This is a genomic window from Pectobacterium araliae, assembly GCF_037076465.1.
Classification (GTDB): Bacteria; Pseudomonadota; Gammaproteobacteria; order Enterobacterales; family Enterobacteriaceae; genus Pectobacterium; species Pectobacterium araliae.
Window position 1 is genome coordinate 4,436,774 of the sequence record NZ_AP028908.1, and the last position, 115,343, is coordinate 4,552,116.

Annotated in this window: 96 protein-coding genes, 1 tRNA gene and 4 pseudogenes (2 of these 101 running past the window's edge); 47 read left to right on the forward strand and 54 right to left on the reverse strand. The window is 51.6% G+C overall.

Annotation, left to right across the window (positions count from 1 at the left end):
- From xerC to AACH44_RS20150, 5 genes and pseudogenes are all read left to right on the forward strand, one after another.
- A protein-coding gene (gene xerC, locus AACH44_RS20135) for a site-specific tyrosine recombinase XerC (RefSeq protein WP_338659312.1) crosses the window boundary here: on the forward strand, positions 1-434 show its final stretch. 610 nt of this gene lie to the left of the window's left edge; the window shows 434 of its 1,044 coding nt (coding positions 611-1,044); its start codon lies beyond the left edge, outside the window; its stop codon occupies positions 432-434.
- 368 nt (positions 435-802) lie between these two features.
- On the forward strand, positions 803-1,153 hold the full coding sequence (locus AACH44_RS20140; RefSeq protein ID WP_261850227.1) for a hypothetical protein: 351 nt from the start codon (positions 803-805) through the stop codon (positions 1,151-1,153).
- A gap of 229 nt (positions 1,154-1,382) precedes the next feature.
- Positions 1,383-1,469, forward strand: a pseudogene (locus tag AACH44_RS21295) (RHS repeat-associated core domain-containing protein); the annotation flags it as partial.
- A gap of 63 nt (positions 1,470-1,532) precedes the next feature.
- Entirely contained in the window at positions 1,533-1,826 is a 294-nt protein-coding gene (locus AACH44_RS20145; protein WP_338659420.1) for a ribonuclease domain-containing protein, read from the forward strand.
- Positions 1,826-2,155 carry a barstar family protein gene (locus AACH44_RS20150; protein ID WP_261849312.1) on the forward strand — a complete coding sequence of 110 codons (330 nt, stop codon included), beginning with the start codon at positions 1,826-1,828 and terminating at the stop codon, positions 2,153-2,155. The genes AACH44_RS20145 and AACH44_RS20150 overlap by 1 nt, the downstream gene beginning before the upstream one ends.
- A gap of 73 nt (positions 2,156-2,228) precedes the next feature.
- Here AACH44_RS20150 and AACH44_RS20155 read toward each other — a convergent pair.
- Both AACH44_RS20155 and AACH44_RS20160 read right to left on the reverse strand, forming a co-directional pair.
- Positions 2,229-2,531 (reverse strand): annotated as a pseudogene (locus tag AACH44_RS20155) (SymE family type I addiction module toxin).
- A 4-nt stretch (positions 2,532-2,535) separates the two neighbouring features.
- A protein-coding gene (locus AACH44_RS20160) for an IS3 family transposase (RefSeq protein WP_261849313.1) occupies positions 2,536-3,692 on the reverse strand; the annotation gives its coding sequence in 2 pieces (ribosomal slippage) (positions 2,536-3,431 and positions 3,431-3,692; 1,158 coding nt in all).
- Positions 3,693-3,758: 66 nt separating this feature from the next.
- Here AACH44_RS20160 and AACH44_RS20165 point away from each other — a divergent pair.
- On the forward strand, positions 3,759-3,950 hold the full coding sequence (locus AACH44_RS20165) for a hypothetical protein (RefSeq protein ID WP_261849389.1): 192 nt from the start codon (positions 3,759-3,761) through the stop codon (positions 3,948-3,950).
- A 297-nt stretch (positions 3,951-4,247) separates the two neighbouring features.
- Here the strand turns inward: AACH44_RS20165 and AACH44_RS20170 are convergent, their stop codons facing one another.
- Together AACH44_RS20170 and AACH44_RS20175 are read right to left on the reverse strand one after the other, a co-directional pair.
- Positions 4,248-5,498: a type II toxin-antitoxin system HipA family toxin gene (locus tag AACH44_RS20170; RefSeq protein WP_261849314.1), complete on the reverse strand. Its 1,251-nt coding sequence runs from the start codon at positions 5,496-5,498 to the stop codon at positions 4,248-4,250.
- Positions 5,495-5,803 (reverse strand): transcriptional regulator, encoded by a 309-nt coding sequence (locus tag AACH44_RS20175; RefSeq protein WP_425606610.1) that lies wholly within the window; start codon positions 5,801-5,803, stop codon positions 5,495-5,497. Before AACH44_RS20175 ends, AACH44_RS20170 begins: the two co-directional genes overlap by 4 nt.
- A 315-nt stretch (positions 5,804-6,118) precedes the next feature.
- Between AACH44_RS20175 and AACH44_RS20180 the strand changes: the two genes are divergently transcribed.
- Positions 6,119-6,676: a hypothetical protein gene (locus AACH44_RS20180; RefSeq protein WP_261849315.1), complete on the forward strand. Its 558-nt coding sequence runs from the start codon at positions 6,119-6,121 to the stop codon at positions 6,674-6,676.
- 42 nt (positions 6,677-6,718) lie between these two features.
- Here the strand turns inward: AACH44_RS20180 and AACH44_RS20185 are convergent, their stop codons facing one another.
- Positions 6,719-7,264, reverse strand: a complete 546-nt coding sequence (locus tag AACH44_RS20185; protein ID WP_261849316.1) for a hypothetical protein — start codon at positions 7,262-7,264, stop codon at positions 6,719-6,721.
- A gap of 135 nt (positions 7,265-7,399) precedes the next feature.
- Here AACH44_RS20185 and AACH44_RS20190 point away from each other — a divergent pair, with 135 nt between their 5' ends.
- Positions 7,400-7,489 carry a DUF596 domain-containing protein gene (locus AACH44_RS20190; RefSeq protein WP_261849379.1) on the forward strand — a complete coding sequence of 30 codons (90 nt, stop codon included), beginning with the start codon at positions 7,400-7,402 and terminating at the stop codon, positions 7,487-7,489.
- Between the two features lie 10 nt (positions 7,490-7,499).
- Here AACH44_RS20190 and AACH44_RS20195 read toward each other — a convergent pair whose 3' ends face one another.
- The 13 genes from AACH44_RS20195 to AACH44_RS20255 form a co-directional block, all read right to left on the reverse strand.
- Positions 7,500-8,714 carry an AI-2E family transporter gene (locus AACH44_RS20195; protein ID WP_261849317.1) on the reverse strand — a complete coding sequence of 405 codons (1,215 nt, stop codon included), beginning with the start codon at positions 8,712-8,714 and terminating at the stop codon, positions 7,500-7,502.
- Between the two features lie 93 nt (positions 8,715-8,807).
- On the reverse strand, positions 8,808-9,308 hold the full coding sequence (locus AACH44_RS20200; protein ID WP_261849318.1) for a GrpB family protein: 501 nt from the start codon (positions 9,306-9,308) through the stop codon (positions 8,808-8,810).
- Positions 9,309-9,414: 106 nt separating this feature from the next.
- On the reverse strand, positions 9,415-10,575 hold the full coding sequence (gene lldD / locus AACH44_RS20205) for an FMN-dependent L-lactate dehydrogenase LldD (RefSeq protein WP_261849319.1): 1,161 nt from the start codon (positions 10,573-10,575) through the stop codon (positions 9,415-9,417).
- A gap of 225 nt (positions 10,576-10,800) precedes the next feature.
- Complete coding sequence (gene aldA / locus AACH44_RS20210; RefSeq protein ID WP_261849320.1) at positions 10,801-12,240, reverse strand: aldehyde dehydrogenase; 1,440 nt, start codon at positions 12,238-12,240, stop codon at positions 10,801-10,803.
- 289 nt (positions 12,241-12,529) lie between these two features.
- Positions 12,530-13,459, reverse strand: coding sequence for a lysozyme inhibitor LprI family protein (locus AACH44_RS20215; protein WP_261849321.1), 930 nt, complete (start codon positions 13,457-13,459; stop codon positions 12,530-12,532).
- Between the two features lie 60 nt (positions 13,460-13,519).
- Positions 13,520-14,617, reverse strand: coding sequence for an acyl-CoA desaturase (locus tag AACH44_RS20220; protein ID WP_338659628.1), 1,098 nt, complete (start codon positions 14,615-14,617; stop codon positions 13,520-13,522).
- 20 nt (positions 14,618-14,637) lie between these two features.
- Positions 14,638-15,744, reverse strand: coding sequence for an acyl-CoA desaturase (locus AACH44_RS20225; protein ID WP_338659421.1), 1,107 nt, complete (start codon positions 15,742-15,744; stop codon positions 14,638-14,640).
- Complete coding sequence (locus AACH44_RS20230; protein WP_338659422.1) at positions 15,737-16,864, reverse strand: sterol desaturase family protein; 1,128 nt, start codon at positions 16,862-16,864, stop codon at positions 15,737-15,739. Before AACH44_RS20230 ends, AACH44_RS20225 begins: the two co-directional genes overlap by 8 nt.
- Positions 16,865-16,874: 10 nt before the next feature.
- Positions 16,875-17,522 carry a phosphatase PAP2 family protein gene (locus tag AACH44_RS20235; RefSeq protein WP_338659629.1) on the reverse strand — a complete coding sequence of 216 codons (648 nt, stop codon included), beginning with the start codon at positions 17,520-17,522 and terminating at the stop codon, positions 16,875-16,877.
- Positions 17,522-18,808 (reverse strand): F390 synthetase-related protein, encoded by a 1,287-nt coding sequence (locus AACH44_RS20240; RefSeq protein WP_338659423.1) that lies wholly within the window; start codon positions 18,806-18,808, stop codon positions 17,522-17,524. Before AACH44_RS20240 ends, AACH44_RS20235 begins: the two co-directional genes overlap by 1 nt.
- On the reverse strand, positions 18,805-19,611 hold the full coding sequence (locus AACH44_RS20245; RefSeq protein ID WP_338659424.1) for an MBL fold metallo-hydrolase: 807 nt from the start codon (positions 19,609-19,611) through the stop codon (positions 18,805-18,807). Before AACH44_RS20245 ends, AACH44_RS20240 begins: the two co-directional genes overlap by 4 nt.
- Complete coding sequence (locus AACH44_RS20250; protein WP_338659425.1) at positions 19,604-20,632, reverse strand: NAD(P)-dependent oxidoreductase; 1,029 nt, start codon at positions 20,630-20,632, stop codon at positions 19,604-19,606. Before AACH44_RS20250 ends, AACH44_RS20245 begins: the two co-directional genes overlap by 8 nt.
- Positions 20,629-21,642 carry a 3-oxoacyl-[acyl-carrier-protein] synthase III C-terminal domain-containing protein gene (locus tag AACH44_RS20255; protein ID WP_338659426.1) on the reverse strand — a complete coding sequence of 338 codons (1,014 nt, stop codon included), beginning with the start codon at positions 21,640-21,642 and terminating at the stop codon, positions 20,629-20,631. The genes AACH44_RS20250 and AACH44_RS20255 overlap by 4 nt, the downstream gene beginning before the upstream one ends.
- A 201-nt stretch (positions 21,643-21,843) precedes the next feature.
- On the opposite strand from AACH44_RS20255, the gene AACH44_RS20260 reads away from it, so the two are divergent.
- The 3 genes from AACH44_RS20260 to AACH44_RS20270 all read left to right on the forward strand — a co-directional run bounded on the left by AACH44_RS20260 (position 21,844) and on the right by AACH44_RS20270 (position 24,544).
- Positions 21,844-22,185: a GlpM family protein gene (locus AACH44_RS20260; protein ID WP_338659427.1), complete on the forward strand. Its 342-nt coding sequence runs from the start codon at positions 21,844-21,846 to the stop codon at positions 22,183-22,185.
- 29 nt (positions 22,186-22,214) lie between these two features.
- Positions 22,215-23,417: a pectinesterase PemB gene (gene pemB, locus AACH44_RS20265; protein ID WP_338659428.1), complete on the forward strand. Its 1,203-nt coding sequence runs from the start codon at positions 22,215-22,217 to the stop codon at positions 23,415-23,417.
- A gap of 389 nt (positions 23,418-23,806) precedes the next feature.
- The gene (locus AACH44_RS20270) at positions 23,807-24,544 is read left to right on the forward strand and encodes a LuxR family transcriptional regulator (protein WP_338659429.1); all 738 of its coding nucleotides are present in this window, start codon (positions 23,807-23,809) and stop codon (positions 24,542-24,544) included.
- Here AACH44_RS20270 and AACH44_RS20275 read toward each other — a convergent pair.
- Positions 24,522-25,175, reverse strand: a complete 654-nt coding sequence (locus AACH44_RS20275; protein ID WP_338659430.1) for an acyl-homoserine-lactone synthase — start codon at positions 25,173-25,175, stop codon at positions 24,522-24,524. The genes AACH44_RS20270 and AACH44_RS20275 overlap by 23 nt on opposite strands.
- A 128-nt stretch (positions 25,176-25,303) precedes the next feature.
- On the opposite strand from AACH44_RS20275, the gene AACH44_RS20280 reads away from it, so the two are divergent.
- Positions 25,304-26,335 carry an IS630 family transposase gene (locus AACH44_RS20280; protein WP_338659344.1) on the forward strand — a complete coding sequence of 344 codons (1,032 nt, stop codon included), beginning with the start codon at positions 25,304-25,306 and terminating at the stop codon, positions 26,333-26,335.
- A gap of 243 nt (positions 26,336-26,578) precedes the next feature.
- On the opposite strand, the gene argG is transcribed toward AACH44_RS20280, so the two are convergent.
- Positions 26,579-27,925 carry an argininosuccinate synthase gene (gene argG, locus AACH44_RS20285; RefSeq protein ID WP_338659431.1) on the reverse strand — a complete coding sequence of 449 codons (1,347 nt, stop codon included), beginning with the start codon at positions 27,923-27,925 and terminating at the stop codon, positions 26,579-26,581.
- Between the two features lie 427 nt (positions 27,926-28,352).
- Between argG and AACH44_RS20290 the strand changes: the two genes are divergently transcribed.
- Positions 28,353-28,928 carry a DJ-1/PfpI family protein gene (locus AACH44_RS20290; protein WP_338659432.1) on the forward strand — a complete coding sequence of 192 codons (576 nt, stop codon included), beginning with the start codon at positions 28,353-28,355 and terminating at the stop codon, positions 28,926-28,928.
- Between the two features lie 82 nt (positions 28,929-29,010).
- Here AACH44_RS20290 and xylR read toward each other — a convergent pair whose 3' ends face one another.
- The 4 genes from xylR to xylF all read right to left on the reverse strand — a co-directional run bounded on the left by xylR (position 29,011) and on the right by xylF (position 34,143).
- A complete protein-coding gene (gene xylR, locus AACH44_RS20295; RefSeq protein WP_261849333.1) occupies positions 29,011-30,189 on the reverse strand; it encodes a D-xylose utilization transcriptional activator XylR in 1,179 nt (392 codons plus the stop codon).
- A gap of 136 nt (positions 30,190-30,325) precedes the next feature.
- The gene (gene xylH / locus AACH44_RS20300; protein WP_261849382.1) at positions 30,326-31,456 is read right to left on the reverse strand and encodes a xylose ABC transporter permease XylH; all 1,131 of its coding nucleotides are present in this window, start codon (positions 31,454-31,456) and stop codon (positions 30,326-30,328) included.
- Between the two features lie 28 nt (positions 31,457-31,484).
- Complete coding sequence (locus AACH44_RS20305; RefSeq protein WP_338659630.1) at positions 31,485-33,026, reverse strand: xylose ABC transporter ATP-binding protein; 1,542 nt, start codon at positions 33,024-33,026, stop codon at positions 31,485-31,487.
- 121 nt (positions 33,027-33,147) lie between these two features.
- Positions 33,148-34,143, reverse strand: a complete 996-nt coding sequence (xylF, locus tag AACH44_RS20310) for a D-xylose ABC transporter substrate-binding protein (RefSeq protein ID WP_261849384.1) — start codon at positions 34,141-34,143, stop codon at positions 33,148-33,150.
- Between the two features lie 359 nt (positions 34,144-34,502).
- Here xylF and xylA point away from each other — a divergent pair, with 359 nt between their 5' ends.
- Both xylA and xylB read left to right on the forward strand, forming a co-directional pair.
- Complete coding sequence (gene xylA, locus AACH44_RS20315) at positions 34,503-35,822, forward strand: xylose isomerase (RefSeq protein WP_261849334.1); 1,320 nt, start codon at positions 34,503-34,505, stop codon at positions 35,820-35,822.
- A gap of 62 nt (positions 35,823-35,884) precedes the next feature.
- Positions 35,885-37,342: a xylulokinase gene (gene xylB, locus AACH44_RS20320; protein ID WP_261849335.1), complete on the forward strand. Its 1,458-nt coding sequence runs from the start codon at positions 35,885-35,887 to the stop codon at positions 37,340-37,342.
- A gap of 14 nt (positions 37,343-37,356) precedes the next feature.
- Here xylB and AACH44_RS20325 read toward each other — a convergent pair whose 3' ends face one another.
- Positions 37,357-38,349 (reverse strand): acyltransferase, encoded by a 993-nt coding sequence (locus tag AACH44_RS20325; protein WP_261849336.1) that lies wholly within the window; start codon positions 38,347-38,349, stop codon positions 37,357-37,359.
- Between the two features lie 282 nt (positions 38,350-38,631).
- A pseudogene (locus AACH44_RS20330) lies at positions 38,632-38,745 on the reverse strand (hypothetical protein); the annotation flags it as partial.
- Between the two features lie 246 nt (positions 38,746-38,991).
- Between AACH44_RS20330 and fdhD the strand changes: the two are divergent.
- The 3 genes from fdhD to AACH44_RS20345 all read left to right on the forward strand — a co-directional run bounded on the left by fdhD (position 38,992) and on the right by AACH44_RS20345 (position 42,871).
- Positions 38,992-39,804: a formate dehydrogenase accessory sulfurtransferase FdhD gene (fdhD, locus tag AACH44_RS20335; protein ID WP_261849337.1), complete on the forward strand. Its 813-nt coding sequence runs from the start codon at positions 38,992-38,994 to the stop codon at positions 39,802-39,804.
- A gap of 217 nt (positions 39,805-40,021) precedes the next feature.
- Positions 40,022-40,648: a superoxide dismutase [Mn] gene (gene sodA, locus AACH44_RS20340; protein ID WP_261849338.1), complete on the forward strand. Its 627-nt coding sequence runs from the start codon at positions 40,022-40,024 to the stop codon at positions 40,646-40,648.
- A gap of 330 nt (positions 40,649-40,978) precedes the next feature.
- Positions 40,979-42,871, forward strand: a complete 1,893-nt coding sequence (locus AACH44_RS20345) for a methyl-accepting chemotaxis protein (protein ID WP_261849385.1) — start codon at positions 40,979-40,981, stop codon at positions 42,869-42,871.
- Between the two features lie 97 nt (positions 42,872-42,968).
- Here AACH44_RS20345 and AACH44_RS20350 read toward each other — a convergent pair whose 3' ends face one another.
- The 5 genes from AACH44_RS20350 to AACH44_RS20370 all read right to left on the reverse strand — a co-directional run bounded on the left by AACH44_RS20350 (position 42,969) and on the right by AACH44_RS20370 (position 48,478).
- A complete protein-coding gene (locus AACH44_RS20350; RefSeq protein WP_261849339.1) occupies positions 42,969-43,331 on the reverse strand; it encodes a YibL family ribosome-associated protein in 363 nt (120 codons plus the stop codon).
- Between the two features lie 137 nt (positions 43,332-43,468).
- Positions 43,469-44,053, reverse strand: coding sequence for an MltR family transcriptional regulator (locus AACH44_RS20355; RefSeq protein ID WP_261849386.1), 585 nt, complete (start codon positions 44,051-44,053; stop codon positions 43,469-43,471).
- Between the two features lie 100 nt (positions 44,054-44,153).
- Positions 44,154-45,302: a mannitol-1-phosphate 5-dehydrogenase gene (locus AACH44_RS20360; RefSeq protein WP_338659433.1), complete on the reverse strand. Its 1,149-nt coding sequence runs from the start codon at positions 45,300-45,302 to the stop codon at positions 44,154-44,156.
- Positions 45,303-45,363: 61 nt separating this feature from the next.
- Positions 45,364-47,271, reverse strand: a complete 1,908-nt coding sequence (locus tag AACH44_RS20365) for a PTS mannitol transporter subunit IICBA (RefSeq protein WP_261849341.1) — start codon at positions 47,269-47,271, stop codon at positions 45,364-45,366.
- Between the two features lie 490 nt (positions 47,272-47,761).
- Positions 47,762-48,478, reverse strand: a complete 717-nt coding sequence (locus AACH44_RS20370) for a DUF3053 domain-containing protein (protein ID WP_338659434.1) — start codon at positions 48,476-48,478, stop codon at positions 47,762-47,764.
- Between the two features lie 402 nt (positions 48,479-48,880).
- On the opposite strand from AACH44_RS20370, the gene AACH44_RS20375 reads away from it, so the two are divergent.
- From AACH44_RS20375 to AACH44_RS20385, 3 genes are read left to right on the forward strand one after another with little or no spacing between them, the layout of a single operon-like run.
- Positions 48,881-50,260, forward strand: a complete 1,380-nt coding sequence (locus tag AACH44_RS20375; RefSeq protein WP_261849343.1) for a hypothetical protein — start codon at positions 48,881-48,883, stop codon at positions 50,258-50,260.
- Between the two features lie 3 nt (positions 50,261-50,263).
- Positions 50,264-50,998 carry an OmpA/MotB family protein gene (locus tag AACH44_RS20380; protein ID WP_338659435.1) on the forward strand — a complete coding sequence of 245 codons (735 nt, stop codon included), beginning with the start codon at positions 50,264-50,266 and terminating at the stop codon, positions 50,996-50,998.
- Positions 50,998-51,873: a hypothetical protein gene (locus AACH44_RS20385; protein ID WP_116586314.1), complete on the forward strand. Its 876-nt coding sequence runs from the start codon at positions 50,998-51,000 to the stop codon at positions 51,871-51,873. The genes AACH44_RS20380 and AACH44_RS20385 overlap by 1 nt, the downstream gene beginning before the upstream one ends.
- A gap of 57 nt (positions 51,874-51,930) precedes the next feature.
- On the opposite strand, the gene glyS is transcribed toward AACH44_RS20385, so the two are convergent.
- The 3 genes from glyS to AACH44_RS20400 all read right to left on the reverse strand — a co-directional run bounded on the left by glyS (position 51,931) and on the right by AACH44_RS20400 (position 55,872).
- On the reverse strand, positions 51,931-54,000 hold the full coding sequence (glyS, locus tag AACH44_RS20390) for a glycine--tRNA ligase subunit beta (RefSeq protein WP_338659436.1): 2,070 nt from the start codon (positions 53,998-54,000) through the stop codon (positions 51,931-51,933).
- 9 nt (positions 54,001-54,009) lie between these two features.
- The gene (glyQ, locus tag AACH44_RS20395; RefSeq protein WP_261849346.1) at positions 54,010-54,939 is read right to left on the reverse strand and encodes a glycine--tRNA ligase subunit alpha; all 930 of its coding nucleotides are present in this window, start codon (positions 54,937-54,939) and stop codon (positions 54,010-54,012) included.
- A 126-nt stretch (positions 54,940-55,065) separates the two neighbouring features.
- The gene (locus AACH44_RS20400; protein WP_261849347.1) at positions 55,066-55,872 is read right to left on the reverse strand and encodes a sulfite exporter TauE/SafE family protein; all 807 of its coding nucleotides are present in this window, start codon (positions 55,870-55,872) and stop codon (positions 55,066-55,068) included.
- Between the two features lie 258 nt (positions 55,873-56,130).
- Here AACH44_RS20400 and AACH44_RS20405 point away from each other — a divergent pair, with 258 nt between their 5' ends.
- From AACH44_RS20405 to dsbG, 12 genes and pseudogenes are all read left to right on the forward strand, one after another.
- Complete coding sequence (locus AACH44_RS20405; protein ID WP_338659631.1) at positions 56,131-56,694, forward strand: DNA-3-methyladenine glycosylase I; 564 nt, start codon at positions 56,131-56,133, stop codon at positions 56,692-56,694.
- Positions 56,691-57,134 carry an N-acetyltransferase gene (locus tag AACH44_RS20410; protein WP_338659437.1) on the forward strand — a complete coding sequence of 148 codons (444 nt, stop codon included), beginning with the start codon at positions 56,691-56,693 and terminating at the stop codon, positions 57,132-57,134. Before AACH44_RS20405 ends, AACH44_RS20410 begins: the two co-directional genes overlap by 4 nt.
- 157 nt (positions 57,135-57,291) lie before the next feature.
- Positions 57,292-58,254 carry a glyoxylate/hydroxypyruvate reductase GhrB gene (gene ghrB, locus AACH44_RS20415; RefSeq protein ID WP_338659632.1) on the forward strand — a complete coding sequence of 321 codons (963 nt, stop codon included), beginning with the start codon at positions 57,292-57,294 and terminating at the stop codon, positions 58,252-58,254.
- A 302-nt stretch (positions 58,255-58,556) separates the two neighbouring features.
- Entirely contained in the window at positions 58,557-60,194 is a 1,638-nt protein-coding gene (locus AACH44_RS20420) for a TIGR04028 family ABC transporter substrate-binding protein (protein ID WP_338659438.1), read from the forward strand.
- A 417-nt stretch (positions 60,195-60,611) separates the two neighbouring features.
- Positions 60,612-62,249, forward strand: coding sequence for a TIGR04028 family ABC transporter substrate-binding protein (locus AACH44_RS20425; protein ID WP_338659439.1), 1,638 nt, complete (start codon positions 60,612-60,614; stop codon positions 62,247-62,249).
- A gap of 27 nt (positions 62,250-62,276) precedes the next feature.
- A complete protein-coding gene (locus AACH44_RS20430) occupies positions 62,277-63,221 on the forward strand; it encodes an ABC transporter permease (RefSeq protein ID WP_338659440.1) in 945 nt (314 codons plus the stop codon).
- Positions 63,218-64,078 (forward strand): ABC transporter permease, encoded by an 861-nt coding sequence (locus AACH44_RS20435; protein WP_261849353.1) that lies wholly within the window; start codon positions 63,218-63,220, stop codon positions 64,076-64,078. Before AACH44_RS20430 ends, AACH44_RS20435 begins: the two co-directional genes overlap by 4 nt.
- Positions 64,075-65,778: an ABC transporter ATP-binding protein gene (locus AACH44_RS20440; RefSeq protein WP_338659441.1), complete on the forward strand. Its 1,704-nt coding sequence runs from the start codon at positions 64,075-64,077 to the stop codon at positions 65,776-65,778. The genes AACH44_RS20435 and AACH44_RS20440 overlap by 4 nt, the downstream gene beginning before the upstream one ends.
- Position 65,779: 1 nt before the next feature.
- On the forward strand, positions 65,780-66,814 hold the full coding sequence (locus tag AACH44_RS20445; RefSeq protein ID WP_261849355.1) for a putative FMN-dependent luciferase-like monooxygenase: 1,035 nt from the start codon (positions 65,780-65,782) through the stop codon (positions 66,812-66,814).
- Positions 66,811-67,944: an alkylhydroperoxidase domain protein gene (locus AACH44_RS20450; RefSeq protein ID WP_338659442.1), complete on the forward strand. Its 1,134-nt coding sequence runs from the start codon at positions 66,811-66,813 to the stop codon at positions 67,942-67,944. Before AACH44_RS20445 ends, AACH44_RS20450 begins: the two co-directional genes overlap by 4 nt.
- 397 nt (positions 67,945-68,341) lie before the next feature.
- Positions 68,342-68,782 (forward strand): RICIN domain-containing protein, encoded by a 441-nt coding sequence (locus AACH44_RS20455; RefSeq protein WP_261849357.1) that lies wholly within the window; start codon positions 68,342-68,344, stop codon positions 68,780-68,782.
- Between the two features lie 390 nt (positions 68,783-69,172).
- Positions 69,173-69,796: pseudogene (gene dsbG / locus AACH44_RS20460) on the forward strand (thiol:disulfide interchange protein DsbG); the annotation flags it as partial.
- Between the two features lie 34 nt (positions 69,797-69,830).
- On the opposite strand, the gene AACH44_RS20465 reads toward dsbG, so the two are convergent.
- From AACH44_RS20465 to AACH44_RS20490, 6 genes are all read right to left on the reverse strand, one after another.
- Positions 69,831-70,736, reverse strand: coding sequence for a siderophore-interacting protein (locus AACH44_RS20465; protein ID WP_261849358.1), 906 nt, complete (start codon positions 70,734-70,736; stop codon positions 69,831-69,833).
- A 148-nt stretch (positions 70,737-70,884) separates the two neighbouring features.
- Positions 70,885-73,080: a TonB-dependent siderophore receptor gene (locus tag AACH44_RS20470; RefSeq protein WP_338659443.1), complete on the reverse strand. Its 2,196-nt coding sequence runs from the start codon at positions 73,078-73,080 to the stop codon at positions 70,885-70,887.
- Between the two features lie 22 nt (positions 73,081-73,102).
- Positions 73,103-74,425, reverse strand: coding sequence for a lysine N(6)-hydroxylase/L-ornithine N(5)-oxygenase family protein (locus AACH44_RS20475; protein ID WP_261849360.1), 1,323 nt, complete (start codon positions 74,423-74,425; stop codon positions 73,103-73,105).
- Positions 74,422-76,167: an aerobactin synthase IucC gene (gene iucC, locus AACH44_RS20480; protein WP_261849361.1), complete on the reverse strand. Its 1,746-nt coding sequence runs from the start codon at positions 76,165-76,167 to the stop codon at positions 74,422-74,424. The genes AACH44_RS20475 and iucC overlap by 4 nt, the downstream gene beginning before the upstream one ends.
- The gene (locus AACH44_RS20485) at positions 76,164-77,111 is read right to left on the reverse strand and encodes a GNAT family N-acetyltransferase (RefSeq protein WP_261849388.1); all 948 of its coding nucleotides are present in this window, start codon (positions 77,109-77,111) and stop codon (positions 76,164-76,166) included. The genes iucC and AACH44_RS20485 overlap by 4 nt, the downstream gene beginning before the upstream one ends.
- On the reverse strand, positions 77,111-78,853 hold the full coding sequence (locus AACH44_RS20490; RefSeq protein WP_261849362.1) for an IucA/IucC family protein: 1,743 nt from the start codon (positions 78,851-78,853) through the stop codon (positions 77,111-77,113). The genes AACH44_RS20485 and AACH44_RS20490 overlap by 1 nt, the downstream gene beginning before the upstream one ends.
- Before the next feature lie 136 nt (positions 78,854-78,989).
- On the opposite strand from AACH44_RS20490, the gene AACH44_RS20495 reads away from it, so the two are divergent.
- Entirely contained in the window at positions 78,990-80,192 is a 1,203-nt protein-coding gene (locus tag AACH44_RS20495; protein ID WP_261849363.1) for an MFS transporter, read from the forward strand.
- A gap of 112 nt (positions 80,193-80,304) precedes the next feature.
- Here the strand turns inward: AACH44_RS20495 and gorA are convergent, their stop codons facing one another.
- Positions 80,305-81,657 carry a glutathione-disulfide reductase gene (gorA, locus tag AACH44_RS20500; protein ID WP_116586321.1) on the reverse strand — a complete coding sequence of 451 codons (1,353 nt, stop codon included), beginning with the start codon at positions 81,655-81,657 and terminating at the stop codon, positions 80,305-80,307.
- Positions 81,658-81,785: 128 nt separating this feature from the next.
- Positions 81,786-82,628, reverse strand: coding sequence for a 23S rRNA (adenine(2030)-N(6))-methyltransferase RlmJ (locus tag AACH44_RS20505; protein WP_261849364.1), 843 nt, complete (start codon positions 82,626-82,628; stop codon positions 81,786-81,788).
- A gap of 252 nt (positions 82,629-82,880) precedes the next feature.
- Between AACH44_RS20505 and AACH44_RS20510 the strand changes: the two genes are divergently transcribed.
- Both AACH44_RS20510 and AACH44_RS20515 read left to right on the forward strand, forming a co-directional pair.
- The gene (locus AACH44_RS20510; RefSeq protein WP_261849365.1) at positions 82,881-83,585 is read left to right on the forward strand and encodes a DUF1266 domain-containing protein; all 705 of its coding nucleotides are present in this window, start codon (positions 82,881-82,883) and stop codon (positions 83,583-83,585) included.
- On the forward strand, positions 83,585-86,314 hold the full coding sequence (locus AACH44_RS20515) for a J domain-containing protein (protein ID WP_261849366.1): 2,730 nt from the start codon (positions 83,585-83,587) through the stop codon (positions 86,312-86,314). The genes AACH44_RS20510 and AACH44_RS20515 overlap by 1 nt, the downstream gene beginning before the upstream one ends.
- A gap of 44 nt (positions 86,315-86,358) precedes the next feature.
- Here the strand turns inward: AACH44_RS20515 and AACH44_RS20520 are convergent, their stop codons facing one another.
- On the reverse strand, positions 86,359-88,050 hold the full coding sequence (locus AACH44_RS20520; RefSeq protein ID WP_261849367.1) for a molecular chaperone HscC: 1,692 nt from the start codon (positions 88,048-88,050) through the stop codon (positions 86,359-86,361).
- Between the two features lie 217 nt (positions 88,051-88,267).
- On the opposite strand from AACH44_RS20520, the gene AACH44_RS20525 reads away from it, so the two are divergent.
- Positions 88,268-88,561 carry a DUF2623 domain-containing protein gene (locus tag AACH44_RS20525; protein ID WP_261849368.1) on the forward strand — a complete coding sequence of 98 codons (294 nt, stop codon included), beginning with the start codon at positions 88,268-88,270 and terminating at the stop codon, positions 88,559-88,561.
- Positions 88,562-88,571: 10 nt separating this feature from the next.
- Here the strand turns inward: AACH44_RS20525 and AACH44_RS20530 are convergent, their stop codons facing one another.
- The 4 genes from AACH44_RS20530 to AACH44_RS20545 form a co-directional block, all read right to left on the reverse strand.
- The gene (locus tag AACH44_RS20530) at positions 88,572-89,393 is read right to left on the reverse strand and encodes an energy transducer TonB family protein (protein WP_261849369.1); all 822 of its coding nucleotides are present in this window, start codon (positions 89,391-89,393) and stop codon (positions 88,572-88,574) included.
- Positions 89,394-89,596: 203 nt separating this feature from the next.
- Positions 89,597-90,586 (reverse strand): FecR domain-containing protein, encoded by a 990-nt coding sequence (locus tag AACH44_RS20535; RefSeq protein WP_261849370.1) that lies wholly within the window; start codon positions 90,584-90,586, stop codon positions 89,597-89,599.
- Positions 90,583-91,095, reverse strand: coding sequence for a sigma-70 family RNA polymerase sigma factor (locus tag AACH44_RS20540; RefSeq protein WP_261849371.1), 513 nt, complete (start codon positions 91,093-91,095; stop codon positions 90,583-90,585). The genes AACH44_RS20535 and AACH44_RS20540 overlap by 4 nt, the downstream gene beginning before the upstream one ends.
- Positions 91,096-91,276: 181 nt before the next feature.
- On the reverse strand, positions 91,277-93,826 hold the full coding sequence (locus AACH44_RS20545) for a TonB-dependent receptor (protein WP_261849372.1): 2,550 nt from the start codon (positions 93,824-93,826) through the stop codon (positions 91,277-91,279).
- A gap of 321 nt (positions 93,827-94,147) precedes the next feature.
- On the opposite strand from AACH44_RS20545, the gene prlC reads away from it, so the two are divergent.
- The 3 genes from prlC (at position 94,148) to AACH44_RS20560 (ending at position 98,977) form a co-directional block, all read left to right on the forward strand.
- Positions 94,148-96,190, forward strand: a complete 2,043-nt coding sequence (gene prlC, locus AACH44_RS20550; protein ID WP_261849373.1) for an oligopeptidase A — start codon at positions 94,148-94,150, stop codon at positions 96,188-96,190.
- A complete protein-coding gene (gene rsmJ / locus AACH44_RS20555; RefSeq protein WP_261849374.1) occupies positions 96,187-96,933 on the forward strand; it encodes a 16S rRNA (guanine(1516)-N(2))-methyltransferase RsmJ in 747 nt (248 codons plus the stop codon). The genes prlC and rsmJ overlap by 4 nt, the downstream gene beginning before the upstream one ends.
- A 148-nt stretch (positions 96,934-97,081) precedes the next feature.
- Positions 97,082-98,977, forward strand: coding sequence for a bifunctional metallophosphatase/5'-nucleotidase (locus tag AACH44_RS20560; RefSeq protein WP_261849375.1), 1,896 nt, complete (start codon positions 97,082-97,084; stop codon positions 98,975-98,977).
- 59 nt (positions 98,978-99,036) lie between these two features.
- On the opposite strand, the gene gdhA is transcribed toward AACH44_RS20560, so the two are convergent.
- Together gdhA and uspA are read right to left on the reverse strand one after the other, a co-directional pair.
- Positions 99,037-100,380, reverse strand: a complete 1,344-nt coding sequence (gene gdhA / locus AACH44_RS20565; RefSeq protein ID WP_261849376.1) for an NADP-specific glutamate dehydrogenase — start codon at positions 100,378-100,380, stop codon at positions 99,037-99,039.
- 291 nt (positions 100,381-100,671) lie between these two features.
- Positions 100,672-101,109, reverse strand: a complete 438-nt coding sequence (gene uspA / locus AACH44_RS20570; protein WP_039306892.1) for a universal stress protein UspA — start codon at positions 101,107-101,109, stop codon at positions 100,672-100,674.
- Positions 101,110-101,624: 515 nt separating this feature from the next.
- Here uspA and uspB point away from each other — a divergent pair.
- Complete coding sequence (gene uspB / locus AACH44_RS20575) at positions 101,625-101,960, forward strand: universal stress protein UspB (RefSeq protein ID WP_261849377.1); 336 nt, start codon at positions 101,625-101,627, stop codon at positions 101,958-101,960.
- A gap of 109 nt (positions 101,961-102,069) precedes the next feature.
- Here uspB and pitA read toward each other — a convergent pair whose 3' ends face one another.
- Positions 102,070-103,575, reverse strand: a complete 1,506-nt coding sequence (pitA, locus tag AACH44_RS20580) for an inorganic phosphate transporter PitA (RefSeq protein WP_261849951.1) — start codon at positions 103,573-103,575, stop codon at positions 102,070-102,072.
- Positions 103,576-103,843: 268 nt separating this feature from the next.
- Here pitA and AACH44_RS20585 point away from each other — a divergent pair, with 268 nt between their 5' ends.
- On the forward strand, positions 103,844-105,043 hold the full coding sequence (locus AACH44_RS20585) for an NAD(P)/FAD-dependent oxidoreductase (protein ID WP_261849950.1): 1,200 nt from the start codon (positions 103,844-103,846) through the stop codon (positions 105,041-105,043).
- Positions 105,044-105,135: 92 nt separating this feature from the next.
- Positions 105,136-106,743 carry an EAL domain-containing protein gene (locus AACH44_RS20590; RefSeq protein ID WP_261849949.1) on the forward strand — a complete coding sequence of 536 codons (1,608 nt, stop codon included), beginning with the start codon at positions 105,136-105,138 and terminating at the stop codon, positions 106,741-106,743.
- Positions 106,744-106,783: 40 nt separating this feature from the next.
- Here AACH44_RS20590 and AACH44_RS20595 read toward each other — a convergent pair whose 3' ends face one another.
- The 4 genes from AACH44_RS20595 to ligB all read right to left on the reverse strand — a co-directional run bounded on the left by AACH44_RS20595 (position 106,784) and on the right by ligB (position 111,575).
- Positions 106,784-107,440, reverse strand: a complete 657-nt coding sequence (locus AACH44_RS20595; RefSeq protein ID WP_261849948.1) for an Ail/Lom family outer membrane beta-barrel protein — start codon at positions 107,438-107,440, stop codon at positions 106,784-106,786.
- 286 nt (positions 107,441-107,726) lie between these two features.
- A tRNA-Pro gene (locus AACH44_RS20600) sits at positions 107,727-107,803 on the reverse strand.
- A 131-nt stretch (positions 107,804-107,934) separates the two neighbouring features.
- Positions 107,935-109,614 (reverse strand): kdo(2)-lipid A phosphoethanolamine 7''-transferase, encoded by a 1,680-nt coding sequence (gene eptB, locus AACH44_RS20605; RefSeq protein WP_261849947.1) that lies wholly within the window; start codon positions 109,612-109,614, stop codon positions 107,935-107,937.
- 260 nt (positions 109,615-109,874) lie between these two features.
- A complete protein-coding gene (gene ligB / locus AACH44_RS20610) occupies positions 109,875-111,575 on the reverse strand; it encodes an NAD-dependent DNA ligase LigB (RefSeq protein ID WP_261849946.1) in 1,701 nt (566 codons plus the stop codon).
- Positions 111,576-111,896: 321 nt separating this feature from the next.
- Between ligB and gmk the strand changes: the two genes are divergently transcribed.
- The 4 genes in view from gmk to trmH are tightly spaced (at most 53 nt apart) and all read left to right on the forward strand, a layout consistent with a single transcriptional unit that may run on beyond the window.
- Positions 111,897-112,520, forward strand: a complete 624-nt coding sequence (gene gmk, locus AACH44_RS20615) for a guanylate kinase (protein WP_261849945.1) — start codon at positions 111,897-111,899, stop codon at positions 112,518-112,520.
- A 53-nt stretch (positions 112,521-112,573) separates the two neighbouring features.
- Positions 112,574-112,849, forward strand: a complete 276-nt coding sequence (gene rpoZ / locus AACH44_RS20620) for a DNA-directed RNA polymerase subunit omega (protein WP_005968230.1) — start codon at positions 112,574-112,576, stop codon at positions 112,847-112,849.
- An 18-nt stretch (positions 112,850-112,867) separates the two neighbouring features.
- Positions 112,868-114,967, forward strand: coding sequence for a bifunctional GTP diphosphokinase/guanosine-3',5'-bis pyrophosphate 3'-pyrophosphohydrolase (spoT, locus tag AACH44_RS20625; protein WP_261849944.1), 2,100 nt, complete (start codon positions 112,868-112,870; stop codon positions 114,965-114,967).
- Between the two features lie 5 nt (positions 114,968-114,972).
- Positions 114,973-115,343, forward strand: partial view of a tRNA (guanosine(18)-2'-O)-methyltransferase TrmH gene (trmH, locus tag AACH44_RS20630; protein ID WP_261849943.1) — the 5' portion only. The gene runs 322 nt beyond the window's last position; 371 of the gene's 693 nt are visible here — the first part of the coding sequence; the start codon lies at positions 114,973-114,975; the stop codon falls past the right edge of the window.

The following is a 115,343-nucleotide window of genomic DNA, read 5'->3' on the forward strand; positions in this document are numbered from 1 at the left end:
TGCCGGTTGGCCTGCGGGCGCTGGTCTGGGTACAGCGCTATCTGGATGCGGTAAGGCCGCGGCTGACGACCAAACACGACAGCGGCTACCTGTTCGTGACGATATGGGGCAAGCGGCTGGCACGGTCAACGCTGACAATACTGGCAGGCCGTGCGATACGGGATGACGCGCACCTGAAAAAAGCCGGGGCGTGTCATGTGTTCCGGCACAGTATGGCAACACAGATGCTGGAGCGGGGCGCGGACACACGACACATCCAGGCGATACTCGGCCATGAGAAACTGGAAACCACGCAGATATACACCCGCGTGGCTATCGGTCATCTGAAACAGGTGCATGAGAAGACGCATCCGGCAGAGCGGAAACCGAAAGCCCGACGCCGGAAGAAAGCTAAAACCGATACCACACCATCGCCGGACAGCCCGAAAAAGTAGCTCACTCTCTTCAAGGCCGTGGTACGGTGCCGGGCAAAAGGCGCGCCGTCCGTGGCGCACCTCTTGCCTTGGTCAGCTAAGGTGCTCCGGCGGTAAATGTCGCCCGGCCAGCGCCAACCTTCATCACTCTCTTCCTGTTACGTTGCTGGCCGAACGTCATTCAACATAATGTGGCATTACGCGCAAGATGCTGGACGCATCCCACGCGTAACACACATTATGTCGGCGCCGGGCAGCCAATGGGCGCGCTGCGGGCTGCTTCGGCAAAGGCGTGCGGCTGGCCGCCGGGGTTCGGCGCTTGGGTAAGGTGTGGCGCACAGGGCTTCGCCCTCTGCTGCGAACATCAGCGTGCTTCCCTGGCTCCGACGGTGTGGCCGCCTTCCCTGGCGGCGCAGGCTCCGGCGTCAATCCTCGGCCAACGTCAACATCAACCCCAAAGCAGAAGCCGCTCCTTCGTCACGGCGCTTAACGGCTTTATGCCCGCCCGGCTGCGTCTGGCTGCGCGGGGTCGCAGTCGGCAGGCTCCTTGCTCCTTCCCCGCTCGCCAGCTTCCGCTACCCGCCCCGGTGTGGCGTGGTCATGCAAACCCGCCGTTCCCTCCGGCACCGTGCAACAGAGCGTCGCAGGCCGACGCTTGCGGACTCTTTGCCGCCCGCACCCGCAGAACCCGCCCGGCTTCCCCAAACGAGTTGCGGAAGCCGTGCGGGTTGCCGTGGTAAACCCCGAAAGACAAAACGACTAATGGCAGCGGCTGCCGCCGCTGCTATGATGTGGCTTATGCAGACAGGGAAGTCACAGCGTGGCGGTAGCGTGTCCGGGGCTAAAAGTGCGCGTCGGGGTGTTCGGGTTAATGTGGTGTTAAACAGGCTGAAAACGCCGTCTGAAAAGGCCGTTGCTTCAATAGGTTAAGTGCGCTAAAAAGTACGACCGTGTCGGGATCGTCCCTATGACCCGATAGGGCTTGCGGGCGGGGATAACCTCTATGCGTATGCGCCGAATCCACTAAGCTGGATCGATCCGTTAGGGCTGAAATGTACTCATTTTGCCAAGAATCCAAAGCAACTCCATGCATCAATTAAAGATAAATGGGGTCACAGCATGACGAAAAGAGACATGCGTGAACTTCAAAATACCGTAGATAGGATTAAATTGAATAAGCCTCATTATTCAAATGACGGGACAACATTTAATAATACTCATTCTATCGGTAATCCTAATAGTCAGCGTCTTGATACTGGCAGTGGACCATATAAAGAATGGACTGTTAAGACACCGGATGCAGGTGGAAATGGGGCAAGGCGTGTAGTAGTCGATACGAAGACGGGGAAGGCTTATTACAGTCATGATCATTATGATTCCTTTATAGAGATCAATCTTGGAGGGTGGAAGTAATGAAAATAGGAAAGAAAGTAAAAATAGACTTTGCGAAGATAAAAACATTAGATGATTTCTATAATGAGCTGTCTGATTTGTTCGGATTTCCTGATTTTTTTGGTAGAAATATCAATGCACTAATAGATTGTTTGTTCAGCTTGCGCTATCCAGAAGATGAGATGACAAAAATTACTGTGTCAACGTCAGAATATCTGTTAATAGAATTGTATAATTTTTCTTTAACAACAGAAGAAATAAAAGAAACATTAATAATTACTATTGAAAACGTAAGCTTAAAATGTAAGGAAAAAGGTCAGGAACCTTCAATTGTTTTATTATTGAAGTAGTTTGAAATAGCCGGAAGTGATCCCCAAGATCCTTCCGGATTTATTATTTAGCCGCTTGCCTGTTACGCCAGCATCACCCGTGCGCTGCCCGGATCACTATCTTACCGGGCAGCCCCTCGATCTCCAGCGATGAACCGAGCAACCCGCTCTGCGTCAGTCAGTCCCCTGCCAGCGTCAGTTCGCCGTTATCGCCAACCCAGTCCGCCCCTTCGGTGTCGCTGCCGTCCAGTTCGCTCATCAATGTGGCCACATCGGTCTCGTCGTCCAGTCGGGTGAGTATCAACCCGTTGCGATACAGACTGATACGGAACATCGCCCCGGCAGTAAAGCCTGCCTGTGCCAGCCCGTCACCTGTAAGGGTCAGTTCGGGCAACATGATCCTACCCACGTAAAGTGGACACAGTTCTAAGCGAGATTCTGGTGAGACCACCACAGGCACTGTGACGACGCCAGCGATTGTAATCGCACTCGATATAATCGAACACCGTTGCTCTCATTATTTCCCGGTCACTAAACCGTTCTCCGTGGATGCATTCCATTTTCAGTGAGTGGAAAAAGCTTTCCACACACGCGTTATCGTAGCAGCACCCTTTTGCACTCATGCTGCCACGCAACTTATGCCGCTTCAGTAATGCCTGATAATCCCCTGAGCAATACTGGCTCCCTCTGTCTGTATGCACGATAACCTGCCTGGGGTGTTTTCTCCGCCACAGCGCCATCTGAAGTGCATCGCAGGCCAGTTGCGCCGTCATCCTCGATGACATCGACCAGCCGATAACCGCCCGTGACCATAAATCGATAACCACCGCCAGATACAGCCAGCCTTCATCGGTTCGTAAGTAGGTGATATCGCCTGCCCACTTCTGATTCGGACCACTGGCACTAAAGTCCTGCTGTAACTCATTTTCTGATACCGGAAGGTGATGCTCACGGTAATTCACCGGACGATATTTTCGCGACGCTTTTGCCCGTAACCCCTGGCGCCGCAGACTGGACGCGATGGTTTTTACGTTGTACATCGGTAACTCATCAGCCAGACGTGGTGCGCCATCATACTGTTTTTCCTTAAAAAAAGCCTCACGAACCGCGTCATCACAGCACACCCGGAACTGTTGTCGTGACGAGCTCAGACGCCGCCGGGTAAGCCAGACATACCAGCCACTGCGAGCGACCCTCAGCACGCGGCACATCGCCTTGATGCTGAACTCGGCCTGATGTTTTTCGATAAAGACATACTTCATTTCAGGCTCTTCGCGAAGTATGTCGCGGCCTTTTGGAGAATGGCCAGCGCTTCTGCCTGTTCAGCCAGTTGCCGTTTGAGGCGGGCGTTTTCGGTGGCGAGTTCATTTTCACATTCGGATGATGTGAGTTGTTGTTGCAGTTTGGTTCGCCAGTTATAGAGCTGGGATTCATATACACAGCGTTGACGGGCGGCCGCAGGAACACCGATACGTTCGGCAAGTTTCAGGGCTTCCTGACGAAATTCAGAAGTGTATTGTTTACGTGGTTTTTTGCTGGTTGATGCTGATTTTGTCATGTGAGTCTCCTCTGTTACTGAGTTTACTCACTTAGTCACGTGTCCACTATTGTTGGGTAGGATCAGTTGCAGACCAGACACGCTGACCGGACAGAAAGTTATGTTTATGACCCGAATGTCTGGTGGTCGCCGTTAGCCCGTATCATCCGGCAAGCGGGAGCACACGACGGCGATATCCGCTGGTTCAACACGGACCTGAACGGTGCACCGCTGGAGATGACCGATGCAGGCGTTGCATCCGGAACGTTGGTCAGGTGAAACAAGAAACTGGCAACCAATAAGTACCGTGATATTGAATCCAGAGCGGGAAAAACAGGCCGCCTAAATCAGCAGGGGGTGACAACAACCTTGACACTGACCGTGACGACCTCAGCGCCTATTTCAACACCTGCGCACATTTGATTCCGGCATTGCTGGTAATCAGTGAACAAGCCACATCAGCTCACACGGCAAACTGTCCTTATTGGCTGGCGTTTTGTCCTTATTCCTCCTAAATATAGAGACACTTACCGCTATTCTGTCCTTATAAATACACGCCAATAAAACCGGCCAGCCCTACACATTAAACGCCTCTTGTTTGGCAAGTTGCTCGCTGCGGTTGATACCTAGCTGGTTGGCGACAGTTTGCCAACCTTTCACTGCGCCAAGTACCTCGTCATAGATACGAGTTGCGTCCTCGCGGCTTAAGCGGAAGAAATCGATCACCTCGAAGGCCAGTGCATAGTCGAGTTCATTAGCGGTGTCGGTAATATTGAGATGCAAGCCATGCTTACCCACTATCGGGTTCAAATCGTATGCCGGAGATAACTTCCAGCCTTTATCAGTGAGCAAAAAACCATGATTTCTGAGGTGATCATCCGTGTTGGACACCGCAATATTAAACATGATTCTTCGCCATAGCTGGGCAAGGTCGGCTTTGGTTTGCGCACCGCTATTACTTAAAAATTCTGCGATTTCCAGATAGCTGGCACCGTCGGGTTGCTCGCCGTCATAATATTGTAGTTCCGTCATGGCCGATGAGAAATGAATCCGTTTATCACCCACGCGGTCAAAACGTTTAGTCAGGAAAGTGTGATATTCAGAAGAAAATTTGCGTATTTCACTCGGAAACATATCGATACCCGCAGCCAGCGCAAGCTGGTAACACACCATTTCCCAGGCTCCCACATCAAATGTATCGTTCTGATTGGGGAATTTGGCAATCCACAGATGACCGTCTGAATCGGTCACACACGCTTTGGGTCTGGCACCACCCAGTGATGATCCCGGAGAAATCAGCATATTGAGCCAGCGGTAATAATCATCGCTGTCGATGTTGTCATCCCGCTCAATATTCATGGCTGCATGTTCCAACTCACGTAGCGACGCCATCGGTGGAGCGGAAAATTCGGTGTTATTGTCTAAAAAATCTTGCGATTCCGCCATCTTAAAGCGAATACCGCCCATTCGATAGGAATCGTGAACACCCAGAAGATAATCCAACTCCGTCAGTTTCGTGGTCGCTCGCAGGCCTTTTCGATATTCAATTGCAGCACAGCGCTGCATCAAAATGCGTCCCCAGCGATCGGGAGAGGAATCCAGAAAGGCACGGAAATTTTTATCTGCCAAATCGTTATAAAGCTCCCCACTGTGCAACGCCAACAAGGGATCGATCTGCAAACGATAGCTGGATGTCAAAAAGTGTTTATCATAGGTAAAGCTGAACACACCGCCACGGCTGGTTTCTGCAAACGTCAAATGACCCATCAATAAAGGTGTATCAATCGGCATCCAGGACGCATACACCTCAACGATGGATCGGCTCATTTCGTGCCCTCCAACAGCTTGATATCCTGTAACTTCATGCCAACTTCATCGTAAGCCGCAAGTTTGGCAAAGTTATCTTCCATGCCCAGTACGGCCATGACCTTTAAGTAAGCCCCTATCGCCACGCCCGGATCGCCAGCGAAGATTTTATTAACAGTTTTGTGATCAAATCCCGTACGGTCGCAGATTATTTTTTTGGTAAATCCACGACGTTTGACGGCAAGCAGTAAATCCTCACCAAACGCGGTCAGTGTCCTACGTTGCTTTGGAAAAAGCACCCTGTACATGTCTCGCTTGGCCATCATCTACCTCACATAAAAATAGGACTATATTCCCAGTATTGATTTATTAATGGGAATATAGTCCCACATTGTCAGGTAATCAATGTAGCGAAGAGCAAAAATCAAACAACATAGGACTGTATTCCCATTTTTGGCGACATTATGGGAATATAGTCCTATTACCTGTTCTATCTCATGTAAATGACGACAAGATCATCCCACGTTTTCATCCGTCAGATGATTGATCAATTTTTTCACCATCAGTAGGCTCGGTCATATAAACCGCCATTGAGCACCATCTTGAGAAATCCACATCAGTGAAAACAGGGAAAAACCGCCATGCGTTATCTCGTCCTCCCGGTCATTCTTCTTGCCTTAACTGGCTGTCAGGCAATCACTACCTTCGATAAATACGCCACGATGCGCCTTTACGAAGTGTATGAAGCTGAGAATCTTTCCGCCTGCGATTACAAGCCTAAATTTCGCGACTGTACCGTGGGTAAGCGCTCTTTTGATGTCAAAATATCCGACGATAAGAGCAAAATTGCGTTAGTAGTCAGACAGCGCTATGCCTATTTCGGCTTCACGCGTGATGATTTTGCACGGCAGACGCAGCCGCTGCGTGATTTCCTGGTTTGGGCACAGGATCCGACCGCGAAAGATAAACAGATTAAACAGTTACGCAAAGCCGGAAACGTTGGCGGCAGCCTGTATGACAACAGAGAAGTGGAATATCAGTACGATTATCTGCACACGCGTGCCAATGTTCAGCTACTCGTCGTTAAACCCCATGAAAACGCCGATTCCTACGGTCTGACCGTCGACGAAGTGAAAAACCTGCTATCGGTCATGGATGACTGGTATGCCGACACGTTTTCTGGGAAACAGCTAACGTAGGTTCGGTGAGACGGCCAGACAGCGTCACTGTCTGGCCAAGCATTAAAAATGCTGCATTCTGGAAGAAAATTGTCCACAGTTCTTCAACATTAAATCTTTGACTGGCCTGCGGTCGTAGTAGCCTTTTTCAGTTTTGAACACTTCGTAGATTTCGAGGCGGCGTGGCGAATAAGCACCAGCAAACTCGCCGGTGACGTAATAGTAATTCCCGACCACAGGTTTAAACGTGATGGTACTAAATCCACCATTCGTAGCAATCATTCTGACCGCAATATTGTGTTGCGCGCTGACCCAAAATTCACGAATCATCGTTGGCGTTTCTGGGATTTCAGGGAAGCCGAGTTCTTTATTATTGAGTTTAGTTTGGAACCCAAACGCATTATTGGTATAGCCATTTTCTGGTGCATCAATATTAATACATCTGTCAGTCGTCGGATAAACGCGAACATAGTCGAGGTTGCGATTATCGAACGTCATACCCACACGTTCAGCGCCCTGATAATCCTCCAGTTTATGACTATAGGTCGCAACCGAACACCCGCTGAGTAATGCTGCACTCACCCCGATTAGAATAATTTTCCCAAACATAACCATCCATTACCTTTATAAAATCAGAACGTCCTGATTATTTTTCGCCGTTTTTCTTCGGAAATTTATGTTGTATGACCTCACCTTAAGCACTATCGATAAACCTGGCAATGCTTATCCGAAATACGTGCCGGGCTGAAAGACGAATTTGGCCTCTGGCTCTTTGCCAAAGCCCCCGCAGGCGTCGTGTGGATCACGCCCGAGGGGCAAGAGAGTTGGACTTAACGCAAGCGACTCATTCTACCTTCTTATTCTCCGCGCCTTGGCTTTCCACCGTTTGCTCAGTTGCCGTCTTGCTGTCCAAAGGTCGACCCGCCGTCGCATTGGTTTCTTCCGGGTTCACAGTGCTCGCGTACAGGCGGCCTTCTTCGATAAAATCTTCGTCGATGCCTTCAATATTTTCCTGATTATCACGTCCGGACAGGATGTTCCAACAGGCGATGAACAACGCAGCAATCAGCGGGCCAATCACAAAACCATTAATGCCGTAGATTTCCATGCCACCCAGCGTGGCGATCAGAATCAGATAATCCGGCATTTTGGTGTCTTTCCCCACCAGCAGCGGACGCAGAATGTTGTCCACCAGCCCAATCACCAGCACGAAGAAAGCAACAATGAAGATGGCTTGCCAGAGCATATCCGTCGCGAACAGGAAGATAGCAGCAGGCACCCAGATAATCGCCGAGCCCACGGCGGGGATTAGCGACAGGAACGCCATCAGCGAGCCCCATAGCAGGCTGCCTTCGATCCCTGCAATGGAGAACGCAATACCGCCCAATGTCCCCTGCACAATCGCCACAACCACGGTGCCTTTCACTGTCGCCCGAGATACGGCGGCAAACTTCACCAGCAGGTGATGCTTAACATGGGTAGAAAGCGGTAGCGATTCCAGAATCAGGTTGACCAGATAGGCACCGTCTTTCAGGAGGAAGAAAAGCAGGTAGAGCATCACCCCAAAACCGATGAAAAAGGTGAATGTCCCTTTGCCGATCAGCAGCACGCTTCCCGCCAGATATTGCCCACCTTTCAGCACAACCTGCGAAAGCTCTTGCTGTATTTTGGCGGCGTTATCCAGATTGTGTTCCGCGAGGAAATGTCGCGCCCACTTCGGCAGATGCTGAATTAGCTCCGCCAGCACCACCGGGAATTGCGTATTACTGTCCTGCAATCGGGTGTAAACCCCGTTAATTTCAACCACCAGCGAGGAAACAATGATCCCCAATGGAATGAAGACGATCAGGAAGATGATCAGGACGGTCAGCAACGAGGCTATGCCGTTGCGATCGTTTAATTTTTGCCGAATTTTGCTTTTCAGCGGATGGAAGATAATGGCCAGCACCGCCGCCCATAAGATGGCGGAATAATACGGCGCCAGTATGTCAAAAAACGCCAGCGTGACGATAAATAAGATAAGGATGAAGAATCCCTTCGTAAGCCCTTTAATATTCACAACGATTTCCCCTTCGTTCAATCTACTCACGAAATATAGAACGAAGTGGGGCGTTTGCAATACAGGAAAAAGCGCATAATGCTGAGGGAATGGCTATACACGATCCTCATGCGTTGCGATAAAGTCATTTTTTAACCGACTATACTCGGCGGCATCGTTGTCACATGCCAGCGCAGCAGCACGCTTTATTGCCGCGTATTCCGCACATACAGAAGGATTTGCCCGCAGATAATCACGAAAAGCCAGATGCCGCTGAATATGCGCGTCACCCACCACAAAAGCGTGAAGATGGTGAGTACGCACATCACCGCCTTTAGTGTAATAACGCCGCCCCGCGATCCCATTTTCACCGCGCGGATGATAGCCCAAATCGATCATGACGCAATCTAGCCTGTCCAAATCGGACAGCAAAACCACCTCCAGCAGCATATCAATCACCGGTTTAGCGGGTAACCCCAGCACGGCCGTGCTACCAATATGGTGGATTCTCACCGCAACGTCACCGAGCGCCTGCGCTATCGCACCCGCCTCCGTTGCGTAATTCGTCACCCATTGTGGATCGTAATCCACCACGGCAATCGTGCGCTTGCCCATTCACTTATCTTCCCCAACGTTGTGCTATCCCGTAAAGGTTATCAACGTTCAGAGGAAGGTTCAAAAGCCATCACGCGACGAGTGACTCTCACCGCGTCATCCGTGCTTACAGGCTATCCAATCGCCGCTGGGTCGCCTGTACCAGTGAATCCGTGGTGATGTCGGCAATGGATTTGGCACCCGTGAGCGTCATCGCCACTCGCATCTCTTTTTCGATCAGGTTCAGCAGGTTAACCACGCCCGTTTCACCCGCTGCCGCGAGTGCGTAGACAAACGCGCGTCCGAGCATCACGCCGTCCGCGCCCAGTGCAATCATGCGCACCACATCTAACCCGGTACGAATACCCGAATCCGCCAGAATGGTGATATCGCCTTTTACCGCATCGGCAATAGCGGGCAGCGCATGTGCCGTCGACAGCACGCCGTCCAGTTGACGACCACCATGATTGGAGACCACGATGCCGTCTGCGCCGAACCTCACCGCTTCTTTGGCATCTTCTGGGTCGAGGATGCCTTTAATGATCATCGGCCCTTTCCACATCTCGCGAATCCATGCCAAATCCTGCCACGAAATAGAGGGATCGAAATTCTCCGCCAGCCAGCCAATATAGTTTTCCAACGTCGTCGGCGTGCCGCGATAGGCAGAAACATTCCCCAAATCGTGCGGCTTACCGTTCAGGCCGACATCCCACGCCCATTGTGGATGAGTAACCGCCTGCAAAACACGCCGTATCGCCGCATTCGGCCCACTCATGCCAGAATGCGCATCACGATAGCGTGCGCCCGGCGTCGGCATATCTACGGTAAATACCAGCGTCTTCACCCCCGCCGCTTGTGCACGCTCCAACGCATTGCGCATAAAACCACGATCTTTTAACACGTAGAGTTGGAACCACATCGGGCGATCGATGGCAGGAGCCACTTCCTCAATCGGGCAGACTGAAACGGTGGATAAGGTAAACGGAATCCCTTTCTGTGCTGCCGCACGGGCAGCCTGTACTTCTCCGCGTCGGGCGTACATTCCGGTCAGGCCAACGGGTGCCAGTACTACTGGCATCGCCAGTTTTTCGCCGAACAGTTGGGTTTCCAGGCTCAGGTCGGACATATTTTTCAGGATACGCTGACGCAGTGCGATATCTGCCAGATCGGCGGTATTGCGCCTGAGCGTGTGCTCGTTGTACGCACCGCCGTCAATATAGTGAAAAAGAAACGGCGGCAGCTTACGCTGCGCCGCCGCCCGGTAGTCCGTTGAAGCAGAGATGATCATCGTCCTTTCCCATCCTTCTTCTGTTTTGTGCCACTGTTATGGTAAGTGGCATGACCGTGAGTGAGGCTGCCTTTAGTGAAATTCATGCTGTTCACTTAAGCCTGCTTTTAGGGGAAACACAGGGGGGTTCCCGCAGGGATGCCTTACCCCTGTGGTCGCCCCGTGTATCTCGATACTTAAGCGATCGGCATGACTTTAGTGAGATTGCCTTTAGTGAAACTGCTTTTAGTGAAATTGAAGGTACGCGACATGCGTTTGCAGATATTCCTGCAAACCGTGCTTACCGTCCGCCCCACCCACACCGGATTTACGCCAACCCGCATGGAAGCCCTGCATCGCCTCAAAGTTTTCACGGTTGATGTAAGTTTCGCCGAATTTCAACCCTTTCAGCGCCTTCATCGCGGTGTTGATGTTTTGAGTATAGATCGACGACGTCAGGCCATATTCGCTGTCGTTCGCCATCGTAATCGCTTCTTCCAACGTGTCGAAGGTCGCGACGGGCAGCACCGGACCAAACACCTCTTCGTGCATGATCGGCATATCCTGTTTCACGTCCACCAGCAGCGTTGGCGGGTAGAAATAGCCCGTACCACTTTCGCGCTGGCCGCCGAGCAGCACTTTCGCGCCCTGTGATACCGCTTTCGCCACTTTGTCTTCTACACGCTGTCGCGCCGCCGCGCTGATCAACGGCCCCATATCCAGCGCTTTTTTCTCCGCCGTATTGCCGAAAGTCACCTGCTCCATCGCAGTTTTAATACGGGAGATAAACTCGTCGTAAATGCCTTTCTGCACGTAAACGCGCTCGGCGCAGTTACACACCTGCCCGCTGTTGATCACGCGGGAGCTGACAATCGCTTTCACTGCCAGATCGAGATCGGCATCGTCCATCACGATGGCGGGCGCTTTGCCGCCCAGCTCCAGCGACACCTTCGTGACGTTCTGCGCCGCCGCCGTCATGGTGGCAATCCCCGCCGCCACGCTGCCGGTCAGGCTGACCATGCCAACTTTCGGGTTTGCGGCCAACTCTTGCCCTACCGTTGGGCCATAGCCGGTAACGAAATTGATGACGCCTTTCGGCAGGCCAATCTTGTGAATGATTTCGGCAAAAATCACTGCATTATTCGGTGTAATCTCGCTCGGTTTGATGACGATGGTATTGCCGGTGATCAGCGCCGGAGCCGCTTTACGCGCGATCAGGAAGAAGGGGAAGTTCCACGGCAGAATGCCGGTCGTGACGCCAATCGCTTTGCGGAAGACGAAGATATTTTCATTCGGGCGGTCGCTCTGAATGATTTCGCCTTCATAACGGCGCGCCCACTCCGCCATGTAGTCGAGGTAGTCAGCGGTGAACAGCACTTCCGTCTGCGCCAGACCGTGCGTTTTGCCGCCTTCTGCGATGATAGTGTCGGTCAGTTCGGCTTCGCGTTCGCGGATACCGTCAGCAATCTTGTGCAGCCAGACGCCACGCTCAACCGCAGGCAGCGCTTCCCAGCCCGGCTGTGCGGCTTCAGCCGCCTCTATCGCTCTTTTTGCATCGTCAGCAGAGCCTTCTGGGATCTGCGAAATGACCTGTTCTGTGGCCGGGTTCACTACGTCAATCCACTTCCCGCTTCTGTTTTCAACAAACTCACCGTTGATGTACATGCTTTTCTGGGTGGTGCTCATGTCAGGCGTCTCCAAAGTAGGATAAGGGAATACCACGCATAAACGAGTTGTTAATAAAACACGTCTTTTTTGTGAAGTTTTGCCATGCTGCGCGATCTGCACTGCATTTACCTTTTCATGGCTGCCATCTCAGTATGGCAAGTGGCAAAAAAGTCATACAGAGAACGTCTGACGTAACACTTTTGCAAAGTATCGGAGAATGCAGGGGAATAACGGCAGAGTGGGAATGAACGGGGCGGTGACAGACGCCGCATTCAGCTACGGCATCTGTCTGTGAAGCAGGGAAATTTTACTGTTCGTCGATTTTTACTATCTCTTCCTTCACCTTCCACTTGCCGCCCACCAGCTCGCGGGTTGTAGCGACCATCGCCTTCTTCTCTTCGGAGTAGGCTTCCGTGGTTTCGACAATCAGGACAGGCTTATTATTGGCTATCTGATAGGTAGACCATTGGTGCCAGCAGCAGCCGCTTTTGGTAAACGTCGTGATGGTCTTACTTTTCTCATCAATCTCGAACAGGCCGAGGTTGGAGCTGGCTAACTCGGTCAGCGGCGCATTCTGGGTAAACTGCTGCTTTTCCACATCAAACAGGTACACATCGTAAGACGGCCCGCCGTAAGCGCCGTTGTTGCCATTACGCAGCATGATATCCGCGTGGTGATCGAAGTTAGCGTCATCAATCACCAGCCCGCTGTTGTTCTCACCGTAGACCTCGACCAGATTCGCGGTGACTTCGCCCTTACTGTTCAGCTCGATGAACATATTTTCCATGTTGATACGCTGGAACAGGTCACCGCGCCCTTTCTTAAAGATATCCAGCGTGCCGGGGCCTTCGCAGGTTGAGTAAGAAGCGTCGAGGTTGCACGTCGCCACGCTGAGAACGAAGTCCCACTGGCCTGATGCCTGCGTAATCAGGGAAATATTCTCACTGCCGGAAAGCGCCTGAATACGGGAAACCATCTCATTCCCCAGACAAACGTCATCCTTACAGCGGTCACGCTCGGCTAGCCACGTGCGCTGTTCCTGACGCGCTTGCGCTTTGTCTTCCTTTTTCACATAACCCTGATAGGCCTTGTTTAATACCGCATCGAGCTGCTGCAAACGGCTGCTGGCACAAATCATTTTCTCGGTGTCTGTGCTGGCCTTGCTGCAATCCATCGCCCAGACGGACGAGGTGAAGAAAAACAGCAGGGATGAAACGGCCAGAGATAAATAACGCATGAAGTCTCGCTCCTTGAATACAGATGAAAACCTAACTGATTAATAAATATAGATAACGGGCTATTTCTTGCTGCCCTTTCCCATCTTTTTAAGAAAGCGCTGTTGTTCAACTAAAATCGCTTTCAACGTAATGCATTGATAATCAATGCCGTAACGCGGGGCAACCTCCGCAATAATTTTCGACAGCGCAGGGTAGTGCCGATGATTCCAGTTGGGGAAAATATGGTGGGTCAGGTGCATATTGAGCTGCCCCAACCAGTAGCCAAGCCAGGCGGGCCGAGTCGTCCAGTCCACCGTGGTGGAAAAGACGTGCTGATAGCGGCCATGCCTGAATAAGCCATCTTCCGGTGCCTGATAGAACGTCCCCTTTGCCCAGTGCGACCCCAGAATCAGGACGACAAAAATCAGCGATGACAGCATTTGGCTCAGCAGATAAACCAGCAACAGCGCACCGGCGCTGACGGGTGTCGGCGACAGCAGACAATAGGGGATCGCCAATGCCAGCAGAGCATGCAGCGCTTTTGATAACAGGAAAATACCCCAGCCCTTACCGCCTTGAAGCGTCATATTACGCGTCACTTGCGTTTTCCCCGCACGATCGAGCCAGTCAAAAAACCAGATGATGCAGGGGAAGGTCAGCGACGCCACCATCGGCCAGTAGTAGCGCTGGGCGCGCATAAAAAAGCGAAACCGGTGGTAGGGTGATTGCCGCAAGACGCCGTTCTCTTCGATATCCAGATCGTAGTGCTGCACGTTGACGTGCGCATGATGAAAAATCACATGCCGCACTCGCCAGCAGTCGGAATCCATGCCGAGCGGAATACTCACCACAATATTGAGCAGGCGATTCGCCCACGGCCGTCGGAAAAAGACGTTATGCGAGGCGTCATGCACCACGTTCACCGCCAGAAACATGGCGGTAAAAATAAAGCCAAAGTAACAACCAGCAAACCCCCACAGCGTCGTCTGCCAGAGGCTGAAACCATAAAACGTCAGACACAGCGCCACCAGAAACAGCATCTTGCCGATAAACCCAGCGTTGGCAAAACGGTGATCGCCCGCTGCTGCCAGATAGTCATTCGCGGCCTTCATCAGCGCCCGATGCAATGCCAGATCGCGACCTTGTTCATAGCGTAGCGGCTTCAGCGGTGCGAGCATCATTCTTCCTCTGAGCCATGTTACACGGTACGCCGATCGTTCCCCTCACCCATCGATTTTAAAAACCGACGCTGGCTAGCCAGTAGCTCACGATAGGTAATGCAGCGATAGTTCATGCCATGCTCGGCGGCCACGCGCCGTAAAATACTGGCTAGCGCAGGGTAATGGCGATGATGCCAGCCAGGGAAAAGATGGTGTGTCAGGTGCAGGTTTAACCCTCCCGTCCAGTGCTCAACCCAGCGCGGCGTCGGCAGCCAGTCACAGGCGGTCGCAAAGTTGTGCTGATACCAGCCTTGAGGCATCGCCTCTGTATCGGTAACAGCATAGAACTCAGCTTCAGCCCAGTGCGTACCCAGCAGTAAAAACACCACCAGCAACGAGGCCAGCATCTGACCCAGCAAATAGCTTAACAGCACGATTCCCGGGCTAATGCCGTGTGCCGCCCCTACCATGATGGGAATAACCAATAACAACAGGATATGGCCGATTTTACTGGCGATAAAAATCATCCATCCACGGTAGCCTAACTGTACTGAACGAGCATTGACGGGAGTTTTACCCAAGCGATCGGCCCAATCAAAAATCCAGGCGATATAAGGGAGTGAGAACGCGGCCACCAGCGGCCAGTAAAGATGCTGATAACGCATGTAGGAACGGTGGCGCTGAAAAGGCGTTTGGCGGAAAACCCCATTCTCTTCCGTATCCAGATCGTAATGTTCCACATTCGGATAAAGATGGTGGAAGTCCACATGGCGCAAACGCCAGTAATCGGGATCGATGCCTAATGGCAACGTGACGATGCGCCCGACCACGCGGTTCAGTGTCTGGTTGCGGAAAAAGGTATTATGGGAGGCGTCATGATTCACGATGATATTCAATAACATCGACAGCATGATGAAAGAGAAATAGCTCAGGAAGAACGCCCATGCCGCCTGCTGCACTAAACAAAGGGCATAACAGGCGATGCAGCATAAAAAGAGTAATCCGGCCTTAATAAACTGCCCGCTATCGGCAAAGCGATGGTTGTGATTAGCGCGGAGATAAGCCGACGTTTCCCGCTGTAATGCCCGATGGAAAGCCTGTTCACCCTTCGCAGGATACAGTTTGGCGGGAAGCACACTAGACATTTTCATGCTCCTCAGTCAGGGGACGCCGACCCCAGCCGACCGCCATCGCCAGCCCGTGCAGCGCCAGCATCAGCATCGCCATCTTCCAGTAGAGCGCTTCCCAGCCCAGATAGACAAGAAACACGGCAGGGAATAGCAGCCCCACCAGCAGCCAGATGTAAACACCCCAGCGTCGTCCTTCGGAAATGCCGCCCAGCGCAACCGCACCCGCCACCAGCAATAGGAAGAGCGCCGCCTGCGACAGATCGGCGGAATCATAGCCGTAGCCATACAGGTAGACGTAACCCACCACCAGCGCAAACAGCAGCATCGCCCCAGCGATCAACGCTATCGGCGTACAGTGAAATGTCGCCTGCCGTCGTGTACGGCGCACCGACAGTTTCAGGTACTGCATAAAAGGGAGGTTACTGGCCCAAAACGGATTGTTTGATGGCGTGTCTTTGCCTGCGCCGTAGCGGAAAGGCGTATCGGGCAGTTGTGGGCAAAAGCTGCCAAACAGTTTGTCCCAAAAAATGAAAGTGCCACCGAAGTTCTTATCAGCGTACGCACGGTCATTCACGTGGTGTACGCGATGGTGTGCTGGCGTCACCAGCACCTTTTCCAGCCAGCCCAGTTTAGGCGTCATGGCATTATGGTTAAACAGTTGGACACTGTAATGCAGGATGGACACGGTGACGAACACATACAGCGGAACGCCGAGCAGCGCCAGAATCAGGAAGAACGGAATCGAGGTCAGCGAGGAGTACCACGAGTTACGCACGCCCAGCGACAGATTGAAATGTTCACCCTGATGATGCACCACGTGCACCGCCCAGAGCACACCAAAGGTATGGTGCAGGCGATGTAGCCAATAAAAGCCGAAATCCCAGGCAAGTATCGCGAACAGCCACATTAGCACCGGCGGCCACGTTTCCACCCAGCCAAAACTGAAATGTGCCGCGACATAGCCGTAGCAAAAAATTTCCACGCTGCGAAAAAGCCACAGCATGATATGCCCTGAATTCAGGTTGAACACCACGTCATGCCAGTTCACTTTCTCGCGCTGCATCCACTGCAAAATTAGCGCTTCGCCAATCACCACAACCAGCATGAGAACTATCGGTAATGCCAAATCGATCATGATGTCATTCCTAATAGCGCTTATCGTTAGGCAACGGAGCACGAGGGGAAATGGCTTTCACCACCTCTCGGCTGTGTAGAAAAATCCATCCGGTGATGCCCGCCAGCATCGCGCCAGTCACCAGATCGATGAACAGGTGACGGCGCAGTTGCAGGATGGAAAAGGCTATCGCAACGCCCCAGAGAAGATACAAGCCGGTTTTCACCTTGTGCTGGCCGTCACTCATCACCCATACCGCCAGCACCGTTAACGCAATATGCAACGACGGCAGGCAATTCTGTGGCGAGTCGATAAGCAGCAAAAGCTGTAGCACACGCGTGGAAAAATCGTCCCCAATGACCTGCGGATACACCATCGTGGTCGGAAAAGTCAGGTACACCGCGCCTGCGATCAACGCGGTGAGTTGCGTTGCCCGCCGCAGCCCTGCAAGACGCGACATTGGGCAGGATAAATAGGACAGCGGCACGATGATGAAAAAGGAGAGATACAGCCAGATAGCCGAAGCGCTAAAGGGAATCCACTCATCAACAAGCGACGTCGGCAGCACCGCTCCCTGCCCCTGAAACTGTGCACTCAGTTGATACACCACCCCGACCGATCCCCAGCCGAAGAGCAGTGCTTTCAGCCGCAATAGCAGCGTGCGTTGAGGAAATCGCATCATGTTTCCTCCTTCAAGCGGGTAATCCGTCTGCGTTTTTGCGTAAATTCCGGTGCGATCTCACCCGCGCTTAACTGCCACCGTAGCCGCGGTGCATCAATGCCCTGCAACGCAAATTGCTGCACCAGACTGTCCCGACAGACTTCCAGCTCCGGCAGACTACACGCGGCGGATAAATGCAGCGTCGTTTCTCCCTGTTGTACCAGCCGATAATCTGCATTCAGCGGCAATGCATTGGCAATCACCCGGCTACAGAGATCGGCAAACACAGTCTGAGTTTCACCGCAGTTGTCCGGCAGTCGCAGGCTGTCATCACTGCGCCCTTCAATGCGGGCTATCGCCATCGTCACGCGGCCACACGAACAGGGTTCCCGCTGTTTGACCAGCACATCATCCAGCCGATAGCGCACAATTGGCTGCGTGCTGCGAGTGAAATCGGTAATAACGGGCGTAAAGCGTTCGTCATCCAGCCACTGCGGCTCAATGTGAATAAATTCTTCGTTGAGGTGTAGCGTACCGTGTTCACAGGTCGATGCCAGAAAGCCTTCCGTTGCCTGATACACTTCCCCTACTTGTCCGAAGACCTGCTGCAACAGCTGCTTATCCTGCGGCTCCAACACCTCTGCCACGGAAATCACCTTTTTGGCCGACAGCCGCAATTCACCACGCTGTACCGCCAGCGCCAGCTCGCGCAGCACCTGTGCAGGGGCAACGATAATCGACGGTGACCACCCTTCCAGTCGCGCAAAATGGCCGGAAAATGGCGCAAAGAGATCGTAAAACGACAGGCTGAGCCAGCGGTTATCGACGCTGTGATACAGGTTGTTATCCGCCCGCAGAAACAGCGCTACCCGTTCACCGGCACGTAAACCGTCCGGTAGCATTTTCGCCAGCATGCCTCCAGCCCAAATCTGCTGTTCGCGCGGGCTGACGACAAACAGACCGCGCTGACCAGACGTACCGGACGACAGCCCGACGCTAAACCCGTTCACATTCGGCGTGAAGTCGCGATCCGCTTCGCTGCGGCGCGCGCAGGCAAGCAGGTCATCCTTCTTAAGCCCGGCGGTGTTCATCCGATCGAATTCGGCCATCATTACGGCTTTATCCATCGTCGGCCACGACGTTATAGGAAGCTGGCAGTAAGGGCGAAAATAGGGACTACGCGCCAGCACCCGTCGCGCGAAGCGGGCGAGCTGATTCTGCTGATGGCGTTCAAGCGCCTGACGAGTGGTAAAACTCAGGCGTCTGGCGCGGAAATAGTGCCAGATCGTCATCAGCGGAATCATAGGTCACCCTCGTGGCACAGACGAATCTCGACCTGTCCGTTCAGGTGCAACTGGTGCAGCTGATCCAGCGTGTGGTAATAGGCTTGTGGATCGTCCATCACCAGATTCGCCAACCGCGACGGTCCGCGACCTTCCCGATAGCTGTGCGGCGACCAGGCGGCATCACTTGCCAGCAGCACCCAGCCATTTTCGGTCAGCACAAACGCGCCGAGGTGTCCGACTGCGTGGCCGGGCAACGGCACCAGCACGATCTCTTTATCGCTACCGGGCAGCGCATAGCCTTGCGTAAACGGTGCCAGCTCGGCAGGCAGATCGGTAAGCGGGAAGTTTTCGACAAACTGAAGCGCCTGCTCAAAATGCTCAGGGATCAGCGCGGGCACAAACGCCCGCTTCAACGCGGCAAAACCGCGCAGACTCCGCGTCTGCTGCCAGCCCAGCGCAGAACAGATAAACGGCACGGAGGGGAAATCCCGCAGCCCCGCGATATGGTCGCCGTGGAAATGGGAGATGATCAGGCCGTCGATATCAGCAGGCTGAATGCCCTGCGCGTATAGCTGGTGAATCAGCGCGTCTTTCGTTTCGAAATGCACCGGTGTCATTCTGCGGTATAGCTGAAACAGGCCGGAACGCGTGGCATCGGTAAAATGCTGGGCATAGCCGGTATCCCACAGCCAGCGCTTGCCCTGACTTTCCAGCATCCAGACTCGCGCCGGGAAACGGCACACTTTCCATCCCGCACCACGCAGCGCCATACAACCCGGATGCAGGCAGTATCCTACTTCAAACGTCGAAATATTAGCCATGTCCGTCAGTACTCCGCTGCGCAAGGTGTGTTTTGAACCAGCTACCGGTTAATTCGATGCCCTGCTGGAGGGAGAAACGCGGCTGATAGCCCAGCTCGTGCTGCGCTTTTTCGGCGCTGAGCGTCATATCAAAATTCACCGCTCCCGCGCTGTAGCGCGTCAGCAGCGGCTCTTTGCGGCTAAACCACGAGAACAATTCCATACCACCGGCCACCGTATGCAGCAACGGATACGGCACTGCCTTAACGCGATAATTCATGCCCAACTGACCAACCAGCAGTTGCTGGAGCATGTCTGCAAGGCGTGCGGGTTCATGATTAGTGATGTTATAGGCCGAGCCAGAAACCAACCCCGGGCGCTGGCTGGAAAGCGCCATCGCCTCCACCACGTTGCCGACAAACGTCAGATCCAGTAGCACCTCGCCACCACGCGGGAGCCGCAGCACGCCGCCACCCACCGCGATCTGCTCCAGAACACGCGGCAGAATCACGCGGTCATGTGGGCCGAACAAACCACGCGGACGCAGGATCACATAAGTGGTTTGCGGGTAGCGTGACGCCAGCGCCTGAAGCCGCTCTTCCGCCAGAAATTTGGTCTGCGCATAGTGATTGGCAAAGCGCGCCGCGCGGTAGCTTTCATCAATATTTAGGTGGTGTTGATAATCAAAGTAAATCGCGGGCGTGGAGATGTGCACAAAACGCGGGATCCCCAACTGACCCGCGGCTTCAGCCAGTCGCGCCGTTACCTTGGTATTATTCTGGTAAAAATCATCATATTGACCCCACGGTGAGGATTTTGCGGCACAGTGCCAGACCACGTCACAACCTGCCATCAGCGTTCGAAACTGCTCTACCGAGGCTGCGACCAAATCAATACAGGCGAACTGCGCCCCCAGCGCTTCCAGCTGTTGTCCCGCCGTGCGATCGCGCCCGCAGGCCAGTACCTGATGCCCAGCGTGAAACAGCCATTCCACCGCGTTACGCCCCAGCCCACTGGTTGCGCCCGTGACAAAGACCCTCATGGAATCAGTACCATCCCGCCCAGCGTCAACCCGGCAGCCGTACCGACTAGCATCGCGGGTTCGCCTTCAGGCAGGCGCTGCGTCACGATGGCATGGTGCAACGCCGTCGGAATCGAGGCCGCGACCTGATTACCGTGATAGCGGTAAATATCAATCAGTCTTTCTGTCGGGATCGCCAGCCGCTTGCGCATATGCTCCAGCGACAGGTGACTGGCCTGATGCGGAACCACTGCCGCCATCTGCTCTAGAGAATAGCCGCTGGCATCCAGCAACCGTTGCAGATAGCCCTCAATCAAGGCAGAAGCCTGCCTGAACAGCCGTTTTCCCTGCATATGGAACAGAAAATCATGCAGTTCCATCCCCGCACGCGGGTTACGCAAGGTGCCGCCTGCGCGGATCTGGCACAACTCATTACCCTTCGGATAGGTTTCCAGCAGACACGCCGCAATCCCACTGCGACCGTCACCACGTTCAACAATGGCGCACGCGGCACCATCGCCAAAAATCAGCGACGACTCTTCATCGTCCCAGTCAATACCGCGTGAGGCCAGCTCGGTAGAAACAATGGCAATGCGCCGATAAGCGCTGGTATTCAGCAAGCCTGCTGCCACCTGAAGCGCGGAAATAAAGCTGACGCAGCTACTATTAATATCAAAACAGGCCGTTCCTTTTGGCAGAGACGACGCTTTTAATAAATGGCTGGCACTATAAGGCAGAGCCTGAATCGGGATCGCGGAAGCAAATAGCAGCAGATCGATTGACGCGGGTGGAATAACTCCCCGCACCAGCGCGTCATTCAACGCCGCCACACCAAGCTCAGCCTGGCTGGCATGATTATCGGCATGGTGACGATAGATAATGCCTGAACGGCTTTCGACATAACCCGTGGGCTTATTGAGCCGCACATCTAATTCGGCCGAGGTCACCCGCTGCGCAGGAAGTGCGCTGCCGGTAGCAATAATCTTGAGAGGAACCAATCCCTTAGTGAATACATGACTTTGCGTCTTCAATATCAATCCTTTCCAGATTTATTATCGTTTTAACTGTACTGATAAGACTATCGTGCACAGTATTTATTCATTCTGCTGTTAAGAATAACGAAATCACCACGAATTGAAATCTTAAGCTGTGCGATCGCACTATCCCTTCCCAATACTTTTTCGCTATTCTCTGTTCATTCACGATGCTGAATTAGGCCAGAAGTTCTACTTATGTCATTGTTTATTAAATCGGTTATCGGCGCACTGATCGTATTGCTCATTAGCGTACTGGCGAAAAGCCGAAACTATTATATTGCCGGGCTGGTGCCGCTTTTCACCACGTTCGCGCTGATCGCACATTACATTGTTGGCAGTGAACGCGGGCTGGATGCGCTACGCACCACCATCCTGTTTGGCATCTGGTCTGTTATTCCTTATCTGGTTTATCTCATTTCACTTTATTACTTTACCGCGTGGATGAAATTGCCACAGGCGCTGTTCGCGGCGATCGTGTGTTGGAGTGTATCGGCGGCACTGTTGGTCAAAATCTGGACGTGGTATCAGGGGAATTAGCTTCTGATTTCTTTTATTAGGGTAGCGCAATGAAAAAAATGACGTACCCCGGCACGGTTTATCGTCCCATTCTCTCTGCTCAGGAAGTGGAGCGCTTCACGCTCCCACACTATTTTACGCGGCGTGGGGACGATGAACATTCTAACGCCGATGCTTGGCAACCTACGCCAATTGAAGTCAATCCGGCTACACCGTGGGTTGTCGGGCCACAGGTCGGGGTGGATGGCGCAACGCACGATACGGTGCAACAGGCAATCAACGCCGCACTACGAGTACCGCAAGATCAGGAGCGTATTGCTATTAAACTGTTGCCTGGCATCTATACCGGCACGGTCTACATCCCCGCCGATGCACCACCGCTCACGCTATTTGGAACGGGAGATCAACCGAACGATGTGGTGATTCAACTCGCGCTGGATTCGATGTTTTCACCAGCCACCTACCGAGAAACGGTGAACCCACACGGTGAGTATCAACCCGGTGACCCAGCCTGGTACCTGTACGATCTCTGTGCCTCAAAGCAGAACGCGACAATTGATACTATCTGTGCCGCCGTGGTCTGGTCGCAGAGTGACAATTTCCAGATGAAGAACCTGACGGTGGTCAATACATTGCTGGATTCAGTCGATGGTCGTGCACATCAGGCCGTGGCACTGCGCACCGATGGCGACAAAGTACAGCTTGAAAGGGTTCGCCTGATCGGGCGTCAGGATACGTTTTTCGTCAACACCAGTAACCTCCGTAACGAGTATGTCACAGACCGCTACAGCCGCGCCTACATTAAAGATAGCTACATTGAAGGTGATGTCGATTATGTTTTTGGGCGGGCGACTGCAGTATTTGACTGTGTCCACTTTCATACGGTCTCAAGCCGTGGGGCGAAAGATATTCATGTCTTCGCACCTGACAGCATGCCGTGGACACAATACGGTTTTCTGGCCGTGAGTTGCTACTTTACAGGAGATAAAGGCTTCAGCGGGGAAAGAAAGGCCAAACTAGGGCGTGCCTGGGATCAGGGGGCAAGACAGACGGGATACCAGCCCAACCAGACGGCAAACGGTCAGCTAGTCATTCGCGACAGCACGATTGACGCCAGCTATGACAGAGAACAGCCGTGGGGAGCCGCAGCAACCACCGCGCGACCTTTTGCAGGGAACGTAGATGCAGCCCGCAATCTGGACGATGTACATTTCAATCGGCTATGGGAATACAACAATACTGATGGAGCCTGATAGGCAGCGAAATTGGACATATTATGCAAGACGGTGCTACTTATAAAAGCACGACACAGATATAACTGATGTCATTGCAACCTGATGGGCCTGTAAAATAATACAGGCCATAGAAAAAAGAAATTATTTTTTATTATATTACTGATAAATATCGTTTAATTAGCATTCCCTGATGTCAGCCAATCATCACGCTTATCCTGAGCGATGTTTATTTCTTTTGCTTTACGCCCTTAACAAGGTTGTAAGATTTTATGTTTTTTCACCCCAAAGAAAAGCTATACTAAAGTATAGTTAAGACTGTCTGTATAGGTTACTATAGATATACGTATAGGGATGGGTATATACTTTTTCTATTACAGGATGTTGAATTTTCAGGTAGAGGTTATAAGATGTCGCAATTATTCTACAACAATGAAACTATAAGCAGGATAATAAAAAGTCAATTCGACATAGCATTAAGTCGCTATGGCGACATCAAATATGCTTACATGGTGTTAAATAAAAAGAAGCCAACAGAAATTCTGATCATTTCCAATCACCATGACGAGTGGCGAGAGATATACCGAGCAAATAACTATCAACACATTGATCCTGTGGTCATTGCAGCCCTTAATAAAATCACCCCTTTCCCTTGGGACGAAGATTTACTGGTCAGTACACAACTGAAGATGTCAAAGATATTTAACTTATCCAGAGAGCATAACATCACCAACGGTTACACTTTCGTTCTTCATGACCACAGTAACAATCTGGTTATGCTATCAATCATGATTGATGAATCAAATGTGAATAACATAGAGGACGTAATCGAAAGTAATAAAGATAAGCTACAAATGACGTTGATGAATATTCATGCAGAAACCATCTCTCTTTACAGAGAGATGATTAGAAACAAAGAAGATGAAAGATCAAATGATAAAGATATTTTTTCTCAACGGGAAAATGAAATTCTTTATTGGGCCAGTATGGGTAAAACCTATCAGGAGATAGCACTGATACTAGATATTAAAACAGGCACCGTTAAATTTCACATCGGCAATGTTGTGAAAAAACTTGGTGTATTAAATGCCAAACATGCAATCAGACTTGGCATCGAGCTACAGCTCATTCGACCGATACAGTCATAGGCTCGAAAGACAGTGGCCACTCTCGTAACTTACTTTCAACAAATTCTTTGTTGTGATTTATACGACGAACGAGTACATCTTGGCTTTCATTATCGACAGGTAAGAAAAGTAGATAAACCCTTTCCTGTTTTTCTGACATCCCCTGCTCAACAATCGAAATTTTCCAACCTGAACGCTTCAGTATTGTGAGCATAGGGTGACTGACAATAGTGTAAACACCATCATATCCTTTACGCCTTGAGTAATTCACTGTTGCCAAAAAGAACATCGTACTAACGGGATAAGAATTTCCTAAAATAGTTTTTGACCGTGCTTTATCTACAAAAAACCGGCTCGACTCAATATATTTCCCGTCAGGAATATCTACTTTTTCAAAATAGGGAAAAAATGTTCCGGTAATCATATTAGGGTATTTCGTTTCAATTAACCGAGAGCTGCAAATAACCTGGTCATCCTCTACGCCGAAAAGATAAGTCGCATTATCGTCATCATACTGATCGAACTCCATCCCGTTAATACATTTCACCGCCCAATTTAGCCTATCTTTGAACGTTTCTTTCCTAAGCGTAAACAATTCTTCCGATTTTTTTTCCGACAGTAGTGTGTAACTTACATCGAATATTTCTAACATTTTTCCTCCATTAAAAATTTACAGCTAAATAGCTTTCCGAAATAATAGATCACTTGGGGGGGAACTCAGTCCAAGTTGAGCGATCTGATCAATCGCTGAATATCCCAAATCACCAACCGGACTGAGTCATGCCGATCATAACACCTATCCAACCCGACGAGCGTCAATTGATGCAGAAAACCATGCAGACGACACGCGACAAGAACCATTATCGCAGGCTTGCCGCTCTACTAATGCTTGATGATGGCATCTCCGTTTCCGATGTGGCTAAACACCTTCAGGCTGCTCGTTCCACCGTCGGACGCTGGATAAACTGGTTTACCCAAAGTGGCGCCGAAGGACTGGAAAGCCGACCCGCAGGACGACCGCCGAAATGGTCGCCAGAGCCTGTATTGCCGCTGCTATCTCATCTGGTTGATTACTCGCCACAGGATGTCGGATGGCTACGCTCGCGCTGGAGTCTGGAATTGCTGACCATGGAGATAAATGGTTTTTTCAACATTAATGCCTCACGAAGTACCCTGTATCGCTGGGTTAAGATGGCCGGTCTTGTCTGGCGTCGGGCTGCCCCCACACTGAAGCTCTCCGACCCAGATTACGATGAAAAAATGACCGCTATTCAGGCCGCGCTGGCTGTCAACAGTTCGGAACATCCCGTGTTTTATCAGGATGAGGTTGATATTGCCCTCAACCCGAAAATCGGCGCTGACTGGAGCCAGAAAGGTAACCAAAAACGGATAGTGACGCCGGGCCAGAATCAGAAACATTATCTGGCTGGCGCACTGCACGCGGACACAGGAAAGGTGACCTATATAGGCGGAATAAAGAAGACATCAAAATTGTTTATAAATCTGTTGGTTAAACTGAAACGCACATACCGGCACGCCAGCATTATCACACTGATAGTAGATAACTACATCATTCATAAAAGTAAGGAAACCCAGCGCTGGCTGGCAGAGAATCCGAAGTTCAACCTGCTGTTTTTGCCGACTTACTCGCCCTGGCTGAACAGAATAGAAGGGCTCTGGCATAAGTTGCATGAAACGGTAACACGAAATCATCACTGTCATTACATGTGGCAGTTATTGCAGAACGTAGCCCAGTTCATGGAGGCTGCTTCGCCTTTCCCTGGAAATGCACCGGGAAAGGCAAGGGTGTAGCAGTATTATGAAAAGCTATTTAGACCATCCAATAGATTGTTTCGCCTTTTAACAAAAACCTAGGCTTATTGTTATTGTATTCTGTCGCTTTCCACGATAGTTGTACAGATGCAACCTGCATTGTCAGCAAGAGTTCACATACGAAAAAATCGCGAGAGAATCAAACATAAATAGATGATAAACAGATAAAAAAAATCCGGAACGCGAGGCAGTTCCGGATTTTTATATCACTTAATCTGTGCGTTACTTCTCTGTTTTATCCTGCAATTGCCCGACCTGCGGCAAACCGGTGCTGGCAGAAGAAGAAAGCAACCCCGTCTCAGCATAGTTAAACAGTTTTTCACGCGTGTCCGTGATATCCAGATTACGCATGGTCAGCTGGCCAATACGATCATCCGGAGAGAAAACCGAATCGCCTTTCTCCATGGTCAAGCGCTCTGGCTTATAGGTCAGATTGTCGGACACGGTATTCATGATGGAGTAATCATTGCCACGACGCAGCTCCAACGTCACTTCGCCAGTGATAGCGCTGGCGATCCAACGCTGAGAAGCATCACGCAGCATCAACGCCTGGGAATCGAACCAGCGTCCCTGATACAAGAAACGACCCAGTTGACGCCCATTTGCATGATATTGCTCAATAGTGTCTTCGTTGTGGATACCAGTAACCAGACGCTCATAGACAATATGCAGCAGTGCCATTCCCGGCGCTTCATAAATACCGCGGCTTTTCGCTTCAATAATACGGTTTTCAATCTGATCGCTCATGCCCAGACCATGACGCCCGCCGATGCGGTTCGCTTCCAGCATCAGTTCAACATCATCGGTAAAAGTCTGGCCGTTCAGCGCAACCGGGTGCCCACGTTCAAAACGGATGGTCACTTCTTCTGCCGGGACTTTGACGTTCTCATCCCAGAATTTCACACCCATAATCGGGTTAACGATTTTGACGCTGGAATTCAGGAATTCCAGATCCTTCGCTTCATGCGTCGCACCCAGAATGTTGGAGTCCGTCGAATAGGCTTTTTCGGCCGACATTTTATAACCGAACCCTGCCTGTGACATAAACTCGGACATTTCCTGACGGCCGCCCAGCTCATCAATAAAATCGGTATCCAGCCACGGCTTATAAATCTTCAGTTCAGCATTAGTCAGCAGGCCATAGCGATAGAAACGCTCAATATCATTACCTTTATAGGTGCTACCGTCGCCCCAGATGTTCACGCCATCTTCTTTCATCGCGGCAACCAGCATCGTACCGGTCACTGCACGGCCCAATGGTGTGGTGTTGAAATAGGTCACGCCTGCCGTTGTGTTATGGAATGCGCCACACTGGATCGCAGCGATACCTTCAGCGACCAATTGTTTACGGCAATCGATAAGGCGAGCATTTTCTGCGCCATATTCCATAGCCCGACGTGGGATTTCATCGTAGTCATCCTCGTCTGGCTGCCCCAGATTTGCGGTATATGCGTAAGGAACCGCGCCTTTTTGACGCATCCAAAGCAGCGCGGCGCTGGTATCCAGCCCCCCCGAGAACGCAATACCAATACGCTGACCAACCGGAAGATGCTTGAGAATCGTTGTCATATATGTAATCCCTGCTCGAAAGATCTCTGGTGATATACCCCTAGGGTATCAGCGTAGCCGCCACACCATTATGTTACGCCATACATTCCTGAGCGCCCGTACCCTGTGTATATCCTACATCAAACGGGCTGGTCGACGACCAAAATCGACACGCTCACAAATGCATATTTATGCAAAATAAGTGAGTGATAATTTAAACATCTTTTTGGCGGGACAGGAAGAGAAGAGTCGTGCTTTCGTGCAAAAAAAATTCGGGGCGAATTTATGACCAAGCTATCAAGTATAGCGCCATCTTCTCTTTAGGCTAAGCAGCAAAAATCGTTTACGCGACCCACCCGACACTAACAAAACATCGTTTCATTTTTACAGTGTTTCTTTGCTATCCTCTTGCAGTTAACACCTTCCCTTGCATATTGCTGGAGATGCTATGTCTAAGAAAGTCGCCGTTCTGCTGGCTCCTGGGTTTGAAGAAGCAGAAGCGATTATGGTGATTGATGTACTGCACCGTATGAAGATAGAAGTCACCATGCTGTCATGCTATGACAGACTGGAGTTACAGAGTTATCACAATATTCGCATGTTTGCCGATGCTCTGCTGGAAAGAAACCAGGATACGCTGTTTGATGCCGTGGTCATTCCTGGCGGCCCACAGGGTACAGTCAACTTGGCCGCAAACCCGATGGTTGTCGAGTTCATCCGTCGCCATGACGACGCGGGCAAGCTGATCTGCCCACTGTGCTCAGCGGCCGCACGCGTACTGGGTGGCAACAAACTGCTTAAAGGCCGTCGCTACGTCTGTTCTGGGGATTTATGGCAAGACGTGACCGATGGCGTTTATGTTAACGAGAAAGTCGTTGAAGACGGCAATCTGATCAGCGGCAAGGGGCTGGGCGTGTCATTCGATTTTGCCTTTACCATCGCCACCCGTCTGACCGGTGACAAAGAAGACGCCAACTTCCAGGTTGACCACATCGACTACGATTACTGGCGCGTACCTGCGTAACCGTTCACCAGTCTAAGATAATAAGGCGCGCACCACCGCGCCTTCCTGCTTTGACCTGCCTACTTGAATAAACTGAATAGCCTTAATAACCTTCCCCATAACGCTCACGGTACTCTTTTGGCGTGATGTCATAGCCTTTCTTAAAGACAGCGTAAAAGTAGGGCAATGAAGGATAGCCGCACATCAACGAGATCTCACCAATCGAGAGCGAAGTCGATATCAGCAAATTGCGCGCCCGATCCAGCTTCTCTGCGTGAATCACACCGTGAATCGTTTGGCCTACCTCATCTTTAAAACGCTTTTCCAGATTTGAGCGGGAAATCCCTACCGCATCCAGCACCTGCTCGACCTTAATCCCTTTACAGGCGTGATAACGGATAAAGTGCATGGCCTGAATAACGGCAGGATCGTGCACGGAGCGATAGTCTGTTGAGCGACGCTCAACCACCCGAACCGGCGGCACCAGGATGCGTTGCAGCGGCAAGTCAGACCGATCCAGCAGCAGTTGATGCAACAGTTTCGCAGCACGATACCCCATTTGACGCGTGCCTTGCGCTACCGATGACAGTGCCACGCGTGAAAGATAGCGAATCAGATCTTCGTTATCGATCCCGATGACGCATAGCTTTTCCGGTACGGCAATATTAAGGTGCTCGCAGACCTGCAACAGGTGGCGTGCGCGAGAATCCGTCACCGCGATAATGCCGGTCTGCGGCGGCAATCCTTGTACCCAGTCGGCCAGCCGATTTTGCGCGTATTGCCAGTTATCCGGCGAGGTTTCCATTCCCTGATACACCACTCCCTGATACTTTTCTGCCGCCACCCGTTGCCGGAAAGCATGCTCCCGCTCCTGTGCCCAGCCTTTCCCACCCGATGCTGGCAGGCCATAAAAAGCAAAACGGTTCAGCCCTTTTTCTTTAAGGTGCATAAATGCGCTTTCTACCAGTGCATAATTATCTGTAGCAATATAATGCACTGGCGGGTAATCCTCGGGCTGATGGTAGGAACCGCCAACCCCCACCAATGGCACATTCACATCCTGTAATAGCTGTTTGATCTCGCCATCGTCAAAATCGGCAATCACGCCATCGCCTAGCCATTCTTTGATATTATCAATGCGGCAACGGAAATCCTCTTCAATGAAGATGTCCCAATCACACTGAGAAGCCTGTAAATATTCGCCAACACCTTCAACCACCTGACGGTCATACACTTTGTTGGCGTTGAACAGCAACGTGATGCGATAGCGTTTTTCAAACATGGTTGTTGGTGCCCATTAATCACAAACTCCTCGAATAGAATCTTCTTCCTTGAATAGCACAGCGCCCCCAGAAGCCAAAATAATTTGCTGATTATTGCGAGCCGCCACGTATTTCCTCCATAGACCCACTATCACGTTATACGCGCCGCTTTGTGGCAGTATCCATCCACACCGCTAGCAGCAGAATTCCGCCTTTTACGACGTATTGCCAGAACGTCGGCACATCCAGCATACTCATCCCGTTATCCAGCGACGCCATGATAAATGCCCCCATCACGGCACCGGCGACGCTACCAATACCGCCCGCCAGACTGGTTCCACCAATCACGCAAGCCGCTATCGCATCCAGCTCGGCAATATTCCCGGCGGATGGCGACCCCGCCCCCAATCGTGAACTGAGAATCAGTCCTGCGACCGCGACCATCAGGCCATTAATGGCGAACACCACCATTTTGGTGCGTTCGACATTCACCCCCGATAAGCGGGCCGCATCGATGTTCCCGCCTACTGCATAGATTCGGCGACCAAATGCGGTCCGCGTCGCCAGAAAAATACCGCCCAGCATCAACAATGTCAGCACCAGCACCGGCGTTGGCACACCGCGATAATCATTCAGCAGGTAGATCGCGCCCAATACGACGAGTGCCGTCAATGTCTGTCGGCCAATGTCACCTGCGGGCGGATTTATCGGTAATCCTAATCGGGCGCGGCTACTGCGCCGACGCCACTGCCAGGCAATGAACACCATCAGCCCGATGGCACCGAACATAAAACCGATGCCGGAAGACAGATAACTCTGCCCAATCTGCGACATTGCCTCACTGGTCGGGGAAACCGTCGTCCCATTGGTAATGCCGATCAAAATGCCGCGAAAAGCCAGCATCCCTGCCAGTGTCACGATAAAAGAAGGAACTTTACGGTAGGCGACCCACCAGCCGTTCCACGCGCCAAGCAGCAATCCCAGCGCAAGCGTCACAACGATGGTCAACGGTAAAGGCCAGCCAAACCAGACATCAAAAATAGCCGCCGCGCCACCCAATAGCCCCATCATTGAGCCAACCGACAGATCGATCTCGGCGGAGATAATGACAAACACCATACCAACCGCCAGAATGCCGGTGATCGCCGTTTGCCTTAACAGATTGGAGAGATTACGCGCGCTGAGATACGCCCCATCGGTCATGTAGGTGAAAAAGAGCATGATGGCGATGATGGCGGCAATCATCACGTAGACTTGAAGATTGATGCTTTTCAACCGTTGCAGCATCGGGGCAGAGCCAACGACATGTTGTTGTTCAGACTGCGATGTTTTCAGCACGATGTTCACTCCTCAATGCAGCTTCCATAACCTGTTCCTGAGTTAAATCACGATTGATCAAATCCGCTTTGATACGCCCCTGATGCATCACCAACACCCGATCGCTCAACCCCAGCACTTCGGGTAATTCGGAAGAAATGACAATGACGGCAATGTGCTGTTTTACCAGCGCATTAATGAGCTTATAGATTTCATATTTGGCACCGATATCGATGCCGCGTGTGGGTTCGTCGAGAATCAGAATCCGAGGGTTCAGCAGCAGGCATTTCGCCAACACCGCCTTTTGCTGGTTGCCACCGCTTAGCCGGGCGATCGCTAGTTCCGGACTGGACGTTTTCACCTTCAGGTTCGTCAGCGACTGCCGGATGATGTCCTGCTCACGGGCATCATCCAGCATGGAAAACGCTCCCGTGAATTGGTCGAGTGCCGCCAACGTCATATTCTGTGCCACACTCATCACTGGGACGATGCCGTCCTTCTTACGATCCTCCGGCACCATCGCAATCCCCTGCGCCATGGCGTGCTGGCAGCTATTGATGGTCACCGACTTATCGTCAATAAAGATGTCGCCTTGCCAACGACCGTGATAGGCACCAAACAGACACTGCACCGTCTCCGTTCGCCCCGATCCAACCAGCCCGGCAATGCCGAGAATTTCACCTCGGTGTAGAGCAAACGAGACATCATCCACCCGACGAATATGGCGATTGACGGGGTGCCAGGCGGTAAGATGCTCTACGCGTAACACTTCTTCACCAATAACATGCGGTTCATTGGGATAAAGCTCCGTCAGCTCTCGCCCCACCATCATGGCAATGATCTGATCCTCGCTCAGCTCGACCGCTGGGCGCGTACCAATATGTTTTCCATCGCGAATCACGCAAATCACATCGGAAATAGCTTTAACTTCGTTGAGCTTGTGCGAAATATAGATACAAGCAATACCGTGATCGCGCAGATCCTGAATGATCTCCAGCAGAATACCCGTTTCCCGTTCGGTCAATGAGGCCGTTGGCTCATCCAGCACCAGCAGACGCACCTGCTTGTTCAGCGCCTTGGCGATTTCCACCAGTTGCTGCTGGCCTAACCCAAGCTCCCCTACTCTGGTATTCGGGTCGACGGCCAGCTTGACCTGTTCCAACATGCGCTGGCAGCGTAGATACATATTGTCGTAATCCATCACGCCAAAACGCGTCCACTCATTACCCAGGAACATGTTCTCCAACACCGTCATCTCTTTCACCAGTGCCAATTCCTGATGAATAATCGCGATGCCTTTTTGCTCCGTATCACGGATATGGTTGGCACGCAGCTCATCACCAGAAAAGAGAATCTGCCCGTCATAGCTGCCATGTGGGTAGATGGCACACAACACCTTCATTAAGGTAGATTTTCCTGAGCCATTCTCGCCGCATAGCGACAAGACCTGACCCGCTTCCAGTATCAAACTGACATTATCGACAGCTTTCACCGTACCAAACGCCTTCGTGATGTTTTTCATTTCCAACAGATGCGACATCATGACCTCCATGATTCACGGTGTCTCAGACCTCGTCTGCGACAGTGGCGAACCACAACTTCGTGTCGTGGTTCGGTGAGCGTCTTTCCTGCATCCTGAAATCTAGTGGCTACGACGTGCGTTAATACACATCCGCTTTTTTGTGGAAACCATCAGCAATGACGGTGGAATCGATATTGGACTTATCGACGGGAATCGGCGTCAGTAAGAAGGAAGGGATATCTTTCAACCCATTGTTTAACTTAGCGTTAGACTCAGGTGTTTTGCCGGAACCGAGCGACACGGCGATATCTGCGGCATCTTTCGCCAACTTGCTGATCGGCTTATAGACCGTCATGGTCTGTGTTCCAGCGACAATCCGTTTGATCGCCGCCAGATCGGCATCCTGACCGGAAATAGCCACTTTCCCAGCCAATCCCTGTGCGGCAAGTGCCTGAATCGCCCCACCCGCCGTCGCATCGTTCGACGCAACCACCGCGTCAATCTTATTGCTGTTCGCCGTTAGCGCATTTTCCATAATTTTCAGCGCATTCTCTGGTAACCAGGCATCGACCCATTGATCGCCGGCCACTTTGATTTTTCCGCTTTCGATCAGCGGAGTAAGTACTTTCATTTGCCCCTGACGAAACAGCTTCGCGTTATTATCAACGGGTGAACCGCCCATTAAGAAGTAGTTCCCGCTGGGCACCTTATCGACGAGATATTTCGCCTGTAGCTCACCAACCTTTTCATTATCAAATGAAATATAAAAATCCACATCTGCATTATTAATCATGCGATCGTAAGCAAGCACTTTTATTCCTTCACGTTTTGCTTCCGCAATAACATTGCCAAGTACCTGGCCGTTATAAGGAATAATAACTAATACATCGACACCGCGATTGATCATGTTTTCTATTTGAGAAATTTGCGTTGCTTCATTACCGTTTGCTGATTGAACAAAAACATCCGCGCCCTGCTTTTTAGCCTGCTCAACAAAAATATCGCGATCTTTCTGCCAGCGTTCAAGACGCAAATCATCAATCGCCATACCTATTTTAACATCCTTCGCGAATCCGGGCTGACAAGCTAAAGTGAATACGGCACAAGCTGAGAGTAAAAAATGGTTAACTTTCATCATAGCGTACCTTTTTTATTTAAGATGCAGGGCCTAAGACGCCAATACCAATAGCCAGATGAGTATTGTCGCTAAACATTCCCCCATCAATTACAGATTTTTATCCTCCAATTATGTTTTTTGGTTTAATTCCTATTTTTTGATACGAGTCATATTTTATTGTTGAGCGACATGTTCATGTTGTTACTTATTGCGGGGCGCATTCAGAGTAAAATACCGTCATTTTTTGCGACACAGCGCACATTTAATAATTCTCTGAATTTCAGTGTGAAATAACGTAATTGAGGAAACCTTCATCCACTCCGAAAATTAATCCCATTCCCGTCTCTTCCGTCTGGGTGGTTTCTAAGGAGTTAACGATGCAAGCCTATTTTGAACAGATCGAAAAAGTCCGTTATGAAGGTAGCCAAAGCGACAATCCCTTCGCCTTTCGTCACTACAATCCCGATCAGGAAATTCTCGGTAAACGTATGGCGGATCATTTGCGTTTTGCCGTCGCGTATTGGCATACGTTCTGCTGGAACGGTGCGGATATGTTCGGCATCGGCTCTTTTGCCCGGCCGTGGCAACAGTCAGGTGACGCATTGGAGCTGGCGAAGCGCAAGGCTGACATCGCATTCGAATTCTTTCAAAAACTGGGGGTGCCTTACTACTGCTTTCATGACGTCGATGTCGCGCCAGAAGGGAACTCACTGAAAGAGTATCTACATAACTTTGCCGTGATCACCGATGTGCTGGCGGAAAAGCAGCAGGCTAGCGGTGTGAAGCTGTTGTGGGGCACCGCCAACTGTTTCACTCATCCTCGCTATGGTGCAGGCGCAGCCACCAACCCTGACCCTGATGTGTTTGCCTGGGCGGCCACTCAGGTATTCACTGCAATGAACGCCACCCAAAAACTGGGCGGTGAAAACTATGTACTATGGGGCGGGCGCGAAGGGTATGAAACGTTGCTCAACACCGACCTGCGACAGGAACGTGAGCAGATTGGCCGCTTCATGCAGATGGTTGTCGAGCATAAACACAAAATCGGTTTTCAGGGCATGCTGCTCATTGAGCCAAAACCACAGGAACCGACCAAACACCAGTACGATTACGATGTCGCCACTGTTTATGGCTTCCTCAAACAGTTTGGGCTGGAAAAAGAGATTAAAGTCAACGTGGAAGCCAACCACGCAACGCTGGCAGGCCATTCATTCCACCATGAAATCGCCACCGCTGTCGCGCTGGGCGTTTTCGGATCGGTCGATGCGAACCGCGGCGATCCGCAGCTTGGCTGGGACACCGATCAGTTCCCTAACAGCGTGGAAGAGAACGCGCTGATCATGTATGAAATTCTCAAAGCGGGCGGCTTTACGACGGGTGGCTTAAACTTTGACGCCAAAGTTCGCCGTCAGAGCACCGATCGTTATGACCTTTTCCATGCGCATATCGGCGCGATGGATACGATGGCGCTGGCGCTCAAGGCTGCCGCCAGAATGATTGAAGATGATAAGCTCAATCAACTGGTCGCCAAGCGCTATGCAGGCTGGAACGGGGAATTGGGTCAGCAAATCCTGCAAGGGAACGCCTCGCTGGAATCACTTGCCCGCTATGCGGAAAGCCATCAACTGGCGCCACAGCACCAGAGTGGCCAGCAGGAATTGCTGGAAAATCTGGTTAACCGCCACCTATTTGGCTAAAACGGTACGCTCACCTACTGCGACAGATTAAACCCTGTCGCAGAGGCTTATCAGGAGCCACTATGTATATCGGTATTGATCTGGGTACGTCCGGTGTTAAAGCCATCTTGCTGGATGAAAAAGGCGAGGTGGTTGCCAGCCATAGCGCTGCGCTGAGCATTTCTCGTCCGCACCCGCTCTGGTCGGAGCAGGCACCTGAAGACTGGTGGCAAGCAACCGATCGGGCGCTACAGGCGTTGGCGGCAACGCACAATCTTCGCGCCGTGAAAGCTCTGGGGCTGACTGGGCAAATGCACGGTGCCACGTTGTTGGATACCCGCCAGAACGTGCTACGACCCGCGATTCTCTGGAATGACGGACGTAGTGCGGCTCAATGCCGAACGCTGGAACAGTGGGTGCCCACATCACGCCAGATAACCGGAAACCTGATGATGCCAGGTTTTACCGCGCCCAAGCTGAAATGGGTACAAGAAAACGAAAGCGACATCTTCCGCCAAATAGACAAAGTCCTGTTGCCGAAAGACTATCTGCGCTGGCGTCTGACGGGGGAGTTCGCCAGCGATATGTCCGATGCAGCTGGAACCCTCTGGCTGGATGTCGCTAAACGGGACTGGAGCGACACTCTGCTGGAAGCCTGCGTGCTGAGCCGCGAACACATGCCAACACTGTATGAAGGCTGCCAGATTACCGGTTATCTGCGATCTGACATCGCCAACCGCTGGGGTATGGATTCCGTCCCCGTGATTGCAGGTGGAGGAGATAACGCAGCAGGCGCGATTGGCGTCGGGCTGTATCAAACCGGTCAGGCGATGCTGTCCCTCGGCACATCTGGCGTTTACTTCGCCGTTAGCGACGGTTTTCTCAGTAATCCGCAACAGGCTGTCCACAGCTTCTGCCATGCGCTGCCGAATACCTGGCACCTGATGTCCGTCATGTTAAGCGCAGCATCCTGTCTGGATTGGGTCGCTCGCCTGACGCACGCCGAGAGCGTGCCCGCACTGTTGCAGGAAATAGCCTCAACGCCAGCCAACAACACGATAACGCCGGTGTGGTTCTTGCCCTATTTATCCGGTGAGCGCACACCACACAATAACCCCGATGCCAAAGGGGCATTCTGGGGACTGACCCATCAACACGGCCGCCCAGAACTGGCAAAAGCGGTACTGGAAGGTGTGGGATTTGCACTTGCCGATGGAATGGACGCGCTGCATATGACGGGACTAAAGCCCGATAGTATTACGCTGATTGGAGGTGGTGCACGCAGCGCCTACTGGCGGCAAATGCTGGCGGATATCAGCGGCCAAACGCTGGAATACCGCACGGGAGGGGATGTCGGCCCTGCGCTCGGTGCTGCCCGCCTGGCGCAAATCGCCATGCATCCGCATACGCCACTGGCAGAACTCTTGCCACCGCTACCGCTGGAGCAGATTCATCAGCCGAATACCCAGCGCCACACCGACTATGCCGAGCGGAGGCATACATTTAAGGCTCTCTACGAACAGCTTAAACCATTGATGTAAAAACTAATCCGCCGTCAACTTACCCAACGACGCACATCGATTTTCTGTAGCGCCATCGAAAGCAGCAGGCCTGCCACCAGCGCGATGGCGAAGACATAGAAAATATCGAGAACAGGGTGCGACGGCAACGCAACATCATGTGTACGCAGGTAGTGAATAATCAACGCATGAAACCCGTAAATCGCCAGAGAGTGGCGCGAAATCGTGGCAAAGCCCGGTAAAATCCGCTGGCTAAAGTAATGCTTAAACACCACCAGCAGGCTGACCGCAGCCAGAAACACCAACGGGCCACAGTAGATATAAAACGTTGGGGTGAACGTATCGTTCAATAATGTGTGGTGCTTCGTTCCCATCGCAACCAATGCGACACACGCGATGAAGAAGGGGATAGCGGCAAGCGCGACTTTCTTTGGCACATCCAACATGCCCAACGCACGCCCCAGCACGGCATACAGTACGTAGTAAAACGTATCGCCGTAAATATAGAGATTAACAGGCAGTAATTTAAAGCCTTCAAACCCCACACGCCCCGTATTGGGATTAGCGACAACAGCCAATAAGACAATCAAGACAGCCAAATATTTGCCCGATACGGGTTTGACGGTAATCAGTGGGGAGAGCAGATAAATCACGATAATGGCGTAGAAAAACCATAAGTGATAAAAGATCGGTTTTTGCAGCGCATGATGCAATGAGTTCAGGCCATTAATTGGCGTGAGCGTCGCAATATAGATCAGCGCGACCGTACTATAAAAAAGCAGACATAAACCGATACGTAGAAAATGTTTCTTCCCCGCACTGCGTTCACCAAAGAATAAGTAGCCCGAGATCATGAAAAACAGTGGGACACAGACGCGCGAAGCCGAGTTCAGGATATTCGCCACATCCCAATGACCATCGCCCGGCATGCCGCCCGCAGTAATATAATAGGTTGTACTATGGATCAGAACGACCATCATGCAGGCCAGCGCCCGCAGGTTATCAATCCAGCCGATCTTATCCGTCATGTACAACCTCTTGAAAGCAAAGCGCTATTCAAAACAGCGTAGCCGTTGTTAAGCGCTGACACAATCAACTCTCCATCATCAGCGACCAACAACCGGGCAAATCCTCCTGTAAGGACGGCTTAATACGGAAAATGGTGTTGATTTAAGCCATGTGCGCCTACGGTGGCAAGCGCGTAGGGTTTTAACTGTTAGAACAGCCCCATCGGCTTATCAGAATAACTCACCAACAGACACTTGGTCTGCTGATAGTGATCCAGACTCGACCAGCCTGAATACCGCGCCCCACTCCGCTTTTGCCTTGTGCACGGCATTCAACGCATGGTCAATATCTCGCGTTGTCGAACTGGCCACTTCACACATCGGCTGACCCGTTACTGGCGTCAAATTGACAAAATACTGACCCGCATCAGGTGGTGAAAAAAGAGGCAAACAGTAAACCGTTACAGTGAGCTTATACGGGGTAGGGAGTTAGCGACAGGATTCGGCCAGAGAAGAAGGCAACTCTTCGAGTTGACGCACAGTTTCTTTCCTGTTGCAGGAAAAATACACATTGCTATGCGAGCACGCTCGCTGTTCCTGGAGAAAAATTCGCATCCCTTCGGGCACGGTGAAATAATACGTTCAATTTCCAGGGTGACTAACATGCAGGTATTTCAGGTGGAAGAGGTTCATTTAGGCGCAACGCAACATTCGGTCAACCATCCTGATTCGCTACACCAGCCACAGCCTGACTGGCTGGCGGAAGAGGTGCCCATTGCGCTGGTTTATAACGGCATTTCACATGTAGTGATGATGGCGTCACCGAAAGAGTTGGAACAGTTTGCTCTCGGGTTTTCCTTATCTGAAGGTATTATCCAATCACCAGCAGATATCTACGGCATTGATGTACAGCCAGCCTGTAATGGTATTGAAGTGCATATTGAGCTTTCCAGTCGGCGCTTTGCCGGGCTAAAAGAACGACGCAGATCGATGGATGGGCGCACGGGCTGTGGCGTATGTGGCGTAGAGCAGCTTGCGGAAATCGGCAAACCGGTGATGCCCCTGCCCTTCACCCAGACATTTTCCCTCAGCAAGCTTGAAAACGCACTGGTGCGGCTGCGCGATGTACAGAAGATTGGCCAGATGACGGGTTGTACCCATGCCGCCAGTTGGATAGCGTCAGACGGCACGCTGTGCGGCGGCAGTGAAGACGTTGGCCGCCATGTCGCACTGGATAAATTACTTGGCACCCGAGCAAAACAAGGGTGGCAACAGGGTGCGGCACTGGTTTCCAGCCGAGCCAGCTATGAAATGGTACAAAAGTCTGCCATGTGTGGCGTGGAAATCCTGTTTGCGGTCTCAGCAGCTACCTCGCTGGCTGTTGATGTTGCACAACGTTGCAACCTGACGTTGGTGGGGTTTTGTCGACCAGGGCAGGCAACCATTTACACACACCCGCAGCGCCTGAGCGAATAAGGGCAGCGTGAAGTATGACGAGCATAGATTAATTTGTTTTTAGATAATGCAATAACGGCATAACCGTTTGTTATCATGAAGTAAAGCAATAGAGTTCACGACATCAGACCGAGAATAATCATTTTCAATATCATTTAATTAACTATAATGAACGTATTGCTTACGCGGTACTCATAGAACAGTACCGTAACATTTTTTTTACCATGGAGATGCTAAAATGAGTTATTCACTGCCATCGCTGCCATATGCTTATGACGCACTGGAACCGCATTTCGACAAAGAGACGATGGAAATTCACCATTCCAAACACCATCAGGCTTATGTCAATAATGCTAATGCCGCGCTGGAATCTCTGCCTGAGCTGGCTAAATTGTCTGTTGAAGAGCTGATTGCTCAACTGGATAAAGTCCCTGCTGAGAAAAAAGCAGCACTGCGTAACAACGCGGGCGGCCACGCTAACCACAGCCTGTTCTGGAAAGGCCTGAAAGTAGGTACAACGCTGGCTGGCGATCTGAAAGCAGCCATCGAGCGCGATTTCGGTAGCGTTGATGCGTTTAAAGAAAAATTTGAACAAGCCGCTGCAACTCGCTTTGGTTCTGGCTGGGCTTGGCTGGTTCTGAAAGACGACGGCAAACTGGCTGTGGTTTCTACTGCAAACCAGGACAGTCCACTGATGGGTGAAGCCATTTCTGGTACTTCTGGCTACCCAATCGTCGGTCTGGACGTGTGGGAACACGCTTATTACCTGAAATTCCAAAACCGTCGCCCAGATTACGCTAAAGCATTCTGGAACGTGCTGAACTGGGACGAAGCTGCTGCTCGCTTCGCTAGCGCGAAAAAATAAAACGTCTGGGTGCCTGATACGATCAGGTGACTTCTGCGTTTGAATATAAACTGGAATAACAGTCTGTTATTCCAGTTTTTTATTGTACCTACCCTATTTCAAGCCTCATGTATGTAGGCAATACCCGTTCATCTTTGAGCCTCTCCCCAGCAGGCCGCCGCTTACTGGCACGTAAAGTTTCAGAGCAGAATGCCGATATCTACTGCGGGTTTTTATCATGCTGTTTTGCAGGATTGGCTTGGCACGCGGTAATCCGAGATGCTAGCACCGCTAATCAAGTGTGCATCGGGATAGTGAATTTGGCTCAATACGATATAGTGGTGAAATATGATGGCTATAAATTTTGACAATCTAAAAGTCGGTAAAAAATTAGGATTGGGCTTTTTCCTGATCCTGCTGATGACCATGGTAATTGCTGGCGCAGGCATTATGCATGTAAGTTCGCTAAAAGACAGTATTGATAAAGTGAATTTAAGTAACAGCATCAATGATGAGATCAACCAGGCTAAGTATTATCGCGCATTATACGGTGCCAATTATAATCCTGATGATATAAAAAAGAATATTGAGCATATTTCCAATATCAGTAAACTCGCTGAAAAAACAAAAGAATTTAGCTGGCCAGAAAATGATGCAAATAAAATATCGAATATACCTATATTAATCAATGACTATCAGGAAAAACAAAAAAATTATATTAATGCAGTGAATAATAAAGATGCTGTGAGAAAAAGCTGGAATATTTCAACGACGGAAAAACCACTACAACAACTCAACGATCAATTAAAGATAGACAACAATAGCGCTAACCTTCAATTATTACTTTCTGACCTAAACCAAAAACTGATTGCTGTTCGTTACCACGTTCGTGGTTTATTACTCTCAACGGATAAAGAATCCGAAGAAAAGCTGACGGATGCGATCAACGCCGCACAAACGTCATTAACCTTCCTGTATCAGAGCCTGTCTGCTGAACAGCGTGAAACGCTGGCGCCGATTCTGACGATCATGAATAATTATGAAGAACAAGTGTTGGCCTATATGCCCGCCTATCAAGAAGAAATGGCTCAGGCAGGGCAAATGCAAGTTGTTGCCGATCAGTTAAATGCCGTTATTACATCACTGCTTAGCGATCAGTTGGCCGCGTCACAGGCAGACATTCGCAGTGCCAAGCTGCAAATGAGCATCACCGCACTGATTACGCTGTTACTTGGTCTACTGATTTCCTGGTTTATTTCGCGTCAAATCACTACCCCACTGGGTCGCACGCTGAACATGGCTGAAAAAATCGCAACAGGCGATCTTACCATGTCCATCAACACTACCCGTAAAGATGAGCTGGGTCAGTTAATGAGTGCGATGTCGAAAATGAATGACAACCTGCACAATATGATCGATGACATTCGCGTCGGCGTCAGCCAGATTTCTAACGCATCTGGTGAGATCGTCGCAGGCAATACCGATTTATCTTCACGTACCGAGCAACAGGCCGCGGCCGTTGAACAAACCGCCGCCAGCATGGAGCAACTCACCGCTACGGTTAAGCAAAACGCAGACAACGCACACCACGCCAACAAACTGGCCATCAGCGCTTCCCACACCGCGAAACAGGGTGGCGAACAGGTAAATAACGTGGTGCAAACCATGACCGCGATTGAGAACAGCTCCAAACGTATCGCGGAAATTACGTCCGTCATCAACAGCATCGCCTTCCAGACTAACATTCTGGCATTGAACGCCGCGGTAGAAGCCGCCCGTGCTGGTGAGCAAGGCCGTGGCTTTGCCGTTGTCGCCAGCGAAGTTCGTAGTTTGGCTCAGCGCAGTTCTCAGGCCGCGAAGGAAATTGAAGGCCTGATCTCTGAATCGGTTAATCAAGTATCACGCGGTGCGACGCTGGTCGGCAATGCGGGCAAAACCATGAACGATATCGTCACCTCTATCGCGCAGGTGCATGACATCATGGGTGAAATTGCCACCGCATCAGATGAACAAAGCCGGGGAATTACTCAGGTTAACCAGGCAATTGTTGAGATGGACAGCACCACACAGCAGAACGCCGCACTGGTGGAACAATCCTCTGCTGCTGCCGACTCGCTGGAAGAGCAGGCGAGACTGCTGAAGCAGGCCGTGTCCGTCTTCCGCCTGGCCAACGCACAGCATGATGACACGCCGGCCGGCATCGCGTTTAACAACCAAACGCATCGTCTGCACGCACCTCGCTAAGAGTAAAAACAGCAGAGCACTAAAAATGACAAAACCCCTGTTAAGACAGGGGTTTTGTTAAGTAATTCAGTATCCTCTGTCTACGCAGAGAAAGGCCTCAGAACGATTTCGGGGCGTAGCCTGTCATCTCTTTTAAGCCCATTTCGCGCCCGAGTGCGGTCATCGGGTGCACAATGACCAAACCGCGAACGCTCTTCTTCAACGTCCCCATATCAGCCTGCTCTTTTTTCGTAATCGCACGGTTGAAAGGTAGGTTCACTAATTTCTGCGCTTCTTTGCTAAGTTTCTGTTCTCTCACGTTACGCAGGCGCTCAATCTCAGCCGTGAGCTTTTCGCAAGCTTCCAGATTGAGTGCGATGGCTTCGGCATCACCTTGTGCCAGCAGCGTAGTCTGCTTATGCGTCAGCTTATCCAATTGGTCGCTAAGGCGTTTGATCTCTGCTTTTTCCTGCTCTTTCATAAAAGATAACCTATATAACGGGAGAATAATGCGGGGCACAGCATACACTATACGCTAAATAATTCGAGTTGTTGAAAGCCCCGTCAGCTTGAAGTATGACGACTTGGGCTAATGTGGAGTGATGTCGCTGAATGGGGCTAAAATGCCTTTTTCAGACTGATTTGCGCAATCAATGCGGTCAGGGATAAAACCAGTGTGGAACGCACCATCTGCTGGTAACGCTGCTGTTGCATGCTCACCAGAAGCGGGTCGGCAGCTTCTGCTACGGGCGGCAAAGCAGGTTCTGCGGGCAACGCAGCAACGCAGTGCAGCTCGCCGATAGGCCCCAGAATTTCATCATCGGTAAAACGATAATGGCGATCGTCATGCGCCAATTCTTCGCCCAGCGCCATTAATAGTTCCGCATCTTCGTACTCTTTACGGCTGATCATGCCCAAGCCATAAATCAATTTCAGGCGCACGGAAAGGTCGCCCAGTGGCCCCGTTCCCGTCATCAGAGGTTCAACGGCATATTTCACCGCATAGTCATCTTTACGGAACACCTGCAACATCAGGATGCTGACCGCTTCAGCCAGCAATTCAACAGCACAGAGCATAAAATCACGCACTGTCTTCCCTGAGTTCAGCGCTTCCAGAACCCGGTTTTCAAACGCCTGTGTTTCTTCCATCGTCACTTCTCGACCCTTTAAACCCGCACACAGCCTACCCCATCTCGGTAGCATGCTTACCGGCAGGTGTGGCGACATCACATCCCCGACGTCGCCCGTATACCTTTACAGCGGGTCGAAAAGACCACACCTGCCTGGTGACGAGACGCGCCGATTACTGCATGGCGTTATACACATTCACTGCTTGCGCGACAACCTCGCTGTCGGCATCCAGACCAGAAATCTGCACTAGCGCCGCCTGCACACCCTGGGTGTGGATTAACTCAGCCAGCTCCAACGCCTGCGGATCTTGCTCGCTGCGATAATGCATCGCGGCAGCAATGCCAGTAATCAGGTTATCATGCGGCAAATGGTATTCCAGCGTTCCCAGCAGCGGCTTGATCAGACGGTCTCCTGCACTCAGCTTACGCAGCGGCTGACGGCCAACGCGATCCACATCATCATGCAGATGGGGGTTTTCAAAGCGGCTGAGAATCTTGTTGATATAGGCAGCGTGCTTATCCGCATCAAAACCGTAGCGCTTGATGAGTACCGCACCGCTCTCTTCCATGGCCCCTTTGACCACAGCTCTGACCTTCGGATCGAGAATCGCATCGCGGATCGTTTGATGGCGCGCCTGCCGACCGAGGTAGGCCGTAATCGCATGACCTGTGTTCAACGTGAACAGCTTACGCTCGACAAACGCCATCAGATTGTCAGTCAGTTCCATACCGGGAATCGCTGGCGGTTCACCGCAAAACTGGGTTTTATCGACAATCCACTCACTGAAGGTTTCTACCGTTACCGCCAGCACATCATCGCTACCCGCTTCGGAAGGCGGTACGATGCGATCCACGGCGGAATCGACGAATCCCACATGCTCAACCACCCATTCCTGATGGCCTTCCGGCAGCAGTTTCAACACATGTTGTTTTAACTGGCTGGTACCACGCACCATATTTTCACAAGCAATAATGTTCAACGGCCGGGTGTTACCGTCGTCATGACGCTTAACCAGCCCCTGAGCGATAGTTCCGGCGATTTTTTCCAGAATCTGCGGCCCCACTGCGGTCGTCACCAGATCGGCCACAGCAATAAGCGCGACAGCATCCTGACTGCCGCTGTGAACAGCGCTAACGTTGCTGACGGTATCAAGGCGCGTGTTATCACCGACAATCCGCACCGTGTAGCTTGTACGGCTGTTCAGAGCATCCAACAGCGGCTGATTGACGTCAGCAAATGTCAGTTCGACGTTGGCATCTGCCAACAATTTACCAATAAATCCACGGCCAATATTACCCGCGCCAAAATGTAATGCTTTCATGAGACATAACCTTAAAAAAACATAAAAAGAGGCCGCCCGAAGGCGGCACAAGCCACGTCAATTAGGCACTCTTTTTACCGGAGAGTAAGTCGAGGACTTCCTGAACATCCTGGGTGTGTGCCAGACGTTCAATAACGGCATCATCATCCAGCGCGTTGGTCAGGCTGGTGATGACCTGAATATGTTCGTTGTTGCGAGCAGCAATCCCAATAACCAGACGTGCAACCTCGTCTTCTTCATCGCCAAAGCGAACGCCTTCAGGATATTGGCAGAAAACAACGCCTGTTTTCAGCACGCGGTCTTTCGCTTCAATCGTACCGTGCGGCACGGCAATCGATTCGCCCAGATAGGTGGAAGTCAGTTTTTCACGTTCCAGCATCGCCTCAACATACGCAGGCTCGACATAGCCGCCTTTCACCAGTTGCTCACCGGCGAAACGAATTGCCTGCTCTTTGTCTGTCGCATGCTGATTCAGGAACACATTGCCAGCACCCAGTTGGAACAGGTTAGTCGGCGTGTCAGCTACAGCGGGTGCAGGCGTTGTTACGGCTTCAGGCTGCGCAGTACCCTGTGCTGCCACCAGACGAGCCGCCAGATCGCTATACAGACCGCTATCCAGGAAGTTGGTCAGAGAAATGTGCTGTGCCTGTGGCGCGTGGCGCATCGCACGCTCAGTCAGATCGCGGTGCGTAATGACCAGATCAACATCGTCCGGCAGGCTATTGATCGCGCTGTTGGTCACCGAAATATTGGTCAGCCCGGCATCCTGAACTTTCTTACGCAGCACACCAGCCCCCATCGCGCTGGAACCCATACCGGCGTCACACGCTACGATGATTTTACGCACGGTGCTCATATCACCACTGACACCGACGTTAGTCGCCGTGCCTTTAGAGGACGTTTTCATTTCCTGCACGCGACGTGTTGCCTCGCTCAGGTCTTCCTCTTTTTGCTTGGTGCTTTTCAGTAGAATTGCCGACACGATGAAGGACACCGCAAAAGCCGCTGCAATCGCGGCCAGGTTAGCGAAGTAAGCGCCTTTTGGCGTCATCGCCAATACCGCCAGAATCGAGCCTGGAGACGCTGGAGAAACCAGACCACCGCCCAGCACGCTCAGCGTAAACACACCAGTCATCCCGCCCAGAATTACCGCGATAATCAGACGCGGGTTCATCAGCACGTAAGGGAAGTAGATTTCGTGAATCCCGCCCAGGAAGTGGATAATCGCCGCACCCGGGGCTGATTCTTTCGCGTTACCACGACCGAAGAACATATAAGCCATCAGCACGCCCATTCCCGGGCCTGGGTTCGCTTCGATCAGGAAGAAAATAGATTTGCCAGTTTCCGTCGCCTGCTGAATCCCCAGCGGTGAGAAGATACCGTGGTTGATGGCATTGTTCAGGAATAGAATTTTCGCAGGTTCAACGAAGATGGACGTAAACGGCAAGAGGTTGTTCTGAACCATCAGGTTAACGCCGGAAGCCAGCACCTGAGAGAAGACTTCAACCAGTGGACCAATTGCCAAAAACGAAAGAATTGCCAACAACATACCAATAATACCGGCAGAGAAGTTGTTGACCAGCATTTCAAAGCCGCTCTTGATTTTACCGTCGACTATGCGGTCAAAACGCTTGATCACCCAGCCACCCAACGGACCGACTATCATGGCGCCGAGGAACATCGGGATATCAGTCCCGACGATCACCCCCATCGTCGTAATGGCACCCACCACACCACCACGCTCACCGAATACCAGACGTCCGCCGGTATAACCAATCAATAATGGCAGCAAATACGTGATCATCGGATCGACAAGTTTCGCCAACGTATCATTGGGGATCCAGCCGGTGGGGATAAACAGTGCGGTAATGATACCCCAAGCGATAAATGCGCCAATATTGGGCATCACCATATTGCTGAGGAAGCGACCAAAGTTTTGCACTTTGATCTTAATATCTGGTGAAAGCATAAAAACACACCCCTATTGAAACGCGCTGACAATAAGAGCGCGTGGTAATTATCGTGAGACGGCGTGGCAACGTGTATTAGTCGCAGCGATGGTGCAACACCGACAGCTTTATTTTTACCGAGATATCGACGGTTACCGAAAGCTCAGCTGTTATAAAAACACCGCTTGCCACAAAAATATTTCCGTCATTATTACTGTATGCAGCGCGGACTCTAACACGCTGTTTTCATACCGCAACCTCATGGCAGGAACGTGACAAAAATCACACAACCACCCTACATCAACGATACAAATAGGTGATTTACTTCACAAAAAACCGTTAAAAATGAAAAACTAAACAGATTTTCAGACAAATACAGCACCCAATATGTGATTTGCATCACATTTTATGGTGCTATGTTTGTTTTGTTTATGTGATGAGAATCACAATTTATTTTCCCCTTCGGTCTGCCAACCCCCTCTTATCCAGAATCGACTCGCCAAGAGGTTATTAGGGATAATTCACGCCATTTACTCCTCTGAGCGCATTCATTACATTCTGCTGCTGCACAGGTAATGCCGCCACCATACTGTTATATTGCACCGCCTGCTGTGCCGTACGGAATTGGACAGATGCGCCGTTAAATACGGCCTGATCGCCCTGAGCCTGAAGGAAATCGCCAACCTGAATCAGGCTTTGTGCAAACGACGTGGCGCTAGGAATAACAGGTAACAACGCATTACTCGGCTGTATTACCGTGCTCGCATAGAGTCGCTCATAAGGAATTTGCACCTCTTCGGGCTGCTTTAACGCGCGGTGGGCATTGTCAGCCTGCGCTTTTGCCGCCTGAATATGCTGCGCCAACAGGCTCATGGTTCCGACTGATTGCCTGAGCGCATCACGCTGCGTCAGATAGTCTTTAGGGACGCGAATTCGAGAAACTTGCCCCAGCATCGGCGTCAAACTGCCGGACACAGCTTGATGAAATTGCTGAGAAAAGGTGGTTAAGATCGCATAATCGTTGGCAAAATTGCCAAAATTCTTCTTCTGCTCTTCCGTCAATGTCGGCAGTTTCCCATCCTGCTGCGACTGTACGCTTTGCAGGAACGCAACGAATGCCTTCCGCTGATCGGCTTCGCTGTCACCACAGGCAGCCAACTGCAATGCCGCTAAAATAACCAGAACTGGCAGCAGCCAGCGTGAACGGTACGTCATCAGCCTTCTCATTCCCTACTCCTGTTATGCTTACTGCCCCGCCAGCCGTGCTTTACTCAGACAGAAACACGCTGGCGACGGATTTTCCATGACAAGATTTTCTACGATATAAGCATAGTCGAATCGGACTGGCTGTGTAGAAAAAGGCCAGTCTCGACGGTCAAAAGAAAGAAAAGCCAGTATGGTTATTGTTTAATCAGAAACATATTATTAAAATTGCGTTTCATCCCGCATTTTTATCCGAATAAAAGGAACGCCCAAAAGGTGAGGTTACTCGACAATATGAAAAAATAGATTTCAAAACAAAATTATTACCAAGGTAATGAATATACGACCTTAAATAAAAAGTGATTCTTTTAGCACGATAGCTTCATTTTTATCTTATTTTTAACAAACGGACGATTTGACTACTCTATGCTTAATATATTACCACTTGAAACATGGCTTTTTATTGCTGTGATCCTTGCCTACTTCATCTATAGCAATCAGAATTTTACCGAGAAGAAAGCTCATGAGTCGCCAGGAATCCTCATTACTATAGGAATATTGGCAACTTTTCTGGGCATTGCATTAGGCCTAGCATCATTCGATATGAATGATGTGGAAAATAGCCTACCAAAGCTGATTAATGGTATAAAAACCGCATTTTGGGCCTCTGTTGCGGGTGTGGCTTGTGCATTAATGACAAAATGGCGCTATGCATTCCGTGGTGTAAGAACAAAAAGCAACCAACCAACACCCACTGATTCCACAATTGACGATATTGTCCAACATCTACAGAGCTCTACAGAATCAATTCACCGATTGCATTATGCTATCGCAGGAAATGAAGACGCATCTTTGCTGACACAGTTAAAATTAATGCGCGGAGATCAAAACGATAAGCTAACCAATATTCATAATGCATTCACTGAGTTTGCAAAAAATCAAACTGAAAACAACTCAAAAGCATTAATTGAAGCATTAAAAGAAGTTATTCATGATTTTAATGAGAAAATTGGTGAACAATTTGGCGACAATTTCAAACAGCTAAATGAAGCTGTTGGTAAAATAAATGAATGGCAACAACAATACAGCCTACAAACACGAGAGATGATTGTTCAACAAACTCAAACAACAGCGAATATGCAGAAAGCGACCCAATCCTTTACCGAAGTCCTGACACAGTCAGAATCATTTACTCAGGTTGCAAAAGATATTCATCAAACGATTGGGACTATATCTAGTTTAGAGAAAGGTATAGAAGAAAATTTAAAACAACTAGCTGAATTAATTGAATCTTCAAAAACAGGTATCCCTGAAATAGAAAAAGGAATCATGGCTATCATAGAGGATGTGAGGAACGGAGCTACAGCCTCCGCCACAGCCATTGAAAATAGTGTTTATACTGTAACGCAAACATTGGAATCATCCACAGCCGATTTTAGCAACCAGATGATAGGTAGTTCAAAAACAATGTTTGATGCTATAAGAAACCAAAATCAGGAAATGCAAAAATCTGTGCAGCAAACAGGCACAGAGCTACAAGAGCAGATAACACGCCTTTCTCAAGATCTCACTAAATATATGCAGAAACACAATGAAGATGTCACAAATAATATTGTCGAGCTGAATAAAAAAACAGAGCAACAGGTTCAAACATTAGATGCAGCTCTAGCGGCTGCGTTGAAGAAATCTCTCGATAGTCTCGGCCAACAATTAGGGGCGCTGTCTTCTAAATTTGTACAGGATTACGATCCGCTAACAGAAAAGCTAAGAGACGTAGTACGCCTATCCGAGAATTTAAGGGGATAGAAGATGAATAATCCATTACTGACTCGCCCAAAAGTAGATAAAGAGGATTTTTGGATCAGTCTGAGTGATTTAATGACCTCTCTAATGATGATCTTTTTACTTATTTCCGTTGTCTATATGATAAAAGTACAGGAGATGGTTAAGATCCCATCTGTATATAGAAATACCTTACAGGGGCTTGGTCAAGCCTTACAGCACGAATTCAAGGACGATCTAAAACGCTGGCATGCAACAATCGACGAAGATCTAACAGTACGATTCCAAGAGCCAAATATTTTATTTACGACCAGTTCCTCTGAGCTAAAGCCGGAATTTAAAAGTATCTTAGATGAATTTATCCCTCGCTACCTTAGTATTATGACTGATAAAAAATATATCAATAATATTGAGGAAATACGCATTGAGGGACATACATCAACGATGTGGCGAACTGGTGTAAGTGAAAATGATGCTTATTTTCATAACATGGAACTGTCTCAGTCAAGAACTCGGACAACTCTGTCATATATTATGAATATGCCCGCAGTTTCAGGCTCTAAAAGTACCTTAAGTTGGTTTAAAAATCACGTTCGCGCCATTGGATTTTCTTCAGCAAAGCCCATTGATAAAGAAGGGAAAACGATCACATCCCCAGAGCAGATTGAAGATAGTGCGCGTTCTCAACGAGTAGAATTTCGTGTCAGGACGAATGTTGAACGCCAAGTAGCCAATATTGTAGAAAAAGGGAGTAAAATATAATGGATTCGTTTCTCGTCTCTCAACTTCCCAATTTTCTTGAATCGCCAATTTTCAATAAGCTACGTAAGGAAATGAAAGCGGAGATTATCCCACCAATCGCTGATATAAAAATGGACGCACTTGTTCTTGATAAAATACTTTCAACAACAGGGAAAGACATTGATATATTAGAAATAGAAATTAATAGTGACAACACGATTAATTATAAAGATAAACGCGTTATTCTTCATATAAGAGATGTTGCATCTTATGGTGGGAGTATGAGTTTGCCAAAATATCACTTGGCAAACTGTAAAACATTACAAAGAATGTGGGAAAATAATAAAAGTGGAAGATACGTTGCAGCCACCCGCAGTGATGGTCTTTTTACAATAAAATCACAGAATACTGAAAAAACAGAGTGGATCACTAGAGAGGAAAGTTTAGATGTATGTAAATTTTGTCTCGAAACATTAAATTGGAAAAACTACTCTAGAAAATATCAGGATAGAGAAAATATTTTTTCTACTTTTGATCTAAGAGAATTTTTTAGCGTTTATCCAAATTCAGCAACGACGTACAATACCGAGCATAATGACGTTACCGCTCCGATTAATGATTACTCCAAAGATTTCCAGATAATATCAAAACAATATCGAGAGTCAGTTAATTGGCAATGTGCAATTTGCAAAATAATTCTTGAACGTAAAGATTTAAATAAATTTTTACATGTCCACCACCGCGATGGACAAAAAAATAATAATAACAGAAACAATTTACAAGCACTTTGCATTGAATGTCATTCAAATCAAGACAATCACGGCCATATGAAAAATAATCCCCAACTAACATCATTCATTCAAATAAAAGGTGACATGGCCTTCGCTGCAAGCTAAACATCTTTCCCCGAGCTCGTTTCCAACCCGGGGAAAGATTACGTAACGCTATCACCGTTATTGCAGGACGGAAATATCCGCAACCTGCAAGAACAGTTCGCGCAGTTGGCTCAGTAGCGTCAGGCGGTTCACACGCACCTGCTCATCTTCCGCCATGACCATCACCTGATCGAAGAACGCATCGACAGGTTCACGCAGTGAGGACAGCTCAACCAGCGCTTCCTGATAGCGACCTTCAGCGAACAGCGGCGCCAGTTTGTCGCGCAGCACGACAAGGTGCGTTGCCAGCGTAATTTCCGCCGCGTCTTTCAATACGGCAGCATTGACGCTCTCGTTCAGCGTATCGGTAGACTTCGCCAGAATGTTGGAAACGCGCTTGTTAGCCGCTGCCAGCGCCGCTGCGGCATCCAGCGAACGGAAGTGGCTGACGGCTTTGACGCGGGCATCGAAATCAGCCGGGCGGGTAGGACGACGCGCCAATACCGCCTGAATGGTATCCACGCTGTGGCCTTCTTCCTGATACCACGCGCGGAAGCGGCCGAGCATGAACTCAATCACGTCATCCACCACCTTGGCGTTAGACAGCTTATCGCCATACAAACGCACCGCTTCTTCGGTCAGCGTCTGCAAATCGAGCGGCAGACGTTTCTCGACGATGATGCGCAACACACCGAGGGCGGCACGACGTAGCGCAAATGGGTCTTTGTCACCTTTCGGGTGTTGCCCGATGCCAAAAATCCCTGCCAGCGAATCCATCTTGTCGGCAATTGCTAGCGCGCACGCCACCGCAGAAGACGGCAGTTCGTCACCCGCAAAGCGCGGCTGATATTGCTCATTCAACGCAACGGCAACATCTTCCGCTTCGCCATCATGACGCGCATAGTGCATCCCCATCACGCCCTGCGTGTCAGTGAATTCGAACACCATGTTGGTCATCAGGTCACATTTAGACAGCAGACCCGCGCGCGTCGCGTGATTCACATCAGCACCAATCTGACCAGCAACCCAGCCTGCCAGTGCTTGAATACGGTCAGTTTTGTCGCGCAATGAACCCAACTGCTGTTGGAACAAGACGGTTTCCAGACGCGGCAGATGATCTTCCAGACGTTTCTTTCGGTCGGTATTGAAGAAGAACTCGGCATCCGCCAAACGCGGGCGCACCACCTTTTCGTTACCGGAAATAATCTGCTGCGGATCTTTGGATTCAATATTGGCAACAAAGATGAAGTTTGGCAGCAGATTGCCGCTGTTGTCATAAACCGGGAAGTACTTTTGGTCACCTTTCATGGTGTAAACCAGCGCTTCAGACGGCACAGCGAGGAATTTTTCTTCAAATTTCGCGGTCAGCACCACTGGCCATTCCACCAGCGAGGTAACTTCTTCCAGCAGGCTGTCGCTCAGATCGGCATTGCCGCCAATCTTGCGTGCGGCTTCTTCTGCATCGGCTTTGATTTTGGCTTTACGCGCATCGTAGTCGGCAACGACTTTACCGCGCTCCAGCAGAATCTGCGGATACTGTTCCGCGTTATCGATCGTAAATTCAGCTTCACCCATAAAACGGTGACCGCGAATAGTACGAGCGGAATCGATACCCAATACCTTACCGGGGATCAGTTCTTCACCCAGCAGCATCGTTACGGTGTGCACCGGACGCACAAACTGCGTTTCTTTGTCGCTCCAGCGCATCAATTTTGGAATCGGCAGCTTTGATAATGCAATGCTGACCATGCCAGCCAGCAGCGCCTGCGCCTGTTCGCCTTTCGCGTGGGCGCGATACAGCAGCCATTCGCCTTTGTCGGTAGTCAAACGTTCAGCTTGCTCAACGGTGATACCACAGCCACGCGCCCAGCCTTCTGCTGCTTTGGTCGGTTTGCCTTCAGCATCAAACGCTTGTGAAATCGCCGGACCACGTTTTTCTACTTCACGATCGGGCTGAGACGCGCTTAAGCGTGCCACTTTCAGCGCCAGACGGCGCGGCGCGGCAAACCAGCTTACGTCACCGTGTGCCAGATTGGCGGCATCCAGCTCCGCCGTGAAATTCGCGGCAAAGGATTCTGCCAGATTACGGAGAGCCTTCGGCGGCAGCTCTTCCGTGCCAATTTCCACCAGAAAAGTCTTGTCAGTCATCGCTGCCTCTTAGCTCTCTTTCTTATTACACACGTTTTTGTGACACATGGGGAAACCCAGCGCCTCACGCGAGGCATAGTAGGCTTCCGCAACCGCTTTGGTCAGGGTACGAATACGCAGAATGTAGCGCTGGCGCTCGGTAACCGAGATCGCTTTACGCGCATCCAGCAGGTTAAAGCTGTGCGCCGCTTTCAGAATGCGTTCGTAAGCCGGTAAAGGCAGCGGTTTTTCCAGAGCCAGCAGGTGCTGCGCTTCTTTCTCATATTGTTCAAAGCAGCTGAACAGGAAATCGACATCAGCGTGTTCAAAGTTGTAGGTCGACTGTTCGACTTCGTTTTGATGGAACACGTCGCCGTAGGTGGTTTTACCTAACGGGCCATCGCTCCAGACCAAATCGTACACGCTATCGACGCCCTGAATATACATCGCCAGACGTTCCAGACCGTAGGTGATCTCGCCGGTCACGGGTTTACATTCCAAACCGCCAACCTGCTGGAAGTAGGTAAACTGCGTGACTTCCATGCCGTTCAGCCAGACCTCCCAACCCAGACCCCATGCGCCCAGCGTTGGGTTTTCCCAGTTATCTTCCACGAAGCGAATATCGTGGATGGTCGGATCCATGCCCAGCTCTTTCAGAGAACCGAGATAGAGCTCCTGAATATTGTCCGGTGATGGCTTAATGACGACCTGAAACTGGTAGTAGTGCTGTAAGCGGTTAGGGTTTTCGCCATAGCGCCCATCAGTCGGGCGGCGAGAAGGCTGCACATAGGCGGCGGCCATTGGTTCTGGCCCCAGCGCCCGCAGGCAGGTCATAGGATGTGAAGTGCCTGCGCCGACTTCCATGTCCAATGGTTGAACAATGGTGCAGCCCTGGCGAGCCCAATAATCCTGTAATGTCAGGATCAGGCCCTGGAAGGTCTTGGTATCAAACTTTTGCATGTTGGATTCGCGCGCGATACAAGTGGATTTATAAGGAATGCGCCAGTATACCCTCTGACCGCAAGATATACAGCCAGAATGCGGTAACAAGTGCAAATCCCCGTTATCATCTTTTAAATTTCAGGATCAGCCTGAAAAAACGGTCTGCAACATCTTCAGGCTCAGCAACAACAGCAGTGCGGCAAAGGCCTTTTTCAGCGTTGCCACTGGCAAACGGTGCGCCAGACGAGCACCAACGGGCGCGGTGAAGAAACTGACGGCGGAAATCAAGAGAACCGCGGGCAGAGACACATAGCCGATGCTGTAATCAGGCAACCCAGTCGCCGACCAGCCGTTAATCATGTAGCCCAGCGCACCGGAAAGGGCAATCGGTAACCCAACTGCTGCGGAGGTGCCAATCGCCTGCTGAATACGGACGTTACACCACGTCAGGAACGGCACCGTGAGCGACCCACCGCCGATAGCCACCAGCGCAGAGATGCTGCCGATCGCCAATCCCGCCAGCGAAACCCCTGCCGTACCGGGCAACTGGCGCTGAGGTTTTGGCTTGATATTCAGCACCATTTGCAGCGAAACGTAGGCCATAAAGCAGGAGAAAAAGATTGCCAACGTCCGCGTCGGCAACAGCGTCGCCAGCCAGGTGGCTGTGAAGGTCCCGATCAGGATGGCAGGCGTAATCCGCACCACCACAGGCCAAAGCACCGCCTGATGCTGATGATGCGTACGCAGGCTGGAAATTGCCGTGACAACGATGGCCGCCATTGACGTTCCCAACGCCAGATGTACCAAGTGCGTATTATCTACACCCTGCGCGGCAAACAGCGCCGTCAGCACCGGCACCATAATGCCGCCGCCGCCAATGCCCAATAACCCCGCCATAAAACCGACCACCGCGCCTAATGCCAGATAGGCGGCTACCCACTCCACTGCCATTCCCTGTACCCCTGTCTCTATTTATGTTTTTCTTATGATCAATGAACAGCCTGAGCTGTCGGCAAAACATTATTCACGATTCCACGACGACTTTCCGCCCCATCCGCACACAACCTTTCATATCTGCGAGCAGGCCCGCAAAACGCTGGTTGCATATACAGCATCATGAATGCCATGATCGCACCACATTGCGGCAGACTGCCTTACAATAAACTGTGCGTCCAAACACCAACGGCGCAACCGAATCAGGAGAAAAGGATGCAACGCTGCGGCTGGGTTACACAAGACACCTTATATCAGGATTACCACGATAACGAGTGGGGGAAGCCCTGCACCGACAGCCAGAAGCTGTTTGAATTACTGTGTCTGGAGGGCCAGCAGGCGGGTCTTTCCTGGATTACTGTCCTGAAAAAACGCGAAAATTATCGCCGTTGCTTCCACCAGTTCAATCCTGAGCAGGTGGCGAAAATGACGCAGGATGACGTAGATCGGTTAGTGCAAGACAGCGGCATTATCCGCCATCGCGGGAAAATCGAGGCGATTATCACCAACGCAAAAGTGTGGGTGGCGATGGAAAGCCAGGGGGAGAGCTTCTCGCACTTCATTTGGTCTTTTGTCGAACACCAACCACGTCTCAATCACCCCACTTCGCTCGCCGAGGTTCCCGCCAAAACGGACGTTTCAGATGCCATGTCAAAAGCCCTGAAGAAACGCGGCTTCAAATTTATCGGTTCAACCATCTGTTATGCCTTCATGCAGGCGGCTGGATTGGTCAACGACCATGTCATTGACTGTTTTTGTCATCAGGAAAGCACGTCGTGATTCGCCCTTATCGCGACCGCGATCTTGCACCGTTGATGCAACTCTGGTTAAAGAGCACCATTCTGGCGCATCCGTTTATTCGTGAAGATTACTGGCGAGAAAGCGCCAGTGCGGTACGCGAGATCTATATTCCCCAGTCGCAAACCTGGGTTTATGAGGAGCAAGGAAACCTTATTGGCTTTATCAGCGTACTAGAGGCACGGTTTATCGGCGCGCTGTTTGTGGAACAAACCTATTATGGAAAGCAGATTGGCACCGCGCTGATCCAGCATGTTCAGGCGCTATATCCCTTACTCAGTCTGGAAGTGTATCAACGGAATACACGCGCTTGTCGGTTCTACCATAAGCAGGGATTTGTCGTCGTTGAGGAAAATATCAATCAGGAGACGCAAGCTACGGCGCTGATCATGCAGTGGACATATCCAGAACGATCGTACTAAGGCGCCAGCGGTCATACACAAATCGTGCAAATCCCCCATTAATCGCGGTTAACCTTGGGCAGATGCGGTGGCGGTATCGCTTGCAGTCTCTCGCCAGCTACGCGATTATTCGATGAGCGATTTCTACGTTAACGTCCTTAATCTGCTGGAGTTTGTGATGAAACCTAGCGTTATCCTGTATAAAACCATTGCTGACGACCTACGTGCTCGTTTAGATCAACACTTCACCGTCACTGAACTTGACGCTTTTCCCTCACTCGACCATCCGGCTCTGGCAACAGCAGAAGGCATCATCGGTTCCGGCGGTAAAGTCGATAACGATTTCCTGCAACACGCACCGCGTTTACGCGCGGCTTCCACCATTTCTGTCGGTTACGACACCTTCAACGTCGACGCGTTGAATGAAAAAGGGGTCATTCTCATGCACACCCCGACCGTGCTGACGGAAACCGTGGCGGACACGGTTCTGGCACTGATGCTCGCCAGCGCACGCCGGGTCGTGGAAGTGGCTGAGCGAGTCAAAGCGGGAGAGTGGAAAGGGGGGGTCGGCAGCGACTGGTTCGGCACCGACGTTCACCATAAAACCATCGGCATTCTGGGAATGGGGCGCATCGGTTTGGCCGTCGCGCAGCGCGCTCACTTTGGTTTCAGCATGCCGGTGCTCTACAACGCCCGTCGCCATCACGCTGAAGCGGAGCAGCGCTTTAGTGCCCGCCACTGCGATCTCGATACGCTATTGGCTGAGTCTGATTTCCTGTGTATCACGCTGCCGCTCACGGCAGAAACGCACCACCTTATTGGCCGCGAACAACTGGCAAAAATGAAACCCAGCGCCATTTTAATTAATATTGGTCGTGGTGCCGTTGTGGATGAAGAAGCGCTGACGGAAGCCTTGGTGAAAGGAACGATCCAGGGCGCGGGTCTGGATGTTTTTGTCAAAGAACCGCTGCCTGTCGATTCTCCGCTGCTGGATTTACCTAACGTGGTAGCGCTGCCGCACATCGGTTCAGCCACGCACGAAACCCGTTACGGCATGGCCGCCTGCGCCGTCGACAACCTGATTGCCGCCCTAAGCGGTCAGATAAAAGAAAACTGCGTGAACCCGCAGGTTTTGAAATAACCCTCCGTCAACCTGAGCGCTGCGACGACATTTTCGCAGCGCTGCGACCTGCTATGTAATAAATACACCATCACACGCGAAATACCGCTATCTCCCGAAAAAAAAACACTTTTTCCTACCTCAAAACTGGATAACCAATGCCGGTTTTGTTCTTTGCTGTTTTCTACTGCCTATGGAAGTATCGGCTGTAACGAGCGGTTAACGTCTTCTGCTGTATTCCCCGTTTCAGGACGTAATCGATACGCATATTCACCTGATAAAAAACAAATTAATAAAAACCATCACCTGTAGGGAAAACCATCGTGGCGACTTTTTTGCATCCTCATCAGAAACTCACTATTTTTGCCTCTCTGTTCCTTCTGGGCGGTGCGCTGAGCGCACAGGCAGCGAACGACGCGCCGAAAATCGGCGGTACGCTGGTTTATCTGGAACAGCAGGCACACACTAATCTCTATACGCCCGCGGGCGGTTTTTACCCGAACGGCGGCATTCTCAACCAGATCACCGATAAGCTGACATACCAGAACCCGGAAACACTGGAGATCGAACCGTGGATTGCCGAATCCTGGACCACCAACGCGGATAACACCGAATACACCTTCAAGATCCGCCCCGGTATCAGCTTCTCTGACGGCACCCCGCTAGACGCCAACGCGGTGGCGAAAAACCTTGATACTTATGGCTTAGGAAACACCGCCCTCAACCTACCGGTTTCGGAAGTCATTAACAATTACCTGCGCAGTGAAGTCATCGATCCGCTGACGGTGAAATTTTATTTTAAGAAGCCCTCACCGGGTTTTTTACAAGGCACCTCGGCTATCGGTTCCGGCTTGGTTTCTCTCAGCACACTGGAACGTAACTTCAATCAGTTAGGTAATGCCAAAAACATTATTGGCTCCGGCCCATTCGTGGTCAGCAGTGAGAAGCTGGGACGTGAACTGAAACTGACTGCCCGTAAGGATTACAACTGGGCTCCCGTTAAATCGACGCATCAGGGACGTGCCTATCTGGACGGCATTACCTATCTGGTCACCCCAGAAGACAGCGTGCGTATTGGTGCGCTGGTATCAGGTCAGGCGGACTTCATTCGTCAGATCCAAGCCTATGATGAAAAACGGGTACAAAGTCAGAGCTTCAATCTTTATGCCCCACCCACGCGCGGCGTCAATAACAGCGTGGTTTTCCGTCCAGATAACCCGCTGGTAGCGGATATCCGAGTACGTAAAGCGCTGCTGCACGCCACGAACACCAAAGAGATCATCGCTACGCTGTTCTCTGACAACTACCCACAGGCCACGTCCCCGCTGGCGAAAACTGCCGCAGGCTATGTCGATCTCTCCAGCAAGCTCACGTTCGATCCCGCACAGGCTAACAAGTTGTTAGATGAAGCAGGGTGGAAAACCGGCTCGCAGGGACTCCGGCAGAAAGACGGCAAAACGTTGGAATTGACCGCCTATGAATCCCTGCCACAGCCGCAGAACAAAGAAACCTTACAGTTGGTTTCGCAACAGTGGGCAAAAGTTGGCGTGAAGCTGAATGTGTTAGCGGGCGACGCGGGTAGTAAAACCGTGGATAGCCTCGATCCACTGAAAACGGGTGTTTCCCCGGCGATGGTAGGTCGTGCCGACCCGGATGTGTTGAAAAGCCAGTATTACCCGACGGTACGTAACGTCCTGCTGCAAAAAGGTGGTTCCAGCAAAAAAGTGAAGGACTTTGTTGATCCCCATCTGAATACGCTGCTGGATGGCATTGCCGCTGAAACCGACCGCAGCAAACGACTGGCGCTGGTGGGAGAAGTGCAAACCTATCTGATCGATCAGGCTTACGTCATCCCCATCTTTGAAGAACCACAGGTATTTGCGGGTGCCCCCACCACAAAAGGCATCGCATTTGAAGCCGTGGGCCGCCCCAGCTTTTACAACACCTGGCTGGATAAGTAACACAGCAGAAAAGGGAGGAGATCATCATGAATCGATATCTGGCACTGCGATCCCGATGCGCTATTGGCTGAATCTGATTTCCTCTGCATCACGTTGCCGCTCACGGCGGAAACCCACCATTAACCTTAGCACTGCGACTACACTCTCGCAGTGCTACCGCCATGCGCTAAATAAACCCACCATTACACGCGAAATACGGCTATCTCCCGCAAAAAACTACGATTTACCCTACCTAAAAACTGGATAACCAATGCCGGTTTTGTTCTTTGCTGTTTCCTACTGCCTATGGAAGTATCGACGATAACAAGCGGTTAACGTTTCCTGTTTTACTCCTCCATTTCAGGTCGTAACCGATGCACACATTCACTTGATAAAACATAACGTTAATAAAAAACATTACCTGTAGGAACAACCATCGTGGCAACTTTTTTACATCCTCATCAGAAACGCACTATTTTTGCCTCTCTGCTCTTTCTGGGCGGTGCGCTGAGCGCACAAGCAGCAAACGACACGCCAAAAATCGGCGGTACGCTGGTTTATCTGGAACAGCAAGCACACACTAATCTCTACACGCCCGCGGGCGGTTTTTACCCGAACGGCGGCATTCTCAACCAGATCACCGATAAGCTGACGTACCAGAACCCGGAAACACTGGAGATCGAACCGTGGATTGCCGAATCCTGGACCGTTAACGCGGATAACACCGAATACACGTTCAAGATCCGCCCCGGTATTACCTTCTCTGACGGCACGCCGCTGGATGCCAACGCGGTAGCAAAAAATTTTGATACCTACGGTTTAGGGAATAAGGCGCTCAACCAGCCAGTTTCAGAGGTGATCAATAACTACTTGCGCAGTGAAGCCATCGATCCGCTCACCGTGAAGTTTTACTTTAAGAAACCGTCCCCAGGCTTTTTACAAGGCACCTCAGCCATCGGCTCCGGTCTGGTTTCCCTCCGTACGCTTGAGCTCAATTTCAACCAGTTAGGTAATGCGAAGAATATTATCGGCTCCGGCCCGTTTGTGGTGAGCAGCGAGAAACTGGGACGGGAGCTGAAGCTGACCGTGCGTAAAGATTACAACTGGGCTCCGGTTAAATCGACGCATCAGGGGCGCGCCTATCTGGACGGCATTACCTATCTGGTCACCCCAGAAGACAGTGTACGCATCGGTGCATTGGTATCGGGTCAGGCAGATTTTATTCGTCAAATTCAGGCCTATGATGAAAAACGAGTACAGAATCAGGGCTTCAATCTTTATGCACCGTCGACGCGCAGCCTCAATAACAGTGTAGTTTTCCGCCCGGATAACCCACTGGTCGCCGATATCCATGTTCGTAAAGCGCTGCTGCACGCCACCAACGCCAAAGAGATCGTGAATACGCTGTTCTCTGCCAACTACCCGCTAGCCACGTCACCACTGGCTAAGACTGCGGCTGGCCATGTCGATCTTTCCAGCAAGCTAACCTTCGATCCCGTACAGGCCAACAAACTGTTAGATGAAGCGGGCTGGAAAACCGGCTCGCAGGGACTCCGGCAAAAAGACGGCAAAACGCTGGAACTGACCGCCTATGAATCGATACAACATCCACAGAGCAAAGAAACGCTGCAACTGGTTGCTCAACAGTGGGCAAAAGTCGGCGTGAAGCTGAATGTGTTGGCAGGCGATGCGGGCAGCAAAACCGTGGATAGCCTCGATCCGCTGAAAACTGGCGTGGCTCCAGCGATGGTAGGCCGTGCCGACCCGGATGTGCTGAAAAGCCAGTATTACCCGACGATACGTAACGTCCTGCTGCAAAAAGGCGGCTCCAGCAACAAAGTAAATACCTTTGTGGATTCGCACCTGAATACGCTGCTGGATGGCATCGCCACAGAAACCGACCGCAGCAAGCGGCTGGCGCTGGTTGGGGAAGTGCAGAACTATCTAACCGATCAAGCCTATGTTATTCCCATCTTTGAGGAGCCACAGGTATTTGCAGGTGCATCCACCACCAAAGGCATCGCGTTTGAAGCCGTGGGGCGCCCCAGCTTTTACAACACCTGGCTGAATAAGTAATACCGAAGAAAGAGGGAAGAGATCATCATGAATCGATATCTGGCACTGCGCATCGGTCAGGCACTGCTCGTACTTTGGGCGGCATTTACTTTGTCTTTTATCCTGCTTCAGGCGATGCCGGGTGATGCCATCCTGATCAAATTTCAAAACCCGGATCTCGGCCTAAGCGCCGAGCAAATCGCACAACTGCGGCTATCCTACGGTACCGATACGCCAGTATTCACACAGTATTTACACGCGATAGCTCAGATACTACGTGGCGATCTTGGCCTCTCGATTCAGGCTGGCGTACCCGTCACCGAGCTTATCGCCGCGAATCTGCCGCCCACGCTGCTACTCGCGGTACTGGGCTTCATCGCCGCGGGGCTGTTGGCGTTCACTCTCGCCTTCTTATCAACGCTAACCCCGTTTCAGTGGCTGCGAACCGCGCTGCAATCGCTGCCGTCGCTGTTTATTTCCGTGCCGACCTTCTGGCTGGGCATCGTGCTGATTCAGATCTTCTCTTTCCGTCTGGGACTGATTCCGGTGATTAACCCCGGCGAATGGGAAGGACTGATTTTGCCAGTTCTCACGCTGGCGCTGCCGATCTCGGCTCCGCTGGCTCAGGTACTGATGCGTAGCATCGATCAAGTGCAAACCCAGCCGTTTGTTGCCGTTGCCCGCGCCAAAGGTGCCAGCCGTAGCGGTGTGCTCTGGCGGCACATCGCCCGTAACGCCATGTTGCCCACACTGACCATCGCTGGTTTGCTACTGGGTGAGTTGATTGCGGGCGCACTGATTACCGAAACTGTATTTGGCCGCAACGGGCTCGGCCAGCTAACGCAGGAAGCCGTGAACTATCAGGACAGCAGCGTGCTACAGGCCATTGTGTTGATTTCTGCCGCCGCTTTTGTCGTCGTCAATCTGGCCGTCGACCTACTCTATCCCCTTCTTGATCCGCGCCTGAAAATAACGCCAGGAGCCACGCTATGACTACCGTACCATTGGAAAAAATTACGTTTCCCTTTCTGCGTAAGCGACCATTTCTGCGTCGCTACGCCTTTCAGCCGGGGCTAGTGCTAGCGTGGCTGGTCATCTTAACCGTCGCACTTTGGGCGCTGTTTCCCGGCTGGTTTACCGGCTACAGCCCGACGGAAGGCATCGCTGGCGCACAGCGACTGGCACCCGATGCAGACTACTGGTTCGGCACCGACCAGCTTGGGCGCGATCTCTACGCGCGCATTGTTTATGGCGCGGTGCACTCGCTGTCTGGTGCATTTATCGCCGTCGGGCTAGGTCTGGTGCTCGGTAGCCTGTTTGGTCTATTAGCCGGTGCGATTGGCGGCTGGCTGGATAGCGTCGTCATGCGCAGCATCGATGTGCTGCTGGCAATCCCTGGTCTATTACTGGCACTGAGCGTCATCATTCTGTTGGGCTTCGGCACGGTTAACGCCGCGATTGCCGTGGGTGTCACCTCCGTTGCCAGCTTTACCCGACTGGTGCGTTCAGAAGTGTTACGTGTACGCCACAGCGACTACGTTGAAGCCGCCTATGGCAGCGGCGGCACCTTTTTCAGCGTACTGTGGCGACACATTCTGCCAAATTCACTCACCACCGTTTTCGCTTTCGCCGCTCTGCAATTCGGCAGTGCGATTCTGGCTATTTCCACGCTGAGCTTTCTCGGCTACGGCGCACCACCGCCCACGCCGGAATGGGGACTACTGATCGCTGAAGGCCGCAACTACATCGCAACCGCCTGGTGGCTAACCACCTTCCCCGGTCTGATCGTCGTATTCGTTGTGCTATCCGCCAACCGCATCAGCCAGTCAATCAGGAGAACAGAACGATGAGCCTGTCAGCCAGCTTACAAACCCGTGCAGCCGTGCCTGTGTTGGCTCTGGAGAACGTTACGATTGCCTATCGTAGTGACGATCGCGAGCAAACGGTGGTGGAAGGCGTCTCTTTTCATATTCAACCCGGTGAAGTTGTGGCGCTGGTAGGGGAGTCCGGTTCAGGGAAGACCACCACCGCGCAAGCTGTCATCGGCTTGCTTGCCGAAAACGGCAGGCTCACGCGCGGCGCTATTCGGCTAAACGGTGTGGATATCAGCGGCTGGTCGCAGAAACGACTAGACAGTGTACGCGGTGCGCAGATCAGTCTGATCCCGCAAGATCCCACCAGTTCTCTTAATCCGGTACAAACCATCGGTGAGCAGGTGGATGAAATTCTGCGGATTCATCAGCGGGAAGATCGCCAAACTACCCGCCAGAAAACGCTGGCGCTGCTGGAACGCGTTGGCCTGAATCAGCCGGAACTACGGGCAAAGCAGTATCCGCACGAGCTATCTGGCGGCATGAAACAACGCGTGTTGATAGCGATAGCGATTGCACTGAAACCCGCACTGATTATTGCCGATGAACCCACCAGCGCACTGGATGTCACGGTACAGAAACGTATTCTCGACCTGCTTGATGAGCTGCGGCGAGAAAATGGCACGGCGGTGCTGTTCGTTACCCACGATCTGGGCGTCGCCGCCGAGCGAGCCGATCGCCTGCTGGTTTTCCAGAACGGCTATATTCAGGAGCAGGGCCCAACGCTTGAGGTATTAAGCGCGCCGTCAAGCCACTATGCTCGCACACTGCTGGCGAATGTTCCGTCGCTCAACCCAACCCCGCGCCCACAGCGCGCCAATACATCGGCATCTGACATCATTGTCTCGGTCGAAAATTTGGTACAGACCTTTCCTCTGTCAGGGCGTAAAGGTGAACATTTTCGGGCGGTGGATGACATCTCTTTTAGCGTGGCACGCGGCACAACGCACGCGATTGTGGGCGAATCCGGTTCCGGTAAAACCACTACGGCACGCAGCCTGCTCGGGTTTCATTACCCCAACGCTGGGCGCATTCTGATCGACGGCACCGATATCACTCATCTGAAAGGCGAAGCACTGCGCCAATTCCGACAGAAAATCCAACTGGTCTATCAGAATCCCTTTGGCTCGCTCGACCCATCACAGCGGTTATATGACATCGTCGAGGAACCGCTACGTAATTTTAATCGTCATACCGCCTCCCAGCGGGAGCGCAAAATTCATGAGATGTTTGAACGCGTCGCCTTGCCAGTCGCGCTACTGTCGCGTAAGCCGCGTGAACTGTCCGGCGGCCAGCGCCAACGCGTCGCGATCGCGCGGGCATTAGTGCTGGAACCGCAGGTCTTGGTATTGGACGAAGCCGTTTCAGCACTGGATGTCACCGTACAGGCGCAGATCCTACGTTTGCTGGCCGAGCTACAGGAATCACTGGGGCTGACGTACCTGTTCATCTCACACGATCTAGCGGTAGTACGTCAGATTGCCGATACCGTTTCCGTGCTGTACCACGGCAAGCAGCTTGAATCCGGCCCGGTGGAACAGATTTTCGCCCAGCCCGAACATCACTATACCCGTGAACTCATCGAGGCTATCCCCGGACAGCAACACCCGGCTTTTGCCCGTTCACACCAACCCTCAATTCATACTGAATCCACATTCGCACTAAACCAAGGACTGTAAAATGGCAACGAAACGTCTGGGATTTTTCACACGGTTGCTGGATGACGTGTCCGCCCAGCAGCGCTACCGACTGGCGACGGAGCAGATCGTCAAAGCCGAACAACTCGGATTTGACAGCGCCTGGGTCGCACAACACCACTTTCACGCTGATGAAGGCGGGCTACCGTCACCGCTGGTGTTTCTGGCGCTGGTCGCCGCACGCACACAGCGTATCCAGCTCGGCACTGGCGTAATTACGCTGCCGATGGAAGAGCCCCTACGCGTGGCGGAAGACACCGCCGTACTCGATTTACTCAGCAACGGCAGGCTGGAAGTCGGCGTGGGTTCCGGCGGTACGCCGTCCTCATTTGCCGCGTTCGGTCACGACAGTGCACAGCGTGGGCAGATTCTCGGGCGTAATCTGGAGAAACTGCGCGCCGCCTGGCGAGGAGACGCATTGAGCGAAGACGGCAATCAGCTCTACCCTGCCGCCCCACATTTAGATAAGCGTGTCTGGCAAGCCACGTTTTCCATCGAAGGTGCAGAGCGAGCAGGCAAAGCAGGCGATGGCCTGATGCTCTCTCGTACCCAGCCGCGCTCGGAACCTTTCCCGGATGCCACGCTCGCCGATCTGCAAAACCCGATGATCGACGCCTATCTGGCTGCGCTGCCCGTTGGCGTCGCACCGCGTATCCTCAGTTCACGTAGCGTCTTCGTGGCTGACGATCGTCAATTGGCGCTGAGTCTGGCAGAGAAAGGGCTTAATCGTTCTGCCGCCCGTTCCGGCACGTTCCGCACGATTTCTCACGACTCCGTAGAAGCGCTGATTGCTTCCTTCGATAGCCATGTTGGCACAGCACAAGATGTGATTGCGTCGCTTCGGGCTGACAGTTCACTGGAGAGGGCGACGGATGTGACATTCCAGGTGCATTCCATCGATCCACCGCACGCTCTAATCCTTCGCTCACTTGAATTAATTGCCACTCAGGTGGCTCCCGCTTTGGGCTGGAAGCCCGCTGTCAAACAGAAAAGCCCGATCGGGCAGGAGATCGCATGACGCACGCTAACACCTTGTACACCCATGACATACTGGATGCACTGGCCGACATCAGCCCGGATTCCACCCTCGCCGCAGCCAGAAAAACTCGTGAAGCGGCAACCCGCCACACCCAAGGCAGTTACGACGCGCTGTTTAACGCCGCTGCACATGATGACGCAACATTACCGCTATCGCTGCGCTTCTGGTTTGCGACCAAAATCAGCGGCTGGCAGCAGGATGAGCAGCTACAGCATTTTTATGCCGAGCGGTTGGCGGACTTCCCAGAACCTACGCTGACACCCGCGCTACAGCTGGCGTTGGATCATGCCGAGCGCCTGACGAAAACGCCCGTGCAAGCCGCACCATCCCACGTCAATGCGCTGGAGCAGGCGGGTTGGTCGGTAGATGACATCGTGACGCTGTCGCAGCTCATTGCGTTTGTGAATTTCCAAAGTCGCCTGCTGCGCGGCTATCGCCTGATTGCCGGTCATCGCATCAGCCAACCACATTCGCAGGCCGCCGTTGCAGGCCAGTGGCATACCCGGCCTCAGACGCACAGCGGCAAATCCGCACCGCAGGCGTTTACTCAGGCGGAACTGGATTGGGAGCCATGGATTGCCCCCAAACCGCTGGCAGCATTCAATGCCGACGAGCAGGCGATTCTGGCGCGATTCGGTCACACCAATTCCGACTATTTCCGTCTGCTAGGCCGCAACCTTCCGGTGCTGGAACAGCGCACGTTGACGGATAAAGGGATTTTCTATACCTCCGGCGGCCTGCCGCGCAAAGAGCGCGAGCTGATCGCCGCCGTCACCAGTAAGGTCAACGGCTGCATTTATTGCGCCTCGGTACATGCCCGTAAGGCCAGTCAGCTCTCCAAGCAGGACAGTGATGTGCAGCGACTGCTGGACGTCGTTCCCGGTGGCGATTTGAGCATCGGCCAAAGCCCACGCTGGCAGGCGATTATCGATTTCTCGGCACGCCTCTCCGTCACGCCCGCACAGGTCAACGCTAACGACCTGAAGCAACTGCAAGAACAGGGATTAGATACGCTGGAGATTGTCGATGTCGTGCAGTCAGCCGCTTTCTTCTCCTGGGCCAACCGGCTAATGCTCACGCTGGGTGAACCGTTCTGGCCGGAGCATTAAGTTCTCAAGCGGTCTGTTTCATTATATTGAATAGACCGCTCTCATTCTGAAAGTGATGACATCCTTATTGCCTAAATAATGAAATAGACTAATTATTTTAAAATTAAATATTGCTTCAAATCAACACACTTAATATAAAAACAATTACCACACACATAATTAAACCCATCATTATAGAATCAAAAATGTTTAATATATAACTCACAATCAATATAAAATATTTTGAAAAACAAAAATATTTACAAACCACAAAATAAATAAATATAAAAACCAATATCTTGTTATTTCTTATCAAAAGCAAGATGGCAAAAAAAAACAAATACAACTACAGTTTAATCGCTGGCGAAATTAAACAAACCAGAAACCATCGACTAACACTAATAGCAAGGAAATTATTATGATTGGTATTTTGAGGTATGCTGGAAAAGAAGGGTTAGCTTTAGGTGTTGCTGATCAGCAAAAAGATGCTAAAGCCGTTCTTCTCGATGCTAACTCGACTAGTTTCGATAAACTCCTGTGGGATTTAGACAGTAGAACGGGAGTGATTTCCCTAGTCGTGAGTGACGGAACGCTGGCTTTGGCAATTAAGAACAAAACAATTACCAACGGCACAGATATTGTTTTACAGGTAAAAAATGTGGACGAGTCCACTCAAAAGTGGGATTTCTCTAGCAAGCCTGGATTTATTCTCAGCCAAGCAAATAAAAACTATGTCATCGACAATGATACTCGAGGAGGCGCGGGAAATCGCATTCAGCTATTTGAATTTAATGGTTCAATCGCTCAGCAATGGAAATTTACGCCTATATCTAAAATATCTGCGGCAATTAGTGAATAAATTTAACTGACATAAATGAAACATAATATCCACTTAAAAGCCACCTTATTTTAAACAAGGTGGCTTTTGGTTTTTATAACTTTCTAATAAATATAAATTGATGACAAATAAATTATCTAAAAGTAAAATTTTACGCTTATGCGATCACTGATTCACCGTTGCTTAGCTGATGGAAAAATCTCCGACTAAAAATCCACAATAATCAATTAGGCGACACGGCATCGCACCGCCTGATGCTATTTATTTTTCCAAACAGTCGGGGAAATCCACAGGCAACTCGCTGGCAGCGCAGACACTCAAAACGGTAAAGCGCCGTTTCACCACCGGGCTGATAGTACTCAATCAGGCTCTTCCAGGCTTCCAACGGCCACGAAAAGTCCGTAAATTGTGCCCAGTGGCGTGCAAGGCTGGCTGGGTAGCTATCAAGGTGTAGGGGTGACCATCTACTTAACGCCGGATGGCAAACATGCTATTTCGGGCTATATGTATGATGAACACGGCAACAACCTGAGTGAAACGCTGATTCAGCAGGAAGTGTATGTGCCTGCTGGCCGGGAGATGTGGCAGAAATTACAGCAGGCGCCGTTTATCACTGAAGGGGCGAAGGATGCGCCGCGTAAAATTATCGTCTTTGCCGATCCATTCTGCCCGTACTGCAAACAGTTCTGGCAGCAGGCACAGACGTGGGTGAAAGTAGGAAAAGTCCAACTGCAAACGCTGTTGGTCGGTGTGATAAAACCGGAAAGTGGACGTTATACCGCCGCGATTCTTGCCGCCAGCGATCCGGCCAAAGCGTGGCATGAATATGAACTGTCGAACGGCAAAACGGTGCCTCCGTTCCCCAAGGACTCATCACGCGATATCTGGAATGCCATTCAGCATAATCAGCGACTCATGGATGAATTAGGCGCCAGCGTCACGCCTGCCATCTATTACCTGAATGATAAGAATGAACTACAGCAAGTGGTTGGGCTACCGGATGAACAGCAGTTGGCGGAAATGATGAGGAAATAACCTCAAGAGAGAATATCCCTCCTGAGGTTGTCTCTTAGCGATGCGACCAGTACGCCATAAAGTTGATCGTTTCTTTATCAAGGTGGCGCTCGTCGAGCAGATAACGGCGCAGTCGTTTGATGGCGGAAGACTCTCCCGCTGCCCAAGCGTAAAACGGGCAGTGCGCCGTCGCCCGCTCCCACAGTGGCTCGTCTTCCGGCATTTCCTGTGCGACCTCATCACGATTTGTACAAGCACTGGCGGGGATTTTCACATCCTGTTGCACCGCAGCCAGCAGGCGTTCACCCCATACTGTGCTGCCAGTTTCCTCACGCGGCAACCAGTGAATCTGGGCAAATGGGAAATTGCCCGACGCCACACAGTCGGCCGCTTTCGGCACTTCCAAAAAAGCCTGCACCGACGGCGGAGAAGGCTGGGCAGCCAGTTGTTCGAGAATCCCCATGGCCGCTGGCAGCGCCGTTTCATCTGCAATCAACAGCACTTGCTCAACGCCCTCGTGCGGTGCCCATTCATAACCGCCGCTGTCACCATTGGCCTCTGCATTGGGCGCGACAATCTGTAGCGCATCGCCGGGCTTAGCGTGATTCGCCCAGCTTGAAGCTGGGCCGGTATCGCCATGCAGCACAAAATCGATCGCCGCCTGCTGTGATTCATGGGAGACAGAACGCAGCGTATAGGTGCGTAAAATCGGACGACGCTCGCGTGGCAGTGCCAGATAGTCCGGATACCAGGTGTCGCTCACGGCCATCGGCGTCAGCTCCCCGCTTTCACTGGCGAGCAGCAGTTTGATCCGCTGATCCGGTGCATCCAGTTTCATCTGGCGCACGTCAGGGCCGCTGAACACACAGCGAACAAGCGAAGGCGAGAGTAGCGTCTTGCTCTCTAAACGTAAATTAAACAGCCGATAGGCTGAAGACGTGGTACGGGTAGCTAAAGACATAGTGAAAAAACCGTATGTTTTGTAAGGAAAAATCAGTCAGTGGGATAAAAACCCATAGGATGCAACTTATCATAAACAAAACACTAACGATAATCATTATCACCGAAATGATCGATAACCAGCGTGCCTCAACACGCTGGCCCCAAGATCAAAACTCTACGGCATAGTTCATACCAAACGTGCGTCCCCGCCCTTTATAGGTATACAAGTTTCGTTCCCCATAAGCCGGGCTATAGAGCCCTGGCGCCCGCTGTCCCCAGACGGTGGTGTACTCTTTATCCAGCACGTTTTCTACGCTGAAGCTGATTTTACCCACAGGCAGGGTATAGCTACCGAGGAAATCCACGGTGTTATAACCATCAATCTTCTTACCTGTTGAATCTGAAACATCGAAGGTCTGCGTACTTTGCAAACGCAAAGCCCAGTCCCCCGGGGCCCAGTTCACCCATGCACTGACTTTCGACGGGCTGGCGCTGTCGACCGTCAACTTATCCCATCTTCCATTTTTGCGGGTTTCAGACTTAATGACGTTAAAGTTGCTTCCCGTACTCCAGTCACTGTCCGTGAAGAAATAGTCCACCTGTCCTTCAATACCGTAGATACGACGCTTATCGTCATTCATGGCGATCGTCATATCTTGCTTGTTGATATTGATGGTTTTATCCGACAACGAATAATAGGTGGCGATCTGCGTGCGCAGGTTGTCACCGGTATAACGCCAGCCTAGCTCATAGGCATCCACCTTGATGCCATCAAGTTTTGAGTCATTGACGTTAACACTCTTGAGAAGGCGGTAATGCCCATTCACCAGCACCGGATCATAATTGCCTGAGCCGTAATACTTGGCGATATCTGGAATTTCAAAACCTTGTGAGAAGTTGAACCACACTTGTTGACGCTCGGTAAGGCGTCCCAGAATACCGGCATTGAATAACAGATTGTTGTAATCCGTCTTCCCACCCGGCACCGCATCAGCAGACTGCGCTGTCCCCTGCGCAATCGCCTGCTGTTGAACAAATCCGACAAAGTCATCCACTTTATTTTCAGTGTACTGATAACGCATGCCACCACTTAAGGTAATGCGATCAATGTCATAGCTGGTTTGCATGAAGGGAGCGATGTTTGTCACGCTATACCCCGGATACCGCCCCACGTTATAAGCGTTATTGAGCGTCATCCCCCCGCTGGCAGCGGCCGTCGGCAAATCAAAGAAGGCCTGATTCGCATTAAAGGTTTCATGCTCAACATCCGTCCCCCAGGTCACTTTCATGTTTTCTGTAAGCTGTGAATTCAGCGTGAGCTTGCCGCCATAAAAATCTGTTTTCTGCTGCGACGCACCGATGCTGCTAACCTGGCCGCCAGACAATGTTGGGAAAGGATAGAAGGTCAGACTTTCATCACGGTAGTAAACCTGCCCGATCAACTCCTGTCCCCAAAAATCCGTATTGGAATACTGTAAGCTAATGAGGTGGCGTTCCGTTCCCGGGATACGGTCAGAACGCAGATTGCCTTTGTTATAGGCTTGCCCATCGCCGGTGACCGCCGAGAAGTTATCGCCAAGGAAGAGGCCATGCTTGCCGTCCGACTCACTTTTGTAATACTGCGTCGTCACCTGAAGCTGCTGGTGCGCGTCAATATTCAACATTCCGGTGCCCATAATGTCCAGCCGGTCCGAATATTGGATCCCCGTCTGGGTATTATCGATATTCACAGCATTCCCTTTGCCGTCATACCATCCCCCATAACGCTGATAGGCCACAGACAGGCGCCCAAAGGCGTTGTCGTTGCCGCCGCTCACTGCGGCGGCGATATTCCCGTCCCGATCGTCACTGTTGTTAAAACCCGTTTTCATGCCAGTCTGGAATGCGGCCTGCGTTTCTGACTGACCTTTCTTCGTCACGATATTGATCAACCCCCCGGTGCTGCCACCGCCATATAGCGAGGTCGCACCGGAAATGACTTCAATGCGTTCGATATTGAACGGATCGATTGAGTCCAATTGACGGCTGTCACTACGTGAGGAATTCAAGCGCACGCCATCCACTATGACCATCATCGAGCGACCACGCATATTCATGCCATAGTTGGTACGTCCCTGGCTGCTGACATCCATGCCGGGGATCAGTTGCGCCAGCACTTCTTTCAATTCCTTTCCGCCCTGAACTTGCTGTTCTATATCCGCGTGTTCAATGACCCATGTGGTCTGCGCCATATCCGCCACACCGTGGTTAGTACGGCTGGCACTGACCACCAACGTATCGTTCTGACGTTCGTCAGCCCACGCCGATGCGGACAACATCGCCAATAAACAGGGATTCAGTACCCAAAGATACGGATGTTTCATTCTTTTCTCTTCCTCGATGAGATTAGTATTCAGTCGTTTTTACAGGGGATAGCGATTTTCTGGCGTCGCCTTTTTCCTCACTACGCCAGTGGATAACACCCGGCGTGGTCGCCAGTTCAAAAGGTTCATCGGGGTGAGCGCAATTGAGGATACGTGCCGCACGCCAAGCCATCAGGCTCATCTGAGGTTCTGCAATCCCGAGACTGTGCATTCCAGCATTCACAGCAAAAAGACGGTTAGTCGCAGGGCCATCCCATGCCAGTGTGAAATCGGTATTCACTTTAAACGCTTCGTCTTCATCCATATGCAAACGGTGCGCCAGCGGTGCCAAAAATGCAGGATGAGCAGCCCGATATCCCGTGGCAAAAATAACGATATCGGTATCCAGCGCCTCTTCCCCTTCATCAAGATGATGATGCAACGTCAAACGCTGGCCACTTTCACCAAGCGTGATATACGTGACTGAACGGGAAGGAAAAAGATGCGCCCACGGTGTCTCGCACAGGACTTCAAAACGGTGATACATCGCACGGTAGATGGCTAACAGTGACTCCGTAGTAATGCCGTCAGAGGTCATTTTCTGCTCGGCCAGCATCTGATGGCGCGCATTTTCATCAAGAGTAGAAAAACTCTCCAGATACTCCGGCGTAAAATATTCATTGGCGAATGCCGCTTCATCCAAGGCATTGAAATTATTCCGCCGCGAAACCCAGTTCAGCGCCGCTGGCTGACCCCATTCACCACGGAAAATATTCAGGAACAGGTCAGCCCCACTTTGTCCTCCCCCTACAATCGTGACGCGCTTACCTTGTAATGAAGGTGTACGTTGCATCATTTCACTGGCATGAAAACAATGCTCATTCTGTTCACGCACACAATCCGGCAGATTGATCTGTTTACCAATCCCCAAGCAAACATGCCGCGCACGATAGCGGTCACGTGACGTGCTGACCTCAAATAACCCCGCGTTATCGTCATAGACCACCTGCTCGACGCGTTGGTTAAAGGACAAATTACTTAACGCGCCCGCCGCCCAACATAAATAGTCAGCAAACTCTTCACGCGAGACTGTGCGCTGTTCCGTGGTTAAAAAGCGGTAGAATTTTTTACGCTGCACTAAGTAGTTGATAAAACTGTATCGACTCGTTGGGTCAACCGCGCTGACCAGATCTTTCAAAAAACTGGTCTGCATGTAGCAGTCCGGCACCATCATGCCGGGATGCCAGGAAAAGTGCGGTTTATGCTCAAGAAACAGGGTGCTAAAACCCTCCAGGCCTTCTGCAAGCGCAGCAATACTCAGATTAAACGGGCCAATACCAATGCCGATGAAATCATACGTTTTCATTCTGCGGACTCCGTGGTAACGAAATAGAGCGGGTTATCAAGGTCGGTTAAGTAATTCGGCAGCATACGGCTGCCGCCGTCATGCTCAGAGAAGGTGAGCTTCACTGGGTTAAGAACAACGCGGATAATTTGCGGCTTAAACAGATCGAAAAGAGCAAAACGCTCAGCCATCTCAGGGTGCTGTGCCATGTAGCGTTGCAGGACATCAGCCAGAATCTGATAAAAACGCCATTCACTCACGCCACACTGGATTGTCAGACGTGAAATAAAACGCAGCACCGTCACAAAGTGACCCGTTTGTAAGTCATGGATCAGGTAATCAGCACTCAGACGGGCCGTCACCGCTTTCACGGACTCCGGCAGCGATGCCATTTCAGGGAAATCCCGATCGACTAAACGCATATCTCCCTGAAAATCTTTGAGGAAGATGCGCTGCGGTACTGCATCCTTCATCACCAACGTGACATTTTGACCATGAGCGATCAGCGCCACGCCGTAACGACACATCAGGTGGTAAAACGGAATGATGACGACGGAAAACAGTTTCTCAAGCCAAGCCGTAGCCCCGATCCCTGAACGACGGATCCAGGCATCAATCAAGGGGCGGCCGTGATTATCTGTCTCCATCAGCGCCGCCATGAGTATCGCCTGCTCCCCTTCCTGAAGATAACGAGACGGGTTTTCACGCCAGATAACACCGAACATTTCCTGATAGCGATAAGGGGCTTGTGGCAGCGCGGCGTAGCCGGAATGAGAAAGGTAGCCAGCCGCTGGCTCACCCAAAATTTGCGCCCCCGATTTTCGCAAGGTGGCATCTTGCGCAAACTGTTGCTGTAACCAGCGTGACGCCAACGGCCCCGCCGCGATGTATTTGCCGGGAATACCGCGGTAACAAGACGTGTTATAGATCGTAAGCGGGAGTTTGATATCAAACGGCGAACAACGGCTCACATTCGTGAGCGTGCGTAACGATTGCTGGGCCAGATATTCATCACCAAACTCGCCCAGTTCAACGATGTCGCCGCACGCCAACTGTGGCAGGAAATGCAACGCAATTTTTTGTTGCCATTGCCACGGATGCAAAGGAACAGGCAGCCACTGATCATCCAGTTGCTGCGTCTGCCAGCATTCGGCGAAGCGTTCACGCTCCTGACCATCCAAGGCACTGGCAAGCAACGTGTGGATGTCACCGTCTTCATCGTTGCACCACACCAGACATTCACGACGCACAGCCACCCAATACAGCCGGAAACGCCCACGATATTCCGGTGCATACCGCCGTAATGCGTCCAGCCCCCAGCCACGACGCCCTTTGTTAAAGATAAACTTTGGATGACCAGACAATAGGCATTGCAACTCATCGGGATCGAGCGAGATCAGTGCATCAGCATCCATACTTTGACGTGCCGTTAGCAGCTGTAAATCACCGCGCAGCGTCGCATAGAGGTCTTCAAGATGTTCCGCCGTTTGTGCATCGCTCATCTTCAGTACCTGAGCCAACTGGCGCAGCACGATTTCGGCGTCAACAGCGTGACCACAATGATGCTGCAAGGTATTCACATCAATGTGCAGCCATCCCCATATGCCTCGTCTGGCAGAAAAATGCCACCGTTCATCCCCGAGTAACATGGACCAACTCCCCGCGTCGGTCTCATGCGCTTCCAGCACGCGTTCATACTCCAGCTCCGCGAGAATTTTAGCCACCATCTCACGATTAACGCGTTCCCATCGCGCGCGGCTCATAACCCAACCTCCCTGAAGAAACGATCGCGTGAACTCATCACCAAACGCGAGCGTTTATGAGGAAAATCAAACTCTTTAAGGGTTTCAAAGCCAGCCACAGGCAAATGGCGGAACAGCCGCTGGTTATCAAACCGGGGTTCCGCAACCAGACGGGTAGTACGTGGTTCATCCAACCAGAGGTAATGACTGAGCCCACGGAGCCAACTACGGATATAAGGTGCTCCACGCCATGACTCTTCGCCGACCAGCATATGCATACCGCGGTCAAAGGGTTGCCAGCGATAGTGCCGTCCGATACGGTCTTCCGCCGCCCAATAAATTTCAAAATAACCGAAAGGCTGATCGTCAAAGCAGCCGATAAGTGGATAGCAATAGGAGGAATCCAGTTGGCGACGCAGGTAATTCTCCTGCTCCTCACGCGGGCCCGCCATTTCCCAGAACGCATTCACGCGGGGGGTGTTCATCCACTGAGTAAACCGCTCCACATCCTCGTGCAGATCGACCAGACGGAAACTCAGCACCCGCTTAAGTTGTGCATCATAGCGGCGATAGACCTCACCGTGGGGACGTGGCGGACGCACCGGAAAGTAGAGTTGGCGCGTATCATCAAATTGCATATCGCAACGGGAAGCAGGCCGTTCACCACTCATCCATAATGGCAATTGCCAGAATGTCTCACGTGACAGATAGTCACTTTGTACCTGCGCAAAAAGCGCCTGTGCCTGTGGTTCATCGCACCAACGCGCCCAGGGTAGCGTAATACCCGTTAACTGAGGGGCCGCAACAAATAGCTGATCTAACGCTTCAACCAGCCAGCCCGATGGCAAGTTCTCAAGGCGATCTAACACCGCGCTGCCATCCAGTCCCAATGTTAACGGCAGGACAATATCTTGCTGCGTACAACCAAACCCATAACCGTCATGAACAATACTCGCGTGCGGCATCACGCCTTCTCCTTGTAAAACGGGTTACTGAAATCGAAGTAAATCACTGATGGATCTGCAATCGTGTTTTCGTTGTGGTCGTGCAAATAGCAGAAAAAGTTGCCTTTACAGTTCCAGTTGGGGTTATCGAGGACATAATCGAGGCAACGCGTCTGCTTCACTTGCGCGCGCAGTTGTGCCAGCGCGTCGCGAACCAGCGCCATCAGGTTTTCTTCACGCTCGAATCCCGCAGCCCCGAGCGCGGCTGTCACGGCTAACGTGGAGTTCACCAGCAGGTAATAAGGGAAATAGCGCAACAGTTGCGTATCACTAAAACGGTTCTCCGCCTCCTGTTCACCACTTTCTGCTAACCAGTCCGCAGCACCTTCGGTAAAACCGCTGCCTTGGCAGTCGCGATAGATCAACCCAACGGGCAAATCTTCGTGCATTTCCACCAGAATATTTTGCTGATGCGCGAGCAGAACCAGCCCCTCATCAGCCTCAAGACAGAACAATGGCAAGAGCACATGATCACAATAGGCCTGAACCCAACATCTGGCGGCCTGCGCCACAGTCAGTTCTAGACGCTGGCTTAAACGACGTACCGCCGCCGCCAACAGACTGTCTCCACCATCGGGCGCGGCCTGAGTCAGGCTAACCAGTACATTGGTCTGCGTCTGAGGCGTGGAGAAAAGCAGATTGACCCGCAACGCCATCAGGCTCTCTTCCTGAATCTGACCATCATCGTCACGCAGCCCAATCCAGCCATCTTCCTGCATCACTCGCATTGTGGGATGGCGCATTTGCAACGCCTGCCAGCGTGGCGTTTGTGCCAAAGCCGCCAGACGCATACCCCGTTTCACTTCTTTCACGGAAAGCGTGCGCACAGAGTTTGTCAGGCGCACGCTCAATGAAAATTTGATCATGTCGCTATTACTCTCGCTATACAGAGAGCGAGAGGAGCTGGTAGGCAGCCAGCGAGCCCCAGCTTCACCCAAATCGTCAATCGCACCACGTTCGATCAATGTCTGATACCAATTCTGTGTTAGCAGGTAATCGGCTTGCCACGGGTGCATCGGCACTAACCAGCGGGTATCCGTAAAATGCTTCAGCAACTCAGGGGCGCTCTGGGCGGCAAAATGCAACAGCCTTTCTCTTACGCTATTTTTGAGGCTTTCCCCCGCAATAAAGGCGGGGTCTACCGCAAGCCAGCGCAGAGGAAAGCGCGGAGCAAAATCAGGCAGATAGCGCCGGGCTTCCGCATGATTAAACGGCTCATGTGATTTCGGTGCCGGATGAAAAGCATGTCCGACAAGCAGCGCCTGCTCCGCATCCGCAAAGTTCAGCGGCCGTCTACGTAAATCCGCCCAGTCATGGCGAACACCGATCGCTTGCCAGGTATGTGAATGGCTCTCTTTGACTCGCTCGGCAAAACGCGCGACGACGCCATCACTTAAATTACGCTTCACTATTGGCTTCGATAGAACCAGTTCAACCACGCGAGAAAACGCAATGCTCGTTTCCTGATCGCTATAGGCATCAATCAAGTGGGCTGGGAAAATGTACTGATGATGTTGAGTCGGGGAGAAATAACGCAGTGTCAGCCGGATAGCTTGGGACTGACTCACTGGAAGGTGAATACACGCGGGTTCAGTCGGCGATCGCCCCGAAATAAGCCGCCAGTCATGGGTTTCTCGTAATAGTGCATTTAAAAAACACTGCGCGGCGACGTCTGTACCAATAGTGTTGGACAGAGTTTTCATGGAAATATTTCACCTTATAGATGAGAATAGTTATCGTTATATTATTCATTATCTTTACCATGGCAACTTTTTTAGCGATATTAATTATAATAATTCACAAAGACCTTACACTTTATAACGTAACTATTTCTTAAGTATGTATGACTCTCTCAAGAAGACGCAGTATGAAAATGCACCGAAGCCCATCTGGCCACTGGCATTGTGTGCTGGTTTATTGGGCTTAGGACAAAATGGATTATTGGTTGTGCTGCCACAGTTAGTCGCGATGACCGGATTGTCGCTCTCGGTTTGGGCAGGACTGCTGATGTTTGGTTCGATACTGTTTCTACCGAGCTCCCCGTGGTGGGGAAGACAGGCGGAAATACAAGGCTGTAAACGCGTGGTGCTCTCAGCGCTTATCGGGTGTCTTGTCAGCTTTTGCCTTATGGCATTCGTCGTTTGGGGAATGGCGGAAGAGCGAGTGGGGACTGACTGGGGCGTCATTGGACTGATTGCTTCCCGCATGATCTATGGTTTGAGCGTGTCCGGCTTAGTCCCCGCGGCACAAACCTGGGCTATGCAACGTGCAGGGATGGAGAAGCGTATGGCTGCTCTGGCGACCATCAGTTCAGGGCTAAGCTGTGGGCGTTTGCTGGGGCCGCCGATTGCCGCCCTCTCGCTAGGAGTGAGCCCTCAAGCTCCGCTCTGGTTGATGGTGTTTGCGCCACTCGTGGCGCTCATGTTGATGGTACGACAACCCAACGACCCACCAATGCCGCCAATCCCCAGCCAATCGGCTCACTTACGCATCGGCATGTTGCCATTTTTACTGTTGGCGCTGCTTCTTGCGGCAAGTATCAGCATGATGCAACTTGGGTTAGCTCCTCACTTAACGCCACTGTATCCAGATGCGGTCAACCAGGTCAGCCATCACATCGCGCTGCTATTGAGTACCGCCGCGGCGAGCACGCTGCTCGCGCAATTTCTTCTTGTCCGCCCTCAGCGTCTTAGTCCAATGCCGCTATTGTGTCTGGCAGCACTGTTGATGGTCACCGGGTTGCTCATGATGACCATCTCTACGCTGGTGGCATTATATTGCGGGATCGCGCTTGCCTCGTTTGGTTCAGCGATGGCGACTCCGGGCTACCAATTGCTGCTTAACGACCACCTGACCACCGGCAAAGGCGCAGGGATGATCGCAACCAGCCATACACTGGGATATGGTCTCAGCGCCCTGCTTGTCCCACTGGTCGCCGCACACTATGGCGAACAAGCGTTGATTAGCACGGCACTACTCTTATCGCTGTGTTTTTTATCTTGCTGCGGCTGGCTTTTCTATCATCACCAAACCAAAAGATGATGTCGGGAGGACAAACGTGCGCGCACGCCTATCACGAATAATCAAAAGCCAGAATGCGATCACGCATTCTGGCTCTGGGTGTCATGAGTAAAGCCGTGAACGTGGTGCAGTATCACCGCATCGTCACAAACTCTTCCGACGCAGTCGGGTGGATAGCGACGGTGTTGTCGAAGTCTTTCTTGGTTGCGCCCATTTTGACAGCAACGGCGAAACCTTGCAGCATTTCGTCCATACCAAAACCGATGCCGTGGATGCCGACGATTTTTTCTTCTTTGCCCACGCAGACCAGCTTCATGCGGCACGGCTGGCGGTGCTGCGTCACGGCGGTGTACATCGCCGTGAAGGCAGATTTATACACTTTCACCTGATCGTCGCCGTACTGTTCACGCGCCTGCGGCTCGGTCAGCCCGACCGTGCCAATCGGCGGGTGGCTGAAGACGACGGTCGGGATGTTGCTGTAATCCAGATGCTCGTCCGGCTTGTTGTTAAACAGACGTTCGGACAGACGACGCCCCGCCGCGACAGCGACTGGCGTTAGCTCAACAGCGCCAGTGTTATCGCCCACCGCGTAAATGCCAGAAACGTTGGTATTCTGGAATTTATCGACGTTGATGTAGCCCTTGTCGTTCAGTTCCACACCGGTGACGCTCAGGTTCAGGTTATCCGTCGCCGGTTCACGGCCAATCGCCCAAATCAGGCAATCAACGGTTTGTGATTGACCGTTTTCCAGCTCCAGCGTCAGGCTGCCATCGGCATTCTTCACAATCGCTGTCGGGATCGACTCGGTATGCAACGTCGGCCCTTCGGTGTTCATCACTTCCACCAGCGTATCGACAATCAGCGGATCAAAGCTGCGCAGCGGTGCGTGTTTACGCACAAACAGGTGGGTTTCAGAGCCCAACCCATTCAGCACCCCAGCAATCTCCACCGCGATATAACCAGCACCGACAATCGCGGTGCGCTTCGGCAGCGCATCCAACTCAAAGAAACCGTCGGAATCAATGCCGTATTCCGCACCGGGAATGTCAGGGTGAACCGGACGACCGCCCGTCGCAATCAGGATATGGTCAGCCGTAATTTTCTCGCCGTTCACTTCCACCGTGTGCGCATCGACAAAGCGGGCAAAACCGTGGATAACATCGACCTTATTCTTACCCAGCACGTTGTCGTACGACTGGTGAATGCGATCGATGTAGGCGCTACGGTTCTTAACCAGCGTGCCCCAGTTAAACTGGTTTACCGTGGTATCGAACCCGTAATCCGGCCCATACTGATGGATCGCTTCGGCAATCTGCGCCGCATGCCACATCACTTTCTTCGGCACACAGCCGACATTGACGCAGGTGCCACCCAGATATTTCGCTTCGATCAACGCACATTTTTGTCCATACATCGCTGCGCGGTTGATAGACGCAATACCGCCGCTGCCGCCACCAATAGCAAGGTAGTCATAGTGTTTGGTCATCAGTGTATCCATGCTTAAGTGAATAAAATTTGCCTAGAGTGTAACGCCAGAGCCATATGCCGAATACAGGTTATGCCTATGGTTGCGATAGGAAAAACCGACCGCATCGCTCAGCGCAACCGCGCGTATTACTCCGGTACGATTTGTTCCACCAGCGTATGCCCGGTGCCTTCCGGTACCAGCACGCTATGCAGCCACGGCAGCACACTCTTCATCTGCGCCGCCAGCTTCCACGGTGGGTTAATCACAATCATGCCAGACGCCGTCATGCCGTAGCGATCGCTGTCCGGCAACACCGCCAGTTCAATTTGCAGAATGTTGCGAATGCCCGTGGCTTCCAGTTCTTTCAGCATGCGTTTGATGTGCTGACGCAACACCACCGGATACCACAGCGCAAATACGCCTGTGCCAAAGCGTTTATGTCCTTCCTGAATGCCTTTCACCACAGCCTGATAGTCCGTTTTCAGCTCATACGGCGGGTCGATCAGAATGAAACCACGACGGGAAAGCGGCGGAAGCTGTGATTTTAACTGCTGATAACCATCGTCACGCAGCACTTTGGTACGCGCATCTTTCTGAAATTCATTGCGCAGCAGCGGAAAATCGCTGGGGTGCAGTTCGGTCAGGTGGAGCTTGTCCTGTTCACGCAGCAGCTGGCGGGCAATCAGCGGGGAGCCGGGGTAATAGCGCAGCCGCTCATTGTGGTTATAGGTGTGCACGGCCTGCATGTAGGGTTCGAGTTCAGCCGGAATGTCGTCACGCTGCCAGATTTTCGCAATACCATCCAGATATTCGCCTGTACGCTCGGCGTGTTCGCCGCTGAGCTGATAGCGGCCAGCACCCGCATGGGTATCCAGATACAGGAAAGGTTTTTCTTTCTCCTTCAGGGCAGTGATGATCAGGCTCTGAACGGTGTGTTTCAGCACGTCGGCGTGATTGCCGGCATGGAAACTGTGGCGGTAACTTAGCATGCTTGCTTTCCGGTGAAGTTTTCATAAATAACGTCGATTAACCGACAGTATAACCGTCTGCGGCGGAAAATATCCCCTCAATACCGAAACAACGCCTCACCCTGCGAGCCGCCCCGCAAACCAGCCATTTTTATCGCCTTAAATCAGTAAATTGCGCAATATAGATGTTTTTTATTCGATTGAAAGCTACCGATATTCAGGTACATAAAGTACGATCGCAGGCTAACCATGATGGAATGAGACGTTATTCTGATGGAACCTGAATATCAGCGCTGGCTGATGGCGCTTTCCGCCCCGATGGTCGCACTCAATATCAAGTACGGCGCCCGCTTCTGCGATCCGACCTTTTATGAGCCCGGTGAAACTATCAGTCTGAGCAACAGTTGGGGTATTACCTCCCGCGAGGGGCTGATCTCAATGATTAACAATATGACAGACGGCGGCCACGCCGAGCGTCTGGCGTATGACTATCACCTTTGGCACCACCTGACGGCATCCGAATGGCAGCAACATTGTGCCAATCAATCGGAAGAAGCACAGGGTAAGCTCGCACTAGTAGCCGAAACGGCAGCATTATGCGGTGAAGGCGGGATACGCGCCTGGGATCTGGGGCGCATGAGTTTCCTGAGCCGCGTCGGCTTACTCAACGGCTGGATTAGCGAGAAAGAGAACCTGTGGATTCACACTCGGCTGGCCGACAGAGCGCGTTACTATTATCGCAGTTGGGAAAATTATTACGCCGCGTTCCTGATCGGCCGCACCTACTGGCTCGGCTCGGATGAGGAAGATCCAGAATGCCAGCGCTACATTTTCAGCAACTGTAGCCAGATTCCTGACTACATTGACCAGATCGGCACGCTCTATACCCATCCAGACTGCCCAATTCATGACCTCGACTGGGATGTTGATCCGATAGAAATGGATAAGCCCGAGTCCTTACCAGAAGCGGAAATATAATGGACACACTGTGCTGGCAGCGACTAGGCATTGAACCGACTCAGGATCTGGATGTTATCCGCCAAGCTTATCGTCAAAAAGTGCCGCAGTTTCACCCGGAAATCGATCCCGAGGGCTTTAAACAACTGCGCGAGGCGTACGATACCGCCTGTAAGCTGGCGAAAAATCCCGTACTGTTGGATGAAGAAGAGCAGACCCCTGCCGAATCACAAAATGCCTCCTCGGCAACCGAGAGTGACTCCACCGAGCAGGCCGATCCCCAGATAGAAGTGCTGGTTAACACGTTTGAGTTGCTGTTAAACAATCCAGAAGAGCGCTTCGTTCCACTGTATTGGGAACGCTACATTCAGTTGTTGAATCAGCAGGCTTTTGAGGTGATCGATCGCATTCGCTGGCTGCTGCTTCAGCGACTGATGCGCGAGTCTTGCATCTCAATCCTCTGTGTTCGCGTGCTGGCCGAACGCCTGCGCTGGCAGCAGCGGCAAGGGGAGCTGTCCGGCGACGGGGTGGAAGATGTCCGCCACTTCCTCGACTCGCTCGGCTATGAGGATCTGTTTGATTTTTCCCTGCTATCGCACCTAAACCTGCCCGCACAGTTGGAAACCATCTTCTATTTTCAACAGGCGAATGGGACGTACTGGAATCGACCCGCATTGATGTTGAGTACGTTGCTGCGCACCCCGACCGCGATTTATTGGCCTGACAGCCCAGTGCTGATGCAAAAGCTCGCGCGCTGGCACAGCCACGCCGGTGTGCCCAACGCCATTCTGCGCGATTACTGTCTGCAACAGTTGGATGCGACCCCGAACGACGCGGAATGGCTCGAACTCAGCGCCAGCCTCTGTTCGCTTACCAGAGAGAACGAGCAGGCCTTCACGCTGTGGCTGACGCTTTATCAACAAACCCATCATGCGCAGGCGGAACAATGGCTTATCGACTGGTGTAAACAGCACCAGCCGAATGCCCTTCCCTTACTGATTCAGTCGTTCAACGCGACGCCAGCGCCAGATCTGACAGGGTTAGCGCTGGACGATCCACGCCAGCAGTTCTTCATTTCGCAGCACAACACGCAAATGATGATTCGCTGGGGAGAAGCGCTGAAACTGCCGCTGTCGCCCATGGCAGCAATCTACGCTCGTTGGAAGCTGGGAAAACAGGAGCTGAAGGACATCTATCAGCACCTGTTGCTACACAGCGGGGACGCAATACAGGATCGCCTGTATTGGCATGCCAGCATGTTAACCGTGGGGAATGAGCGCCTGTTGCAGGATATTCTGGCGCAGCCGTTGCCCGAGGAACCGCTGTATGCGTTGATCTTACAGGGATTGCAGTTTCAGGCGGCACAGCGCTTATCCTGGCTAGACACCTCCGGTGCGATTCACGCCTTCACGGAATGGCTGTATTCGCCGTCAGAAGATGCGTTGCCCAACGTGTTCACTAACCAGAAATCGTCCGCCTGGCTACAAGCGAAAACCTGGCTGCGACAATGGCGTCCGCTGTCGCTAAATCAGCTTAATAAGCTGTATAGCAGCGGCATACACACGGAAGAAATCGATCCGATCAATGATTGTCTGGTCGAGCTGTCTGCACGCTACCAGTGCGATGTGTCTCTGGTGCCGCAAGGAGTGGAGAAACCGCAGGATCTCAGCGCTAAAGCGGAACTGAGACAGGCTATTCTGATCGCATTAATGATGACCGATCCAGAATCTTGCCTAGGTTTACCGCGTCAGTCAGTGCTGCCCGAGCTGGCCTTAACCCACCCTGCGCATTCACTCTCTCGGCTTTTTCGCAAGGCAGAATGCCGTGATGGCGATGCGATTACGCCGTTGAAAAAACAGCTCGATCTCACCGATCCTTTGCACTATCACTGCTGGATGAACTTCCCCGTCGCTATCGAGGAATATCTCAGTAGTGGGGAGATTTACAGCGAGTCCGCGGCCAGCCATTTTTATCTTACCGATAAGCACTGGCAGGCGGAGCTGGCGAAATCCCCCATCATCTACCAGATCTTTTTTCACGCGTTTTATGCCCTTATGGGAGAGGAAGGACAGGCCGAGAAACACCTTGAGCAGCTTGCAACTATTCCCGTAGAAACGGAGCAGGAAGAGGCGATCCGTACCGCCTTTACCGAAGGGTCGGACGAACTGGAGAAACAGCTAAAACAGCTCTCCGACGACAAACGGGTCACGCTCATCGGCAAGCTGATTCAGAGCAGTGCGAAGGATGACACGTCCTTATTCGATAACAGCGATCAGGAATTTCTAACCGAGCATCTGTCCTATCCGCACGAAGACGTTACGCTGAGATTGGTGTCGAAAGTGCTGTTGCAATGTGCCGATCGGCGCGAACGTCAGTTCCAGGCATCACAGGCTAAAAAGAGCTATTGGTGGCAACTTTGGCGCACGAACGCTCGCATCGGCCGTCTCGGTTTTCTGATGCAGGCCGGGTTGGGAAGCTATTTTCTCTATCGCGCAAGTGACTGGATCGGGTCGCCACCGGCATCTATTGAAGGGCTACTGATGGTGATCATCGTGCTCAATCTGCTGAGTGCAACGCGTCGACGCTATAACGATATCGGTTCCAGTACGCCGTGGGTGATGAGTTTCCTCACCCTACTCATACCGCTATTTCTGCTGCTCCCCTTGCTGACGCCGAGCCTTAACCGCTGGAACCAATTCGGGCCGCCGCCGACCGGCAAGAAAACCGAAACGGACACCATGCCTACCTGACGGCAGCGAATCGGGCGGCACTGCAATTGCACGCCGCCCAAACATCACCGAGATGCCTCATCCAGATACCGCTCAATACGCTGCCGCGCTTCGTCAATTGCCGGTGCATCTTGCCCTGCCAGCGCCTGTTCAAAATCCCGTAGCCAGAAACCGATCTGCTCCCGTTCTTCCAAACGCGTCTGCGCCCAGGCTTTTTCCAGCCGCGCCAGCAGGTTGCGGTTCATCAGATTGTCTCTGGGGTGAATTTTCAGCGCTTGCAGTTTCTGATGGCTTTTCTGCTGTTGATCGGCGCTCAGTCCCGTCGGGCTGCGATCGATCACTTTCGTAAAATTATCGCCGCTGTCCGGTAGGTTGACATCCACTTCCAGCAGCCCGTTGATGTCATAGCTGAAACGCACCTCAATGGATTGCTTATACGATTTCGCTTTTATCGGCATGGTGAATTCATCGATAAATACGTTGTTATCAACGTAAGGGCTTTCCCCCTGATAGATCGCGATGCAGATGTTATCCTGCCCAGGTGAACCCGTGGAAAACGTCTCGACCCGCGAGGTCGGCACCACCGTATTGCGCTCCAATATCGGGGAAAACAGGCCGTTTTGCTTATCGTTGGCGGTCTTAATCCCGAGGGTGTACGGGCAAACGTCCGTCAGAATCACTTCTTCGATATCCTGCTCACGTAACCGACAGGCGGCCTGCACCGCCGCACCCTTGGCAACAACGGTATCCGCATCCAGATGCTGATACGGTAATTTGCCAAACAGCCTGACCACCAACTTCTGGATAATCGACATCTTTGATGCTCCGCCGACCAGTACCACGTGGTCTAACTGTTCCGGTTTCAGGCGAGCATCGTGCAGCGCTTGTTCTATCGGCGCGCGAATGCGGTTCATCAACGGCAGCCAGGCCGCTTCGATTTCTTCATTATCCAGCACGATGCGCCAGTCTTCTTCGCGCCAGTGCCATACCAGTTCATTCGATTGAGAAGGAAAACCGGGCTGACATTTCAGCGTTTCGGCATGGCTGTAGAGGCGCGCCAGATCCGTCGCGGGAATCGCTGTATCCTCAAGCTTCCACGCTTTCAGACAAGTTTTCACCATCGCCTGCGTGAAATCCTCTCCCCCCAGATAGTTGTCGCCTGCCGAGCTATGCACTTCGATCAGCGGAAACGCATATTCCAACACGCTGACGTCAAAAGTGCCGCCGCCTAAATCAAAGACCAGCGTACGCCCCAGCTCCTGTGTGTGTAAGCCGTAGGCCATCGAGGCTGCGGTGGGTTCATTGATTAAGCGAACCGCATTCAACTCAGCCAGTTCCGCTGCAAAACGCGTCTGCTTACGCTGTTCATCGCTGAAATAGGCTGGCACGGAGATCACCACGTCCTTGATGGAGTGCCCAAGGTAACTTTCCGCATCGGCTTTGAGTGATTTCAACACCATGGCCGACAGTTCAGCGGGAGAGAACGTTTTATCCCCGAGCCTGAAGGTTTTCTTGCTCCCCATGTAGCGCTTAAACAGCGACGCCGACACCTGCGGATGCGTCGTCAAACGAGATATCGCGGGTTTACCAACCAGAATACTGCCGTCTTCATCAATACTGATGGCGGAGGGAGTGAAGTTGTCATTCAGCGCATTCGGTATCAGGCGTGCCTCGCCATTTTGCCAAACGCTAATCAGGCTGTTCGTCGTGCCCAGATCGATACCAATCGCCAGAGAAGCGTCTTGCGGGTGCGTCATGCTGTTATTCCTTATTAACCATTCCGTACTATCTATTCTCCGAGTGCCCATCAGGCGCAGATCAATAGCCCGTTCGGCGAGCAGGGCAATAGTATATACATCTTGCTCAGGAAAAGACCGCGCACGACGGATTCAGGAATATTTTTCAACAGATCTGGTGAGTGATAAACAAGCGTTATATTATTTACTATATAGCGATCATTTACGGAGCATTATCATGGGAAACCATTTTGAGCGGGGCGTCCTCGCGGGGTTGAGATCCGCCAATCCAAAATCTACCAACGACATTAATCCCTACTGCTACGACTATCGGCGCGGCTATATCTGTGGCTATGCTCACAATCTGGCGGAAACCAAAGGCGACCGCCAGCAGGCGGCCTTCGAGGCAGGATTGTTGTCACGCCGCTACGGGCTGGAGCGGGAGCGAGTCGCGGAGTTCTTTACCGAACAAGGCAACCCTTACGCGATTCGGTTTTTTTATGCGGGCTATGACGCGCAAACGCCGCGTTAGTGGATACCCGCTAGCGGCGCACTTCCCGTAAATCGAAGCTAATGGGGATCGTGATGGTGAGCTGCGCGTTATCCCCAATCACCTCTGCTGGTGGAGCCGGAAGCGGCTGCGCACGCTGCGGCAAAGCGACAGACTCCTTATCCAGCGGCACCTCACCACTGCTGCTGGCTAACGAGACGGCCAACACATTTCCGGTTCGATCCAACGTCACGCGAATCTGGGCGACACCCTGCAATCGCTGCCGCACCGCCTGCGCCGGATAACGTTTATAGCGGCTCAGGTGCGCCAGCAGTTGGCTGCTCCAGTCCGCAACCCCTTTGCGCATCTGCGCGGCATCGCTGTTATATGGCGCAGCGACTTGCTGGCTGCTGCCCGGCAGCGGCGCGCTGGTGACGGGGGCGGGCGGTTTTTCCGATGGCGCCACTTCTTCCTGTGGCGTCGTCTCCTGCACCGGTTTTTCCATTTTTTTCTGCACTTTTTTCTGCGGCTGCGGCTTTTCCTTTTGCGCTGCCGCCATCACTGGATTCGGCGCGGGCGCAAGCAACGGCACGTCCTGCGTCATTTCTTCCGGTTGAGCCGCCGCTTCTTGCGGTGTGGACAGCGTCTGCTGCGGGCCAACAGGCGCATCCTGAGGACTAGGCGTCGATTGCACGCTATCCGCCACCATTAACATCATGGCGGGCGGCGGCGCTTCAATGGAGGAATCAAGCGCATGGTAGCTAACCCAGACAATCAGCCCTGCGTGTAGCGCCAATGCCAGCAGCCAGCCGCTCCCCCAACGAACCGTCGTTGCGGGCTGAACCGTATTGTATTTCAGCGTCTGTGCAGCCATTAGCCTACCGCCCCTCGCCATGGAGACAGGGGCATAATTCCCAATGAATGGGGTTCCGAGGAGATCATCATGCGTTCTTCATCACATCGTTAGGTATAAAACAATCAACCGAGATAATAGTAGGTCGTTCAGCTACGGGGATCGGGCAGAAAAAAAGTGAAAACAGCATAAAAAGTAATGTTATTGAATTTTGACAGGATATTTTATCGCGCAGCAATCTGAACCCAGTAGCGAGAGAAATAACGTACCTGTACAGGAAGCGCTTCCACCAGCGCGGCTAAAATATTGTCGGTATCCGACAGCGGGAAGACGCCAGAAAACCGCAGGCTCTCAACCTCTGGCTGACAGCGAATCACGCCGCTGCGATAGCGGCTTAGTTCATCAACAAAATCCACCAGACGCTGATTATCCGCCAGCAGTTGTCCTTTCACCCAGGCAGGCTCAGCCTTCGCCGTCGCTATCTGCCCGCAGCGCTGCGTGGTGAACGTCACCATCTGCCCGCTTTTTATCACTTGTCCATTCAGCCCGTTCTGCCGCGGATGAAGCCTTACCGCACCGTCATACACCGCCACTCGCGTGTGTTCATCCTGCACTCGCAGGCTGAAGCGCGTACCCAGCGCCTGTACTTTTCCCTGCGCCGTCGTCACAACGAAAGGACGCGGATACAACGCGGTCTTCTCCGCCTGACCGGTTTCGATCATAACTTCACCACGAATCAGTGTGATCTGGCGTAGATCGTCACCGTAGGCCACATTCAGCGCCGTCTGCGTATTCAGCAGCAGCGTTGTGCCATCATCCAATACCGCATGGCGCTGTTCGCCCACCTGCGTCTGGTAATCCGCCGTCAACGACTGCCACAGGTCGGTGCGCGATCCGGCCACGCCAGCGCCCCCGGTCAGGCAGAGTATCGCCAGCGCTTTGAGTACGCTGCGGCGCTGCATACCGTTAAGCGTCGACAGGCTTTGGTGTGCTGCCCGCGCGTTAAGCTGACCCAGATTGGCACACACGGATTCAATATGCTGCCACGCCTGTTCGTTATCCGGCGAGGCTTCCCGCCAACGCTGCCACTCGCGACGATCCTGTTCCGTAACACTGTCCGACATCAGTTGCGTCAACCACGCCACCGCTTCACGCGCGCAGTCTGGCTGAATCGGCTGACCCTGCCCGTCACGATAAAAAGTGCGATCGTTCATAGCGGTAGTGCAAAGAAACACTGGAGGTTGGCGCGTTGCAGATACTGTTTCACCGAACTGCTGGAAACATGCAAGCGTTCGGCGATATCGCTGTAGCGCATGCCGTGGAGGTGCGCCAGCAGAAACGCTTCTCTGACCGGTGCTGGCAGGCCATCCAATGCGGCATCAAGCTGTTCAAGAATTTCGAGGGTAAGCAGACGCGTTTCTGGAGATGGCATACAGGCATCCGGCTGCGTGCTCAAGACATCCAGATAGGCATCTTCAATCTTTTTACGACGATAATGATTGGCGACCAAACGGCGGGCCACCGTAGCCAGAAACGGGCGCGGCTGGCGAATCGTGAGCAATTCCGGGTTCATCAACACGCTAAGGAACGTATCTTGTGCCAAGTCTTCCGCATGCTGGGCGCAGTCCAGTTTATGGCGCAGCCAGTTACACAGCCAGCGGTGGTGATCGAAATAGAGCTGTTGGGCAAAGTCATTAACGCTGGCCGTCGCTTTCCTCACCATCGAACTTTACCCCAGAGCGCCATTTAAAAAATAAGAATGATAATCGTTCTTATTTATGTTTTTTCCCTCTGACTGTCAAGTTCCTAAACGAAAATTATTCAAATTTGCTGAATTTGCATTACGCCCATGCAACATTCCCTCGCTAACGGGGCGGCAAGAATATCCGCCCCGAGCACTGCTATCAGAAACGCTGTAACACGCTGATTTTTAAGTTACGTCCTACGCCGGACACCGATTCGCCCAGATACGGGTAATAATCGGTATTCAGCAGGTTATCGACCGTCACACGCGCCTCAAATCCTTTTATCGTCTGCGGCTGCCAGCTTGCGAAGAGACCATGCAGCACGTACCCTTTCGTCTTCGGTAACGCCCAGCCAGAAGCCAGCGGGTCACCATCAGCAGGTGAGCGATCCTGCTTGCGCACGAAATCACCCGTCCAGCCTACCGCCATATCCAGACTCGGAATTTTGGTGCCCAGCGTGGCATGTGCGGTTGTTGGTGGGATGTCAGCAATCCAGGTTTTATTGCCCCACGGGTTACGCGGTGATGCATCGCGTTCACCGCGAATGGAAGAGAAGGACAGGCTACCAAACAGCCTGCGGCTATCGTAGAAGGACTCAATCTCGACCCCTTCAATGGTATAGCCCGGCATATTACGGTAAACCGACAACGGCCCGGCACAGGATGAATTGCTGCCTGTCTGGGAAGACGCTTCGCAATACACACCGGTACGTTTGAAAATTTCGTTTTTACCGCGGTTACGGAACAGCGTGGTACGGATTTGCAGGCTGTCCTCTTCCAGCATCAGATTATTGAAGTCCAGAATCGCCCCCAGGCGGATACCTTTAACGCTTTCCACTTGCAGATTACGGCTGCTTCCTGGCACACCCGAGGTCGCGGATTGTACTTCATACTGTTCATCGATGACGGGCGCACGCCAGGTTCGGCTGGCATCAGCAAACAGCGAGAGATTATCCGTCGCTTTCCATAAAGCACCGATTCGCGGCGACCAACCGGTGTAGGTCATGCTGTTGTAATCATGCCCAGCAGCAGGATTACTACTGTTATAACGAGGAGCTATGTTGGATCGCCCAGTATTGGTTACATGGTCATAGCGTACGCCCGGCGTGATCGTTACGCTGCCCAGCGTCACCGCATCCTGTAGATAGACACTACGCGTTTCCTGATCGCCCGCCGGCATGTAGTAAGGCTGGAAATAGCCATAGTTATACTCGGCGCTGTTCTTGCCGGACGGATAGTAAATCAGCGTGTCACGCTTATGCTGGTGCCAGCGCATCCCCACCAGCAGCTTATGGTCGAATGGACCCGTCGTGAACTGGCTTTCATTACTGACTTCCGCGAGCTGATCTTTATAGCTTACCCAGCTTTCATTCCCCAGCGTGCCCAGATAGCTCCCTTGTGAAGCTGAATCAGGACGTCGGTCATGCTGTTCGGTTTTTGAGGTGGCGAATGACGCCGTCAGATTCAGCCACGGCTGATCCTCCGGCGCAAAGTTCCATTTCAGCGAGTAGTTTTTATCGACCTGATCGCGGTAAACCAGCTTACGCCGCCAGGCTTCTTCCCAACCGTAGAGATCAACATCACTTTGTGAAGGTGCGGTCATCTCGTCACGCTTCGCGGCAAACGGCTGCCAGCCGTCAGATTCAGAGCGCATCGCGGAGAGCGTCAGCGTCTGAGCATCCGTCAGGTAGATGTTGGTCTTCAGTAAGTACGACGCCATATCGCTGGTCGAGTAGGCAAAGCGCGTGCCGTCAGGACGTTCGATGTTGTCGCCATCGCGCTTGCTCATATAGAGCAGACCATCAGCCATCCCCTCTTCCGTACGGCCATACAGCGCGCCGCTGTAGATATTTTGCCGATCGTTGGTGTGATAACTGTATTTGACCATCCCGCCGAAATTTTCTCCCGGCAGCAACAGATCGCTGGCGTCTTTGGTATCAACGTGAATGGTGCCACCGAAGCCGCCGTTGCCACTGCGAATGTCATGCGGGCCTTTATCGACGTCGATACGCTTGATCAGCTCTGGTTCAATAAACACCGAGCCTTGGCGGTATTTCTCAAAACCTTTTGGCGCGCCGTCCAGCACGACTTTGACGTCTTCCATATCGCCCATGCCCCAAATATTCAGGCTCTGCCCACCCGGTCGGGGAGAACCCGCCATCGACACGCCGGGGAGTTTATCGAGCAGGCTGGCAATGTTGTCGGCCTGTACGCGGTCGACATCAGCTTGACGCAACACGGAACGTCCGGCGGCGGCGCTATCCGATGTACCGCCAACCACCGAGAGCGTCGGGATTATCAGGCTACCGTCGCTTCCCTCAGCGGCAAGCGTGGATTCCAACCGGTAGCCCGTGGCCGTCTGAACCACACTGAGCCCCGTTCCTGCCAGCGCGGCCGCAAAAGCCTCCTGAATGGTGTAGGTTCCCTGCACGCTCCCGCTGGTTTTATTCTGTGTTTGATCGGGAGAAAACGTGAGAATGACATTGGCGTGGCTGGCGACAGCCTGTAACGTGGTTCCTAGCGATCCCGCCGGAATGGAAAACGTCATTCTTGGTGCCGCGACAGCAGCAGCACTTTCCGCCGCCAGCACCGATCCGGTCGCTCCAGCGCTCAAGATCAACACGCCAGACAGTGCCAGATGCACTGCCCGCGCCACCGTCAAGGCGGGTTTATGCGCGATGCGCCCGCCATTATGATTATTTATCGCCATTGTCATTCCCCTGAAATATTGAAAAAAAAGACACATCAGGTAGGTCACGCGAAAAACAAAATCGGGCAGAAAAATAGCAAAAATTTTCAGGAAAACGCATTTAGCACAACGTTAACGATGACGTTCAGGTAACGCATGGCGCATATTTATGGTGGTAAAACGCACCTTTGGTCACGAGCGCGACTCCCTCCGCCATTGATTTTCATGGTACTTGACCTCATCTTAGTGATGAATCCGCAATAGATATCCGCCTTGCCGGTTTCTCTTCAACAGATTCCACTTACCGGCAACGAGATCACCCACACTTATCAGGACGGCACCATGACGAATCCATTACTGACCTCATTTACCCTGCCCCCGTTCTCCAGTATCAAAACGGAAGATATTGTCCCGGCGGTGAAATCCGCGCTGGATGAATGCCGCGAGACGGTAGAACGCGTGGTGGCGCAAGCGGGGCCGTTTACATGGGATAATCTGTGCCAACCGCTGGCTGACAGCGACGATCGTCTTGGCCGCATCTTCTCACCCATCAGCCACCTGAACGCGGTGAAGAACAGCCCAGAGCTGCGTGCTGTTTATGAAGAATGTCTGCCGCTGCTGTCCGAGCACAGCACCTGGGTCGGCCAACATGCCGGGTTGTATCAGGCTTACCGCAGCCTGCGTGACGGCGAACAGTACACCACACTGAGCGTGGCACAGAAGAAATCTGTTGATAACGCACTGCGCGATTTTGAACTGTCTGGTATCGGTTTGTCGCCGGAAAAACAGAAACGCTACGGTGAAATCTCTGCTCGTCTGTCCGAACTCGGCTCGCAGTACAGCAACAACGTGCTGGATGCCACGATGGGCTGGAGCAAGCTGATTACCGACGTCGCCGAACTGGATGGCATGCCGGAAAGCGCGCTGGCAGCGGCCAAAGCGCAGGCAGAAGCTAAAGAGCAGGATGGCTGGCTGCTGACACTGGATATCCCAAGTTATCTTCCGGTAATGACTTACTGCACCAATCAGGCGCTGCGCGAAGAGATGTACCGCGCCTACGGCACGCGCGCATCCGATCAGGGGCCAAACGCGGGTAAATGGGACAACAGTGACGTCATGGCGGAAGCGCTAGCGCTACGTCACGAGCTGGCACAGTTGCTGGGCTTCGATAGCTATGCGCACAAGTCGCTGGCGACCAAAATGGCGGAAAACCCGCAGCAGGTGCTCGATTTCCTGACCGATCTGGCGAAACGCGCCCGTCCGCAGGCTGAAGAAGAGCTCGCACAACTGCGCGCCTTCGCCAAAGAACACTACGGCGTGGATAAATTGCAGGCCTGGGATATCACCTACTACAGCGAACAGCAGAAACAGCATCGGTATTCCATCAGCGATGAGCAGCTTCGTCCGTACTTCCCGGAAGAACGCGCGGTGAACGGCCTGTTCGAGGTGGTTAAACGCATCTACGGCATCACCGCCAAAGAGCGTAAAGACGTTGATGTCTGGCACCCGGACGTTCGCTTCTTCGATCTGTTCGATGAAAGTGGTGAACTGCGCGGCAGTTTTTACCTCGATTTATACGCCCGTGAACACAAACGCGGCGGAGCCTGGATGGACGACTGTGCGGGTAAACTGCGCAAAGGCAACGGCGAGCTGCAAAAGCCAGTCGCCTATCTGGTCTGTAACTTCAACCGCCCGGTCAACGGCAAACCCGCGCTGTTCACCCACGATGAAGTCACTACCCTGTTCCACGAATTCGGTCACGGCCTGCACCACATGTTGACCCAGATCGATACCGCCGGTGTCGCGGGCATCAACGGCGTACCGTGGGATGCGGTCGAGTTACCGAGCCAGTTCATGGAAAACTGGTGTTGGGAACCGGAAGCGCTGGCCTTTATCTCCGGCCACCACGAAACCGGTGAACCGCTGCCGCAGGAATTGCTGGATAAAATGCTGGCGGCGAAAAACTATCAGGCCGCGCTGTTCATTCTGCGTCAGTTGGAATTCGGTCTGTTCGATTTCCGTCTGCATGCCGAGTTTGATCCTGCGAAAGGCGCGCAGATTCTGCCGACGCTGGCTGAAATCAAAGCGCAGGTGGCCGTGGTGCCAAGCCCAAGCTGGGGCCGCTTCCCACATGCCTTCAGTCACATCTTCGCGGGCGGCTATGCCGCAGGTTACTACAGCTATCTGTGGGCAGATGTGCTGGCGGCCGATGCCTACTCCCGTTTTGAGGAAGAAGGTATTTTCAACCGCGAAACCGGTCAGTCGTTCCTGGATAACATCCTGACCCGCGGCGGTTCCGAAGCACCGATGGAACTGTTCAAGCGCTTCCGTGGCCGTGAACCGCAGTTGGACGCCATGCTCGCGCATTACGGCATCAAAGGATGAGTATCTGCTTAATCGCAGAGGAAGGCGCCGATAATGGCGCCTTATCTTCTTTGGCCGCGCGCTGGGGGCTGGTTTCCGATCCTGATGCGGTCATGGCGCTGGTGCTGACAGCGGAACGTCTGGAACTGCGCAAGCAGGATGAGCCGAAGCTCGGCGCGATCTTCGTCGATTTCGTTGCCGGGACGATGGCACATCGCCGTCGCTTTGGCGGCGGACGCGGCGAGGCCGTCGCGAAAGCTGTGGGTATCAAAAAAGATTACCTGCCGGATGTCGTGGATGCGACGGCCGGGCTGGGGCGTGATGCCTTTGTGCTGGCAGCATTGGGCTGTCGGGTACGCATGGTAGAACGTAATCCGGTCGTTGCCGCCCTGCTGGACGACGGGTTGCAGCGTGGCTATCGGGATGCAGAAATTGGCCCGTGGCTACAAGAGCGGCTCACGCTGCTGCACGCATCGAGTATGACTGCGCTGCGCAATATCACACCGCCACCAGATGTGGTCTATCTCGACCCGATGTTTCCGCACAAACAAAAGAGTGCGCTGGTGAAGAAAGAAATGCGAGTGTTTCAGTCGCTGGTGGGTGCGGATGACGACGCCGATGCACTGCTGGAACCCGCACGTGCGCTGGCCAAGAAACGCGTGGTGGTAAAGCGACCTGACTATGCGCCGCCGCTGGCTGGCGTACCAGCGCAATCCATGCTGGAAACCAAAAGCCACCGCTTCGACTTCTATCTTCCCGCCTGAAAAATCTCGCCGACGACGCTAAGTGTCGGCGGCTAAAAACTTAGCCTGCTTCGCATTTCCTACGCTGCTTTTGCAAAGTCTATAGCACTAATGAGAAGCAAATCGCATAATTTAGCGCTATCGCTTCTTATTACACTAAGATGACATAATGAAAAAAACGCTTTTGTCACTTCTGCTTTGTTTGAGTACTTCTGCTATGGCCGCTCAAGATCCGGTAAATATTACGATTCTGGGGACATCCGATCTGCACGGCACCTTTGTTCCCTGGGATTACGCCACCGACACCGCCAACATGGCTGGCAGCCTGAGTCAGATCGCCACACAGGTGCATAAAGTCCGTGCGCAGCAGCCGAATGTGATTCTGGTTGATGCGGGCGACACCATTCAGGGCAACTTTGTCGAAACCTTCAAAAATGACAAAACCAGCCCGATGATTCTTGGTTTTAACGCCATGAATTATGACGTCTGGGTCATGGGCAACCATGAGTTCGATTTCGGCCTGAACGTGCTTTCCACCTCGCTTGACCAGTTCAACGGCACCGCGCTGGCGGGCAACATTTTTTGGGAAAGCGGTAAACCTTACTTACCTGCCTATAAGATTGTCGAACGGCAGGGCGTGAAGATTGGCATCATCGGTATGGATACGCCGATGACCGCTGAATTCGCCAAGGGCACTGACCGCGTGAAAGGGCTGAACTTTACCGATCCTGTCGGGGCGGTGAAAACCGTTATCCAGCAAATCCACGGCAACGTGGATGCCATCGTGCTGGTCGCCCATATGGGCATCGATAACGAGAACCAACGGCCAGGTACTGGCGTCGGCGATATTGCCCGCGCAAATCCTGAACTAGCCGCCATCGTCGCCGGTCATATGCACGTAAAAGTGGATAAAGAGGTGATTAATGGCGTGATCGTCACCGAACCAGACCGATATGGCCGCGCACTGTCGCGCATCGATTTGCAGTTTGAACAGCAGAACGGTAAATACGTGCTGATCAACAAAGATAGCTATACCTATTCGATTAAGGACGTGGATTCTGACCGCAAGATGGAAGATATCTACGAGCCTTATCACAACACCCTGCGCGCCAACGCCAACCGCCCGATTGCACAACTTCTTGGGCACGATCTGGTGCCGCAAGATGCCGTGAAAGGCATTCCTCAAGTACACGTACAGGACACTGGTATCAGCGCCTTGTTCCAGGAAGCCAGTCGCCATTACGCCCCCAAAGCGCAAATTATCGCACTACAAATTGATAACGATCGACCGAAGCTGAACGTCGGCACCATTGCCGCAAAAGACATCGCTTTTAACTATCAATACGCGGGCGGTGAGATCACGGTTTATCAGCTAACCGGAAAAGAATTGAAGAAATACATGGAATGGTCAGCGGGTTACTTCAACCAGCTGCAAGACGGCGATGTGACTTACAGCTTTAATCCGCAACGCCGCGCGTCCAAGTATTCCACCAATGACTTCTTTGATGGCGTGACCTACACCATCGACCTGACGAAACCCGCCGGACAGCGCATAACCAACCTGAAAATGAATAACGGCACGCTCGTTACCGATGACATGCCGATCCGTCTGGGTATGAACAGCTACCGTATGGGTCACCTGACGCAGAAAGGCGGTGTGCTGGAAGGTATGCAGTTCCCGGTACTGTCGGATACCAAAGCGGAGTATGGCGAAGAAGCGGGTACGATTCGTAACCTGACTATTCGCTATCTGACCGAAGTGAAAAAAGGCCAGTATGAAGGGACAGTGCCGCAGCGTTGGAAACTGGCAGGATTGCAGGGTTATGAGCGTGAACGCAACATTGTCGAATCGCTGCTCAGTAGCGGGAAAATCAGCGTGCCAACCTCAGACGATGGCCGTTACAGCAATGTGCAATCCATCAACGTGAAGTCGTTGCGGCTACCAGATGCCGCGCAAAGGGAAAAGCGCGTGGCGGAACTGACGCAACAGCGCGACAGCACCACCAATGCGTTGACCAAGCAGCGGCTGAACGATCAGTTGACGATTATCGCGGCAATTAACTAACCGACGCTCCCTTGCCGCACGTTTTACTCTGCGGCAAGGGTAAGTCCTAGATGACTGGATTAAACAACGCCCTGCGCCAGCATCGCATCGGCCACTTTAACAAAGCCCGCCACGTTGGCACCGCGTACATAGTTCGTCTGGCTGTCTTCGCCGCCGTACTGCACACAGGCATTGTGAATATCCAGCATGATGTGGTGCAAACGCGCATCTACCTTCTCGGCTTTCCAGCCTAAGCGCGCTGCGTTCTGCGCCATTTCCAACCCCGATGTCGCCACGCCACCTGCGTTAGCCGCTTTGCCCGGCGCAAACAGCACGCCCGCATCCAGAAACGCGTCGGTCGCTGGGATGGTGGTTGGCATGTTGGCACCTTCCGCCACGGCTTTCACACCATTAGCAATCAGCGTCTGCGCCGCTGGCAGATCCAGCTCATTCTGCGTCGCACACGGCAGCGCGATGTCTACTGGCACTTCCCACGGTGTCTTGCCTGCAAGATAGGTCAGCTTCGCTTCACGCGCGTAATCTTCCACGCGGCCATAGCGTTTGTTCTTAATCTCTTCCAGCAGCGCCAGTTTCTCTGGAGTAAACCCGTTTTCATCCACCACGGTGCCGTTGGAATCTGATGCCGTGACCACACGAGCCCCCAGTTCCATCGCTTTTTCAATCGCGTACTGCGCCACATTACCGGAACCGGACACCGCAACCCGCATACCTTCAAAGCCCAGACCATGGCGTTTCAGCATCGCTTCCGTGAAGTAAACCAGACCGTAGCCGGTCGCTTCAGGACGAATCAGACTACCGCCGAAAGACAGCCCTTTTCCGGTGAAAACACACGCCGTGTTGTTGGTCAGCTTCTTCATCATGCCAGTCATAAAGCCGACTTCACGACCACCCACGCCGATATCACCCGCCGGAACGTCCGTATCCGCGCCCAGATGACGATACAGTTCCGTCATCAGTGCCTGACAGAAACGCATGACTTCGCCCTGGCTTTTCCCTTTTGGGTTAAAGTCCGAACCCCCTTTACCACCGCCCATTGGCAACGTGGTTAGCGCATTCTTGAACGTCTGTTCGAATCCAAGGAATTTCAGAATCGACAGGTTAACGGACGGGTGGAAACGCATGCCGCCTTTGTACGGCCCGATCGCGGAACTGAACTGGACGCGCCAGGCACGGTTCACCTGTACTTGACCTTTGTCGTCCGTCCACGCCACGCGAAACTGAATCACACGTTCCGGTTCTACCAATCGCTCCAGCAGGCTGTAATCCGCATAGTGAGGGTTCTGCTCCAGAAAAGGCCACAGGGTGGAAAGGACTTCATTAACGGCCTGTAGAAATTCAGGCTGATGCGGATCGCGTTGTTGAACAGAATCAAGAAAACTTGCCAGAGATACGATTTGTGCCATGAACAGCTCCTGATTGAACGAATAGCTCCCTTCTGCTTCTTTAATTTTTAGACACGCAGAAGCTTGTGGGATCGGTGAAAATGATGTTGTGTCCTCTGGACTATAACACTGGCGATGGATATTTAAGCAAGCGTTTTCTTTTCAGATTAACGTTACAATCCAATGAGATAGGAAGGGGTTTTTGAAGGTTTTGAGAAGGGAATTTGCGATAAGTTTTTGTTATATAACAAAAGGCACAGCTAAAAAGCCGTGCCTTTCATCACTGAAAAAAAATGCAAAAAAAGCTAATTTTTATTCGTCTTCTTCATCACGCAACGGCACGATGAGCATATCAACATGGACGGTATTAATCAGTTGACGTGCAGAAGACATCAGTTTGCTCCAAAAGTCCTGATGGTGTCCGCACAGCACAAGGTCAGCGTCATATTTCCTGATCGCATCCACCAGCACTTGCCCTAAATCACCGCTGCCGCTCAACGTTTCACTGATGGGATAGCCTGCATTTTGAGACAGCTCAGTCAACGCATTCTGGGTTTCTTCGGAGATACGCTGTTGCATGTCACCCAGGTTGACATCAATAAGCCCCGTGTAAAGATCGGAGTAATTCACATCGACATGGATTAGCGAGACTTTCGCATTGTACGGTCTTGCCATTGATACCGCTTTTTCCACTAACACTTTGCTTTCTGGAGAAAGATCTACAGCAATAAGGATGTGTTTGTAAGCCATAATGAGACTCCTTCCGTAAAGACTAATTAAGGGTTAGCAGCTATTTCTCCTGCCAATCTGATACTTAACGGCGGATTATAGAATAACACTCGTCCGCGCTATCGGACTGTTCAGTCGATCACAACCCGTTTTCAAATCTGTTAATTCTATTGATAAGTGTAGTAGAAACCGCTCCTTTTCACAGCTAAATCGCGTAGCTTCTCCTTTCAGAAAACGTATTATCTCGTCGAAAATCATCCTTCATGCCGATTGCATCTGCCTCTCTGGCACAAACAAACATTCTTCTTCTACACTACAAGTAGGGGGCGGTAAGACTATCCACTGCGCTCTGGGATGGAAAACAAGAATGGGGCTAGCCATGACGCTGTTGGCTAACCAAAATGACAATAAAATCGTGCGTAAGCATGTGGCATAACTATTCGTCGTTGAAAAACGTCACAGAAAAACATAGCGGATAATCGTAACGCTTGTCATCGGTCACCGCTTCTGACGAATAGAACGACCGGGAGGGGAGCATGATTAGTACATTTGCGCTTTTCTGGGCTTTATGTATCGTCTGTATTATCAATATGGCGAGGTATTACTCTTCATTACGCGTGTTACTGCTGATTTTGCGTGACTGTGACCCACTGCTTTACCAATACGTTGATGGAGGAGGTTTTTTCACATCGCACGGGCAGCCAAGCAAGCAAATTCGGCTGGTACGCTATATCTATGCACAGCGCTATCTTGAGCATCACGACCCTGAATTTATTCGCCGCTGCGAACGGGTACGGGGGCAATTTTTGCTCACGACCGCCTTGTGTGGCCTCATCGCCATCAGCCTGATTGCCATGATGATGTGGTATTAACACAGTGTACTTATACAAGTATTGGTATTAACAGCATGAACGTCGATAAAAAGTAAAAAGGCGACTCCCCACAGAATCGCCTTTTTTTATGATTAACCGATTACCCCAATCAAATCAGTTGCAGAGCCAGCCAGTACAGCGCACCAGACATCAGCATTGAGACAGGCAGCGTTAATACCCACGCCAGCAGAATGCTTCTTATCGTTTTGCCCTGTACGCCCCCCCCATCCGCAATCATCGTCCCGGCAACTGCCGAGGATAATACGTGCGTGGTGGAAACCGGCATACCGGTGTAGCTGGCAACGCCAATCGACAAGGCCGCAGTCACCTGTGCCGACACCCCCTGTGCGTAGGTCATACCTTTCTTGCCAATCTTCTCGCCGATGGTGACCGCAACACGTTTCCAGCCCACCATTGTGCCCAAGGAGAGCGCCAGTGCGACGGCAACGATGATCCAAAGAGGCGCATATTCAACCGTCTGAAGCATATCTTTACGCAGGTTGCTCAGGTAGCGCTGATCTTCGCCCGATGTTTCTGGCAGCTTGACTACCCGATCCATCGTATCCGAGATGCACATCAGCAGGCGACGCACTCTGCTGCGATCGTCAGGGTTCAACTGGTCGTAGCTTTTCAGGTTACTCAGCAGGCCCTGTGTGCGCTCAATCGCAATCATTACGCGTGAACTGTCACAGTGGAACTCTTTCTGGCCGTTGCCGGGAATCGCATTTTCTGGCGCAGGAACCACGGGGTGAGACAAGTCAATGACGTGTGCTAACGCATCGCCATGCTGCTTGTAATATTCCTGTAAATTGACAACGGCATCACGTGTCCGGCTGATGTCATAGCCCGATGCGTTCATGTTGACAATAAACCCGGCTGGCGCGACGCCAATCAGCACCAGCATAATCAAGCCGATACCTTTCTGACCGTCGTTTGCACCGTGAGAGAAGCTCACGCCAATCGCCGATAAAATCAGCGCGGTACGCGTCCAGAATGGCGGCTTACGTTTGCCGTCCTGCTTTTCGCGATCGACGGGCGTCAGATGCACGCGTTTGCGCTTTTTACTGTTGTTCCAGAACCGACGCAGTACCAGCAGCATCAACCCTGCAACTACCATCCCCACAATTGGCGATAGCAGCAGTGACAGGAAAATGCTGATCATTTTCGGCACGTTCAACGCATCCACGATGGAGGTATCCGTCAGCAGTGCGTTGGTCAAACCAATACCGATGATGGAGCCAATCAACGTGTGAGAACTGGAGGCAGGAATACCAAAATACCAGGTACCCAGGTTCCAGATAATCGCGGCCAGCAGCATGGAAAAGACCATCGCCAGACCATGCGCCGAACTCACGTTCAGCAGTAAATCCGTGGGGAGAAGGTGAACAATTGCATAGGCCACGCTCAGGCCGCCCAGCAGTACACCGAAGAAATTAAAGACACCCGCCATAACAACGGCAAATTCTGCACGCATGGCTCGGGTATAAATAACGGTGGCGACGGCATTCGCAGTATCGTGAAAACCGTTAATGGCTTCGTACATCAATACAAACAACAAAGCCAATATCAACATCAGGCCGGTGTAGTAATCCAGTCCGGCAAATAAATGTAGCATAAACGTTAGGCCATTTAGTGGTCATGAACGCGGCGCATTATCGGCGACAAGCAGGGGTGGGGAAAAGGAAAATATGACATTTTTTTGACTTAAAATGTGACGAGCATCGACAACAAAACCACTTAATCATTATAAATCAATTAATTATATATTTTTACTAAAACATGCAGATTGTTACGCTGGTATCGAACAAGAACCAACACTACAATTTGCCGCCCCAATGGCCCATTTGCCTGCGGTAATCAATCACTCATCGGAGAAATGCATTGTGGAACAGTTTGACGTTGTCATCATTGGTGCTGGTGCAGCAGGCATGTTTTGTGCCGCACAGGCGGGACAGCGTGGGCTGCATGTTCTATTGCTCGATAACGGCAAGAAGGCAGGGCGTAAAATATTGATGTCCGGCGGCGGGCGCTGCAACTTTACCAATGTGTATACGGAACCGGCCGCCTATCTGTCCCACAATCCTCACTTTTGTAAATCGGCACTGGCGCGTTATACCCAATGGGATTTCATTAGTTTGGTCAACAATCACCGCATCGCTTACCACGAGAAAACACTTGGTCAGCTATTCTGTGATGACTCCGCACAGCAAATTGTGGATATGCTGGTAACAGAGTGCGAGCAGGCTAACGTCACGCTTCGTTTGCGCAGTGAAGTCGCCTCGGTGGAGAAATCAGACGATCGGTTCACCATCCACCTGAGCAACGGTACAGCATTCCAAGGCGCATCACTGGTCGTTGCCTGCGGCGGCTTGTCGATGCCCGGTCTGGGCGCAACGCCGTTCGGCTACCAGCTTGCCGCGCAGTTTGGTATTAACGTACTCCCAACCCGCGCCGCGCTTGTTCCCTTTACGCTGCACAAACCGCTGCTCGAACAGTTGCAAACGCTCTCCGGCGTTTCTGTCCCTACCGTCATCACCGCAGAAAACGGCGTGACGTTCCGTGAAAATATCCTGTTCACACATCGTGGGCTCTCTGGTCCCGCCATTTTGCAAATTTCCAGCTACTGGCAAGCGGGTGAATCCGTCACCATTAACTTGCTACCCGGACACAATCTCACCCAGCTTATCAATGATGAACGCAGTGCCCATCCAAACCAAAGCCTGAAAAATACGTTGGCACAGTGGCTGCCTAAACGACTGGTTGAATGCTTGCAAGCACTAGGACAACTGCCGGATGTGACGTTGAAACAGCTCAACAGCACACAGCAGCTACAAATTGAACAAAGCCTGCAACAGTGGCGGGTACAGCCAAATGGTACGGAGGGTTACCGTACCGCCGAAGTGACGATCGGCGGCGTCGACACCCGCGCCCTGTCTTCCAAAACCATGGAGGCCAATTCAGTGCCAGGGCTGTATTTCATCGGTGAAGTGGTCGATGTAACTGGCTGGCTCGGCGGCTATAATTTCCAATGGGCGTGGAGTTCAGCATGGGCCTGCGCGCAGGCTCTGCCTTTTAGCAAATAGGCACTATAATAACCTCTATTCAGCGCTCTCCTTTAATTAATGGAGAAAGGGACGTCTCTACATAGGCCTCTGCTGCCAGAAAGGAGATGTGAATGAGCCCCAGACGTAGTGAACGTAAAATTAACATGTTGCAGTTACTGACGGCAGGTATGCTGCCACTGCTGCTGGGATTGCTGTTCACTTTTGTAGAATCCAGATTAATGGTAAAACGCGATTTGGAAGCCACTGCGCAAATCGCAATGAATCATGCTGAGAATATTTCGACACAGGCGTGGAAGATGGTGGATCGCCTCCAGCACTTTCATGGTCAGTCCTGTGATGCCATCGGTGGTGAGCTGCAACGCCTTGGCTCGATTTTTCCTTACTTTCGTGCGATCGGCGTTATCCATAATACCGACGTCTACTGCTCTTCAACGTTTGGCAACGCACTGACGCCAATAAGTCGCGTCATTCAACAACCGCTACCGGATACCGATTCTGAACGCTGGAGCCTGTCAATTGCAGGCTCAGATAACGTGAGAGCACGCCCTGCAATCATCTTCGTCCAGATGCCCCTCACGGGTTATGGCGCTTACACCATGGTTGACGCGCAATACCCGATCGATCTTATGATGGCGATTAGCCAAACCCGCGGCTATCAGCTTACACTGAAGATCGGCAACGGCCACCCCATTCAAATTGGTCAGATAATTACGCTCAACTCAGGCTTATTTTCTACCTCAGCGCTTGAAATAAAATCGAACTATTTCCCGATAACCCTTACAGTTATCGCACCAACCTCTCAATCTGTCGCGAACTGGAAGCAGGCGTTCTTTACGTTCTCGCCGCTGGCAATGGTTCTCTCCCTGCTCTTCTTTGCAATGATGTGGTACTGGCAAAAACGTAAATTATTATTCCGCGACGAGCTCCGTAAAGGCATCGCCAAAGGCGAATTTTCCGTCTATTACCAGCCCATCTATAATGCAGAATCGCAATCCTGCATCGGTGTTGAGACCTTACTGCGATGGCAGCGCAGTAATGGACAGTGGATCAGGCCCGATATATTTATCTCCGCCGCCGAAGCAGAAAGCATGATTATTCCCATCACCCGGCATTTATTTGATCTGGTCGCAGCCGATATCGCCAGTTGGCAGGTAAAACCCGGATTTCACCTGAGCCTTAACGTCGCAGCCGAGCATCTGCATCATCCAAATTTCGTTTCAGACGTACATCGCTTCGCAGAAAAAGTTGCCTCTCATTCATTAAGCATTACGCTGGAACTGACAGAACGTAACCTCATCAGCAACGGTCCTGAAGTCATACAGCGCCTGCATCAACTACGTGAAGATGGCTTTATGATCGCCATCGATGACTTCGGCACCGGGCACTGTTCACTCTCTTATCTGCAAAACTTTCCGCTGGATTGCCTGAAAATCGATCAGGGATTCGTCTGTGCCATTTCATCGCCGGATGAAGAAGCCCCTATTCTTGATGCCATTATTAATTTGAGCCATCGCATCAAACTTCAATCCGTAGCAGAAGGCGTAGAAACCGAACAACAGCTCATATATTTACAACAGCACGGCGTTAAATATATACAGGGATTTCTTTATGCAAAGCCGATGAACAATGAATCGTTACTGGTATGGCTGCACTATCATAGTAATAAATCGATAGAAAGTTTTATGAATAAAAACGAAGAAAGAGAAAAGAAAAAATAACCGGCAGAAGCTTGTCCGCCGGTATTCTATAATTGGCAAATCAGAAACGATAACCGACGCCAATATTAAAGGCGTCTACACGCGTTTCATAAATCTTCGTACCTTCGTAGCCAATATCTATCGCCCAGTTTGCTACTGGTGTGATTTGAATACCCGCACCATAAGCAAAGCTGGATTTGCTTTCACTACCCGATTCACGGACAGCATCGCCCTCTTCCCAACTGGATTTACCGCGCCCAATACCCGCTAAACCATAAACGCTGACATAGTCATTAAAGCGGTAGGATGGGCCAGCCATGAGTGAATAGTATTTCAGCTTATAAACATCACTGCTTGAATTCTGATAATACTCTGTTTGCTCCGCGCTCACATAAGTGAAAGAACCAATAATGCCAAGATCGGAATCACCCTGATAATGGTATTTGGCTGTAATCCCTTTTGGATCTTTAAAGTCATCGACTTTCGCCTGAGCATAACCCAAAGATACCGTTTGTGTCGCCTGAGCAGCAGACATTCCCATGGCACAAGCAATCAGAGTGGAAAGCAGCAGTGTTGTTTTTTTCATGATAGAAACATCTTCCATGTTTGAATAAAAAGACGATTTCAACAAAGCGAATATATAAGCATCACGAATGTTGACCGCACATAAACTTACATTTAAATACGACAAGGTAAAGTCTGCCTTATTTTCAAACAACCGAAATTGTTTTTATTTAAATCATTAAAAAACAGAATGATAGGTATTATCTATGGTAATTAACGCGCGGTTTTTCACGCTATTTTTGGGAATATTCTTAACTAAGGATAGAGGAAATATGGAAATTTTCGACGCCAAAGAATACTGAGATAAAAACCTGTATTTATAAAGGGAAATTTTCACAAATGACTATTTTTTTAATAGTGACTATTTTTTAAACGGATAGTATAAATAGACAATGATTGAAATAGAAGAAAAAGGGGGGGGGAAATACTGAGAAATAAAGTGGTCGGCGAGAGAGGATTCGAACCTCCGACCCACTGGTCCCAAACCAGTTGCGCTACCAAGCTGCGCTACTCGCCGAATGCGGGCGCATATTACTGCTACCTCATTGAAGCGTCAATATCTTTTTCACAAAAGGATTCCAGCTGCCGTTAAAGTATCCATCCCTTGTATTTACAGCCTGAAACCGACGTCCTTGTCCGTGATTCATGTCAATCAGCAGGTTTCTGACACCAGTTATTTTTAGGGTTAATACCGCCATCAGGCGATGTGTATCCCACACATCCCAGAATCGTGTCAAACAGCTCTTCATGGCGATGTGTTTTGCCAACGCGCTGCTGAGCTTTCAACTGCTCAAACGCATGCAGATTATCGGTGTCAGCCAAAAATTTATCCGAGATCCATACCATCATCGGTGAACGGAACTGCTCGGGTGGTGCCATCTCACGCGGCGTGCCGTGCAAATGGTAGTTATCATCGATAGATTCACCGTGATCGGAGGCATAAAACACGATCGCTTTCTTATCCCGAACCTGATCGATCACGCTATCGATAAAGCTATCGGTATAGAGCACGCTATTATCAAACGCATTAATCAACTGCTCACGCGTACAGGAAGCATCAACGCCCATACACTCCGGCTGATAACGCGCATAGCTACGGGGATATCGCATGGAATACAGATAGTGAGAGCCTTTGGTATGCAGCACAATCAGATGTTTACCTTTGGGGTAACGTGCCAGCGACTCCTTAACCTCATCGACCAGCAACATATCCTGCACCGATTTACCGTCATTGTGTTTCTCTGACGCAATCATTTCGCGGAAGGAATAGTTGTTCGCCTCAATGCTATTGTAAAACCACACCTCACTTTGCATCGCAAACAGCTCAGAGGTAAAGCCCAACGCCTTCATTACGGCAAAGATATTCTGCTCTTTCAGGGTTCGTTGCGGGTTGTCTTCCGTGCCACCTTCTCGCACAAACATACAACGCATGGAAAGCTTGGTTGAGGTATCACACGATTGGCCGCGGAAAGCGACCAGGTTTTTTTCTTTTGACAGCTTCGGCGTCGTATCTCGCTCATAGCCTAACAGCCCCATATGATCCCAGCGGGTTGTTTCACCGATAATGAAAACCACGTAGGTATCGTCAATGCCTTTCGGCGGGACATAGGTAAAATGCTGAGCCGGATCGAAAAGATGAGAGGAGTCCTGATTCTCGTCATACTTAGTGTACGCAAATAATCCTAACGCAGACAACCAGTTAGAAGGTAGGTACGAGTGAGCCACTACGCCACCATAGCTGGGCAAATCCACATTGGATTCTCGCTCGGACACTGACTGAACGTTGTCCATATAGCGAAGCGGCATCCAAACCAGCGCAACGACAGCGGCAAGAACCAGAAGAGGAACCAAACGTCTTCCCGGCGATTTGAGCTGTTCGATCAGCGTATGACGTAGCGAGTTCTTCCAGATCAAAAATAGCGGCAACGCACTCACCGCTAGCATCCACAGGAAAAAACGAAAACCAATAACTTCTTTAGAAAGATCAATATCCGTGGTCATGACCGCCGCAATAATGCCATAACCAATCACGACATTAAAAAACGTCATGTAATAACTCGCGGCAACGGAAATCAACACCAAAAGAGACGCGATAATCCGATAAAAACGACGTCCCCCGAGTGAAATAATCCTCATTAGGAAAAAGGTAAATAAGATACTCGCAGTCAATTCAACAAGAGCGGGGATAAACGTTGGAACCTGGCTACCAGCAGAGAGTGAAAAATAATCAAATCGGCGATAATACACTGAGATATTGAGAAAAAGACCAATATAAACTGCCAGGACAAACGATAATTTGGGTTGCGAAAAAGATGCTACAAACTTCATTATGACAAGTGCTCCAACAAACCTTTCTTATTATCTGAAGCTATACGACAACATCCCTATGCCTGAGTTCAGCGGAAATAATCAGATGCTCAGGCTTTTTTATGGTTCATCGCAAAACAGCAAATAGGCTTAGATCTTTAGTTCGTAAATTTTACTTATGATTAAGTAGAGAGAACAGAAAAAAATTGTCCTTTTGTGTGAATGAATACACGAAAAAATAAAAGGATCGACCCCAATATGTTCTGAAAAATCACCACCACTTATCTATGTATGCCTTGTATGCCTTCACGATCTAATCGGGCAATTAATTCTACTACGATAGGGTGCTTCAGGAATGCCATAATCTCTTCTGCACGTCGCTCCCCAATACCGGAGAACTGTTGCCATTGTTGTGCCGTCCACTTCTGTAACGCCAGCCAATCCACATTATCTAATGCGCTCATTGCGGAACGAGGAACAGGAATACCCAAAGCAAGTAGCCAGCGGGATAGCGGCATCTGCCGCGCCGACTGCAAGCTCTCATAGATATCTCGCGCCCGCTTATCGCCCATGCCATTGACCGCATTAAGCTGTGCCTCCGTCAGAGATAACCATGACAGCACATCCTCCAGTAAATCATGTTGCATCAGACGCAGCCACATCCCTTCACGCACTCCCGCTAACTTTAAGCCGTGATCTCCACTCAACCAGACTAAACGCGCCAGAAATTGCTGCTGGCAAACCGCGCTATACTGAAAACAGCTAAAAGCATGGAAATCATATTCACTGGGCGGGGTGATAACTGGCCGCTCAGTCCCACGCCATACCACATTATCCAGACGTGGAATCCCCTGCCCTGCCAGACTGACGCTAACCCTATCGCCGGGCAACACATCCCATTGTTTCCAACGCGACAGCGAGCCTACACTCACCCGATTAACCGATTTATCATCCAATTTCAAAGGGCTAAGCTTCAACACCACGGCGATCTTACCCGTCCGCCCGACAGAAAACGCCACATCAGCCACTTCCGCAACCTGATGAACGGGCGGATATTTCCATGCGATCGCCCAGTCTGCCGATACGTTACGCCAATAACGCCCCTGCGGTTCTTTCGTCTGGCGGATAACCACGCCATCCGTCACAAAAGGGAGTGGGCTGTGATACCAGTGTTGACGCCACTTCTCCGCGTCAGCGAATGACTCAATGGCATGGGTATAGTTTGCTGTCATGGCAAACCCCATTTTTGTCAATATTTCCAAACGTTCAGGCATCGTCTTTGGACCATCTGGCCATTCCCAGACGAACAGGCCAATCTGCGACAACACGGGAGATGGCTGATGACGACGCATTTCACCCGCCACCACCGAGCGTGCATTAAGACCACCCTGAGTATGTTGTTGGTGATCGGTCATCTTCAGAAAAAGCTCCCCTTGCAATACTAACGAGGAAGGTGCATCGGTTAATACATGAGGAATTCCCGGAATCAGACGAACTTTTTCCGTCCAGTCTTCACCTTGCAGGCCATTACCCCGGCTAACCGCAGACACGAGCTTACCGTGCTGATAGAGCAACGAGACAGCCACACCATCCACTTTTGGCTGAATCCACAAATCCTTACGCTGTGCGATCCACTGCATCAATTGCCCACGATCGGACAATTTCTTCAGTCCCGTATGAGCAACAGGATGAAGCTGCTTGCCATGAGAGGGTAACCGAACAGGAACAATATGTTGCGGCTGAAAACAACCTAACCACTGGTTTAACTGCTCTCGCAGTTGATCATAAACGTCATCAGCTATCGGGCTTTTCCCCTCGGCGTAATACACGTCATCCCACCGTTCTAACTGATGACGCAATGCAGCAATTTCTTTGTTCGAACGCGTGTTATCCCAATCGGGACAGACTTCGGCCGCAGCCGAAAAACCGCTGATCCCCCCAACAACGCAGATAATCCAAAAGGTGCAACCCCTGAGCCACATAGCCCCTCCTGCCATCCAGTAGCGAATGGCCGCAGTACATAGCAACACAGAGGAAAAGACGAGGCGAAAAAAGGAGCAATGCCAAACGCGCCGCAAGATGATTCATCGTTTGCAGCACCGATAAAAAAGACGGGAACGCGCGTCGCAATCTCAAAAATACACGCTGGCAAAAAATTTTCCCAATGGCATAACGGAAAAACAATCTGCGGAGAACTTATCGCAGCGCGACTGATGACATATAGGCGTGTATAATGCGGTGATATGCGCATGTTCCTGCCGCATATCACCATTCACCATCGTAACCATGAATAAAACTTCATTATGGCTCAAGGCACGTTATATATCGTTTCTGCTCCCAGTGGGGCTGGGAAATCCAGCCTGATTCAGGCGTTATTAAAAACTCAGCCGCTTTACGACACTCAGGTATCGATTTCGCATACCACACGAGCGAAACGACCAGGAGAAAACCACGGCGAACACTATTTCTTCGTCGAAGTCGATGAATTTAAGCGTATGATTCAGGATCGTGAGTTTCTGGAGCACGCTGAAGTTTTCGGCAATTACTACGGTACATCCCGACTTGCCATTGAGCAGGTATTAGCGACAGGTGTTGATGTTTTTCTGGATATTGACTGGCAAGGTGCCGAACAAATCCGTGCTCAAATGCCGCACGCGCGCAGTATTTTCATTCTGCCGCCGTCCAAAGAAGAGCTGGCTCGCCGCCTGCGTGGCCGTGGACAAGATAGTGATGACGTTATTGCTCGCCGTATGTCTCAAGCCGTGGCTGAAATGACGCACTACGGCGAGTATGATTACCTGATTGTGAATGATGATTTCGATCTGGCGCTGCTCGATCTGAAAACCATTATTCGCGCCGAACGTCTGCGTTTGAGCAGGCAACAGGTTCGGCATGATGCATTAATCACCAAACTATTGGCAGACTGACGCCTCTTTCAGTATGATGCGCAGTCATTTTATTTCCTGTGGAGTAGCACATTATGGCACGCGTAACTGTTCAAGACGCTGTAGAGAAAATTGGTAACCGTTTTGACCTGGTGTTGGTCGCTGCTCGTCGCGCCCGTCAAATCCAGACTGGTGGTAAAGATCCGTTGGTCCCTGAAGAAAACGATAAGTACACCGTGATCGCACTGCGTGAGATCGAAGAAGGTCTGATCAACAACCAAATTCTGGATGTTCGTGACCGTCAGGAACAGCAAGAGCAGGAAGCCGCAGAGATTCAGGCGGTTACCGCGATTGCTGAAGGCCGCCGTTAATCACACCACGAGTCGCCCTTGTACATTTTTGAAAGCCTTAATCTGCTGATTCAACGTTATCTTCCCGAAGATCAGATCAAACGTTTACAGCAGGCTTACTTGGTTGCACGTGATGCTCACGAGGGGCAGACTCGCTCCAGCGGTGAACCCTACATCACACACCCTGTTGCCGTCGCCTGCATTCTGGCGGAGATGCGTCTCGATTACGAAACGCTGATGGCAGCACTGCTGCATGATGTCATAGAAGACACCCCCGCCACCTATCAGGACATGGAACAGCTTTTTGGTAAAAGCGTTGCTGAACTGGTAGAGGGCGTGTCCAAGCTGGACAAACTGAAGTTCCGCGATAAGAAAGAAGCGCAGGCTGAAAACTTTCGCAAAATGATCATGGCGATGGTGCAGGACATTCGCGTCATCCTGATCAAACTTGCAGACCGTACCCATAACATGCGCACGCTGGGTTCATTGCGCCCAGACAAACGTCGCCGCATTGCCCGTGAAACGCTGGAAATATACAGCCCACTGGCACACAGACTGGGTATCCATCACCTCAAAACTGAGCTGGAAGAACTGGGTTTTGAGGCGCTGTATCCGAATCGTTATCGCGTCATTAAAGAGGTCGTTAAGGCTGCGCGCGGTAACCGCAAGGAAATGATTCAGAAAATCCTGTCGGAAATCGAAGGCCGTTTGACAGAAGCCGGGATTGCCTGCCGCGTCAGCGGTCGCGAAAAACACCTGTACTCCATCTACTGCAAAATGCACCTGAAAGAGCAGCGTTTTCACTCCATCATGGATATCTACGCGTTTCGGGTCATCGTCAAAGAATTGGACACCTGCTATCGCGTGCTCGGTCAGGTTCATAGCCTGTATAAACCCCGCCCAGGCCGGGTGAAAGATTATATCGCCATTCCCAAAGCGAACGGCTACCAATCGCTGCATACGTCTCTGATTGGTCCGCATGGCGTTCCGGTCGAGGTGCAAATTCGCACCGACGACATGGATCAAATGGCAGAAATGGGTGTCGCGGCGCACTGGGCCTATAAAGAAGGCGAGAGCAGCACCACCGCACAGGTACGCGCCCAACGCTGGATGCAAAGCCTGCTGGAACTCCAGCAAAGTGCCGGTAGCTCGTTTGAATTTATCGAAAGCGTGAAGTCCGATCTCTTCCCTGACGAGATGTACGTCTTTACGCCGGAAGGCCGCATTGTTGAGCTTCCCGCCGGTGCGACGCCTGTCGATTTCGCCTACGCGGTGCACACCGATATTGGCCATGCCTGCGTCGGGGCACGCGTTGACCGTCAGCCTTACCCGCTGTCGCAGTCGCTCACCAGCGGTCAAACCGTTGAAATTATTACTGCACCGGGTGCCAGACCGAATGCCGCATGGCTTAACTTCGTGGTCAGCTCCAGAGCACGTTCAAAAATTCGCCAGATGCTGAAAAACCTCAAACGAGATGATTCCGTGAGTCTCGGACGCCGTTTACTGAACCACGCATTGGGCAATGGCCGCAAACTCTCTGACATCCCTGAGAAATCTATTCAGCTTGAGCTTGAGCGCATGAAGCTCGCCACGCTGGACGATCTGATGGCGGAAATTGGTATGGGCAACGCCATGAGCGTCGTGGTGGCGAAAAACCTGCTGAATGAACAGTCTGAACTGGGAAATACTGGGCTGCGCAAGTTGCCGATCAAAGGCGCAGATGGCGTGATGCTTTCCTTCGCCAAATGCTGTCGCCCCATCCCTGGCGATCCGATCATTGCCCATGTCAGCCCCGGTAAAGGGTTGGTGATTCACCATGAATCCTGCCGCAACATTCGCGGCTATCAGAAAGAACCTGAAAAATTCATGGCGGTAGAGTGGGATAAGGTGACGGAACAAGAGTTCATCGCCGAAATCAAAGTGGATATGTTCAACCATCAGGGCGCACTGGCGAACCTGACGGCAGCGATTAACGCGGCGAACTCCAATATTCAGAGCATCAATACGGAAGAGAGGGATGGCCGCGTATACAGCGCCTTTATCCGTCTCACTACCCTCGATCGCGTTCATTTGGCTAATATTATGCGTAAAATTCGCGTAATGCCGGATGTCATCAAAGTTAACCGTAACCGAAATTAATCGTCATGACACCTCAACGTTATGCACGCATAAAAGAAATGCTCAACTGCCGTCAGCCCGATCTGACGATTTGCATGGAGCAGGTGCATAAACCGCATAATATTTCGGCCGTGATCCGCACTGCGGATGCCGTCGGCGTACATCAGGTCCATGCGATTTGGCCCACCAGCCGAATGAAAACGCTGGTTTCCTCCGCCGCGGGCAGTAATAGTTGGGTAGAAGTTAAAACCCATCGCACCATACATGATGCGGTCGGCCATCTGAAGGATGAGGGGATGCAGGTTCTGGCGACCAATTTGTCTGAACACGCGGTCGATTTTCGGGAAATTGATTACACTCGCCCGACCTGTATTCTGCTCGGACAAGAAAAAACCGG

Bases quoted from the DNA above. Each gene is read 5' to 3' on its own strand.
- xylH (WP_261849382.1), bottom strand. From the start codon at position 31,456: ATGCTGCAACGGTTGAAAAGCATCAATCTTCAAGTCTACGTGATGATT.
- xylF (WP_261849384.1), bottom strand. From the start codon at position 34,143: ATGAAAGTTAACCATTTTTTACTCTCAGCTTGTGCCGTATTCACTTTA.
- AACH44_RS20560 (WP_261849375.1), top strand. From the start codon at position 97,082: ATGAAAAAAACGCTTTTGTCACTTCTGCTTTGTTTGAGTACTTCTGCT.
- AACH44_RS20305 (WP_338659630.1), bottom strand. From the start codon at position 33,026: ATGTCGCATCTGTTGGAAATGAAAAACATCACGAAGGCGTTTGGTACG.
- AACH44_RS20365 (WP_261849341.1), bottom strand. From the start codon at position 47,271: ATGCTTTCACCAGATATTAAGATCAAAGTGCAAAACTTTGGTCGCTTC.
- gdhA (WP_261849376.1), bottom strand. From the start codon at position 100,380: ATGGCACAAATCGTATCTCTGGCAAGTTTTCTTGATTCTGTTCAACAA.
- AACH44_RS20345 (WP_261849385.1), top strand. From the start codon at position 40,979: ATGGCTATAAATTTTGACAATCTAAAAGTCGGTAAAAAATTAGGATTG.
- fdhD (WP_261849337.1), top strand. From the start codon at position 38,992: ATGCAGGTATTTCAGGTGGAAGAGGTTCATTTAGGCGCAACGCAACAT.
- AACH44_RS20230 (WP_338659422.1), bottom strand. From the start codon at position 16,864: ATGATCGATTTGGCATTACCGATAGTTCTCATGCTGGTTGTGGTGATT.
- iucC (WP_261849361.1), bottom strand. From the start codon at position 76,167: ATGAGCCGCGCGCGATGGGAACGCGTTAATCGTGAGATGGTGGCTAAA.
- prlC (WP_261849373.1), top strand. From the start codon at position 94,148: ATGACGAATCCATTACTGACCTCATTTACCCTGCCCCCGTTCTCCAGT.
- AACH44_RS20400 (WP_261849347.1), bottom strand. From the start codon at position 55,872: ATGGCAGTGGAGTGGGTAGCCGCCTATCTGGCATTAGGCGCGGTGGTC.
- AACH44_RS20465 (WP_261849358.1), bottom strand. From the start codon at position 70,736: ATGTCTTTAGCTACCCGTACCACGTCTTCAGCCTATCGGCTGTTTAAT.
- argG (WP_338659431.1), bottom strand. From the start codon at position 27,925: ATGACAACGATTCTCAAGCATCTTCCGGTTGGTCAGCGTATTGGTATT.
- AACH44_RS20505 (WP_261849364.1), bottom strand. From the start codon at position 82,628: ATGCTAAGTTACCGCCACAGTTTCCATGCCGGCAATCACGCCGACGTG.
- AACH44_RS20525 (WP_261849368.1), top strand. From the start codon at position 88,268: ATGGGAAACCATTTTGAGCGGGGCGTCCTCGCGGGGTTGAGATCCGCC.
- AACH44_RS20150 (WP_261849312.1), top strand. From the start codon at position 1,826: ATGAAAATAGGAAAGAAAGTAAAAATAGACTTTGCGAAGATAAAAACA.
- AACH44_RS20200 (WP_261849318.1), bottom strand. From the start codon at position 9,308: ATGGGCAAGCGCACGATTGCCGTGGTGGATTACGATCCACAATGGGTG.
- AACH44_RS20385 (WP_116586314.1), top strand. From the start codon at position 50,998: ATGGATTCGTTTCTCGTCTCTCAACTTCCCAATTTTCTTGAATCGCCA.
- pemB (WP_338659428.1), top strand. From the start codon at position 22,215: ATGAAAAAAATGACGTACCCCGGCACGGTTTATCGTCCCATTCTCTCT.
- AACH44_RS20495 (WP_261849363.1), top strand. From the start codon at position 78,990: ATGTATGACTCTCTCAAGAAGACGCAGTATGAAAATGCACCGAAGCCC.
- AACH44_RS20435 (WP_261849353.1), top strand. From the start codon at position 63,218: ATGACTACCGTACCATTGGAAAAAATTACGTTTCCCTTTCTGCGTAAG.
- AACH44_RS20250 (WP_338659425.1), bottom strand. From the start codon at position 20,632: ATGAGGGTCTTTGTCACGGGCGCAACCAGTGGGCTGGGGCGTAACGCG.
- AACH44_RS20440 (WP_338659441.1), top strand. From the start codon at position 64,075: ATGAGCCTGTCAGCCAGCTTACAAACCCGTGCAGCCGTGCCTGTGTTG.
- AACH44_RS20260 (WP_338659427.1), top strand. From the start codon at position 21,844: ATGTCATTGTTTATTAAATCGGTTATCGGCGCACTGATCGTATTGCTC.
- aldA (WP_261849320.1), bottom strand. From the start codon at position 12,240: ATGAGCACCACCCAGAAAAGCATGTACATCAACGGTGAGTTTGTTGAA.
- AACH44_RS20240 (WP_338659423.1), bottom strand. From the start codon at position 18,808: ATGATTCCGCTGATGACGATCTGGCACTATTTCCGCGCCAGACGCCTG.
- pitA (WP_261849951.1), bottom strand. From the start codon at position 103,575: ATGCTACATTTATTTGCCGGACTGGATTACTACACCGGCCTGATGTTG.
- AACH44_RS20235 (WP_338659629.1), bottom strand. From the start codon at position 17,522: ATGCGATTTCCTCAACGCACGCTGCTATTGCGGCTGAAAGCACTGCTC.
- AACH44_RS20280 (WP_338659344.1), top strand. From the start codon at position 25,304: ATGCCGATCATAACACCTATCCAACCCGACGAGCGTCAATTGATGCAG.
- AACH44_RS20185 (WP_261849316.1), bottom strand. From the start codon at position 7,264: ATGTTTGGGAAAATTATTCTAATCGGGGTGAGTGCAGCATTACTCAGC.
- AACH44_RS20180 (WP_261849315.1), top strand. From the start codon at position 6,119: ATGCGTTATCTCGTCCTCCCGGTCATTCTTCTTGCCTTAACTGGCTGT.
- ghrB (WP_338659632.1), top strand. From the start codon at position 57,292: ATGAAACCTAGCGTTATCCTGTATAAAACCATTGCTGACGACCTACGT.
- AACH44_RS20450 (WP_338659442.1), top strand. From the start codon at position 66,811: ATGACGCACGCTAACACCTTGTACACCCATGACATACTGGATGCACTG.
- uspA (WP_039306892.1), bottom strand. From the start codon at position 101,109: ATGGCTTACAAACACATCCTTATTGCTGTAGATCTTTCTCCAGAAAGC.
- AACH44_RS20540 (WP_261849371.1), bottom strand. From the start codon at position 91,095: ATGGTGAGGAAAGCGACGGCCAGCGTTAATGACTTTGCCCAACAGCTC.
- AACH44_RS20350 (WP_261849339.1), bottom strand. From the start codon at position 43,331: ATGAAAGAGCAGGAAAAAGCAGAGATCAAACGCCTTAGCGACCAATTG.
- AACH44_RS20535 (WP_261849370.1), bottom strand. From the start codon at position 90,586: ATGAACGATCGCACTTTTTATCGTGACGGGCAGGGTCAGCCGATTCAG.
- uspB (WP_261849377.1), top strand. From the start codon at position 101,625: ATGATTAGTACATTTGCGCTTTTCTGGGCTTTATGTATCGTCTGTATT.
- gorA (WP_116586321.1), bottom strand. From the start codon at position 81,657: ATGACCAAACACTATGACTACCTTGCTATTGGTGGCGGCAGCGGCGGT.
- AACH44_RS20275 (WP_338659430.1), bottom strand. From the start codon at position 25,175: ATGTTAGAAATATTCGATGTAAGTTACACACTACTGTCGGAAAAAAAA.
- AACH44_RS20225 (WP_338659421.1), bottom strand. From the start codon at position 15,744: ATGTCTAGTGTGCTTCCCGCCAAACTGTATCCTGCGAAGGGTGAACAG.
- AACH44_RS20355 (WP_261849386.1), bottom strand. From the start codon at position 44,053: ATGCTACCGAGATGGGGTAGGCTGTGTGCGGGTTTAAAGGGTCGAGAA.
- AACH44_RS20545 (WP_261849372.1), bottom strand. From the start codon at position 93,826: ATGGCGATAAATAATCATAATGGCGGGCGCATCGCGCATAAACCCGCC.
- AACH44_RS20290 (WP_338659432.1), top strand. From the start codon at position 28,353: ATGTCTAAGAAAGTCGCCGTTCTGCTGGCTCCTGGGTTTGAAGAAGCA.
- AACH44_RS20145 (WP_338659420.1), top strand. From the start codon at position 1,533: ATGACGAAAAGAGACATGCGTGAACTTCAAAATACCGTAGATAGGATT.
- AACH44_RS20220 (WP_338659628.1), bottom strand. From the start codon at position 14,617: ATGCTCGCACCGCTGAAGCCGCTACGCTATGAACAAGGTCGCGATCTG.
- AACH44_RS20530 (WP_261849369.1), bottom strand. From the start codon at position 89,393: ATGGCTGCACAGACGCTGAAATACAATACGGTTCAGCCCGCAACGACG.
- sodA (WP_261849338.1), top strand. From the start codon at position 40,022: ATGAGTTATTCACTGCCATCGCTGCCATATGCTTATGACGCACTGGAA.
- xylB (WP_261849335.1), top strand. From the start codon at position 35,885: ATGTATATCGGTATTGATCTGGGTACGTCCGGTGTTAAAGCCATCTTG.
- AACH44_RS20360 (WP_338659433.1), bottom strand. From the start codon at position 45,302: ATGAAAGCATTACATTTTGGCGCGGGTAATATTGGCCGTGGATTTATT.
- AACH44_RS20325 (WP_261849336.1), bottom strand. From the start codon at position 38,349: ATGACGGATAAGATCGGCTGGATTGATAACCTGCGGGCGCTGGCCTGC.
- xylR (WP_261849333.1), bottom strand. From the start codon at position 30,189: ATGTTTGAAAAACGCTATCGCATCACGTTGCTGTTCAACGCCAACAAA.
- AACH44_RS20485 (WP_261849388.1), bottom strand. From the start codon at position 77,111: ATGCCGCACGCGAGTATTGTTCATGACGGTTATGGGTTTGGTTGTACG.
- AACH44_RS20430 (WP_338659440.1), top strand. From the start codon at position 62,277: ATGAATCGATATCTGGCACTGCGCATCGGTCAGGCACTGCTCGTACTT.
- glyQ (WP_261849346.1), bottom strand. From the start codon at position 54,939: ATGCAAAAGTTTGATACCAAGACCTTCCAGGGCCTGATCCTGACATTA.
- AACH44_RS20370 (WP_338659434.1), bottom strand. From the start codon at position 48,478: ATGAGAAGGCTGATGACGTACCGTTCACGCTGGCTGCTGCCAGTTCTG.
- AACH44_RS20170 (WP_261849314.1), bottom strand. From the start codon at position 5,498: ATGAGCCGATCCATCGTTGAGGTGTATGCGTCCTGGATGCCGATTGAT.
- eptB (WP_261849947.1), bottom strand. From the start codon at position 109,614: ATGAAGTTTGTAGCATCTTTTTCGCAACCCAAATTATCGTTTGTCCTG.
- rsmJ (WP_261849374.1), top strand. From the start codon at position 96,187: ATGAGTATCTGCTTAATCGCAGAGGAAGGCGCCGATAATGGCGCCTTA.
- lldD (WP_261849319.1), bottom strand. From the start codon at position 10,575: ATGATCATCTCTGCTTCAACGGACTACCGGGCGGCGGCGCAGCGTAAG.
- AACH44_RS20455 (WP_261849357.1), top strand. From the start codon at position 68,342: ATGATTGGTATTTTGAGGTATGCTGGAAAAGAAGGGTTAGCTTTAGGT.
- AACH44_RS20375 (WP_261849343.1), top strand. From the start codon at position 48,881: ATGCTTAATATATTACCACTTGAAACATGGCTTTTTATTGCTGTGATC.
- AACH44_RS20175 (WP_425606610.1), bottom strand. From the start codon at position 5,803: ATGATGGCCAAGCGAGACATGTACAGGGTGCTTTTTCCAAAGCAACGT.
- AACH44_RS20590 (WP_261849949.1), top strand. From the start codon at position 105,136: ATGAGCCCCAGACGTAGTGAACGTAAAATTAACATGTTGCAGTTACTG.
- AACH44_RS20510 (WP_261849365.1), top strand. From the start codon at position 82,881: ATGGAACCTGAATATCAGCGCTGGCTGATGGCGCTTTCCGCCCCGATG.
- xylA (WP_261849334.1), top strand. From the start codon at position 34,503: ATGCAAGCCTATTTTGAACAGATCGAAAAAGTCCGTTATGAAGGTAGC.
- AACH44_RS20270 (WP_338659429.1), top strand. From the start codon at position 23,807: ATGTCGCAATTATTCTACAACAATGAAACTATAAGCAGGATAATAAAA.
- AACH44_RS20475 (WP_261849360.1), bottom strand. From the start codon at position 74,425: ATGAAAACGTATGATTTCATCGGCATTGGTATTGGCCCGTTTAATCTG.
- ligB (WP_261849946.1), bottom strand. From the start codon at position 111,575: ATGTGGCTCAGGGGTTGCACCTTTTGGATTATCTGCGTTGTTGGGGGG.
- AACH44_RS20245 (WP_338659424.1), bottom strand. From the start codon at position 19,611: ATGGCTAATATTTCGACGTTTGAAGTAGGATACTGCCTGCATCCGGGT.
- rpoZ (WP_005968230.1), top strand. From the start codon at position 112,574: ATGGCACGCGTAACTGTTCAAGACGCTGTAGAGAAAATTGGTAACCGT.
- AACH44_RS20405 (WP_338659631.1), top strand. From the start codon at position 56,131: ATGCAACGCTGCGGCTGGGTTACACAAGACACCTTATATCAGGATTAC.
- AACH44_RS20215 (WP_261849321.1), bottom strand. From the start codon at position 13,459: ATGCGTTATTTATCTCTGGCCGTTTCATCCCTGCTGTTTTTCTTCACC.
- glyS (WP_338659436.1), bottom strand. From the start codon at position 54,000: ATGACTGACAAGACTTTTCTGGTGGAAATTGGCACGGAAGAGCTGCCG.
- AACH44_RS20490 (WP_261849362.1), bottom strand. From the start codon at position 78,853: ATGAAAACTCTGTCCAACACTATTGGTACAGACGTCGCCGCGCAGTGT.
- gmk (WP_261849945.1), top strand. From the start codon at position 111,897: ATGGCTCAAGGCACGTTATATATCGTTTCTGCTCCCAGTGGGGCTGGG.
- AACH44_RS20515 (WP_261849366.1), top strand. From the start codon at position 83,585: ATGGACACACTGTGCTGGCAGCGACTAGGCATTGAACCGACTCAGGAT.
- AACH44_RS20445 (WP_261849355.1), top strand. From the start codon at position 65,780: ATGGCAACGAAACGTCTGGGATTTTTCACACGGTTGCTGGATGACGTG.
- AACH44_RS20470 (WP_338659443.1), bottom strand. From the start codon at position 73,080: ATGAAACATCCGTATCTTTGGGTACTGAATCCCTGTTTATTGGCGATG.
- AACH44_RS20380 (WP_338659435.1), top strand. From the start codon at position 50,264: ATGAATAATCCATTACTGACTCGCCCAAAAGTAGATAAAGAGGATTTT.
- AACH44_RS20520 (WP_261849367.1), bottom strand. From the start codon at position 88,050: ATGACGCACCCGCAAGACGCTTCTCTGGCGATTGGTATCGATCTGGGC.